The 115,343-nt window shown below is 73.0% G+C and carries 91 protein-coding genes, 4 tRNA genes and 1 pseudogene (2 of these 96 only partly in view); 61 read left to right on the top strand and 35 right to left on the bottom strand.

Annotated elements, in window-relative coordinates:
- Positions 1-259: the beginning of an ROK family transcriptional regulator gene (locus tag ABZ479_RS13210; protein WP_500461657.1), read on the bottom strand. 908 nt of this gene lie to the left of the window's left edge; the window shows 259 of its 1,167 coding nt (coding positions 1-259); its start codon is at positions 257-259; the stop codon falls past the left edge of the window.
- A gap of 323 nt (positions 260-582) precedes the next feature.
- Entirely contained in the window at positions 583-1,641 is a 1,059-nt protein-coding gene (locus ABZ479_RS13205) for a mechanosensitive ion channel family protein (RefSeq protein ID WP_500461656.1), read from the bottom strand.
- A gap of 233 nt (positions 1,642-1,874) precedes the next feature.
- Between ABZ479_RS13205 and ABZ479_RS13200 the strand changes: the two genes are divergently transcribed.
- Positions 1,875-2,411: an HNH endonuclease gene (locus ABZ479_RS13200; protein ID WP_499598993.1), complete on the top strand. Its 537-nt coding sequence runs from the start codon at positions 1,875-1,877 to the stop codon at positions 2,409-2,411.
- A gap of 112 nt (positions 2,412-2,523) precedes the next feature.
- On the opposite strand, the gene ABZ479_RS13195 is transcribed toward ABZ479_RS13200, so the two are convergent.
- The 4 genes from ABZ479_RS13195 to ABZ479_RS13180 form a co-directional block, all read right to left on the bottom strand.
- Entirely contained in the window at positions 2,524-3,903 is a 1,380-nt protein-coding gene (locus ABZ479_RS13195) for an FtsX-like permease family protein (RefSeq protein ID WP_500461655.1), read from the bottom strand.
- Entirely contained in the window at positions 3,900-4,595 is a 696-nt protein-coding gene (locus tag ABZ479_RS13190) for an ABC transporter ATP-binding protein (RefSeq protein WP_499598991.1), read from the bottom strand. Before ABZ479_RS13190 ends, ABZ479_RS13195 begins: the two co-directional genes overlap by 4 nt.
- The gene (locus ABZ479_RS13185) at positions 4,592-5,131 is read right to left on the bottom strand and encodes a PadR family transcriptional regulator (RefSeq protein ID WP_499598990.1); all 540 of its coding nucleotides are present in this window, start codon (positions 5,129-5,131) and stop codon (positions 4,592-4,594) included. The genes ABZ479_RS13190 and ABZ479_RS13185 overlap by 4 nt, the downstream gene beginning before the upstream one ends.
- Before the next feature lie 119 nt (positions 5,132-5,250).
- A complete protein-coding gene (locus tag ABZ479_RS13180) occupies positions 5,251-8,661 on the bottom strand; it encodes a beta-N-acetylglucosaminidase domain-containing protein (RefSeq protein WP_500461654.1) in 3,411 nt (1,136 codons plus the stop codon).
- 195 nt (positions 8,662-8,856) lie between these two features.
- On the opposite strand from ABZ479_RS13180, the gene pepN (ABZ479_RS13175) reads away from it, so the two are divergent.
- Complete coding sequence (pepN, locus tag ABZ479_RS13175) at positions 8,857-11,427, top strand: aminopeptidase N (RefSeq protein ID WP_500461653.1); 2,571 nt, start codon at positions 8,857-8,859, stop codon at positions 11,425-11,427.
- 179 nt (positions 11,428-11,606) lie between these two features.
- Here pepN (ABZ479_RS13175) and ABZ479_RS13170 read toward each other — a convergent pair whose 3' ends face one another.
- Both ABZ479_RS13170 and malQ read right to left on the bottom strand, forming a co-directional pair.
- On the bottom strand, positions 11,607-11,843 hold the full coding sequence (locus ABZ479_RS13170) for a hypothetical protein (protein WP_500461697.1): 237 nt from the start codon (positions 11,841-11,843) through the stop codon (positions 11,607-11,609).
- Between the two features lie 48 nt (positions 11,844-11,891).
- On the bottom strand, positions 11,892-13,976 hold the full coding sequence (gene malQ, locus ABZ479_RS13165) for a 4-alpha-glucanotransferase (RefSeq protein WP_500461652.1): 2,085 nt from the start codon (positions 13,974-13,976) through the stop codon (positions 11,892-11,894).
- A 205-nt stretch (positions 13,977-14,181) separates the two neighbouring features.
- On the opposite strand from malQ, the gene ABZ479_RS13160 reads away from it, so the two are divergent.
- Positions 14,182-16,170, top strand: coding sequence for an Ig-like domain repeat protein (locus tag ABZ479_RS13160; protein ID WP_500461651.1), 1,989 nt, complete (start codon positions 14,182-14,184; stop codon positions 16,168-16,170).
- Between the two features lie 60 nt (positions 16,171-16,230).
- Here ABZ479_RS13160 and ABZ479_RS13155 read toward each other — a convergent pair whose 3' ends face one another.
- A complete protein-coding gene (locus ABZ479_RS13155) occupies positions 16,231-17,661 on the bottom strand; it encodes an amidase (RefSeq protein WP_500461650.1) in 1,431 nt (476 codons plus the stop codon).
- Between the two features lie 96 nt (positions 17,662-17,757).
- On the opposite strand from ABZ479_RS13155, the gene ABZ479_RS13150 reads away from it, so the two are divergent.
- From ABZ479_RS13150 to ABZ479_RS13140, 3 genes are read left to right on the top strand one after another with little or no spacing between them, the layout of a single operon-like run.
- A complete protein-coding gene (locus ABZ479_RS13150; RefSeq protein ID WP_500461695.1) occupies positions 17,758-18,282 on the top strand; it encodes a sigma-70 family RNA polymerase sigma factor in 525 nt (174 codons plus the stop codon).
- Positions 18,279-18,956 carry a hypothetical protein gene (locus ABZ479_RS13145; protein WP_500461649.1) on the top strand — a complete coding sequence of 226 codons (678 nt, stop codon included), beginning with the start codon at positions 18,279-18,281 and terminating at the stop codon, positions 18,954-18,956. Before ABZ479_RS13150 ends, ABZ479_RS13145 begins: the two co-directional genes overlap by 4 nt.
- Before the next feature lie 14 nt (positions 18,957-18,970).
- On the top strand, positions 18,971-19,435 hold the full coding sequence (locus tag ABZ479_RS13140; RefSeq protein WP_500461648.1) for a hypothetical protein: 465 nt from the start codon (positions 18,971-18,973) through the stop codon (positions 19,433-19,435).
- Positions 19,436-19,513: 78 nt separating this feature from the next.
- On the opposite strand, the gene ABZ479_RS13135 is transcribed toward ABZ479_RS13140, so the two are convergent.
- On the bottom strand, positions 19,514-22,831 hold the full coding sequence (locus ABZ479_RS13135; RefSeq protein WP_500461647.1) for a S8 family serine peptidase: 3,318 nt from the start codon (positions 22,829-22,831) through the stop codon (positions 19,514-19,516).
- A gap of 407 nt (positions 22,832-23,238) precedes the next feature.
- On the opposite strand from ABZ479_RS13135, the gene ABZ479_RS13130 reads away from it, so the two are divergent.
- The gene (locus ABZ479_RS13130; RefSeq protein WP_500461646.1) at positions 23,239-24,987 is read left to right on the top strand and encodes a TIGR03767 family metallophosphoesterase; all 1,749 of its coding nucleotides are present in this window, start codon (positions 23,239-23,241) and stop codon (positions 24,985-24,987) included.
- A gap of 10 nt (positions 24,988-24,997) precedes the next feature.
- Here ABZ479_RS13130 and ABZ479_RS13125 read toward each other — a convergent pair whose 3' ends face one another.
- Together ABZ479_RS13125 and pepN (ABZ479_RS13120) are read right to left on the bottom strand one after the other, a co-directional pair.
- Positions 24,998-25,972, bottom strand: coding sequence for a hypothetical protein (locus tag ABZ479_RS13125; RefSeq protein ID WP_500461645.1), 975 nt, complete (start codon positions 25,970-25,972; stop codon positions 24,998-25,000).
- A 246-nt stretch (positions 25,973-26,218) separates the two neighbouring features.
- Positions 26,219-28,798, bottom strand: a complete 2,580-nt coding sequence (pepN, locus tag ABZ479_RS13120; RefSeq protein ID WP_500461644.1) for an aminopeptidase N — start codon at positions 28,796-28,798, stop codon at positions 26,219-26,221.
- Positions 28,799-28,959: 161 nt separating this feature from the next.
- On the opposite strand from pepN (ABZ479_RS13120), the gene ABZ479_RS13115 reads away from it, so the two are divergent.
- Positions 28,960-29,601 (top strand): mycothiol-dependent nitroreductase Rv2466c family protein, encoded by a 642-nt coding sequence (locus ABZ479_RS13115; protein ID WP_499598976.1) that lies wholly within the window; start codon positions 28,960-28,962, stop codon positions 29,599-29,601.
- A 15-nt stretch (positions 29,602-29,616) separates the two neighbouring features.
- On the opposite strand, the gene ABZ479_RS13110 is transcribed toward ABZ479_RS13115, so the two are convergent.
- Positions 29,617-30,318, bottom strand: coding sequence for an HAD family hydrolase (locus ABZ479_RS13110; protein ID WP_500461643.1), 702 nt, complete (start codon positions 30,316-30,318; stop codon positions 29,617-29,619).
- 54 nt (positions 30,319-30,372) lie between these two features.
- Positions 30,373-31,302, bottom strand: a complete 930-nt coding sequence (locus tag ABZ479_RS13105) for a carbohydrate kinase family protein (protein WP_500461642.1) — start codon at positions 31,300-31,302, stop codon at positions 30,373-30,375.
- Positions 31,303-31,564: 262 nt separating this feature from the next.
- Here ABZ479_RS13105 and ABZ479_RS13100 point away from each other — a divergent pair, with 262 nt between their 5' ends.
- A complete protein-coding gene (locus ABZ479_RS13100) occupies positions 31,565-32,158 on the top strand; it encodes a biotin transporter BioY (protein ID WP_499598973.1) in 594 nt (197 codons plus the stop codon).
- Between the two features lie 72 nt (positions 32,159-32,230).
- Here the strand turns inward: ABZ479_RS13100 and ABZ479_RS13095 are convergent, their stop codons facing one another.
- Positions 32,231-32,977 carry a hypothetical protein gene (locus ABZ479_RS13095; protein WP_500461641.1) on the bottom strand — a complete coding sequence of 249 codons (747 nt, stop codon included), beginning with the start codon at positions 32,975-32,977 and terminating at the stop codon, positions 32,231-32,233.
- A 178-nt stretch (positions 32,978-33,155) separates the two neighbouring features.
- Here ABZ479_RS13095 and ABZ479_RS13090 point away from each other — a divergent pair, with 178 nt between their 5' ends.
- Positions 33,156-34,907 (top strand): serine/threonine-protein kinase, encoded by a 1,752-nt coding sequence (locus tag ABZ479_RS13090; protein ID WP_500461640.1) that lies wholly within the window; start codon positions 33,156-33,158, stop codon positions 34,905-34,907.
- Here ABZ479_RS13090 and ABZ479_RS13085 read toward each other — a convergent pair.
- Entirely contained in the window at positions 34,871-36,334 is a 1,464-nt protein-coding gene (locus tag ABZ479_RS13085) for an amino acid permease (protein ID WP_500461639.1), read from the bottom strand. The genes ABZ479_RS13090 and ABZ479_RS13085 overlap by 37 nt on opposite strands.
- Positions 36,335-36,475: 141 nt before the next feature.
- On the opposite strand from ABZ479_RS13085, the gene ABZ479_RS13080 reads away from it, so the two are divergent.
- Complete coding sequence (locus tag ABZ479_RS13080) at positions 36,476-36,964, top strand: ribose-5-phosphate isomerase (RefSeq protein WP_499598968.1); 489 nt, start codon at positions 36,476-36,478, stop codon at positions 36,962-36,964.
- Between the two features lie 7 nt (positions 36,965-36,971).
- Positions 36,972-37,787 carry an Fpg/Nei family DNA glycosylase gene (locus ABZ479_RS13075; RefSeq protein WP_500461638.1) on the top strand — a complete coding sequence of 272 codons (816 nt, stop codon included), beginning with the start codon at positions 36,972-36,974 and terminating at the stop codon, positions 37,785-37,787.
- An 82-nt stretch (positions 37,788-37,869) separates the two neighbouring features.
- Here ABZ479_RS13075 and ABZ479_RS13070 read toward each other — a convergent pair whose 3' ends face one another.
- Positions 37,870-39,099, bottom strand: coding sequence for a GNAT family N-acetyltransferase (locus tag ABZ479_RS13070; protein WP_500461637.1), 1,230 nt, complete (start codon positions 39,097-39,099; stop codon positions 37,870-37,872).
- 128 nt (positions 39,100-39,227) lie between these two features.
- On the opposite strand from ABZ479_RS13070, the gene ABZ479_RS13065 reads away from it, so the two are divergent.
- Positions 39,228-40,370 (top strand): PP2C family protein-serine/threonine phosphatase, encoded by a 1,143-nt coding sequence (locus ABZ479_RS13065; protein ID WP_500461636.1) that lies wholly within the window; start codon positions 39,228-39,230, stop codon positions 40,368-40,370.
- On the opposite strand, the gene ABZ479_RS13060 is transcribed toward ABZ479_RS13065, so the two are convergent.
- Positions 40,351-41,523, bottom strand: coding sequence for an acyltransferase family protein (locus tag ABZ479_RS13060; RefSeq protein ID WP_500461635.1), 1,173 nt, complete (start codon positions 41,521-41,523; stop codon positions 40,351-40,353). The genes ABZ479_RS13065 and ABZ479_RS13060 overlap by 20 nt on opposite strands.
- 452 nt (positions 41,524-41,975) lie before the next feature.
- Here ABZ479_RS13060 and ABZ479_RS13055 point away from each other — a divergent pair, with 452 nt between their 5' ends.
- Positions 41,976-42,170, top strand: a complete 195-nt coding sequence (locus ABZ479_RS13055) for a hypothetical protein (protein ID WP_499598960.1) — start codon at positions 41,976-41,978, stop codon at positions 42,168-42,170.
- 135 nt (positions 42,171-42,305) lie between these two features.
- Here the strand turns inward: ABZ479_RS13055 and ABZ479_RS13050 are convergent, their stop codons facing one another.
- Positions 42,306-43,310: an asparaginase gene (locus tag ABZ479_RS13050; RefSeq protein WP_499598958.1), complete on the bottom strand. Its 1,005-nt coding sequence runs from the start codon at positions 43,308-43,310 to the stop codon at positions 42,306-42,308.
- 117 nt (positions 43,311-43,427) lie between these two features.
- On the opposite strand from ABZ479_RS13050, the gene ABZ479_RS13045 reads away from it, so the two are divergent.
- Complete coding sequence (locus tag ABZ479_RS13045; RefSeq protein ID WP_499598957.1) at positions 43,428-43,880, top strand: Lrp/AsnC family transcriptional regulator; 453 nt, start codon at positions 43,428-43,430, stop codon at positions 43,878-43,880.
- A 142-nt stretch (positions 43,881-44,022) separates the two neighbouring features.
- On the opposite strand, the gene ABZ479_RS13040 is transcribed toward ABZ479_RS13045, so the two are convergent.
- Positions 44,023-44,436: an arsenate reductase family protein gene (locus ABZ479_RS13040; RefSeq protein WP_500461634.1), complete on the bottom strand. Its 414-nt coding sequence runs from the start codon at positions 44,434-44,436 to the stop codon at positions 44,023-44,025.
- 21 nt (positions 44,437-44,457) lie between these two features.
- Positions 44,458-45,444, bottom strand: a complete 987-nt coding sequence (locus ABZ479_RS13035) for a magnesium transporter CorA family protein (protein WP_500461633.1) — start codon at positions 45,442-45,444, stop codon at positions 44,458-44,460.
- Positions 45,445-46,068: 624 nt separating this feature from the next.
- Between ABZ479_RS13035 and ABZ479_RS13030 the strand changes: the two genes are divergently transcribed.
- On the top strand, positions 46,069-46,815 hold the full coding sequence (locus tag ABZ479_RS13030) for an SDR family oxidoreductase (RefSeq protein ID WP_499598952.1): 747 nt from the start codon (positions 46,069-46,071) through the stop codon (positions 46,813-46,815).
- Positions 46,816-47,593: 778 nt separating this feature from the next.
- On the opposite strand, the gene ABZ479_RS13025 is transcribed toward ABZ479_RS13030, so the two are convergent.
- Together ABZ479_RS13025 and ABZ479_RS13020 are read right to left on the bottom strand one after the other, a co-directional pair.
- Entirely contained in the window at positions 47,594-49,069 is a 1,476-nt protein-coding gene (locus ABZ479_RS13025; protein ID WP_500461632.1) for a sensor histidine kinase, read from the bottom strand.
- Between the two features lie 290 nt (positions 49,070-49,359).
- On the bottom strand, positions 49,360-49,851 hold the full coding sequence (locus ABZ479_RS13020) for an ArsI/CadI family heavy metal resistance metalloenzyme (RefSeq protein WP_500461631.1): 492 nt from the start codon (positions 49,849-49,851) through the stop codon (positions 49,360-49,362).
- Positions 49,852-49,955: 104 nt separating this feature from the next.
- On the opposite strand from ABZ479_RS13020, the gene ABZ479_RS13015 reads away from it, so the two are divergent.
- The 3 genes from ABZ479_RS13015 to ABZ479_RS13005 are packed head-to-tail and all read left to right on the top strand — an operon-like array spanning position 49,956 to position 51,517.
- Entirely contained in the window at positions 49,956-50,345 is a 390-nt protein-coding gene (locus tag ABZ479_RS13015; RefSeq protein WP_500461630.1) for an ArsR/SmtB family transcription factor, read from the top strand.
- The gene (locus tag ABZ479_RS13010) at positions 50,342-51,082 is read left to right on the top strand and encodes an aquaporin (RefSeq protein ID WP_500461629.1); all 741 of its coding nucleotides are present in this window, start codon (positions 50,342-50,344) and stop codon (positions 51,080-51,082) included. Before ABZ479_RS13015 ends, ABZ479_RS13010 begins: the two co-directional genes overlap by 4 nt.
- 15 nt (positions 51,083-51,097) lie before the next feature.
- The gene (locus ABZ479_RS13005; RefSeq protein ID WP_500461628.1) at positions 51,098-51,517 is read left to right on the top strand and encodes an arsenate reductase ArsC; all 420 of its coding nucleotides are present in this window, start codon (positions 51,098-51,100) and stop codon (positions 51,515-51,517) included.
- Between the two features lie 326 nt (positions 51,518-51,843).
- Here ABZ479_RS13005 and ABZ479_RS13000 read toward each other — a convergent pair.
- Positions 51,844-51,914 (bottom strand) — tRNA-Gly (locus ABZ479_RS13000).
- Positions 51,915-52,025: 111 nt separating this feature from the next.
- On the opposite strand from ABZ479_RS13000, the gene ABZ479_RS12995 reads away from it, so the two are divergent.
- From ABZ479_RS12995 to clpX, 5 genes are all read left to right on the top strand, one after another.
- Positions 52,026-52,102 (top strand) — tRNA-Pro (locus ABZ479_RS12995).
- Positions 52,103-52,265: 163 nt separating this feature from the next.
- Positions 52,266-53,660: a trigger factor gene (gene tig, locus ABZ479_RS12990; RefSeq protein WP_500461627.1), complete on the top strand. Its 1,395-nt coding sequence runs from the start codon at positions 52,266-52,268 to the stop codon at positions 53,658-53,660.
- A 241-nt stretch (positions 53,661-53,901) separates the two neighbouring features.
- The gene (locus ABZ479_RS12985) at positions 53,902-54,504 is read left to right on the top strand and encodes an ATP-dependent Clp protease proteolytic subunit (protein ID WP_500461694.1); all 603 of its coding nucleotides are present in this window, start codon (positions 53,902-53,904) and stop codon (positions 54,502-54,504) included.
- Between the two features lie 62 nt (positions 54,505-54,566).
- Entirely contained in the window at positions 54,567-55,238 is a 672-nt protein-coding gene (locus ABZ479_RS12980) for an ATP-dependent Clp protease proteolytic subunit (RefSeq protein WP_499598943.1), read from the top strand.
- Between the two features lie 174 nt (positions 55,239-55,412).
- Positions 55,413-56,699 (top strand): ATP-dependent Clp protease ATP-binding subunit ClpX, encoded by a 1,287-nt coding sequence (clpX, locus tag ABZ479_RS12975; protein WP_018556568.1) that lies wholly within the window; start codon positions 55,413-55,415, stop codon positions 56,697-56,699.
- A 72-nt stretch (positions 56,700-56,771) separates the two neighbouring features.
- Here clpX and ABZ479_RS12970 read toward each other — a convergent pair whose 3' ends face one another.
- Positions 56,772-57,611 (bottom strand): hypothetical protein, encoded by an 840-nt coding sequence (locus ABZ479_RS12970; protein WP_500461626.1) that lies wholly within the window; start codon positions 57,609-57,611, stop codon positions 56,772-56,774.
- Between the two features lie 447 nt (positions 57,612-58,058).
- Between ABZ479_RS12970 and ABZ479_RS12965 the strand changes: the two genes are divergently transcribed.
- The 17 genes from ABZ479_RS12965 to obgE all read left to right on the top strand — a co-directional run bounded on the left by ABZ479_RS12965 (position 58,059) and on the right by obgE (position 82,155).
- Positions 58,059-60,695, top strand: coding sequence for a valine--tRNA ligase (locus tag ABZ479_RS12965; RefSeq protein ID WP_500461625.1), 2,637 nt, complete (start codon positions 58,059-58,061; stop codon positions 60,693-60,695).
- Positions 60,696-60,822: 127 nt separating this feature from the next.
- The gene (folC, locus tag ABZ479_RS12960; protein ID WP_500461693.1) at positions 60,823-62,307 is read left to right on the top strand and encodes a bifunctional tetrahydrofolate synthase/dihydrofolate synthase; all 1,485 of its coding nucleotides are present in this window, start codon (positions 60,823-60,825) and stop codon (positions 62,305-62,307) included.
- Positions 62,308-62,331: 24 nt separating this feature from the next.
- Positions 62,332-62,667, top strand: coding sequence for a DUF4233 domain-containing protein (locus ABZ479_RS12955; protein WP_499598939.1), 336 nt, complete (start codon positions 62,332-62,334; stop codon positions 62,665-62,667).
- Positions 62,668-62,762: 95 nt separating this feature from the next.
- Complete coding sequence (ndk, locus tag ABZ479_RS12950) at positions 62,763-63,176, top strand: nucleoside-diphosphate kinase (RefSeq protein WP_500461624.1); 414 nt, start codon at positions 62,763-62,765, stop codon at positions 63,174-63,176.
- 315 nt (positions 63,177-63,491) lie between these two features.
- Entirely contained in the window at positions 63,492-64,511 is a 1,020-nt protein-coding gene (locus tag ABZ479_RS12945) for a rod shape-determining protein (protein WP_499599351.1), read from the top strand.
- Positions 64,512-64,633: 122 nt separating this feature from the next.
- On the top strand, positions 64,634-65,581 hold the full coding sequence (gene mreC, locus ABZ479_RS12940) for a rod shape-determining protein MreC (RefSeq protein WP_500461623.1): 948 nt from the start codon (positions 64,634-64,636) through the stop codon (positions 65,579-65,581).
- On the top strand, positions 65,578-66,186 hold the full coding sequence (gene mreD, locus ABZ479_RS12935) for a rod shape-determining protein MreD (RefSeq protein WP_499598935.1): 609 nt from the start codon (positions 65,578-65,580) through the stop codon (positions 66,184-66,186). Before mreC ends, mreD begins: the two co-directional genes overlap by 4 nt.
- Positions 66,187-66,271: 85 nt before the next feature.
- Positions 66,272-68,482 (top strand): penicillin-binding protein 2, encoded by a 2,211-nt coding sequence (gene mrdA / locus ABZ479_RS12930; RefSeq protein WP_500461622.1) that lies wholly within the window; start codon positions 66,272-66,274, stop codon positions 68,480-68,482.
- Positions 68,479-69,675 carry a rod shape-determining protein RodA gene (gene rodA, locus ABZ479_RS12925; RefSeq protein WP_500461621.1) on the top strand — a complete coding sequence of 399 codons (1,197 nt, stop codon included), beginning with the start codon at positions 68,479-68,481 and terminating at the stop codon, positions 69,673-69,675. The genes mrdA and rodA overlap by 4 nt, the downstream gene beginning before the upstream one ends.
- A 60-nt stretch (positions 69,676-69,735) precedes the next feature.
- On the top strand, positions 69,736-71,268 hold the full coding sequence (locus tag ABZ479_RS12920) for a CYTH and CHAD domain-containing protein (protein WP_500461620.1): 1,533 nt from the start codon (positions 69,736-69,738) through the stop codon (positions 71,266-71,268).
- Between the two features lie 117 nt (positions 71,269-71,385).
- On the top strand, positions 71,386-73,311 hold the full coding sequence (locus ABZ479_RS12915) for a TIGR03960 family B12-binding radical SAM protein (protein WP_500461619.1): 1,926 nt from the start codon (positions 71,386-71,388) through the stop codon (positions 73,309-73,311).
- Positions 73,312-73,485: 174 nt separating this feature from the next.
- A complete protein-coding gene (locus ABZ479_RS12910; RefSeq protein ID WP_500461618.1) occupies positions 73,486-74,589 on the top strand; it encodes a hypothetical protein in 1,104 nt (367 codons plus the stop codon).
- A gap of 68 nt (positions 74,590-74,657) precedes the next feature.
- Positions 74,658-75,431 carry a TIGR03936 family radical SAM-associated protein gene (locus tag ABZ479_RS12905; RefSeq protein ID WP_500461617.1) on the top strand — a complete coding sequence of 258 codons (774 nt, stop codon included), beginning with the start codon at positions 74,658-74,660 and terminating at the stop codon, positions 75,429-75,431.
- A gap of 219 nt (positions 75,432-75,650) precedes the next feature.
- Complete coding sequence (locus tag ABZ479_RS12900; protein ID WP_500461616.1) at positions 75,651-79,772, top strand: Rne/Rng family ribonuclease; 4,122 nt, start codon at positions 75,651-75,653, stop codon at positions 79,770-79,772.
- A 239-nt stretch (positions 79,773-80,011) separates the two neighbouring features.
- Entirely contained in the window at positions 80,012-80,332 is a 321-nt protein-coding gene (gene rplU, locus ABZ479_RS12895) for a 50S ribosomal protein L21 (protein WP_500461615.1), read from the top strand.
- Between the two features lie 14 nt (positions 80,333-80,346).
- Positions 80,347-80,601: a 50S ribosomal protein L27 gene (rpmA, locus tag ABZ479_RS12890; RefSeq protein WP_499598926.1), complete on the top strand. Its 255-nt coding sequence runs from the start codon at positions 80,347-80,349 to the stop codon at positions 80,599-80,601.
- Between the two features lie 114 nt (positions 80,602-80,715).
- Positions 80,716-82,155, top strand: a complete 1,440-nt coding sequence (gene obgE / locus ABZ479_RS12885) for a GTPase ObgE (RefSeq protein WP_500461614.1) — start codon at positions 80,716-80,718, stop codon at positions 82,153-82,155.
- 76 nt (positions 82,156-82,231) lie between these two features.
- On the opposite strand, the gene ABZ479_RS12880 is transcribed toward obgE, so the two are convergent.
- Both ABZ479_RS12880 and ABZ479_RS12875 read right to left on the bottom strand, forming a co-directional pair.
- Entirely contained in the window at positions 82,232-83,338 is a 1,107-nt protein-coding gene (locus ABZ479_RS12880) for a CDP-alcohol phosphatidyltransferase family protein (RefSeq protein ID WP_500461613.1), read from the bottom strand.
- A gap of 299 nt (positions 83,339-83,637) precedes the next feature.
- Positions 83,638-85,581 (bottom strand): hypothetical protein, encoded by a 1,944-nt coding sequence (locus ABZ479_RS12875; RefSeq protein ID WP_500461612.1) that lies wholly within the window; start codon positions 85,579-85,581, stop codon positions 83,638-83,640.
- A gap of 441 nt (positions 85,582-86,022) precedes the next feature.
- Between ABZ479_RS12875 and proB the strand changes: the two genes are divergently transcribed.
- The 5 genes from proB to ABZ479_RS12850 all read left to right on the top strand — a co-directional run bounded on the left by proB (position 86,023) and on the right by ABZ479_RS12850 (position 90,940).
- A complete protein-coding gene (proB, locus tag ABZ479_RS12870) occupies positions 86,023-87,177 on the top strand; it encodes a glutamate 5-kinase (RefSeq protein WP_500461611.1) in 1,155 nt (384 codons plus the stop codon).
- A gap of 126 nt (positions 87,178-87,303) precedes the next feature.
- Positions 87,304-87,753, top strand: coding sequence for a DUF8830 family protein (locus ABZ479_RS12865; protein WP_499598920.1), 450 nt, complete (start codon positions 87,304-87,306; stop codon positions 87,751-87,753).
- 91 nt (positions 87,754-87,844) lie between these two features.
- The gene (locus tag ABZ479_RS12860; protein ID WP_500461610.1) at positions 87,845-89,170 is read left to right on the top strand and encodes a glutamate-5-semialdehyde dehydrogenase; all 1,326 of its coding nucleotides are present in this window, start codon (positions 87,845-87,847) and stop codon (positions 89,168-89,170) included.
- A gap of 73 nt (positions 89,171-89,243) precedes the next feature.
- On the top strand, positions 89,244-89,732 hold the full coding sequence (locus tag ABZ479_RS12855; RefSeq protein ID WP_499598918.1) for an SCO2584 family spore wall biosynthesis protein: 489 nt from the start codon (positions 89,244-89,246) through the stop codon (positions 89,730-89,732).
- 65 nt (positions 89,733-89,797) lie between these two features.
- Positions 89,798-90,940 (top strand): SCO2583 family membrane protein, encoded by a 1,143-nt coding sequence (locus tag ABZ479_RS12850; RefSeq protein ID WP_499598916.1) that lies wholly within the window; start codon positions 89,798-89,800, stop codon positions 90,938-90,940.
- Here ABZ479_RS12850 and ABZ479_RS12845 read toward each other — a convergent pair.
- Positions 90,861-91,982, bottom strand: coding sequence for a M48 family metallopeptidase (locus ABZ479_RS12845; RefSeq protein WP_500461609.1), 1,122 nt, complete (start codon positions 91,980-91,982; stop codon positions 90,861-90,863). The two genes, ABZ479_RS12850 and ABZ479_RS12845, sit on opposite strands and share 80 nt — an antisense overlap.
- Positions 91,983-92,123: 141 nt before the next feature.
- Here ABZ479_RS12845 and ABZ479_RS12840 point away from each other — a divergent pair, with 141 nt between their 5' ends.
- The 6 genes from ABZ479_RS12840 to ABZ479_RS12815 all read left to right on the top strand — a co-directional run bounded on the left by ABZ479_RS12840 (position 92,124) and on the right by ABZ479_RS12815 (position 96,081).
- On the top strand, positions 92,124-92,282 hold the full coding sequence (locus ABZ479_RS12840) for a hypothetical protein (RefSeq protein ID WP_500461608.1): 159 nt from the start codon (positions 92,124-92,126) through the stop codon (positions 92,280-92,282).
- 34 nt (positions 92,283-92,316) lie between these two features.
- Positions 92,317-92,898, top strand: coding sequence for a nicotinate-nucleotide adenylyltransferase (nadD, locus tag ABZ479_RS12835; protein ID WP_499598912.1), 582 nt, complete (start codon positions 92,317-92,319; stop codon positions 92,896-92,898).
- A gap of 37 nt (positions 92,899-92,935) precedes the next feature.
- Positions 92,936-94,720 (top strand): LCP family protein, encoded by a 1,785-nt coding sequence (locus tag ABZ479_RS12830; protein WP_500461607.1) that lies wholly within the window; start codon positions 92,936-92,938, stop codon positions 94,718-94,720.
- A gap of 85 nt (positions 94,721-94,805) precedes the next feature.
- Complete coding sequence (gene rsfS / locus ABZ479_RS12825) at positions 94,806-95,240, top strand: ribosome silencing factor (RefSeq protein WP_500461692.1); 435 nt, start codon at positions 94,806-94,808, stop codon at positions 95,238-95,240.
- A complete protein-coding gene (locus tag ABZ479_RS12820) occupies positions 95,237-95,890 on the top strand; it encodes a histidine phosphatase family protein (protein WP_500461691.1) in 654 nt (217 codons plus the stop codon). The genes rsfS and ABZ479_RS12820 overlap by 4 nt, the downstream gene beginning before the upstream one ends.
- A gap of 118 nt (positions 95,891-96,008) precedes the next feature.
- Positions 96,009-96,081 (top strand) — tRNA-Ala (locus tag ABZ479_RS12815).
- A 176-nt stretch (positions 96,082-96,257) separates the two neighbouring features.
- Here ABZ479_RS12815 and ABZ479_RS12810 read toward each other — a convergent pair.
- Positions 96,258-97,577 (bottom strand): glycosyltransferase 87 family protein, encoded by a 1,320-nt coding sequence (locus ABZ479_RS12810; protein ID WP_500461606.1) that lies wholly within the window; start codon positions 97,575-97,577, stop codon positions 96,258-96,260.
- 148 nt (positions 97,578-97,725) lie between these two features.
- Here ABZ479_RS12810 and ABZ479_RS12805 point away from each other — a divergent pair.
- A tRNA-Ala gene (locus ABZ479_RS12805) sits at positions 97,726-97,798 on the top strand.
- A 161-nt stretch (positions 97,799-97,959) separates the two neighbouring features.
- On the opposite strand, the gene ABZ479_RS12800 is transcribed toward ABZ479_RS12805, so the two are convergent.
- The gene (locus ABZ479_RS12800) at positions 97,960-99,540 is read right to left on the bottom strand and encodes an NADH-ubiquinone oxidoreductase-F iron-sulfur binding region domain-containing protein (protein ID WP_500461605.1); all 1,581 of its coding nucleotides are present in this window, start codon (positions 99,538-99,540) and stop codon (positions 97,960-97,962) included.
- Positions 99,537-100,688, bottom strand: a complete 1,152-nt coding sequence (locus tag ABZ479_RS12795) for a hypothetical protein (RefSeq protein WP_500461604.1) — start codon at positions 100,686-100,688, stop codon at positions 99,537-99,539. The genes ABZ479_RS12800 and ABZ479_RS12795 overlap by 4 nt, the downstream gene beginning before the upstream one ends.
- Before the next feature lie 335 nt (positions 100,689-101,023).
- Here ABZ479_RS12795 and ABZ479_RS12790 point away from each other — a divergent pair, with 335 nt between their 5' ends.
- From ABZ479_RS12790 to ABZ479_RS12765, 6 genes and pseudogenes are all read left to right on the top strand, one after another.
- A complete protein-coding gene (locus tag ABZ479_RS12790) occupies positions 101,024-102,994 on the top strand; it encodes a S53 family peptidase (RefSeq protein WP_500461603.1) in 1,971 nt (656 codons plus the stop codon).
- Positions 102,995-103,252: 258 nt separating this feature from the next.
- Complete coding sequence (gene leuS / locus ABZ479_RS12785; RefSeq protein ID WP_500461602.1) at positions 103,253-106,108, top strand: leucine--tRNA ligase; 2,856 nt, start codon at positions 103,253-103,255, stop codon at positions 106,106-106,108.
- Positions 106,109-106,322: 214 nt separating this feature from the next.
- Complete coding sequence (locus tag ABZ479_RS12780) at positions 106,323-106,979, top strand: hypothetical protein (protein ID WP_500461601.1); 657 nt, start codon at positions 106,323-106,325, stop codon at positions 106,977-106,979.
- Positions 106,980-107,081: 102 nt separating this feature from the next.
- A complete protein-coding gene (locus tag ABZ479_RS12775) occupies positions 107,082-107,927 on the top strand; it encodes a DegV family protein (RefSeq protein WP_500461600.1) in 846 nt (281 codons plus the stop codon).
- A gap of 316 nt (positions 107,928-108,243) precedes the next feature.
- Positions 108,244-108,960: a ComEA family DNA-binding protein gene (locus ABZ479_RS12770; protein ID WP_500461599.1), complete on the top strand. Its 717-nt coding sequence runs from the start codon at positions 108,244-108,246 to the stop codon at positions 108,958-108,960.
- Positions 108,957-111,398 (top strand): annotated as a pseudogene (locus ABZ479_RS12765) (ComEC/Rec2 family competence protein); the annotation flags it as partial. The gene ABZ479_RS12770 and the pseudogene ABZ479_RS12765, both read left to right, overlap by 4 nt.
- A gap of 108 nt (positions 111,399-111,506) precedes the next feature.
- Here the strand turns inward: ABZ479_RS12765 and ABZ479_RS12760 are convergent.
- Positions 111,507-112,928, bottom strand: coding sequence for an APC family permease (locus ABZ479_RS12760; protein ID WP_500461598.1), 1,422 nt, complete (start codon positions 112,926-112,928; stop codon positions 111,507-111,509).
- A gap of 215 nt (positions 112,929-113,143) precedes the next feature.
- On the bottom strand, positions 113,144-113,587 hold the full coding sequence (locus ABZ479_RS12755) for a pyridoxamine 5'-phosphate oxidase family protein (protein ID WP_500461597.1): 444 nt from the start codon (positions 113,585-113,587) through the stop codon (positions 113,144-113,146).
- 57 nt (positions 113,588-113,644) lie between these two features.
- Here ABZ479_RS12755 and ABZ479_RS12750 point away from each other — a divergent pair, with 57 nt between their 5' ends.
- Entirely contained in the window at positions 113,645-114,433 is a 789-nt protein-coding gene (locus tag ABZ479_RS12750; protein WP_500461596.1) for an arylamine N-acetyltransferase family protein, read from the top strand.
- A 15-nt stretch (positions 114,434-114,448) separates the two neighbouring features.
- Here the strand turns inward: ABZ479_RS12750 and ABZ479_RS12745 are convergent, their stop codons facing one another.
- A complete protein-coding gene (locus ABZ479_RS12745; RefSeq protein WP_499598893.1) occupies positions 114,449-114,847 on the bottom strand; it encodes a RidA family protein in 399 nt (132 codons plus the stop codon).
- A 213-nt stretch (positions 114,848-115,060) separates the two neighbouring features.
- Here ABZ479_RS12745 and ABZ479_RS12740 point away from each other — a divergent pair, with 213 nt between their 5' ends.
- Positions 115,061-115,327 carry a GlsB/YeaQ/YmgE family stress response membrane protein gene (locus ABZ479_RS12740; protein WP_499598892.1) on the top strand — a complete coding sequence of 89 codons (267 nt, stop codon included), beginning with the start codon at positions 115,061-115,063 and terminating at the stop codon, positions 115,325-115,327.
- Here the strand turns inward: ABZ479_RS12740 and ABZ479_RS12735 are convergent.
- Positions 115,290-115,343, bottom strand: the end of a protein-coding gene (locus ABZ479_RS12735; protein ID WP_500461595.1) for a hypothetical protein. 1,425 nt of this gene lie beyond the right edge of the window; 54 of the gene's 1,479 nt are visible here — the last part of the coding sequence; its start codon lies off the right edge, out of view; the stop codon is at positions 115,290-115,292. The genes ABZ479_RS12740 and ABZ479_RS12735 overlap by 38 nt on opposite strands.

Here is a 115,343-nt window from a genome sequence, read left to right as displayed (position 1 = left end):
CGGCGACGGCGGCGCGGATGCGCTCGGTCGTCACGTCGAGGCCGGCGACGTGCGCTGCCGTGGGGTTGACCGCGTACAGCTGGGCGTTGGGTCCCGGGCGTCCGGCGGTCGTGCCGGTGGCGAGCACCAGTCCGGCCGCTTCGAGGCGGGCCAGGAGCTGGGAGGCGGTGGGCTTGGACAGCCCGGTGAGCTTGCCGATCCGGGTCCGGGAGAGGGGGCCGTGTTCGATGAGCAGGTCGAGCGCGGCACGGTCGTTCATCGCCCGCAGTACGCGCGGTGTGCCGGGGGTGCCAGGGGTGCCTGGGCTTCCGGGGGTACCGGCCACGGTCTCGTCCTCCCTCGTCGTGACGGCTCGCGCCGCAGGCTACGGCACGGGGCTGGTGGGCTGGGTGGGGTCGGAGGGGCGGGTGGGCCCCCTGTTGGTAGTTAGGAAACTTTCCTGTTGGTGAAAGGCAAGGTAGGCGCCCGTAGCCGGAGCGTCAAGGGCGGTTCGCGAGGTCGCCGCCAAAGCGTTACCGGCCGCGCCGGGGCATGGAAAAGGGGCGCCGGGCGGTGTCCGGCGCCCCTGGTGGGCGGCGTTCGCTACTTGACCGTGCTCGGCTGGGACGACGCCGGCGCGGGCGCCAGCGGCTGGGCCGCCAGCGCCTGCGGGGAGGCCGGGTTGGCCAGCGCGGACGGCGGGGCCACGGCGGCCGAGGGGTCGGCCGGTTCGTCCTCCGCCACCGCCTGCGGGGTGCCGCCGACGATCGCGATCCCGGCCGCGTCGAAGGCCCGCTTGATCCGCCAGCGCAGTTCCCGCGCGACCGCGGCCGCCTTGCCCGGCATGGTCTTGGCCTGTGCCTGGATCAGCACGGAGTCCGAGGTCACCGACTCCAGGCCCAGCACCTCGACCGGCTCCCAGAGCACCTCGTCCCACGGCTGGTCCTTGGCCATCGCGGCGGCGGTCTCCTCGATCACCGCGCGGGCCCGGTCCAGGTCCTCCGTGTAGCCGACCTGGACGTCCACCACGGCCGTCGCCCAGCCCTGGCTGAGGTTGCCGATCCGCTTCACCTCGCCGTTGCGGACGTACCAGATCTCGCCGTTGTCGCCGCGCAGCTTGGTCACCCGCAGTCCGACCTCGACCACGGTGCCGCTCGCGACGCCCGCGTCGATGACGTCCCCGACGCCGTACTGGTCCTCCAGGATCATGAAGACGCCGGAGAGGAAGTCGGTCACCAGGTTCCGCGCGCCGAAGCCGATCGCCACACCGGCCACACCGGCGCTGGCCAGCAGCGGAGCCAGGTTGATCTTCAGTACGGACAGCACCGTCAGCGCCGCCGTCCCCAGGATCACGAACGAGGCCACGCTGCGCAGCACCGAGCCGATCGCCTCGCTGCGCTGCCGCCGCCGCTCCGCGTTGACCAGCAGTCCGCCCAGGGCGCTGGTCCCGGCGGCCTCGGCGCCGCGGTTCATGCGCTCGATGAACTTGGTGATCATCCGGCGCACGACGGTCCGCAGCACCAGCGCGATCACCACGATCAGCAGGATGCGCAGCCCGGCGGAGAGCCAGTCCGCCCAGTTCCGGCTGATGTAGTCGGCGGCGTCGGTCGCGCTCTTGTGGGCGTCGTCGATCGTCGTGACGGTGGACGGCGATGGGGACACGGGCGGAAACCTCCGGGTTGGGCAGGCTTCCCACACTAACGGGGGAGGCGAAGTGTCCCGTTGTGCTGTTCGAGCGCGACGTGCGGTGATTCAGGGCATGTAAAAGGGATGTGGTTGAAAACACCCTCGCTCCGTTACCCGGTCATGGTGGCGCCGCGACCGGGCTTCCGGAGAGACTGTGGGCAGATCGTCCCGGCGCGAGCCACGCGCCGCCGGCGTAAAAGGAGGCACCCGTGCCGCATGTCCTGGTCCTCAACGCGTCGTACGAGCCGCTCGGCGTCGTACCGCTCCGCCGCGCGCTCATCCTCGTGCTGAACAAGAAGGCCGTGTGCCTCGAGGAATCCGGCGCCTATATGCACAGCGCGACCTGTACTGTCCCCGCTCCCAGTGTCGTCAAGCTCACCAAATTCGTCCGAGTGCCCTTTCGCGGCCCCGTGCCCCTGACCCGGCGGGCGCTGTTCGCCCGGGACGGCGGCCGGTGCGCGTACTGCGGAGGCGTCGCAACCAGCGTCGACCACGTGATCCCGCGCAGCCGCGGGGGCCAGCACACGTGGGAGAACGTGGTCGCGGCATGCCGCCGGTGCAACCACCTCAAGGCCGACCGCCACGTCGCCGAGCTCGGCTGGCGGATGCGCCATCAGCCCGCCCCGCCGTCGGGTCTCGCCTGGCGGATCATCGGGACGGGGCATAGGGACCCGCGCTGGCTGCCATACCTGCAGGCATTCGGCGCGGAGGACGCCATGGCCCGGATCGACGGCATATCCGCCTGAGACCGGGCCTTCGTGTTGTCCTGACCTGCTCCTGACCCGTTCCTGACCGGGCCCAGGGCCCCGGACCGCACCCCCGTGCCGGTCCGGGGCCCCTTCCGGCGCCCTGCGCCCGTTACTCGTGGCGCAGCTGCGCCGGGTGCACGGTGCGCCGCAGCAGCGGCAGGCAGGCCGCGTTCGCCAGCAGTGCGGCGGCCAGGAGCCCGCCGGTGAGCAGCGCCGGCTCCAGCAGTGGCAGGGCGCGCCGCTCGGCGTTGAGCAGGACGGGCGAGATCAGCGTCAGGCCGCAGACGGCGCCCAGCACGAGCGCGGGGGCGAGGGGCAGCGCGGTCTCCAGCAGTGTGGCGCGCCACAGCACCTTCCGTGGCGTGCCCGCCGCGGCGAGTGCGGCCAGGGTCCGGCGCCGGGTCATCAGCGACTCCACGACGCCCACCGCGACGCCGCTCACGGTGACCGCACCGGCGATCAGGATGGCGAGCCCCGCCAGGTTCCAGCCGCCGATGTGGAAGGCGACGTCGGCGGCGCTGTAGCCCGCTTCCGTGCGCAGTCTGTCCACCGTCACCCGGCGCGCGGTCACCCAGCCCGCCCCCACCAGCGCCGCGAGCATCAGCACCGCGTGGGCCCGCGACGCGGCCCAGGGATCGTTCCGCAGTCGTTGCCCGGCGATCAGCAGCACCGGGCGGCCCGACCGGGCGGCCAGCCGCCCGGTGAGCAGCGCGAGCCCGGCGCTGCTGTGGAGCAGCCCGTAGACGTAGAGCGCGAGGATCACCGGCCCCACGATCAGCGGCGCCGGCGCCACCCGCGTCCCCGCCAGCATCAGCGCGGTCCCCGCGAGCAGCGCGACCGGGCCCAGCAGCCAGCGGACCGCCCCGCCGCGCGGGGGGCGCCGCTTCGCGAGCACGCCCAGCGGGTCGACGGCCGACCGGCGGAGGGTGAACCGCGCCTCCAGGGTGGCCAGCACCGGCACCGCCAGGACGACCAGGGCGGCCGCAAGCCACGGCACCGGCACATCGGTGGGCCAGGTCAGCGCCTCGCGGTCGCCCTGCACCGCCGTGAGCAGGGCGCGCAGCGCCAGGAAGCCCAGCAGCCCGGCCACCGCCCCCAGGCTGCCGGCGGCGCCCGCCTCCAGCGCGGCGATCCGCCGGACCTGTCGCGGGCCGGCCCCGGACAGGCGGAGTGCGGCCAGCCGGTGCTCCCGCCGCAGTGCCCCGATCCTGGTGCACTGGCCGAGGAAGGCGAGCACCGGAAGCAGGAGCAGCAGGAGCACCACGACGACCCCCGGCCGCAGCCCGGCGCTGTTGAGCAGGCCGTTGGTGTACCGGGGAGGGTCGCCCCCGTACCGGGTGCCGATCACGGCCACGACCGCGGCCGCCAGGGCGAAGCCCGTGCCGAGGGCCGCGCCGAGCGCGGTCAGCGCCAGACGCCACCACTCACTGCGCGGGGAGCCCCGCAGCAGTGCCCAGGCCAGGAGGGCGTCCGAGCGCAGCGTGCTCACCGGGTCACCTCCGCGGCGGGCTCGTCCTCGGTCTCGACGACGCCGTCCCGGACGGTCGCCTCGCGGTCCGCGTACGCCGCGACCTGGGCGTCGTGCGTGATCAGCAGCACGGCGGTGCCGGACTCGCGGGCGGCGTGGACCAGCGCCGTCATGACCTGCTCGCCGGCCAGGGAGTCCAGGGCGCCGGTCGGCTCGTCCGCGAAGACCGCCTTGGGCGTGGTGACCATGGCGCGGGCCAGGGCGACGCGCTGGCCCTGGCCGCCGGACATCTCGCCGGGGCGCAGTCCGGCCTGGCCCAGGACGCCGAAGCGCTCCAGCCAGGTGCGGGCACTCCTGTGGGCCGCGGCACGCGAGGTCCCGGCCAGCAGCAGTGGCAGGGCCACGTTGTCGAGGGCGGTCAGTTCGCCGACCAGTTGCCCGAACTGGAAGACGACGCCGAAGTCGGTGCGCCGCAGGGTGGAGCGGCGGTTCTCGCCCGCCTGGTCGAGGCGCTCGACGCCGTAGTGGATCTCGCCCTCGTCGGGCCGGACGATGCCGGACATGCAGTGCAGCAGCGTGGACTTGCCGCTGCCGCTCGGTCCGGTGACGGCCAGCACCTCCCCGGGCAGCAGGCGCAGCGAGGCGCCGCGCAGGGCGTCGGTGGTGCCGTACCGCTTGACGAGGCCGTGTGCCTCGATCAGAGGTGTCGTCATGTTGAGGTGACCTCCTCGGCCAGTGCGCCGAGGCGCTGCGCGGCGTTGTCCATCCAGCGCAGGTCGGCGTCGAGATGGGTGAGGGCGTAGTCGGCGGAGAGCACGGCCGCCAGTGGGGCGCCGGCCGTGGTCTTCACGGTGGTCAGCTCGCGCATCCGCGCGAGGTGGGCGGCGCGCTGGAGGCGCAGGAAGGCGGCCGGGTCGCCGTAGCCGGAGGCGATGATCGCCGTGACCTTGGCGAAGATCTCGTTGGCCGCGCTGACCGGCGCGGGCGGTACGGGCTCGCCGAGCCAGGTCCGCAGGGTCTGCGAGCCGCGCTCGGTGAGCCGGTAGGTGGTGCGCTCCGGGCCGCCGTCGCTCTCCGTGGCGTCGACCTCGGCGAGGCCGTCGCGCACCAGGCGCTGCAGGCTCGTGTAGACCTGTCCGTAGGCGAGGGGGCGGGCTTCGGGGAAGCGTTCGTCGTGCCGCCGCTTGAGGTCGTAGCCGTGGCCAGGACCGGCGGCGAGCAGACCCAGCAGGACGTTGCCGGTGCTCATGCGACGCCCCCTCCTTCTATTCACTCAATACATGTACTGAGTGCATAGTGACACCCGCGCGGCCGTCGCGCAACGGCCCCCGGAAAGTGGTGGGTTGGGGAGGGCGGGCGGTCGTCGGCTCAGCCGGTGACGGCGTACGCCTGCAGCGAGTACAGCGAGTAGCCGTACTTGGTTCCGCGCTCCAGCCCCTGCACCCGGATGAAGCGCGTGCCGGAGGGGGCGTCCAGCCGTACGGACTCGGTGCCGCCGCGGCCGTCGGAGACCACCGCCGCGGTGTGCCAGCTCTGCCCGTCGACCGAGGTCAGGATCGTGTAGCGGGAGGCGTACGCGTCCTGCCAGCGCAGCACCACCCGGCCGACCCTGGCGGCCCGCGGCAACTCGGCCTGCACCCAGGCGTCGTCCCGCACGGGGGAGGACCAGCGGGTCGCCGGGTCGCCGTCGGTCAGCGCCGAGGCCGGGAAGTCCGGCGTCTCGTCACCGGAGGAGGTGGCCGGGGCGCCCGCGGCGAGGTCGGGCCCGCCGGTGCGCGGACGGGCGTGCACGGTGACGGTCTGCCGCACGGTACGGCCCTCGGCGCGGAACACCAGCGGCACCTCGTACACCCCGGGGGCGCCGTCCGCCGGCAGGGACAGCCGCACCGGGACCACCACCTTGCCGCCGCGCGGCAGTCGCACCGTCCCGGGCGTCACGACCGCCACGCCCGGGGGTGCCTCGGCGGTCAGCGACACCTCGGCCGCCGCCGGTGAGTCGTCGGTCAGCTCCGCGGTGACGGTCGCGGGGGCGCCGCCGGGTTCGAGGTCGGTCTCGGTGCGGTCCAGGGTCATCCGGGCCGCGGGCCGGTCCGCGTACCAGGGCACGATCTCGTGGACGACCGGCGGGCGGGCCCCCTCCGACGCCGTGACCCGCACCGCGTCGGCCGGCAGGCCCCGCGCCGGCAGTTCGGTCCAGCCGCCGCCCAGCGAACCGAGCCGGTGCCAGCCCTGGCCGGGCACCCGCACCTCCACCGACCCGGCGGCACCGGGCCCGGTGTCGGTGAGCACGGTCAGCGCCTCCAGCGGGCGGGCCGAGCCGTACTCCAGGGTCAGCCCCCCGGCGGGCACGCGGACGGTGGTGGTGGCGTCGCCGTCGGAGGCCGCCAGGGACGAGGGGTCGGCCGCGAAGGCACCGGAGGTGCCGTCGTCCTCGGTGGTCACGGTGAACTCCCGTACCGACACGGCGTTCTCCTGCGGCGCGGTCGCGCGCAGCCGCACGTACCGCGCCCGGGTGCCCGCGGGCAGCCGCACTGTCACGGTGCGGTCGTCGTGCACCGTGGCGGCGGTCCGCCAGCCGCCCTCGTCGCCCGCCGAGTACTCCAGCACGGCCTCGCGCAGGTAGTCGTCCCACTCGGGGCCGGGCTGCGCGGCGCCCATGGCGACCCGCACGGAGTGGATCGTGCGGGTGCCGCCCAGGTCGACCCCGAAGGCGTCGTCCTGCTGCGGCGGGGCGTCGCTGGCCCAGGAGGTGCCGTCCTTGCCGTCGGTCATCAGCGACGGGTCGGTCGACCGCGCCGAGCCGAGGGTGGCGGTGGCCTTGCGGCCCGTGGTGCGCACGCCGGTCCACGCGTCCGCCGTGGCCAGCGACGTGGCGAGGAACGGGTCCAGCACCCCCTGGCCGACGGTGGCCGGGCTGTCCGCTGTTCGCCGGCGGGCCCGCTCCAGCGCCAGCCGGTGCCTCCAGGCCCCGGTGCCGTCGCCGGCGCGCAGCGCCACCAGCATGTCGACGGCGTGTTCGCCCGCCGAACCGTAGCGGGCCAGCCGGCTCAGCCACGGCCGCAGCTCGCCGCCGAGGGAACCGCCCGCCGGCCCGTGCAGCCGTTCCGGGGCGCCGCGCATCGTGGTGAACTCCGCGCGCAGCCGGGCGGCGGCCGCCGCCACCCGGTCAGGGCCGCCGTGCGCGTAGGCGTCCAGGAACTCCGCGATGAGCGGCCGCAGGTACGCCGACTCCGACCCGTCCAGCGCCGAGGAGGCCGCGTTGCCCGCCAGGGCGCGCAGCGCGTCCCGCGCCCCGGGGTCGGGGCCCGCCAGGTCGTCGATCGCGGCGCGCCAGGACGCGGCGCGGTCGTACCCGCGCGGGTTCCACGCGTAGTCGGCGACGGTGAACAGCGCGATCCGGGAGGCGGCGGGCTGCCGCATCGCCGCCGCCAGCAGGCCCGCGGTGGCCGTCGCGACCGCGGGCTCGCGTCCGGTGTAGGGGCCGAGGAAGACCCGGTCCTCGGCGAAGTCGTTGACCGGGTAGTCGTCCATCGTCAGCAGCGGGTGCTGCAGCGCCGCCCGCGCGTCGGCGACCTGCCGTCCGGTGATCTCCCCCGGGACGACGCCGACGCCCGACCACGCCACCTCCACCCGCCGGTCGAGCTCCCGGGCCAGCGTGCGGCGGAAGTCGGTGGCACCGTCCTGGTAGTACTCCGTCGGCAGCAGCGACAGCGGCACCGCGGCCCGGTGTCGCTCCGCCAGGTGGACGGCGAGCGCGTCGGCCACCTCGGCCTGCGCCCGGGCCGCGGCCGCCGGGCCGTCGCCGTAGGCGTCCGCGTCGTCGTCGCAGTGCCACTCGCTGTAGCTCACGTCCTGGAACTGCAACTGGAAGGCGCGGACTCCCAGCGCCCACATCGCGTCGGCCTTGCGCAGCAGCGCCCTGCGGTCGTCCTGCGAGGAGAAGCACAATGCCTGGCCCGGCGACACGGCCCAGGCCAGGGTCACGTGGTTGGCCCGGGCCCGCTCGGCCAGTTCGCGGAACTGCGCGCGGCGCGCCGCCGGGTAGGGCTCGCGCCAGCGCTCCTGGCGGTAGGGGTCGTCGCCGGGGGCGTACAGGTAGCGGTTCTGCTTGGTGCGGCCGAGGAAGTCCAGCTGGGCGAGGCGCTGTTCCCGGGTCCAGGGCTCGCCGTAGAAGCTCTCGGCGACGCCGCGGGTGGCGGCCGCCGGCCAGTCGCGGACGACGACACCCGGCAGGCGGCGCCCGGTCGTCAGCCGGCGGAGCGTCTGCACCGCGTGGAACAGGCCGTCCCCGCCCGTTCCGTCCAGCGCGACGACCTCGTGGCCGCCGGTACGGCCCACGGCCAGCCGGTAGCCGCCGGAGGGCAGGTCCCCGGTGGGCGCGGCGCCCAGGGCGCGCAGCGCGCCGGCGGCCCGCGGGCCGCCGGCGTAGACCACCAGCCCACGCGGTCCGGCGGCGTCCACGTGGAGCGTGGTCACGCCCGCGCCGCGCAGGACCGCGCGGAGGGCGTCCAGGGCGTACGGGTCGGCACCCGGCCCCGCGACCAGGGTCGCCGTGTCCGGCACGGCGACGGAGGTGCCGCGGGCGCGCAGCGACTGCGGCCTGGGGTGGACGGCCGGCAGGGCGCCGGCCGTCGCGGTGTCGTCCGCCACGCCGGGCGCCGCCGGAGGGGTGGCGGGCGGGGTGGCCAGGGCGACCGGTGCGGTCCCGAGCAGTCCGCCGACGACGGCGGCGACGAGTGCTGCCGTGCGGGTCGAGGCGGTTCTCCTGCCCGGGGTCATGGTCCGACAGCCCATCACCCGCACGGAGGGCGTGTCAACGTGCGGACGCGCCCCCTCCGCCCCGTGCGCGCGGCCCGTACCGCCGGTAGCCGGCGGCGGCCGGGGACACGGCCGGACCGCCGAGGGAAAACCCCCGGCCGTCCCACCCCTCCCGCGTGCGAGGATGGCCGAAAACCCGACGAAGGAGACGGACACGTGCCCGGCACGAACCTCACACGCGAGGAGGCGCGGCAGCGAGCGCGCCTGCTCACCGTGGACACGTACGACATCGAGCTCGACCTGAGCGGGGCCCAGGAGGGCGGCACCTTCCGGTCGGTGACCACGGTGCGCTTCGACTCCGCCGAGGCGGGTGCCTCGACCTTCATCGACCTGGTCGCCCCCGCCGTCCACGAGGTGGTGCTCAACGGCACCGCGCTGGACCCGGCCGAGGTCTTCGCGGACAGCCGCATCGCCCTGCCGTCGCTGCAGGCCGGCGCCAACGAGCTGCGGGTCGTCGCGGACGCGGCGTACACCAACACCGGCGAGGGCCTGCACCGCTTCGTCGACCCCGTCGACAAGCAGGCCTACCTCTACACCCAGTTCGAGGTCCCGGACGCCCGCCGGGTCTTCACCTGCTTCGAGCAGCCCGACCTCAAGGCGGCCTTCACCTTCACCGTGAAGGCCCCGGCCGGGTGGACGGTCGTCTCCAACTCCCCGACCCCCGAGCCGGCCGGCGACACGTGGAGCTTCGCGCCCACCCCGCGCATCTCCACCTACATCACCGCGCTGATCGCCGGTCCGTACCACGCCGTGCACAGCACCTGGGAGGGCGAGGGCGGCCGCAGCGTGCCGCTGGCCCTGTACTGCCGCCCGTCGCTGACGGAGTTCCTCGACGCCGAGGCCATCTTCGCGGTCACCCGGCAGGGCTTCGACTGGTTCGAGGAGAAGTTCGACTTCCCCTACCCCTTCGCCAAGTACGACCAGCTCTTCGTGCCGGAGTTCAACGCCGGCGCCATGGAGAACGCGGGCGCGGTCACCATCCGCGACCAGTACGTCTTCCGTTCCAAGGTGACCGACGCCGCCTACGAGGTGCGCGCCGAGACGATCCTCCACGAGCTGGCCCACATGTGGTTCGGCGACCTGGTCACCATGGAGTGGTGGAACGACCTCTGGCTCAACGAGTCGTTCGCCACCTACACCTCCATCGCCTGCCAGGCCTACGCGCCCGGCAGCAGGTGGCCGCACTCCTGGACGACCTTCGCCAACTCCATGAAGACCTGGGCGTACCGGCAGGACCAGCTGCCGTCCACCCACCCGATCATGGCGGAGATCAACGACCTCCAGGACGTGCAGGTCAACTTCGACGGCATCACCTACGCCAAGGGCGCCTCGGTCCTGAAGCAGCTGGTGGCCTACGTCGGCATGGACGCGTTCTTCACCGGCGTCCAGGCGTACTTCAAGCGCCACGCCTGGAAGAACACCCGCCTGACCGACCTGCTGTCCGCCCTGGAGGAGACCTCCGGCCGCGACCTGAAGACCTGGTCGAAGAAGTGGCTGGAGACGGCCGGCATCAACATCCTCCGCCCGGAGATCGAGACCACCGCCGACGGCACCATCACCTCCTTCGCCGTCCGCCAGGAGGCCCCGGCGCTGCCGGCCGGCGCCAAGGGCGAGTCGATCCTGCGGCCGCACCGCATCGCGGTCGGCGCGTACGACCTCCAGGACGGCAAGCTGGTGCGCGTGCAGCGCGTCGAGCTGGACGTCGACGGCGAGCTGACCGCGGTGCCGGAGTTCACCGGCGTCAAGCGCCCGGCCGTCGTGCTGCTCAACGACGACGACCTGTCCTACGCCAAGGTGCGCCTGGACGAGGCCTCGCTGGCCACCGTCCGCGAGCACCTCGGCGACTTCACCGAGTCGCTGCCGCGCGCCCTGGTGTGGGCGGCCGCGTGGGACATGACCCGCGACGGCGAACTCGCCACCCGCGACTACCTGGAGCTGGTGCTCTCCGGCATCGGCAAGGAGTCCGACATCGGCGTCGTGCAGTCCCTGCACCGCCAGGTGAAGACGGCGCTGGAGCTGTACGCGGCGGACGGGTGGCGCGAGACGGGCCTCGCCCGCTGGACGGAGGCGGCGCTGGAGCACCTGCGCGCGGCCGCCCCCGGCAGCGACCACCAGCTCGCCTGGGCCCGCGCGTTCGCCGCGACGGCCCGCACCAAGGAGCAGCTGGACCTGATCGCCGGGCTGCTCGGCGGCACCGAGACGATCGAGGGCCTGGCCGTCGACACCGAGCTGCGCTGGTCGCTCCTGGAGCGGCTGGCGGCCACCGGCCGTGCCGACGAGGAGGCCATCGCCGCGGAGCTCGGCCGGGACGCCACGGCGGCCGGCGAGCGGCACGCGGCCACCGCGCGCGCCGCGCGTCCCACGGCCGAGGCGAAGGCCGCGGCGTGGGCCTCGGTGGTCGAGGCGGAGACGCTCACCAACGCCGTCCAGGAGGCGGTCATCGCGGGCTTCTCCGAGCCCGACCAGCGCGAGCTGCTGGCGCCGTACACGCAGCGCTACTTCGCGGCGGTCTCGGACGTCTTCGGCTCCCGCAGCCACGAGATGGCCCAGCAGATCATCGTCGGCCTCTACCCGGCGCTCCAGGTCTCCCAGGAGACCCTGGACGCCACCGACGCCTGGCTGGCGGCGGCCGATCCGGCCCCCGCGCTGCGGCGCATGGTGACGGAGTGCCGTGCCGGCGTCGAGCGGGCCCTGAAGGCCCGTGCCGCGGACGCGGCGGCCGGCTGACCGTCACCCGGAGCCGGACGAGGCCCCCCGCGGCGATGCGCCGCGGGGGGCCTCGTGTCCTTCCGGTGTTCCTACAGCCCGGGAGCCGACGCGCCGTCCGGGCGGGCACCGGCGGCGGCCGGGAACGCCTGAGACCGGGCCGTGGTGCTCCGCGGCCCGGTCAGCGAGGTGCGAAGGGGTCAGCCCTGGGACTTGCGGGACTTGTCGGTCACCATGACCAGGCCCGCGATGACCAGGAACAGGACGACCGGCAGGACGAGGTACAGGCCCAGCGTCTCGACCACGCTCAGGCCGGGACCCGGGTCGTCGCCGTCGTCGCGGGTGTTCGCGAACGCGGGGGACGACATCAGCAGCATCAGCGCCGTGCCGGCCGTCACGGCACCGGCGCGCAGGGCGTTCTTGTTGGGCTTGTCCACGCTCTCAAAGTAGCGAACGCTCCCGCGGCCCGCGCGTCCGGGGTGGTGTTACGGCCCGTCCGGCCGCGCCATCGCGGTCCGCACCTCGTGCGCCAGCGCGTGCAGCCGCGGCGAGGCCGTCAGCTGCTCCAGGGTGAGCGGGCGCCCTTCCGGGTCCGCGACCGGAAGCCGCCAGTTGGGGTACTCGTCCCAGGTGCCCGGCAGGTTCTGCGGACGGCGGTCGCCGACCCCGTCCGGCAGCCACACCCCGACCATCCGGGCCGGCGTCCGCGCCAGGAAGCGGTGGACGGCCTTCACGACCGCCTCCTCGTCCCGGGTGCCCTCCGGCAGCATGCCGAGCCGGCCGAGCAGTGCCAGCCACTCCGCGACCTCCACCGCGTCCTCGGCCTGCTCCACCTCCAGCGGCCGGGTCAGCAGCCCCAGCCGGTGCCGCAGCCCCACGTGCTCCCCGGTCAGCCGGGCGGTCGTCGTGGGCAGGTCGTGGGTGGTCACCGTGGCCAGCGCGTCCGCCCGCCAGGCCGAGGGCGGCAGCGGCCGGGCGTGCGCGGAACCGCGGGCCCCCTCCCAGTCCCGCTCGAACCAGAGCACCGACGTGCCGAGGATGCCCCGGTCGGCCAGCTCCTCGCGGACGCCCGGCTCGACCGTGCCGAGGTCCTCCCCTATGACCACGGCACCGGCGCGCCGCGCCTCCAGCGCGAGGACCCCGAGCATCGCCTCCGCGTCGTAACGGACGTACGCGCCCTGTGTCGGCGGCTCGCCCTCGGGCACCCACCACAGGCGGAAGAGCCCCATCACGTGGTCGATGCGCAGGCCCCCGGCGTGCCGCAGCACGTTGCGCAGCAGGTCGCGGTAGGGCGCGTACCCCGTGGCGGCCAGGGCGTCCGGGCGCCACGGCGGCAGGCCCCAGTCCTGGCCGTGGGCGTTGAAGGCGTCCGGCGGCGCGCCGACCGACATCCCGTGGGCGAGGGCGTCCTGCAGCGCCCAGGCGTCGGAACCGGAGGGGTGCACCCCGACCGCGAGGTCGTGGACGATGCCGACCGCCATGCCCGCGTCCCGCGCCGCACGCTGCGCCGCGGCCAGCTGGGCGTCCGTCAGCCAGGCCAGCCAGCAGTGGAAGTCGACCTGGTCCAGCCGCTCGCCGCGGAGCCGCGCGACCTGCCCCGAGCGCGGGTCGCGCAGCCCCGCCGGCCAGCGGTGCCAGTCCGGACCGTGCAGCTCGGCCAGCATCGACCAGGTCGCGTGGTCGTCCAGCGCCTGCCCCTGCTCCGCGAGGAAGTCGCAGTACGCGGCCCGCCGTCCCGGCGACAGCGGCACCTTGCGGACCAGCGCGAGCGCCTCACGCTTCAGCTCCCAGACCGCGTCCCGGTCGATCAGGGCGTCCTTGAGCAGCACCGAGTCGCGCAGCACCGCCGCCTTGCGCAGCAGGTCAGCGGCCCGCTCGCGGTCGTCGGCGTCGAGGTAGGCGTACTCGGGGATCTCCTCCACCCGCAGGTACACCGGGTCCGGGAAGCGCCGCGAGGAGGGGCGGTACGGCGACGGGTCCGTCGGATGTCCGGGCACGGCCACGTGCAACGGGTTGACCTGCAGGAAGCCCGCGTGCAGCGCCCGGCCCGTCCACGCCGCGAGGTCCGCGAGGTCCCCGAGGTCGCCCATGCCCCAGGACCGCGAGGACAGCACGGAGTACAGCTGCGCCATGAAGCCCAGGACCCGTTCCGGGGGGCCGGGCAGCCGTTCCGGCGCCACGACGAGCTGCGCCTGCGCGCCGCGCCCGTCGGGTGCCTGCGCGCGCAGCACGTGCCGCCCCACGGGCAGCGGCGCTTCCCCGTCCCAGGAGGTCTCGGTGCCGTCCTCCGTGGTCAGCCGCAGCACGGTGCCCTCGGGCAGCCGGTGCCGCAGCGGACGTCCGCTGCGCATCACGACGTTGCGGGGGAGCAGCCGGCGCCCCGCGCGGTGGTCGTGCTCGGCCAGCGCGTTCCGTACGGCCGCCGGGGTCGAGGCGTCGACGCCCAGCGCGGCCAGCACCGCCACGACCGTCCCGTCCGGCACGCGCACCTCGCGGTCCGGCGACGGACGGTAGGTGACGTCCACCCCGTGCAGCGCGGCGAGTCTGTCCCGGTCGGCGGCTTCGGTCATGGGATGCCCTCCTGGGGCGTCATCGCGGGTGCGCGTTCTCCGGACAGCCTCAGCCATACCCATTGCGTGGCCGAGCAGTCGCATTCCGTGCACGACGTCACCGCCCGGGGGGTGCGCCTGAGGCTGTCGGACACGTGCTCTAACCTTCGGGATCCGGGCCCGGGATCCGGGCCCGTCACAGGGTGGGGGTCGACAACTCGTGCGCATGCGTACGCTTCCGTCCGCGACGGCGATCGCGGTGCTCTTCAGTTCGGTGGCACTTGCGGTGGGGACGGCCGGTCCGGCCCGGGCGGATTCCGCCAAGGTCCTGCCGATCACCGGTTTCGGCGACATGGTGGTGGACGGGGTCCACCAGAGGGTCTTCATCAGCGACCCGTACACCGGCAAACTCGTCGCCACCGACTACGCGGGAACGCCCCTGGCGACCCTGACCGGCCTGGCCGGCGTGGACGGTCTGGCGCTCTCCGCCGACTCCGGCCTGCTGTACGCGGCCGTGCCCGGCGACGACGCGATCATCTCCGTCGACACGGCGTCGGTCACGCAGACCGCGCGCTACGCGACCGGCGAGGGCACCGACCCGGCGCATCTCGCTCTGGCGGGCGGCAAGGTCTGGTTCGGCTACGGGAACAAGGACCACGGCGACATCGGGTCGCTCGACGTCTCCGGTCCCGACCCCGTGGTCGCACTCGACCAGGACCCCGAGACCGACTACCCGGGTGCCCCGCGGCTCGCCTCGACCCCGGGGGTGCCCGGCATGCTGGCCGCGGCGGCGCCCGAGTACTACGGGTCGTGGATCGGCGTCTACGACGTCTCCGGCGGCACCGCGACCCGGACGGCCCGCGCCGGCGGCTGGTCCGCCGACATCGGCTCGACCGCCGACCTGGCCCTCACCCCCGACGGCAGCCGGCTGATCACCGCCAACCCCGGTGACCACCACCGGGTCTGGCAGACCTCGGACCTGGCGGAGGTCGCCGGCTACCCCACGACGTACCACCCCGAGGCCGTCGCGGTGGCCGAGGACGGCACGGTCGCCGCCGGCAGCAGTGCCCCGTACGACCCGGGCCTCTACGTCTTCACCGCGGGCACCACGTCCCCCGTGCGGCAGTACGTCCTGCCCCGTACCGGGACGAGCAGCGGCTACGACGTGGTGGACGCCGGGGGCATGGCCTGGGAGCCGGGCGGCGGCAGGCTGTTCGCCGTGTCGGGGAACTACGACAGCACCCACATCCTGCACGTGTACACCGACCCCACGAAGTCGGTGCCCTCGATCACGGCCGGTGCCCCCACCTCGGCGCCCCGGGGCAAGCCGCTGACCGTCAAGGGCAAGGTCACCGGCACCCTGCCGCTGCCTGCCGGCACCCCGCTCTCGGTCACCCGTACCGACCTGGAGTCACCGGCCGGCAAGAGCCTGCCCGCCACCGCGGTCAAGGCGGACGGCACCTACTCCTTCACCGACACCCCGCCCGCGGGCGGCAAGGTCACGTACAAGGTGTCCTACGCCGGTGACGCCACCCGCACGGCGGCCTCTGCCTCCTGGTCGCTCCAGGTCTCCCGGGCCACCCCGGCCCTCACCCTCAACCACGCCGGGAGCGTCTACTCCTACGGCGCCGACGTCTCCTTCACGGCGCACCTGGGTTCGACCTACAAGAACCGCACGGTGGAGATCTGGGCCGACCCCTACGGGGGCGACAAGCCCAACAAGCTGCTCAGGACCGCGAAGGTCAATGCGAGCGGCAACGTCTCCGCGACGGTGGACATGACCCGCGACACCGTCGTCACCGCGGTCTTCAAGGGCGACGCCCGCTACGCCCCCCGGAGCGTGAAGGTCACCTCCTACGCGAAGGTACGGGTGTCCACAGCCGTCTCCAAGCACTACAAGACGGGCAGGATCGGCTCGACCACCTACTACTGGTTCCACAAGAACACCGACCCGGTGCTCACCACGACCATGAGCTACTACAAGAACCGCAAGCAGCGGTTCGAGCTGCAGGTCTACTACCAGGGCAAGTGGTACTCGAGCGGCAGCCAGTACTTCAAGCTCGCCACCAACGGCAAGTCGGCCGTACGGCTGGGGGCGCCCGGCGAGGCGGGCATCCGGGCCCGCATGCGCTCCTCGTACGTCAACGGGTCGTCCGGTGACAACGTGAACTCCACGACGTACGGCTCCTGGAAGTACCTGTACTTCACCAAGTAGTCCGGTGGCGCGGGGGCCCTACCGCGGGATCGCGGAACGGCCCCCGCGTGCCACGGGCGGTCAGTTTCCCGGTCCTGCCGGTTCGAACGCGCGGGACGTGCGGGCCCGCCAGGGGGAGGCGGCCTCCAGTTGGGCGCCGAGTGCGAGGAGGGGGCCCTCCTCGCCGTGCCGGGCGCCGAGCATCATGCCGATGGGGAGTCCCTGCGGCGACCACTCCAGCGGCAGGGACACCGCGGGCAGCCCGGCGATGTTCCAGGGCGCGGTGAACGGCGTGAACGCCAGTTGCGCCGCGAAGTCGGCCTCCGGGTCGGCGTCGTCGCGCAGGGCGCCCACCGGGGCGGGCGGCTGCGCCAGCGTCGGGGTGAGCACCGCGTCGTACGGCTCGACGGCGTCGGCCAGTTTGCGGCCCACCGCCTGCATGACGCCCAGCGTGCGCGCGTAGTCGAGGCCGCCCACGTCCTGCCCCTGGGCCCGCAGCCACCGCGTGAGCGGCAGCAGCTCCCCCTCGCGCTCCGGCGGCACGGGCGTGAGCGCGGCCAGCACGGCCCACACCGGGGTGAACGCGTCGCGGTCGCCCGGGGCGAGCGGCTGCGGCACGTCCACGACCTCGTGCCCGAGCCCGGCCAGCAGCGCCGAGGTGCGCTCGTACGCCGCCAGCACCTGCGGGGCGACCTCCACGCCCGCCACGTCCGGCACCGCCCAGCGGGCGATCCGCAGCCGTCCCGGTTCCCGTTCGCACCACCGCAGGAAGGAGCGCTCCGGCGGCGGCAGCCGGAAGGGGTCGCCCGGCGCGGGCACGGCCAGCACGTCGAGCAGGGCCGCGGTGTCGCGGACCGTGCGCGCGATGGGCCCGTTGACGGCGAGGCCGCTCGCGTCGCCCCAGGGAGCCGGGCTCACCCGGCCCCGGCTCGGCTTGAGCCCGACGACCCCGCAGCAGCTCGCCGGGATGCGGAGGGAGCCGCCCCCGTCGCTGCCGTGCGCCGCCGCCGCGAGGCCGGCCGCCACGGCCGCGGCCGCGCCGCCGCTGCTGCCGCCCGCGCCGCGCGCCAGGTCGTACGGGGTACGGGCCGGCGGGCCCACGGCGCCCTCGGTGTACGCGGGCAGCCCGAACTCGGGGGTGTTGGTCTTCCCGGTCAGGACGGTCCCGGCGTCCCGCAGCAGGCGGACGAGGTACGCGTCCTGGTCGGCCACCCGGTCGGCGAGGACCGCCGAGCCGGAGGTGAAGCGCACCCCGGCGACCGGCGTCAGGTCCTTCACCGGCACCGGCACGCCGAGCAGCGGCGGGAGCGGTCCGCCCTCCTCGAGCAGGCGCTCGGCGCGCCGCGCGTCCGCGAGGGCGCGTTCGGGCGTGACCGTCAGGTAGGCCCCGACCACGGGGTCGAGGCGCTCGATCCGGTCGAGGTAGTGGGCCGTCAGCTCCACGGGCGACAGCTCGCCCGCCCGGACGGCCGCGGCCTGTTCCAGCATCGTCAGTTCATGAGGGGCGGACACCCCGCCAGGGTAGGGCCGGACGCGGGACGGGCGGGGTGAACGTTTTCCCCCGTTGCCGCGTCATAGGGGAAATCGCGGAAGGGGAGGGGTGTGGCGCTGCTGAGGAGGAGGTCCCGGCCGGGGGACGGGGAGGACCCCCTCGCGCCGGAGCACCTCGATCGGGTACGGGCCGTCCTGGCGCTCGGCGGGGTGCCCGCGGGGGACCTGCTGGACGGGGTGCAGCAGGTGCGGCTGAAGCTGTTGGAGCACCGGGCGGCCGGCCGTGAGCCGTTGCGGGACCCGGGGGCGTGGGCCGCCGTCGCGGCCTCCAACGTGGCGATGGACTGGCACCGTTCGCGCCGCCGGCAGGAGCGGCTCGGCGAACGCCTCGCGGCCCTGACGCTCCGGGACGAGGCCCGGCACGGCGGGGGAGAGGCGCATGTGCTGGCCCTGGCGGTCGCCGACGGACTGCAGGAACTGCCGCCGCGGCAGCGGCAGGTGCTGACGCTGCGCTTCTACGCCGACCTGCCCGTCGCCGAGATCGCCGCGGCGCTCGGCGTCCCGGAGGGCACGGTCAAGAGCCGGCTGCACGCAGCCGTCCGCGCGCTGCGCGGCCGGCTGCACACCAAGGAGGTGGTGTGACGATGCGCGGGGACGAGTGCGAGGCCCGCGGGGCGGACGAGGCGCTGGCGGCCGCCCTCGCGGACGCGCCGCCGGACGGCGCCGCGGGCGGGGAGGAGTACGCCGCGGCGCGCGCCGACGTGGATCTGCTGCGGGCCCAGGTGCGGCTGATCGGCGACACCCTCGCCGCGCGGCCCGCCGCGCCCCCGGAGCGCCGCCCTCGCGGGCGCAGGGCGTTCGCGCTGTGCCTGGCCGCGGTCGTGGCGGGCGTGGTGGGGGCCGGCGGGATCGTCCTGGCACGGAACGCCGCGCTGGGGGACGGCTCGGCGGTGAGCGACGCGAAACCCACGGCGGAGGGCGTCGTCGCCTGCGCGAGCGACATCGCCGAGGGCACCGTGCGCGAGGTGACGCCCGCCGGCGCGCCGGGGGACCTGCGGGTGGTGATGGACGTCGAGCGCCGTCTCAAGCCCGCCGGGGGCGAGCCGCGGCTGACGTTCACGATCCATCTTGACGACGACCACGACGACGTGGCCCCGCCCCCGGAGCCCGGGTCCCGCGTGCTGGTGCTGGTCTCCGTCCTCCCCGGGGAGCGGCCGGACTGGTACCGGGGCGCGGACATCGCCCCCGCACGCGCCTGGATGGAGCGGGCGCTCACGGCCTCCAGGGGCCTGCCGTGCGAGAGCGACACCGCATGAGGGGAGTACGGGACATGGGAAGCAGGAGGGGACCGGCCCTCACCGTGGCGGCGCTGCTCGCGCTCGCCGCGCTCGCCGGCTGCGGGACCGGCGGCGGCGAGGCCGAATCCGAGTCGGTCCGCAGCACCGACGCGGAAGTGCTGGCCTGCACCGAACTCGTCGCCGAGGGGACGGTGCTGCGGGTGACGCCGGGAGAGGCTGCGGACCGGGTGTCGGTGCGGATGGAGGTGGACCGCTACCTCAAGGGCGGGCACGGGGACGGCCGGCTGACCCTCTCCGTCGAGCGTGACGAGGAAGGGGAGCCCGGGATGGCCGTGGGGAGCCGCGTGCTCGTCAGGGTCGGGCTGCGGCCCTGGCGCTCCACCTTCGTCCACCAGGGCGAGGACATCGCCCGGACGCGGGAGTGGGTGGAGCGGGCGCTGCCCCGTTCGCGCACGCTGCGCTGCGGGGAGCAGGAGTACGAGTGGCGGCAGAGCTGAAGGGGCGGCAGAGCTGAAGGGGCGGGTGCTCCGGGGAGCACCCGCCCCTTCAGGCGGTGATCAGGCCGTGGCCGCGGGTCAGCCCGCGTTGACCTTGTCGATCAGCACGCTGCCGGTGCCGGCGGCGGTGCCGTCGGCGTTGAGCAGCTGCACCTCGCCGAAGAACTGACGTCCCTCGGGAGCCGGGGCCGCGACCAGGACGTTCGCCGCGACGTTCGCGGAGGCGCCGTTGGCCAGCGGCACGGACGCCGCCTCGTCCACGGCGACCGAGCCCAGCGTCGCCGAGTAGAAGACGTCGCGGTAGTCGTACTCGGTGGTGCCGGCCGGGACCGAGTAGCCGTCCACCTGGATGGTGTACGTGCCGGCCGCCGGGTTGGCGATGCTCACGGCCTCCTCCGAGTCGCCGTCCGCGGACTGGCCGACCTGCACGCCGCCCAGGAACACGGTCAGGTCGAGGTCGGCGGAGGTGTCGGAGGTGCCGCCGATGGCGACGTCCAGGCGGGACGCGCCCGCGGGGACGACGACCGTGCTGGTGACGCTGTCACCGTCGGCGATCGTCTTGCGCGAGGCCGCCGCGGAGCCGAGCGCGCCGCCCTTCAGCTTGCCCTGCACCGGGGCGTAGCCGTTGGTGACCTTCCACGAGACCGGGGCGGCGGTGCCGACCGTGGCCTCCTCGACGGTCTGGACCTCGGGGTCGAAGGAGACGCCGAGCGCGGTCGCGGTCAGGTTGTACGGGTTGTTCAGCACCGGCGAGGTACGACGCGCCTCGACCTCGATCTCCCACACGCCCGGGATCGGGTCGGTGTAGGAACGCAGGTCGGGACGGCACCCGTTGGTGGTGGTGTAGTTCGGGTAGCAGAACGTCGTGGTGGTCGGGTCCGCCGGGATGCCCCACGGGGTGATCGCGATGAAGCGGGTCTGGCTGCCGGTGGCCAGCCCGCCCATCTTGATCTCGAGCGTCTTGGCGCCCTCGGGGACGGTCACGAAGTAGGACTTGGTGCCGTTGCGCTGCACCGAGCCCGACGCCTTGACCGCGAAGGACGGCTTGGCCTGCGGGGTGGCGACGACCACGGTGTTGAGGATCTGCTGGTCGGTGCCGCGCGTCGCAGGGTCGTCGACCGTCAGGATCGCGCTGTGCAGACCGGTCGAGCCGGGCTTGGCCTTGACGCGCACGGTCACCGGCTTGTTCAGCGGCAGCCACACGTTGTCGTAGTCGGCGAAGCGGAACGTGCCGTCGTTGTTCACCCACTCCAGGTCGTGCCGGACGGACCGGTTCGGACCGGTGGTGCGGGTGATGGTGACGTCGTACGTCTTGGTCTGGCCGGCCTTCAGGCCGCCCTCGCGGTCGTAGATGCCGGTGCCGTAGCCAGGCGTGGCGAGCGCGCCCGAGAAGAACGTGTCGACCGGGGCCTTGACCGTGTAGGTGTGGGCGCTCGCGCCCGCCCTGATCAGGCGCCAGGCATCGACGATGTCGATCAGGCCGGAGCCCTGGGCGTACGCCGGGACGTCCTTGATCTTGTGCGCCGTGCTGGTCAGCGCGGTGCGCAGGGTGGCCGGGCTCAGCGGGACGCGGGCCTGCTTGGCCGCCGACAGCAGCAGCGCGGAGGCGCCGGCCGCCTGCGGGGAGGCCATCGAGGTGCCCTGCAGCATGGCGTAGCCGGGCGGCAGGCTGTAGCCGGCCTCCGCGACGGGGCCACCGGGCTCCCAGGTCGGGATGGTGTTGATGGAGGCACCGGGCGCGGAGATGATCGGCGCGAAGCCGCCGTCCTCACGCGGACCGCGCGAGGAGAAGGGCATCATGTCGTACGCCTTGGTCACCTGCGAGCCGTAGTTGGCCGCCCAGGTCTCCTTGGAGACGGTGGCACCGACGCTGAGGACCTTGTCGGCCAGGCCGGGGTCGCCGATGGTGTTGGCGCCGGGGCCGCTGTTGCCGGCCGAGATGACCAGCTGCACGCCGTAGTCGTCGATGAGACGGGTGTACGTCCGCGCGCGGGCGTTGTTGCCGTCGTTCAGCGGGGGCAGGCCGCCGATGGACATGTTGACGATGTCCACACCGCGGTTGACCACGAGGTCGATCATGCCCTCGGTCAGCGCGACGTTGGTGCAGCCGCCGCCCCAGGTGCAGGCGCGCGAGGAGACGATCTTCGCGCCCGGCGCGGCGCCGTTCATCTTGCCGCCGAACAGGCTGTTGGCGGCGGTGATGCCCGCCACGTGGGTGCCGTGCTCGGACTCGATGACGCCGATGTTGACGAAGTCGGCCTTCTTGCCGACCCAGGTGCCGCCGTACGGGTCCGTGGGGACGTCCTTGCGGACCTGCACCACGAAGGGGATCCGCTCGGAGATGGCGGTGGCGGGGTTGTCGGTGCCGAAGTAGCCGATCTGGAAGCCGTCCTTGTACGGCTTCATCTCGGTGTCGTCGGTGAAGTCCCCGTTGTCGTTCAGGTCGAGGCGGACGGTGCCCTTGGCCGGGTCGTACAGGACGCCCCAGTAGTCGGTGGTGTCGCCGTCGCGGTTGAGGTCACCGGCCATGTCGCCGCCGGCGGTGGCCGACTCGAAGAAGACCGTGACCTGCTGCGTCGCCTCGGGGGCCGACCAGGTGCGGCCCTGGTAGCTGACGCGCGGGCCGTTGGTCATGCGGCGCCAGGTGCCGTCGCCGTCGGTGATCGGGTCGGTGGCGGTGACCCAGTCGACGATCTTGCGCTCGCCGGTGGTGGTCTTCTGCAGCGCCGGGTGGCCGAGGTCGACGCCGGAGTCGAGGATGCCGATGGTGACGCCGCGGCCGTCGGCCTTCGGGTTGTCCTTGACGAAGTCCACCGCGCCGGTCTCGAAGGCCGGCTGGTAGGGGTTCTTCGCCGGGGTCTTCGCACCGGGAGCCGGGTACGTGGTGGAGCCGTGCCCGTGGTCGTGGCCGTGGCCCTTCGAGGAGCCCTTGCCGCCGTCGGCCGACGGGGACGGGTCGTCGAGGAGGATCTCCTGCTTGAGGTCGATCGCCTGCACCGACGAGAGCTTCTGCGCCGCCGCGATCGCCGCGTCCGCCTTGGCGGTGGGAACCGTGGCACGGACGTAGCCGAGGGTGTCGTAGGTGCGGTCCACCGACGCGCCCTTGAGCGCGTCGAGCTCGTCCGAGACCTGCTCGGTGGAGCCCTTGCTGGTGGCGATCATGAGGGTGACGTTCTTCTCGCCGCCGGCCTTGGCCTCGGCGAGGAGTTCGGCGTCGGCCGCTCCGAGCTTGTCGTGCGCGGTCTTCACCGCCGCGTCCGCCGGGTCGCCGGTCGTGTCGGCGAAAGCGGTGGAGGCGGAGATTCCGGTCGTCGTCAGAGCGGCCACCAGGCCCGCCGCGAGCGCGACTCGGACCACGCGTCTCTTCCCGCGTATGTGATCGAGAGACATGGGCATCCTGTTCAAGATTTGGGCGCCAGTTGACCGACACATTGCGCCATCTGTGGGGTTGTTGGGGAGTGCCGTAGATGGCGTAAGACCGACATGACGCGAATACGTCAAGAAGCCGGGACCCCGGCAGGGGCGCGAAGCAGCCCGAACCGGTCCATTGCGCGCGGGCGTTCGGTGCTCCGGGGGACTTCCGGCGCGGGGCGCGGACACGGCGGTGGATGAACAACGGATGAGCGTCCGGACACCTGCGGACCGGGCGCCGGTGACTCGCGGGAGGACTGCTGATCCAAGTCCGCAGATGGGTGCCGGACGTTCCGTTTCCGTTGCACCGCAGGCCACCCCGGGTGCCAACGATCCGGTGAGGAGCGGCACCGCAGTGCCGCCGCAGCCACCGTCCACCGGGGGAACCCGTCATGTCTGGTCCCGTGTCCGCTGCCGCCCTCAGCCGCCGCAACGTCCTGATCGCCTCGGGTGTGACCGCCCTCGGCGCAGGGCTCGGTTTCGCCCTCGTCCCCGGCTCGGGCGACGCGACGGCCGCGCCCCCGCTCGCGGAGCCGGCCACCGGACCCGCCTCCGGCCTTCCGGCCGCCCCCACGGCACCCGCCTCGCCCGCCGCGGCGCAGCCCTACACCGCGGGGACCACCCTGCACTCCGTCGCCGCTCCGCGCGGCCGGGGCGGCTACCGCCGGCTGGGCGACGGCCCCGGCTGGAAGCGGGTCACCCGGACCGAACTGGCCGCCGCCAGGAGCGGCCGCGCCGAACGCCGTACGCCCCTTTCCTGCTTGGTGCAGTTCACCGACCTGCACCTCACGGACGTGCAGAACCCGCAACGCTACGAGTTCATGCGCTCCGCCTCCCCGGCCGACTGGCGTCCCCAGGAGGCGCTGACCAACGCCGGCGCCGTCTCCCTGGTCGAACGGGTCAACGCGCTGCGGCACGGGCCCGCCACCGGCACGCCCATCGGCTTCGTCATGACCACCGGCGACAACACCGACAACAACTCGCGGATCGAACTGGACTGGTTCCTCGCGGTGATGAGCGGCGGCCGCTTCACGCCCGACTCAGGCGACCCGGGCCACTACGAGGGGGTGCAGGACTCCGGCCTCAAGGGCTTCTGGCAGCCCGACGCCGCGCTGCGCGACACCGACAAGGCGGCCGGCTACCCCCGGCTGCCCGGCTTCCTCGCCGCCGCGGTCCGCGAGCTCAACAGCCCCGGCCTGCAGGTCCCGTGGTACTCCACCATCGGCAACCACGACCAGCTGTACGGCGGTTCGTACGCCGCCTCGTCCTTCTTCCACGACCTCGCGCTCGGCTCGCGGAAGTTGTTCTGGCTGCCCCCGGCCGAGGCCGAGGCCGTGGGCGACTTCCTGCGCAAGGGGCCCGACCCCCAGGGCACCCGCTTCCGCCAGGCCTGGAACCGCTACCGGAGCAGCGCCCGCACCGTCACCCCCGACGAGCGCCGCGCGCCGGTCACCCCGCGCGAGTACATCGCGGCCCACCTGGACCCGGCGCACGCCGGGGCCGGTCCGGTCGGCCACGGCTACACGACGGCCGAACTCGACTCCGGCCGGCTCCACTACACGTTCCGGATCTCCGACGGCGTCCTCGGCGTCAGCCTCGACACCACCGACCGGGGCGGCGACTACCGCGGTTCCCTCGGCACGGACCAGCTGAACTGGCTGGACCGGACGCTCACCGAGCACGCCGACGACACCGTGCTGGTCTTCAGCCACCACCCCAGCTGGTCGATGACCAACCTGGTCCGCGACCCCGCCCGCCCCGCCGAGCGACGGCACGGCGGCGACGAGGTGCTCGCACTGCTCGGACGGCACCGCAACGTAGCCGCCTGGATCAACGGGCACAGCCACAAGAACAAGATCGTCCCGCACGGCACGTTCTGGGAGGTCTCCACCGCCTCCCACGTCGACTACCCGCAGCTGGCCCGGATCATCGAGCTGACCGACAACCACGACGGCACGCTCTCGCTGCACTGCACGCTCGTGGAGTCCGCGGCCCCCTACCGCACCGACTTCTCCGACCTGTCGCAGACCGGACTCGCCGCGCTCTACCGCGAGCTCGCGTTCAACGCGCCGGGATCGCGCGCGACGCTCTCCGGCGAGCCGGGCGACCGCAACGTGGAGCTGCTGCTGAAGAAGCGCTGACCGCCCCCGGTCACCGCGGCAGCACCACCACCCACGACGCGGGGTCGCGGTCGGCGGCGGCCATGAGGGCCGTACGGACGACCGTGGCCTGCTGCTCCAGGGACTCGCGCAGCTTGCGTGGGGTGATGTGCACGACCGAGATGCCGAGCCGCTCCAGGTGCTCGCGCTTGCGGGCGTACTCGGCCCACTGGGCGTCGTCCTCCTGCCGGGGCACGCGCGCGTCGAGCTCCACCGCGACCGCGTGCTCCGGCCAGTACGCGTCCACGCCGCCCAGGTGCGGGCCGCCGGGCAGCCGCAGGTCCACGTTCCACAGCGGGTCGGGCAGCCCGAAGCAGCGCACCATCGTGTACAGCCGGCTCTCGGCGATCGCCCGGCCCTCGGCCACCAGCGCGTCCACCGCCTCGACCACGTGCGGCCGGGAGAGCAGCCGGGCCCGGCTCAGCTCCGCGACCAGCGCCGACGCCTCGCAGTGCCCGCCGCGCACCGCCTCGGTCAGCACCTGGCGCACCGCCCGGGCGTCCTCCAGCTCCTCCACCGCGTCCGCCAGGGCCCGGGGCAGCGGCGCGCACGGCACGCCCTGCACCTCCTGCGGCCGGGGCAGCGCGGGCGTGCGGACCAGCCCCACGTCACCGACGGCGCGCAGCCGGCGCTGCCGGGTCACCAGCAGGTCGATCCGGTCCAGGCCGAGCAGCGGCGGCACCGAGGAGAAGCGGTGCAGGGCGAGCGCCGCGAGCCCCGTGACCATCGCCTCGCGGCCCGCGTAGAGCAGCGCCGCCCGGACCCGCTCGTCGCCGGTGGGGCGGCCGCGGTGCAGGACGTACACCCGGGGCAGCACCTCCTGCCACGGCCCGCCGGGGCGGCAGCGCTCGGCCAGCGCCTCGGGGGTGACGCCGTGCTCCCGCAGCTGGCGGGCCGAGAGCACGGTCGGCCGGGTGCGGGAGAGGTGGTCGAGGGGGCGGGGGCTGAGGGGGATGTTGTGGTTCATGGCGGGTGGATTCCCGCTTCCCCCGGGGAGGCTAACGGCTGTTACTGTTCCGTCGACAAATGCGGACATCACCGCACTAAAGTTCAGGCGTTCGGTTGCCGAGCGTGATTTTTCACCTATCCGGGTGACCGGCCCCCGTTCACCTGCTGCCCCGCCCCGGCGATGCTGTCGCACCACCGGGGCCGGACGGTACCCCGCGTACGCCATTGGGGTGACCGGTCACCTGTTCCCATCCGGGAGGGGGCCTCAGACGGCCCCGGCCGCCGCGTCCCGGTCCTGCGCCCGCAGCGCCCGCGCGAGGTCGTCACGGCACTCGGCGACCAGCCGCCGCAGCGCCGGCGGCGCGTCGGCGTGGCCGTCCAGCCAGGCGTCGGCGGCGTCGAGCGTGGCGGCCCTGTCCTGGTGGTGCGGGAACAGCCCGCGGACGACGGCCATGCCGATCTCGATCGAGCGCTCCTTCCAGACCCGCTCGATCACCTCGAAGTAACGGTCCGCGTACGGGGCGAGCAGCTCGCGCTGGCCCGCCTGGTCGAAGCCCGCGATGGTGGCCTCGACGAGCGCGTTGGACAGCGCGTCGGACTCCACGACCGACGCCCAGCACTGCTCCTTGACGGCCGCGGAGGGCCGTGCCGCCAGGCAGCGCACCTGGTGCCGCTTGCCGGAGGCGGTGTCGTCGCGGGCGAGCTCCGCCGCGACGGCGGCCTCGTCGGCCGCGCCGCCGGCGGCCAGCGCCTCCAGGAAGGTCCAGCGCAGCTCCTGGTCGACGTCGAGCCCGTCGATCTTCTCGGTGCCGTCGAGCAGCCCGCGCAGCACGGCCGTCCCGGCGTCCCCGGAGGCCACGGCCGCGTGGAAGCGGGCCCAGGCCAGCTGGTGGCCGCTGCCCGGGGCCGCCGCGCGCAGCTCGCGCAGCGCCCCGTCCGCCAGCTCGCGCGCGCCGTGCTCGCGCCAGGCGGGCGCCGCGTAGTCGTTCAGGGCCGTACGGGCCTGCATGTGCAGCCCCTGCAGCACGCCGATGTCGGTCTCGGCGCCCGCGAAGCGCAGCACCAGGCCGAGGTAGTCGCGGGCGGGCATCAGCCCGTCGCGGGTCATGTTCCACACCGCGGACCAGGTCAGGGCGCGGGCCATCGGGTCGGTCAGCGAGCCCAGGTGCTCCCGGACCGTGGCCAGGGAGTCCTCGTCGAAGCGGATCTTGCAGTAGGTGAGGTCGTCGTCGTTGACCAGCACCAGGTCGGGGCGCTCGGCCCCGGTCAGCTCGTCCACCACCGTGCGCGGGCCCGCGACGTCGGTCTCCACGCGCGCGTAGCGCTCCACGGCGCCCTCGGCGGTGCGCCGGTAGAGCCCCACCGCGACCCGGTGCGGCCGCAGTTCGGGGTGCGAGGTCGCGGCTTCCTGCAGCACGGCCAGCTCGGCGACCCGCCCGTCGGCGTCATAGGTCACCTGCGGGGTCAGCGAGTTGACGCCGGCCGTCTGCAGCCACGACCGCGACCAGCCGGCCATGTCGCGCCCCGAGGTCTCCGCCAGCACCGACAGCAGGTCGCCCAGCTCGGTGTTGCCGTAGGCGTGGCGCTGGAAGTAGCGGCGCGCGCCCTCCAGGAAGGCGTCCCGCCCGACGTACGCGACCAGCTGCTTGAGCACGCTGGCGCCCTTGGCGTAGGTGATGCCGTCGAAGTTGAGCTTGGCGTCCTCCAGGTCGCGGATGTCGGCCGTGACCGGGTGGGTGGAGGGCAGCTGGTCGGCGCGGTAGGCCCAGGCCTTGCGGCGGTTGGCGAAGGTGATCCAGCCCTCCTTGTAGCGGGTGGCCTCCACCAGTGAGAACGCTCCCATGAAGTCCGCGAAGGACTCCTTCAGCCAGAGGTCGTCCCACCACCGCATGGTGACCAGGTCGCCGAACCACATGTGCGCCATCTCGTGCAGGATGACGTTCGCCCGGCCCTCGTAGGACGCCTGCGTGACCTTGCCGCGGAAGACGTACTCCTCGCGGAAGGTGACCAGCCCCGGGTTCTCCATGGCGCCGATGTTGTACTCGGGCACGAAGGCCTGGTCGTACTTCCCGAAGGGGTACGGGTAGCCGAAGTGGTCGTGGAAGAAGTCCAGGCCCTGCTTGGTGACGGTGAAGATCTCGTCGGCGTCGAAGTGGCGGGCGAGGCCCTTGCGGCACAGCGCGCCCAGCGGGATCTCCAGCTCGGAGCCGTCCGGCAGCGTGCGCCGGTAGGTGTCGTGGACCATGTGGTACGGCCCGGCGACGACCGCCGTGATGTACGTGGAGATCGGGCGGGTCGGCGCGAAGTGCCGGGTCTCGCCGCCGTCGGAGACCCCGGTGACGCGCTCGTTGCCCAGCACCACCCAGGACTCGGGGGCGGTGACGGAGAAGGTGAACGGCGCCTTCAGGTCGGGCTGCTCGAAGTTCGCGAAGACCCGGCGGGCGTCGGCCGGCTCGTACTGCGTGTAGAGGTAGACCTCGCCGTCCTCGGGGTCGGTGAAGCGGTGCATGCCCTCGCCGGTGCGGCTGTAGGCGCACTGCGCGTCCACCACCAGGACGTTCTCGGCGGCCAGGCCGTCCAGCGTGATCCGCGTCCCGTCGAAGACCTCCGCCGGGTCCAGCTCCCGCCCGTTGAGCGTCACCGACGTGACGGCAGGGGCGAGCAGGTCCGCGAAGGAGGAGGCGCCGGGCTCCGCGCAGCGGAACCGGATCGTCGTCACGGACCGGAACGCCGGCTCCTGCGGGCGCAGCGCCGAGCGCAGGTCGAGGGCGACCTCGTAACCGTCCACGGCCAGCAGCCGTGCCCGCTCGCGGGCCTCGTCACGCGTGAGGTTCTCACCGGGCACGGGGTCTCCATCCTTCGCACGCCGTCGTGGGATCTGTCTTGTGGACGCCACGCATCTTCGCACGTCGGCCCGGACGGCGGCGCACGGGAATGGCGATGGCACCGAGGGCGTTGCGCCGTGGGAAACGACGCGTCGACGCGTCATGCCCGGAGGAGAGAAACGTGACCGAGACCACAACCACCCCCACCCCGGTGGACTTCTGGTTCGACCCCGCCTGCCCCTGGGCGTGGATGACCTCCCGCTGGATGCTGGAGGTGGAGAAGGTGCGTCCCGTCGAGGTGCGCTGGCACGTGATGAGCCTGGCGGTGCTCAACGAGAACCGCGACGAGCTCCCCGAGGAGTACCGCGAGTTCCTGACCACGGCCTGGGGCCCGGTCCGCGTCTGCATCGCCGCCGAGCAGAAGTACGGCAGCAAGGTGCTCGGCCCCCTCTACACCGCCCTGGGCACCCGCATCCACAACCAGGGCCTGGGCCACAAGGACCACGAGGTCATCGTCGCCGCCCTGGAGGAGGCCGGCCTGCCCGCCGACCTCGCCGACTTCGCCCGCAGCGACGCCTACGACACGGAGCTGCGCGCCTCCCACCAGGAGGGCATCTCCAAGGTGGGCCAGGACGTCGGCACCCCGGTCATCGCGGTCCCGGGCGCCGACGGCGAGCAGATCGCCTTCTTCGGCCCGGTCGTCACCCCGGCGCCCAAGGGCGAGGCCGCCGCCCGCCTGTGGGACGGCACCCTGCTCGTCGCGTCGACCCCCGGCTTCTACGAGATCAAGCGGACCCGCGACCAGGGCCCCGTCTTCGACTGATCCCGGCCCGTCCGGTCAGAAGTGCCGGAGCAGTTCGGGGAAGGCCGCCAGCCGCAGCACCCGCTCGTCGGCCGGGTCCAGCTCGGACTGCTCCAGCACCCAGGTGTTCTCGTTGGGGATGAACACCGCGCTCATCCCGGCCTCGCGCGCGGGCAGGATGTCCGACTTCGGGGAGTTCCCGACCATCCAGCTCCTGTCCGGCGCGAAGCCGTACTCCGCCAGCAGCGCCCGGTAGGTCCCCGCGGCCTTCTCCGGCACGATGTGCACCCCGCGGAAGCGGTCCGCCAGTCCCGAGGCCGCCACCTTGCGCGCCTGCTCCTCCTCGTCGCCCTTGGTGAGCAGCAGCAGTTCGTGGCGGGTGCCCAGCTCCTCCAGCGTGCTCGCCACGCCGGGCATCAGCTCCACCCGGTGCTCCACGAAGGCCACCGCCAGCTCGTCCACCCGCCCGAGCTCGGCCTGTGTGACGGGCCGTTCCCGCAGCCGCTCCAGGAGCTCGCCGAGGCTGCGCAGGAAGACCTTGCTGCCGTAGCCGTGGACGACGGCGTTCGCCGCCTCGATCTCGTTGAGCAGCGCCCTGATCTGCGCGCGGTCCAGGACGGGATGGTCCACCCAGTCCAGGAAGTCCTCTATGACCCGCTCGAAGACCACGTTGTTCTCCCACAACGTGTCGTCCGCGTCGAAGACCAGTACCTGCCCCGTCAGCCGTGCCTCGTCCATCCCGCGAGGGTAGCCAGAGGGCGCGCCCGCCGGCCCCGCATTTTCCCGGCGGCGCTACCCGTGCCGTGCGGCGAGCGCCGCGTCCAGCTCGGCGCGGGAGGGCGGGTCGGCGCCCACCCGCGTGCAGTTGAGGGCCGCGGCCGTGACGCAGCGCTCCAGCACGGCGGTGAGGGCGTCCGGCGCGGCGGGGACGCCGGCACCGGCGACCGCGTCCAGCAGCGCCGCCTGGAAGGCGTCGCCCGCCCCGATGGTGTCGACGACGTCGACCTCGGGCGCCGCCACCCGTACGAGGGTGTCCCCGGTCACCGCGAACGCGCCCGCCGCGCCCAGCGTGACGACCGCGAGCCGGGGCCCCTCGGCGAGCAGCGCCCGCGCCGCCTCCTGCGGGGCCAGCCCCGGGAAGAGCCAGGCGAGGTCCGCGTCGCTGGCCTTGACCACGTCGGTGACCCCGGCCAGCCGCAGGCACGCCCGGCGGTAGGCGGCCCGGTCGGGCAGGACGGCGGGCCGCACGTTGAGGTCGGCGACGACGGTGCGCCCCGCGGCCGCGTGCAGCTCGCGGCAGAGCTCCAGCACCCGCGTCGCCCCCGGTTCGACCACCGTGGCCAGCGAACCGGTGTGCAGCACCGCCGTGTCCGCGGGCAGCGGCAGCTGCTCCGGGTCCCACGCGGCCAGGAAGTCGTACGAGGCGGAGCCGTCCCGGTCCAGGTAGGCCATCGCCAGCGTGGTGCGCCCGGCCGGGCTCGCGGCCCGCACCACCTCGACCCCGGTGGACTCCAGGTGCGCCCGGACCAGTTCGCCGGGCGGGTCGTCGCCCCACGTGGTGACCAGGGTGGTGGGGCGCCCCAGCCGGTGCAGGCCGACCGCGACGTTGGCCGGGCTGCCGCCGGGCACCGGTGTGACCTGCCGCTCCCCGGCACGCCACAGCAGGTCGACGAGGACCTCGCCGACGACGCCGACGCGGGAGGGGGAGGACGGAGCGCTCATGCGGGCAGCATAGGAGGCCGCCGGCCGGCCGCCGGAGCCGTGTCGCACCCGGCCGGCGGTGCCGCTCGGGTGGTCGCGACGAGGCGTTGGAGAAACCCCACTAAGCCCCGGGTGACGAAGCTCACGCCCTGCGCGGCTTCCTTGTAGGAAGGCGACCAACGCCATGATCGGGCCTTTGTGATCGGCGGACGATGATCGGTGAGGGCGGGGCGGGTTAACGTCACGGTGTCCCGAACCGACCCTCATCCCGCGGAGTCACCCGATGGCCAGCGCAGTTCCCGCCGCTTCCGCCGTACGGACCCACCCGGTCCTCGCCGACCTCATCCCCGCGTCGCGGCTGCGCGACGCGGCGCTCGTGACCGGTGGCGCCGTACTGACCGGCCTGGCCGCGCAGTTGTCGGTGCCGGTCCCCGGGTCGCCGGTGCCCGTGACGGGCCAGACCTTCGCCGCGCTGCTGGTGGGCACCGCCCTCGGCGCGCGCCGCGGCTTCCTGGCGCTCGCGCTGTACGCCGTCGCCGGTGTCGCCGGGGTCCCGTGGTTCGCGGAGGGGTCGTCCGGCGCGGCGGCGCCGAGCTTCGGCTACATCCTGGGCATGGCGCTGGCGTCCGCGCTCGTGGGCGCGCTGGCCCGCCGGGGCGCCGACCGCGGCGTGTGGCGGATGGCCGGGGTCATGGTGGCCGGCAGCGCCGTCACCTACGCCGTGGGCGTCCCCTACCTCGCGCTGGCCGCGCACCTGACGCTGGGTCAGGCCGTCGCCCTGGGCCTGACCCCCTACCTCATCGGCGACGCGCTGAAGGCCGCGCTCGCCATGGGTGCGCTGCCCGCCGCCTGGAAGCTGGTCGGCCGCCGCGGCTGACCGGGTACGCGGCACGACGCACCCGGGTGGAGGGGGCGGGGCGATCGCCCCGCCCCCTGCACGTGTCCTCCGTCAGTGCCGCGGCGCCGGCCCGCGCCGCGTCAGCCACAGTCCCGCGGCGCCCGCGGCCAGCAGCAGCCCGCCGCCCAGCAGCAGGACGGCCGTGCGCCCGGGGACGCCGGTGTCCGGCAGGGCGCCGGGTGCGGAGGGGCCGGCGCTCGCGGAGGTGTCGGGGCCGAAGGGCACGTTGTCGGTGCCCAGCAGCAGCGGGGTGTCGGGGGCGTTCGGCGTGGGCTCGCTGGTGCCGAACGGGACCGGGCCCTGCTGCCACAGCAGGGTGCCGGAGTCGCCGAGCATCACGGGCAGGCAGATCTTGCCCTTGCCCTGGAGGTCGTAGGTCGCGGACACGGTGTACGCCTTGCTCTTCCCCGCCGCCAGTTTTCCGACGGCGCAGCTGAATCCGCTGTTGGAACCCTCCGGGAGCTTCGCCTCCGGAATCGGGTCGCAGCCCTTCACCGCGGTCACCTCGAGGGCGTCGAAACCGACCACCAGGAGCCGCAGCTCAGGGGACCGCGCGTCGCCCTTGTTGACGACGCGGGCCGTGATCGAGGTCTTCTCGGTCTTGTTGTCGACGGAGATCCTGGCCGGCAGTTCGGTGCTCACCTTCACCCCGGCCGGGGCGCCGGGACCTGGCGTACCCCCCTGGCCGCTGCCCGGTACGGGCTCGGCGCCGTACACGGGTCCGGCGAACGCCAGCGCCAGCACGGCGGCCGCCGCCGCCGATTTCCGAACATGAATTCGCCGATTGAAAAGGCGCATTGCTCTTCCCCCTTCTGCACCGCATCAGCGGTATCTGAAGAGGTACCACAAGATTCCGGGCAACTATGCTGTGATGGTGGCAAGTTCATACTTCTGTCTCGGTCCGCGCGTGAATTGCGGGCCGCCGGACAGGAATTGAGGGGCATGGGGAATTCCCTCCGCAGTGGGGAGTCCGGGCATGGTGGGGAATGCGGGCGGTGAGGTGCGCGGCCGGCTCGTGGTGGGCCGCTACCGGCTGGGGGAGCCGATCGGCCAGGGCGGCATGGGCCGCGTCTGGCGGGCGGTGGACGAGGTGCTGGACCGACAGGTCGCGGTCAAGGAGATGCGCCTGGACGACAGGGAGGCCGAGGACGCGCGGGTCCGTCGTGAGCGCAGCCTGCGGGAGGCGCGCGCCACGGCCCGGATCGACCACCCGAACGTGGTCCGGGTCTACGACGTGGTCCAGGAGGCCGAACGGCTCTGGATCGTGATGGAACTGGTCGACTGCCGCTCCCTGGAGCAGGTGCTGGTCCAGGACGGCCCGGTGGACGTGGCCGAGGCCGTACGGATCGGCACCGGGCTGGCCCGTGCACTGCGGGAGGTGCACGCGGTCGGCGTGCTGCACCGCGACATCAAGCCCGGCAACGTGCTGATCGACACCCGGGGCAGGGTCGTCCTCACCGACTTCGGCATCGCGGCGATCCAGGACGCCACCGCGCTGACGATGGCCGGGATGCTGGTGGGCTCGCCCGACTACATGGCCCCGGAACGCGTGGAGGGCCGCCGGCAGGGGCCGCCCTCGGACCTGTGGTCCCTGGGCGCGACCCTCTGCGCCGCCCTGGCGGGAGCGTCCCCCTTCGCCCGCGCCACCACCCTGGCCACACTGCACGCCGTGCTCTACGAGGAGCCGCTGCTGCCGGCCGGCGCCGGGCCGCTGCGGGCCGCCCTGGCGGCCCTGCTGCGCAAGGACCCCGAGGAGCGGATGACCCTGGACGGCCTGGACGAGGCGCTGGCCGCCCTCGGCGTGCCCCCGGGCGGCCCGACCGTCGTCACCCGGCAGCCGCCGCCCCCGGAGGAGGGGCGCACCCCGACGCTCGCCGTCGGAAGGGCCGCCCCGGCACCGGAGGCCGCAGGCGAGGCCGCACCGGACACGGCACCGGAAGCCGAGCGGGAAGCCGAGCCGGAGGACGCCGTCCCGCCGGGCTGGGAGCGCCGCACCCCGGCTTCCCCCGACCCCGAGCCGTCCCCCGAGCCCCCGCCGGTCCCCTCACCCAGCCCCGCCCCCGCCCCCGCGCCGGAGTCCGGCCCCGGACCGGGCCGTGCCGCCGGCCCCGCCGTGCCGGCCCCCTCGCGGCTCCGCCGGGCGGCCCTGCTGGGCGCCGTGGGAGCGGCCGCCGCGGCCGTCGCCGTCACCGGCGTCCTGCTCACCGCGCCGCGCACCGGCCACCGCGAGGGCCCCGTCGTCGCGGGCACCAGCCGTCCGCCCTCCACCGGCGCAACTTCGCCCGCCGCCCCGTCCACCGGCACGCCCGCCCCCGGGGAGCGCAACGAGACCGGCTTCGCCTGGGTGCCGCCGCGGGGCTGGACGCGCAGCGCCAAGAGCCCGTCCAACGTCCACTACCACGCCCCGGACGGACAGCAGGAGATCGCCGCCTCGTACGCACTCGCACGGGGCGGCGATCTCCTGGAGCAGTGGCGCGCCTTCGAGGCCGGCTCGCACGACGTGCCCGGCTACCGGAAGACCCGGCTGGAACGGACGTCGTTCCGCGGCCGTCCGGCCGTGGTCTGGGAGTACTCCTTCACCCAGGCCGGCGCGCCCTGGAAGGCGCGGCAGCTCGGCTTCACCGCGGGGGGCAAGTCCTACCAGCTGAACGTCTGGTACGCGGCCGCGACCGGGTCCTCCGCGCCGGCCGCCTACGACCGGGTCGGCGCGTCCTTCCGGCCCTTGTGAAGCAGCTGGCGCGCCACCGCGACGGCCACCACGCCGAGCGCCACCAGCACGGAGACGACCACCTGGTCCCGGCCACCGCCGTCGGCGGTGTCGGTGAGCATGTAGCCGAGCACGAACACGATCATCGCGATCGTCGCCCAGGTCAGGTACGGGTACAGCCACATCCGCACCCGCAGCCGCTCCGGGGCCTCCCTCAGGATGATCTTCCGCATGCGCAGCTGCGAGAAGCAGATCGCCAGCCACACGAACAGCGCGATCGCGCCGGAGGCGTTGAGCAGGAAGAGGAAGACGGTGTCGGGGTACCGGTAGTTGAAGAAGACCGCGACGAAGCCGAAGACGACCGAGCCCAGGATCGCCGCCTGCGGCACGCCGCGCCCGGTGGTGCGGGCGAACGCCTTGGGCGCGTCACCGCGCAGGCCCAGCGAGAAGGCCATGCGGGAGGCGGTGTAGAGGCCGGAGTTGAGGCAGGACAGCACGGCCGTGAGCACGATCACGTTCATGATCTGGCCGGCGTGCGCGATGCCGATGGAGTTCAGCGCCGCGACGTAGGAGCCGTCCTCGGCGATCGACGGGTCGTTCCACGGCAGCAGCGACACCACGATGAGGATCGAGCCCAGGTAGAAGACGCCGATCCGCCAGATGACGCTGTTGGTGGCCTTGGTGACCGCGCGCTCGGGGTCGGCGGACTCGCCGGCCGCGAGCGTGACGATCTCGCTGCCCATGAAGGAGAACACGACCAGCAGCACACCGGTGAGGATCTTGCCGGGGCCGTTGGGGAGGAAGCCGCCGTGCTCGGTGAGGTTGGCCAGCCCCGCGGTGTCGTTGTGGCTGCCGGGCAGCACGCCGGCCACGGCGAGGGCGCCGAGCACGATGAAGCCGGCGATGGCCACGACCTTGATGCCGGCGAACCAGAACTCGAACTCGCCGTAGGAGGCCACCGAGGCCAGGTTGGTCGCGGTGAGCACGACCATCACGATCAGCGCCCAGCCCCACTGCGGCACGGCCGGGACCCAGCCCTCCAGGATCTTGGCGCCCGCGGTCGCCTCGACCGCCAGCACCACGACCCAGAAGAACCAGTACAGCCAGCCGATGGAGAAACCGGCCCAGCGGCCCAGTGCGCGGTCGGCGTAGGCGGAGAAGGAGCCGGAGGTGGGGTTGGCGGCGGCCATCTCGCCCAGCATGCGCATGACGAAGACGACCATGAGGCCGACGAGGGCGTACGACACGAGGATGCCGGGACCGGCGGCGGCGATGCCGGAGGCGGAGCCGACGAAGAGTCCGGCGCCGATCACACCGCCGATCGCGATCATCGACAGGTGGCGGTTCTTGAGCCCGGCCTTGAGGCCCGAGCCGTTCCCGGGCTCCGTCGGGGCCTCGGGGGCCGGAGCGGTGGAGCCTGCCGTGGGGGTGGGGGGACGTGTACTCATGGGGTGGCATGAAACACCGCCCGGGTACGAGCGGGGAACCTTTGATTCCGTTTCGTTGTCCCATCCTCAGCGGACCCTCAAATTCCCCCCACGGAACACCCACGGCATGTCGCCGGGGGTGCCCGTGCGACACTCGTCCGCATGCGCGTGTACCTCGGTTCCGACCATGCCGGCTTTGAACTCAAGAACCACCTCGTGGGGTGGCTCAAGGCCAACGGGCACGAGCCCGTGGACTGCGGCCCCCACGTCTACGACGCCCAGGACGACTACCCGCCGTTCTGCCTGCGCGCCGCGGAGCGCACCGCCGCGGACCCCGGTTCCCTCGGCATCGTGATCGGCGGCTCGGGCAACGGCGAGGCCATCGCCGCCAACAAGGTCAAGGGCGTCCGGGCCGTGCTCGCGTGGAGCCGGGACACCGCGACCCTCGGCCGCGAGCACAACGACGCGAACGTGATCAGCGTCGGCGCCCGCATGCACACCACGGACGAGGCCACCGCGTTCGTCGAGGTCTTCCTGGGCACGCCCTACTCCGGCGAGCCGCGCCACACCCGCCGCATCGGCATGCTCACCGCGTACGAGACCACCGGCGAGCTGCCCCCGATCCCCCCGCACCACCCGCAGGAGGGCTGATCCGGGCATGCCCGAGGGGCATACGATCCACCGCCTCGCCGCGGACCACGGGGAGCGCTTCGCCGGCCGCGTGGTCCGCACGAGCAGCCCGCAGGGCAAGTTCTCCGACGGCGCCGCCCTCCTGGACGGCGCCGTGCTGGAGTCCGCGGAGGCCCACGGCAAGCACCTCTTCCTGGGGTTCGGCCCGCTCGGCTGGGTCCACGTCCACCTGGGGCTGTACGGGAAGTTCGGCTTCGGCACCGGTCCCGGCGGGGCCCCCGTCGGCCAGGTCAGGCTGCGCCTGGCCACCGACGAGCACCACGCCGACCTGCGCGGGCCGACCGCCTGCGAGCTGATCACCGGGGCCGAGAAGCAGGCGATACACGACCGGCTCGGCCCGGACCCGCTCCGGCCGGCCGACACCGGGGAGCGCGCCTGGGCCCGGGTGGCCCGCAGCCGCACCAGTGTCGCCGCGCTGCTGATGGACCAGAAGGTCGTCGCCGGCGTCGGCAACGTCTACCGCGCCGAGGTCCTCTTCCGCCACGGCGTCGACCCGTACCTGGCGGGACGGGACCTGGACCGCGCGCGGTGGGACGCGATCTGGGCCGATCTGGTGGCCCTGATGCGCGAGGGCGTGCGCAACAACCGCATCGACACCGTCCGCCCCGAGCACACCCCCGAGGCCATGGGCCGTCCGCCGCGCGTCGACGACCACGGCGGCGAGGTCTACGTCTACCGCCGCGCCGCGATGCCGTGCCACATCTGCGGCACCGAGGTCCGCACCGCCGCCCTGGTGGCCCGCAACCTCTTCTGGTGCCCCTCCTGCCAGCCCGCCCGCGGCTGACGTCCGGTCACCCCGTGGCGGCCGGCCCCGCGAGTGGTGCGGGGCCGGCCGCGGGACGGGCGCCCGTACGGGCTCCGGGCCGCTAGAAGCCGTGCGGCAGCCAGGGGGCGACGTCACTGCCGAAGGCCACCGCCGCCTCCCGCAGCGCCCCCTGCCGCAGTTCCCGTACGCGGCCGGCCCGCGCCAGCGCGGTCAGCGAGACGTCGCCCAGGTAGGCGGCGCCCAGCTCGCGCACCGACAGCGCCAGGTCCGCGGCGTCCGTGGTCCGCTCGCACACGGCGCCCTTGGTGTCGCCGCCGAGCCGCCAGCGGCCCTCGTTCCACGGGCAGAACGGGTCCGAGACCTCCAGCACGACGTCCAGCGGCGCCGCATAGGTGCGGGCCGACAGGGCCGCGCCCACCTCGACCGGGCGCAGCAGCAGGCCCTCCTTGAACCGCACGCCGCAGCGGCGGACGTCGTCGACCAGGTGCAGGACCGGGTCATCGGCGGGACGGTTGCGGGAGGTGATGCGGCAGGTGAGGTCGATGCCGAAGAGGTAGCGCCACAACGCGGCACACGTGTCCGGATCCAGTGCCTCCAGGTCGCGCAGCACCACCGTCCCGTCGGGCCCGCCCGCGTTCCAGGAGGACTTCACCGCGTAGCGCGTGTAGCCCCGTACCTCGCCGTCGCGCTCGGCGACCACACACAGCAGGTTCGACGCGCCGTCCCGGTACGCCTCGGGGTCGAGCACGCCCTTGCGCCGCCAGTTCGGCCGCCGCTCCAGCATGCCCGGCCGGCCGGGCACCAGCCGCGCGTAGACCTCCTCGCAGGCCGCCAGGGCCTCCTCCGGGTCGGCGAAGCGCAGGGTGACCTCGTCGGCGCCCGCGGGCACCGTCAGGCCCGCCCGCAGGGTGTCGACCTCCACCGCCATCTGACGGGTGGCGACCTCGTAGCCGTACCGGCCGTAGATCGCCGGCTCGGAGGCCGTGAGCACCGCGAGGGGCTCGCCCCGTTCGCGCACGTCGTCCAGTTGCCGCCGCATCATCGAGCCGAGCAGCCCGCGCCGGCGGTGCGTCGAGGCGACGGTGACCATCGTGACGCCGGCCGCCGGGACCACGGCGCCGCCCGGCACCGCCACCCGGAAGGAGAACGCCCCCGCCGTGCCGACGACCTCCGTCCCGTCCCACGCGGCGATCGACCGGGTGAGTTCGGTCACCCCGCGGTCGAACTCCCGCTCCTCCGCCGGCACGCGCGCGCTGCCGAACGCGCGTTCCAGCGTGCTGAACCACTCGTCCCACTGTCCGGACTCGAGAACCCGCAACTCCACCGTCATGTGCCCTGCCTACCAGCCGCCCCAAGGGCGGGCGACCGGTTTTCGCCGGTCGCGGCGGCGAATCGGCGCACCATGAGGGGCACCTCCGATGCGGAGAACGGGTGAGGGTGGATAGGGTCGCCGGGAAGATGGCACGACGCCCGGTAGGAGACGGATTCAGGGCCCGGTGGCGCAGGACGGTCCACCGGGCTCGTGTCGGCCTGCGCAAATCCGCCGTGGACTACTTCCGCGGCGACGCGGCCGACTGGCTCGCCCTCACCGTCCTGATGATCGGCGTGCCGCTGATCGCCTGGGGCACGGTGCTGGCGCCGCAATGGTGCCCGCCCACCACCTTGGTGCTGCCCGTCCTCGTCGGCGGCCTGCTGCTGCGCCCCTCCAGCCTCCTGCTGCTCTACGGGGCCAGCGCCGCCGCGATGGTCGTGGAGTCCGCCGTGCTCGGCCCGTACGGCGAGGGCGTGGGCCGGGTGACCCCGGGCACCGTGCTCGTGGTGGCGGCGGTGGCGCTGGCCGGGCTGATCGTCGCGCAGTTCCGCGCCCGGGTCGGCGTGCCCTGGATGCGCGGCGGCACGATGCTCTTCGACCTGCGCGAGCGCATCCGGGTGCAGAGCAGGCTCCCCCGGCTGCCCGAGGGCTGGCACGCCGAGATGGCGCTGCGGCCGGCCGGTGGCCAGTCCTTCTCCGGCGACTTCGTGGTGGCCACCCGCACCTCGGGCGGCCGCATCCTGGAGGCGGTCCTCACCGACGTGTCGGGCAAGGGCATGGACGCCGGTTCGCGCGCGCTGCTGCTGTCCGGCGCCTTCGGCGGCCTGCTCGGCTCGTTGCCGCCGCACGCCTTCCTCACCGCCGCCAACGGCTACCTGCTCCGCCAGAACTGGGAGGAGGGCTTCGCCACCTCCGTGCACCTGGTGCTGGACCTGGAGACCGGCGACTACGAGCTGCTCTCCGCGGGCCACCTGCCGGGCATGCAGCTCAGCGCGGGCACCGGCCGCTGGGAGGAGAAGGCGGCCGAGGGCCCGCTGCTGGGGGTGTACGACGGCGCCGAGTTCCACAGCGTGAAGGGCACCCTGCGCTCCGGCGACGTCCTGCTGCTCTTCACCGACGGCCTGGTCGAGGCCGCCGGCCGCGACCTCACCGAGGGCATCGACCGGCTCATCGGCGAGGCCGACCGGTACGTCGCGCACGGCTTCCGCGGTGCGGCCTGGCAGCTCATCGAGGCGGTCGCCAAGGACGTCAACGACGACCGCGCCCTGCTCATCGTGTGCCGGGACTAGGCGCCGGCCGGAACGCCCAGGACATCCTCGGCTCGATCGCGAAGCGGAAGATCTGTCGCACGGGCGGGGTGCACAGCGCGGTGACCACCACGACGGCGATCGCGGTGACGGCGACCTGGCCCAGCGGGGTGTGGATCCACTCGTGGTCGTACCAGCGGCCGAAGCGCGAGCCCTTGGCGATGAAGCCGTGCAGCAGGTAGCCGTAGAGCGTGCCGGCACCCAGCGCCGTGAACCAGGTGCGACGGCGCGGCACCCAGGCGAGGAAGCACACCGTCAGCGCCAGGGAGCAGCAGAACAGTGCCGGCGTCATGACCGGACCCGCCCACCAGGGCGCGCCCAGTTCCTGGGCGCTCGCGCGGTGGTAGAGCCAGGCCCGGTCCATCCGGGGCACCAGCCAGTAGGTGACGACCAGCGCGGTCAGCCCGGCCGGGACCGACAGCACGCGCACCGCCCGGTGCCGCGCGAGGTGGAAGTGCTCGGCCCTCAGGCACGTGCCGAGCACGAAGAAGGGCAGGAACTGCAGGACGCGCTGGAGCTCCAGTTCCGCGCCGATGGCCGGGGTGACCGAGGCGAGCGCCGCGATCAGCAGGGCGACCGCGACCGGCTGCCGCACGACCCGCCAGACGGGAGCGGTGAGCCGCCAGATGAAGAGGGCGGCGAGGAACCAGGTGAGGTACCAGGGGTCGAGCAGGCTCAGCGACCGGGGAGCGGCGTCGTCGGCCCAGTTCCGGAAGAGCGAGTAGGCAGTCTCGAAGAGCAGGTACGGGACGGCGACGCCGGTGATCAGTCTCCTGACCCGGTCCGGACGGGCGTCGAAACTCTTCGAGAAGTAGCCGGAGATGACGATGAACGCCGGCATGTGGAACGCGTACACGAGGTTGTAGAGCGCGCTCGCGGCCCTGCTGTGCCCGGTGAGCGGTTCCCAGGCGTGGCCCATCGCGACCAGGACGATGGCCAGGTACTTGGCGTTGTCGAAGAACGGGTCGCGTCCGGCGGGGGCGGCGGGGGCCGTGGCGGGGGCGGGGGAACCGGAGGGCGCGGCCGGCCGGGCCCCGGCGCCGGTGCGGGCCTCCTGGCGTGGTGCGGGGAGAACGGAATTCCCGGTCTGGGTCCTGCCGGGGAACAGGGTGTTCGTGCGGGGGAGCTGGAACATTTGAAGCACCATAGCGGGCGCCTCTGGCTGAGTGAAATTCCCGGCCGGAATGGCCGCGGTGGCACCGACACCCTGGAATGCGCCCCCAGGTGACTGCCCGTTCTGTACCGCTATGGACGGTCATAGAAGGGTTGAACGGGGCATATCGACAGACCGGTTGACGTCTGTGCAGGTTTTTTGATGATCCTTTGTGTGGCAAGTGCGTGCGCGGGGAAATAGTTTGGGGAAATCCATTCGAACGTGCCGTGCAATTGCGAGATTCGCCTCGTCCGAAGCGATCAGTGGTGATCGCGATGTCCTGCGTCACAGGTGTGCGACCCCCGCACGCGGGGAAGGGTGTGTCCCGCGGGGTCACGGTGTCGGTGGCAGGTGGCACGATGGACGTCGCGGGGGTGCGGCTGCGGTGGCTCTCCCCGGAACGGTGAGGCGTCAGACCGAGGATGTGATCCCCAGTGGCCATCTCCCTGTCCGTGGTGCTGTTGTTGGCGATCATCATGATCGTCCTGATAAGGGGCAAGACGCTCAAGGTCGGCCCGGCCATCATCGCCGCGCTCTTCGGCTTCTTCCTTGCCTCCACGGGAATGGCCCCGGCGATCAACAAGTTCCTCGACTCGCTGGCCGACACCATCAACCAGATAAACCTCTGACGCGGGTGACCGGTGCGGGGGGTGCCTCGCGGCGCACCCGCCGCATGGGTCGCACCCGTCACGAGCGCGCACGTCGCGCGTCGGAAGTGAAGTCACCCGTCACCCGGCGCGGTGGCCGCACCGGGTGACGGGGAGTCAGGCGACGGCCGGCGCGCGGTCCTCGGCCGTTCCCACGATGCGGCGCAGCGCGGCGGTCCGCTCCGCGGGGTCCTGCGCGGACAGCAGCGCGGCCAGCACGGCGATGCGGGCCTGGCCCGCGCGCAGCGTCCCGGCCAGCACGCCCCCCGCCGCGGCGAGGTCCACCGCACCGCCCCCGGTGTACATCGGGGCCACCGGCCCCGCCGCCACCCGGGTGCTCACGGCGACCAGTACGCCGGCCTCCACCGCCCGGCGCACCGCCGCCACGAAGTCCGGCGTCGCGTTGCCCGCCCCGGTGCCGACCAGCACGATCCCCTGGGCCCCCGCGCCCAGCGCGGCGTCGAAGAGCACGGGGTCGGCGTCCACGTGGTGCATCACGACGTCGACGCGCGGTGCCGTGGCGCCGGGGGCCGGCAGCGGCAGCGCCGCGGCACGCGGCCGCGGGGCGCCCCAGGCGATCTCGCCGAACTTCACCCGGCCGAGCGGCCGCCCCGAGGGGTCGGCGAACGCCTGGACGTCCAGGGTGTGCGCCTTGACCGTGCCCCGGGCGGCGTGCACGAAGCCCCCGAAGGCGATGACCACTCCGATGTCCTGGCCGGTCGCCGCGGTCAGCAGCGCGTCGTAGAGGTTGCCCGCCGCGTCCCCGTCCACGGAGTCCAGGGGGAGCTGGGCGCCGGTGAGGACCACCGGGCGCCGGTCGTCGTGGTGGAGGTCGAGGAGGAAGGCGGTCTCCTCCATGGTGTCGGTGCCGTGCGTCACCACGACGCCGTCCACGGCCGGGTCCGCCAGCACCTCGTGGACCGTCCGCAGCAGTTCCAGCTGGTGGGCGGAGGTCAGCCGCGAGCTGTTCACGGTGAACAGGTCGCGGACGCTCACCTCGACGCCCTCGGGGACCGCGCCCGCCGCCAGCACCTCGTGGCCGGCGGCCTCGGCCGCGTACCCGGCCCCCTGCCACCGGCTGGCGATCGTGCCGCCGGTGCCGATCACGACGATGTGCTTCACGTTTCCCTCGCTCGTGCGTTCGCCCGGTCCTCCCGCCGCAAGGATATGCGCTGACCCCTGGCATTGGATTGCCAATCAGCCCGCGTAGATCCGCCAGGCGTGGTATTCATCGCCCCTATGGACGCCATCGACAGAAGAATCTTGCGCGAGCTCCAGGCCGACGGCCGGCTCACCAACCAGGAACTGGCCGCCCGGGTCGGCCTCACCCCGTCCCCGTGCCTGCGCCGGGTTCGGCAGCTGGAGGAGGACGGGGTGATCCAGAGCTACCGGGCCGTCGTCGACCCGGCCGCCGTCGGCCGCGGCTTCGAGGTCTTCGCCTCCGTCGAGGTGCGGCGCGACCGCGAGTCCGTCGCCGCCTTCGAGGAGCAGGTGCAGGCCATCCCCGACGTCGTCGAGGCCTACCGGCTCTACGGCGCGCCCGGCTGCCTGCTGCGGATCGCGGTGGCCGACAGCGACGCCTACGAGCGCTTCTGGACCGAGAAGCTGATCGCCCTGCCGGGCGTCAGCGAGGTGAACTCGCAGATGATCATGAAGCGCATCAAGGGCCCCCAGGGCGTGCCGGTCGGCTAGGGCCCGTCGGCGTCCCGGGGCCGGGGGAGCCCGCCGACCGGGCCCTGGGTACCCGGCCCCGGAGGCCGCGATCGCCCGGCCGCCGAGGCCGACGACCAGCGTCGCGGGGTACCCGGCTCCGGGACGGTGGCCGTCCGGCGCCCTAGGCGGGGTTCCCGGCGGCTCCGGCGGTTCCCGCGGTGCCGGCGGCACCCGGGACGCGTCCGAGGGCGTCCCGCACCGCTTCGGCGGAGCGCGCGACGACCGCCGAGCCGTCCTCGGCGGTGATGATCGGACGCTGGATCAGCCGCGGGTGCGCCGCGAGCGCCCCGATCCAGCGCTCCCGCTCACCCGGCTCGCGCGGCCACTCCCCGAGCCCCAGTTCCTTCGCCTCGGCCTCCTGGGTCCGCACGATGTCCCACGGCTCCAGCCCGAGCCGCTCCAGCACCGCGCGGATCTCGTCGGCGTCCGGCGGGTCCTCCAGGTAGCGGCGCACGGTGTACTGCGCGCCCTCCTCGTCCAGCAGGTGCAGCGCGGAGCGGCACTTCGAGCACGCGGGGTTGATCCAGATCTCCATCCCGCCAATGTAGTGAGGCGTTCAGCCGTCGTCGCGCCCGTCGTCGCGCAGCCTGCGCCAGATGCGGGTGCGGTGCAGCACGTAGACGGCGACGAGCATGACCAGCGCCTGGAGTCCCACGGCGAGCAGCCAGAAGACGATCCTGCTCTCCAACTCGTCCGTCATGTAGGTGAAGTTCATCCCGAAGAAGCCGGTCAGGAAGGTCAGCGGAAGGAAGATCGTCGACACGATGGCCAGCCGGTTGATCACCCCGTTCTGCTCACCGGACACGAGTGAGGAGTAGCTGGCGAACGCCCGCCGGGCCGCGTCCTGGAGCGATTCGATGCTGGCGAGCACCATCCGCGCGGCCCGCTGGTAGGAGGCGGCGAGCCGCTGCCGCTCCTCCGGGAAGTTGCCGCTCATCATCCGCCGGGTGATGGTCTCGTCGGTCGCCTGCAGGTACGGCAGCAGCGCGTGGTGCAGCACGGCCGCGCGGCGGCGCAGCCGCGCCAGCCGGTACACCTGCTGCGGGTGCCGGCTCTCGAACATCTCGTCCTCGAGGTCCTCCACCAGCAGCAGCGCCTCCACGGCGGACTTGCGGAAGGTCTCCAGGGCGTCCTCCAGCAGCAGGAACAGCGCGGCCGTGGTGTCCGCGGGCCGTTCGCGCGGCAGCCGGGTGAAGAACCGGCCGACCAGTGCGTTCGGGCCCCGGTGGACGGTGACCAGGTACCGCTCGGTCACGAAGACGTGGAGGTGGACGACCTCGCCGTCGTCGACGACGGGCACGACGAACCGGGCGTTGTCGCCGTGGAACTCCGCCCGCGCCGCCTCGCCCTCCCTGCCCAGCCATGCCAGGTCCTCGGCCTCCAGGCCGAGTTCACGGGCGATCGGCAGCTCGTCGGGCCGCCCCTCCCCGGGCACCTCGACGTCCACGAGCAGGAACCGGCACGCCGCGAGCCGCTCACGTACCTCCGACAGGGCGGCAGGGGCGGCGACGCCCTCGGGCATCGACACCACCGTAACGATCATCGTTCCTCACCGTGGGTCACCGGCACGCCTCCCAGCCTGCGCAGACTCCGGCGCCCACGCATGCGGAGATGACCGGTCAGGGGAGGCCGCGATCCCGGCGGGCGCCTCCCAAGCGAGGCTGCGACCGCGTGTCAGGCCCCGAATTCCAGCGACGTGACGCGGGCCGGGCGTCCGGGGCCTCCTGGAGTCATGAGGTCGCGCAACACCGACCGGAAAGAAGTCCGCCGGGACGTTCCCCCGGTGCCGGGCCGTCCGAAGAGGGTTCGCCCGCAATTCCCGCCCCCATCGACCATTCGAGGAGTACTGCCGCGTCCCGCGCCCGCAAGATCGTCATGCTGACCGCCGCCACCCTCGCCGCCGGTGGCGCCCTGCTTCCGGCCATGACGGCGTCGCCGAGGCGGCTCCGCAGCGGCACGCGCTCCACGTCGCCGACGGCGGCGGGGTGAACAACGACATCCCCGTCTTCAACAACTGAGAGCCCGGCTTTCCGGTCCGTACGGCCGGCCCCGCCCCGGCCGTGCGGACCGCGAGTCGTCATCCTCGCGTCTCCATTAGTATCGAGTAATACGGTCGCGAACGGAACCGTGAAGGGTCCGTCGCGACGCCGAACGGACGGGAGCAGACATGAAGATCGCGGTTGCCGGTGGTACCGGCGTGGCCGGGCGGTTCGTGGTGGAGGAGGTGCGCGCCCGCGGGCACGAGCCCGTGGTGCTGTCGCGCGGAGAAGGCGTCGACCTGCTGAGCGGGTCGGGGCTGGACGCTGCGCTGACCGGGGCCGAAGTGGTGATCGACGTCAGCAATGTGACGACGAACCGCAAGTCGGTGGCCGTGGGCTTCTTCGACAAGGCGGGCCGGAACCTCGCGGCGGCGGCCGGGCGGGCCGGCGTGCGGCACCTGGTGACGCCGTCGATCGTGGGCGTCGACCGGGTCGGGCACCCGTACTACACCGGCAAAATGCGGCAGGAGGAGATCATCCGGGGCGGCGCCGTGCCGTGGACCATCATGCGCGCGACGCAGTTCCACGAGTTCGTGGGGCAGGCGCTGGAGGGAGTCCCCGGGCCGCTCGCGCTGGTGCCGACGGCCCCGGTGCAGCCCGTCGCCGTACGCGAGGTGGCGGAAGCCCTCGTCGGCCTCGCCCTTGAGGCGCCGCAAGGGATGGCCCCGGAGTTCGCGGGCCCGCAGGTCGAGTCGCTGGTCGACCTGGCCCGGAGCCTCATCGCCGCGGGCGGCGCGCGCCGCCGGCCGGTCGCGCCCCTGTACTTCCCCGGTGCGATGCGCAAAGGCGGCCTGCTGCCGTCCGGACCCGGCCCCCGGGGCACCGTGACCTTCGCCGACTGGCTCAAGGAGCAGAGCCCGGCGACACCTTCGTGACGCGACCTCGCCGGGACGGATCCGGCGTCCTCCACCTCGACCGCGACGCCGACGGGGTGGTCCCCTGTCCCGGGGGGAGTAGCCCGCGTCGCAGTGATCCGCAGGGGGGATGCCGGCCGGCCGGGCCGGTCCGGGGCTTGCGCCGGGGGAACCGGCGGCGGAGCGGGCACGGCCACCCAGGGCGGCGCCGACGGCGTCCCGTCCGGTGCGGCCGGAACGCTGGGTGTCGGCGGCAGCGGTGGCGCTGGCACGGGTGGTGGGGGCGGCGGTGGTCACTACGGCGGAGGCGACATTGTCCTGGGCAGCCCGATCGGGTCGGCGGGCGGTGGTGGCGGCGGCTCGTCCCTCGTACCTCCCGGCGGCAGCGGCCCGGCCCCGAGCAGTGCCGATCCGGTCGTCACCATCAGCTACCCCGCTCAGGGCCGGCAGGTGACGACGTACCTGAAGGCGCAGCCGCAACCGTCCAGGGCCGGTCAGCCGGTGGGCGTCAGCGACCTGGTCTGCCCCAGTGACGCCGCCGCCACGACGAGGCCCACCGGCACCCTCTACCGCGGGCCCGGACACCATCACGGCCTCCTACAGCGGCGACACGGTCTACCAGGGCAACGTCGGCGACTTGGAAAAGCTCGAGCTGACGGTGCTCCCCCGCGAGCGGCCCTGCCACAAGGCCGGCGCGAAAGCCGCCGCGTGGGCGGCCCCGCACGGGGACACCGCTCCCCGATCGGACTGCGAGAGAGACTGGTAGCGGCCTTCCCGGCCACCGCGGACGCGGACCGGATCAGCCGCCCCCAGGGCCCCGGTCCGGCCCGCGTCCCGCACGACGCGCCCCGGCCGGTGCCGCGAGCGGGGGCGGCGTTCCCGCTCCCGGCAGGGTCACGATCGCCCGCGTTCCGCCCCCGGACGCCCTCTGCAGCCGGACCTCCCCGCCGAAGGCGTGCACCGCCCTGGCGACGATGGCCAGACCGAGGCCGCTGCCGGGCAGTCCGCGCGCCGATGTCGAACGCCAGAAGCGCTCGAACACGTGCGGCATCTCGTCCTCCGGGATCCCCGGCCCCTCGTCCTCGATCGACAGTTGTCCTGCGGACAGACGCACGGAGATCGTGCTTCCGGCCGGTGAGAACTTCACCGCGTTGTCCAGCAGGTTCACCACCGCTCGTTCAAGAGCGGCCGGCTCGGCCCGGACGAACCAGTCGTCCAGTTCGCAGGTGTACTCCATCTCCTTGCCGCGGAGTCTCGCCCGCACGAGAGCGCGCTCGGTCACTTCGTGGAGTGCGACCCGCCGCATGGACGCCTGGTCCGGTGCGGCGTCCGGCCGGGACAGCTCCAGGAGGTCACCGATGAGACCGGCGAACTCGGCGATCTGCGCTTCCACCGAGGCCAGCAGTTCCTCGCGCACGCCTGCGGGAAGCGCCCTCCCCGTCCTCTCGCTGCGGATGAGCAGTTCGATGTTGGTGCGCAACGACGTCAGGGGTGTCCGCAGTTCGTGTCCCGCGTCGGCGATCAGCTGCTGTTGCCGGGAGCGGGAGGACGCCAGCGCCGCGGTCATCGCGTTGAACGACTTCGCCAGGCGCGCGATCTCGTCGTCACCCGCAACGGGGATCCGCACCGTCAGGTCCTCGGTCCGCGCGATGTGCTCCGTCGCGTCCGTGAGCTGCAGTACGGGACGCAGCCCCGCCCGGGCGATCCCGGCCCCGGTCGTGGCGGCGCCGACGACTCCGAGTCCTGCCACACCCAGGAGGAGCCACGCGAGACTGGTGAGGGGTTCCGAGACCACGCTCAGGGGTTGCGCTATCGACACCGCGAACCCGCCGCCCTGGTCGCCGGCACGGTTCGGCCGCGACGTCGCGACCCGCATCGTCCGGCCGTCCTCCGACTCGGCGTCGTGCACGGCCTCCTCCTGGAGTCCGTTCGCCACGGCGAGGTCGGCGTCGGTGATCCTCATGGGGGAACTGCCGGGAGCGGTGCACACGGTGCCGTCACTGGTGATGACCTGCACCGTGTACGGAGTCGGGGTGCTGTCGCCCGTGTCCTGAACCGCCGCGGGCCGCCGCACATGGCACAGCCGCAGAAGGTCCCTGACGTACCCCGGTGACGCCTGGACGCTGCGGAGATTGGTGTTCAGCTGGCTGTCGAGCTGCCGTTGGGTCAGCAACCACGCCGCGACGGCCGCCACCGTCACGGCGGCCGCGACGGCGACCGCGGCGGGGAGGCCGAGACGCGCCCGCAGAGGCAACTGCCGCACGTACCTCGTCACCACCGGGCACTCCCCGCAGTCCCGGCCACGGCACGCGGCAGCCAGCGCCCGTCAACGGACCGGCGCCGCCTCGCGAGCGGCGACCCGGCGAATCTCACCGTGGTGTACACGGGCGCATTGTGGCGTGCCGAGATGAGAACTCCATGAGGGGCGGGCGCACCACGTGGCGTGCCGGGACGGCCCGGGTCACGGGCACGGGCCGGTCCGTCGGTCGAACGAGGCCCCGGTGCCGGGCGCTCAGGGCGGGAGCGTCCGGCCGTCGGATCCGGGGCAGGCGTCCGCCTGCCCCGTCAACGGGGGCCGCAGGTGCATCCTCCGCCGGCGGTGGCCGGCGTGCCGTCGTCGGCCGGCGCGCGCTGTTCGCCGGAGGCGCAGCACCCGGCCGGGGCGTTCTCGGCGCTCTTGCCGAGGGTGCCGGCGTCGGCCTTGACGACGTAGACCTCCCAGGGCTCCTTGCCGGGACCGGTGACCCAGACCTTGTCCTGGAGGGCGTAGCAGCAGGAGGTGTCGCTTTCCTCGAAGGTGGCCAGACCCGCCTCCTGGAGCCGTCCTGTGGCGGCTACGACCTGGTCGGTCGACTCGACCTCGACGCCGAGGTGGTCGAGCCGGGTGTCCTGTCCTTCCTCGCCCTCGATCAGGACGAGCTTGAGCGGGGGCTCGGGGACGGCGAAGTTGGCGTAGCCGGGACGGAGCTTGGCGGGCCCGACGCCGAAGAGCCTGGAGTAGAACGCGATGGACCCCTCGAGGTCGGCGACGCGCAGGGCGAGTTGAACGCGGGACATGACGGACTCCCTCATCTGCCGTTCCGCAGCTGCATCGACGTTCATCGATACAGCTCGACGAATCCGAGGTTGCCAGCTGCATCGACAGGTGTCAACATAGACGCATGTCGAAATCAGACCTGCGGGTGCTAGGCCAGGACGAGCAGGACCTCGCGTGCTGCTCGCCGATCGTCCGGGAACCGCTGGGCGAGGCCGAAGCCGTCGACCTGGCGCGGATGTTCAAGGCGCTGTCGGATCCCGTGCGGTTGCGTCTGCTCTCCCTGATCGCCTCCCACGAGGGCGGCGAGGCCTGTGTGTGCGACCTGACCGGGCCGTTCGACGTGTCGCAGCCGACGATCTCGCACCACCTGAAGGTGCTGCGGGAAGCGGGTCTGGTGGGCTCCGAACGGCGCGGTACCTGGGTCTACTACTGGGTGCTGCCGCCCGCGCTCGCCCGGCTCTCCTCCCTCCTCCGGGCCCCGGCCGAGCCGGCCGCCGCCGCGGCCCGCGCATGATCGCCCTCGGCCGCCGTGTTGCTGCGGAGTTCCTCGGCACCGCAGCCCTGGTCGCCGTCGTGGTGGGCTCGGGCATCCAGGCCTCGGAGCTGTCCCGGGACGCGGGTGTGCAGCTTCTCGCCAACTCCCTGGCGACGGTGTTCGGCCTGGGCGTCCTGATCGTCCTGCTCGGCCCGGTCTCCGGCGCGCACTTCAACCCGGTCGTCACCCTCGCCGCCTGGTGGACCGGGCGCGGCACCGGTGACGGCCCGGCCCCGCGTGAGGTCGCCGCCTACGTTCCCGCCCAGTTCGCCGGGGCCGTCGGCGGAGCGGTCCTGGCCGACGCGATGTTCGCCGAACCGCTGGTGCGGTGGTCGGCGCACGACCGGTCCGCCGGGAACCTGTGGCTGGGCGAGGCCGTCGCCACGGCGGGCCTGATCCTGCTCGTCCGCGGACTCGGCCGTACGGGGCAGCGGCGCGTCGGACCCGCCGCCGTCGCCTCCTACATCGGCGCGGCGTACTGGTTCACCTCCTCCACCAGCTTCGCCAACCCGGCCGTGACGGTCGGGCGCACCTTCTCCGACACCTTCGCCGGCATCGCCCCCACCTCCGTGGCGCCGTTCGTCGCCGCCCAACTCCTCGGCGCCGTCATCGGCCTGGCCCTCGCCGCCGTCCTCTTCGGCCGCGACACGCCCACCGCGCCGCCCACCGTTGCCGCGACGCCCGCCGCGCCGGTACTCGCCGCCACCCGTCACTGACCGAGGAAGAACCCCGTGAGCACCTCCACCGTCCCGTCCGTGCTGTTCGTCTGCGTCCACAACGCGGGCCGCTCCCAGATGGCCGCCGCCTTCCTCACCCACCTCGCCGGGGACCGGCTCGAGGTCCGCTCGGCCGGCTCGGCCCCCGCCGACGCGGTCAACCCGGCGGTGGTCGAGGCCATGGAGGAATCCGGGATCGACATCTCCGCGGAGGTCCCCAAGGTCCTCACCACCGAGGCGGTGCGGTCCTCCGACGTGGTCATCACCATGGGCTGCGGCGACGCCTGCCCGTACTTCCCCGGCAAGCGCTACCTCGACTGGCAGCTCGACGACCCCGCCGGCCGGGGCGTCGACGCCGTCCGCCCGATCCGCGACGAGATCGAACGGCGCGTGCGCGGCCTGCTCACCGAACTGGGCGTACCAGCGGGGGCATGAGCCGTGCACCGTGACCGAGGGCGGCCTTCCGAGGCCCCCGTTGGGGTGAGTTGACCGGCCCGCGTCGGCAGGACACCGGCCTCGGCCACGGCACGATCCGCGTACCCCGTCCGGTCACCGTTCGCCCGCCGTTCGCGGTCCGGCCCGGGCGGCCGTGACCGCGAGCGCCGCGATCACCGGGGCGGCCGCGGGCGTGATCGCGAAGTCCGTGAGCGCGATGCGCGCAGGAGGGGGCACGAGGCGGGCGCGGACGGCCGGCCCGGCCGGGGGACGACGAAGGCCCAGGCCGGGGGAGATGTACCCCTGACCTGGGCCTTTGCCTGCAGAGCGGGCGACGGGAATCGAACCCGCGTAGCCAGTTTGGAAGACTGGGGCTCTACCATTGAGCTACGCCCGCAACGGCCAGTCATTCTGGCACATCAGATCGTAGCCGATCGACCCGGCTCCCGCGCACGGCATATTTGGCCGTCAGGGTGTGCGGAGGCATGTACTCTACGTGTCGCACCGACGGGGTGTGGCGCAGCTTGGTAGCGCGTCCGCTTTGGGAGCGGAAGGTCGTCGGTTCGAATCCGGCCACCCCGACCAGTGCTCGGCCGTCCCGCGCCGAGCGGCCCGGCCGCAGGATTGTGGTACCGGTAGGATGGGTCGTCGGCCACGCGATACGCGGAAAAGCCAGGTCGAACACCAGCCGCCCCGCACGACGCCGAGCGGCCGCCCATCAACGTAAAGCCCCCAAGGAGACCCAACCGTGAAGAGCGCCGTCGAGACTCTGAACCCGACCCGGGTTCGACTCACTGTCGAGGTGCCCTTCGAGGAGCTCAAGCCCAGCCTCGACGCGGCGTACAAGAAGATCAACCAGCAGGTCACGGTGCCGGGCTTCCGTAAGGGCAAGATCCCCGCGCGCGTCATCGACCAGCGGTTCGGCCGTGGCGCGGTCCTCGAAGAGGCCATCAACGACGCCCTGCCGAAGTTCTACACGGAGGCGGTCAACGAGGGCGAGCTCAACGTCCTCGGCCAGCCCGAGGTGGACATCACCGAGTTCAACGACGGCCAGGAGCTGAAGTTCACCGCCGAGGTGGACATCCGGCCGGTCATCGAGATCCCGGACTACTCCGGCATCGAGGTCACCGTCGACGCCATCGAGGTGACCGACGAGGACGTCGACAAGGCCCTGGAGCAGCTGCGCGAGCGCTTCGCCTCCACCACCGTCGTGGAGCGCGCGGCCGCCGACGGCGACGTCGTGGTCGTCGACCTGGAGGCCTCGGTCGACGGCGAGGTGCTGGAGGACGGCGTCGCCAGCGGCGTCACCTACACCATCGGCTCCGGCCAGCTGCTCGACGGCATCGACGAGGCCGTCACCGGCCTGGAGGCCGGCGGTTCGGCGACCTTCGCCTCCGAGCTCAAGGGCGGCTCCGCCGCCGGCAAGACGGCCCAGGTCAAGGTGGACGTCTCCACCGTCCAGGCCCGTGAGCTGCCCGCGCTGGACGACGACTTCGCCCAGCTGGCGAGCGAGTTCGACACCCTCGAGGAGCTCCGCGCCGACGCCGTGAAGCGCCAGGAGCGCATCAAGCAGTACGACCAGGCCACCCAGGCCCAGGAGAAGGTGCTGGACGCCCTCCTGGAGCTGGTCGAGATCCCGCTCCCGGAGAAGCTCCTCAAGGACGAGGTCGAGACCCGCGTCCACAACCTGGAGCACCACCAGTTCCCGGCCATGGGCCTGACCTGGGAGTCGTTCCTCGAGAACGAGGGCAAGACCCGCGAGGAGTACGACGAGGAGATCGAGGGGCAGGCGAAGAAGGGCATCAAGACCCAGTTCGTCCTCGACGAGCTCGTCAACACCGAGAAGCTCTCGGTCAACCAGGAGGAGCTCACCGAGCACCTCATGCGCCGTGCCGCCTCCTCGGGCATGAGCCCGGACCAGTTCGCCCAGGCGGTCGTCGAGGGCGGTCAGGTCCCGCTGCTCGTCGGCGAGGTCGCCCGCGGCAAGGCGCTGGCCCTGGTCGTCGAGGCCGCCACGGTCAAGGACACCAACGGCGAGGTCGTCGACCTGGAGGACGAGGAGGACGAGACCGGCGAGACGGTCGCGGCCACCTCCGAGGACGCGGACGCCGAGACCGCCAAGGGTGAGGGCTCCGAGGCCTGAGCCTCGCCCCGCAGCGACATCCGACGGGCCCGGACGACAGTTGCGTCCGGGCCCGTCCTGCTTCTTTTCGCTCTCCGCGTACACCCCCCCTGCGCTCACAGCGAACAGTTCCGCGTGGGGGATTGCCGGGCCCCACCTGCGCGTTAGGGTCCGTAAGTACGAGGGCCCGTGCCCTACGAGAAGTCCCTGTGACGGCGTCCGCGCCGTCCGACAACGAGCAGGTGGATACGTGACGACTCCGATGCCTTCCGCCGCCGGCGAGCCGACCATCGGTGGCCTCGGCGACCAGGTCTACAACCGGCTGCTCGGCGAGCGGATCATCTTCCTCGGCCAGCCGGTGGACGACGACATCGCCAACAAGATCACCGCGCAGTTGCTCCTCCTTGCCGCTGAGCCGGACAAGGACATCTACCTCTACATCAACAGCCCCGGCGGCTCCGTGACGGCCGGCATGGCGATCTACGACACCATGCAGTTCATCAAGAACGACGTCGTCACCATCGCCATGGGCCTGGCCGCCTCCATGGGCCAGTTCCTGCTGACCGCCGGTACCCCCGGCAAGCGCTTCGCGCTGCCGAACACCGACATCCTGATGCACCAGCCCTCCGCCGGCCTGGCCGGCTCGGCCTCGGACATCAAGATCCACGCCGAGCAGCTCCTGCGCACGAAGAGGCGGATGGCCGAGCTCATCGCGGAGCACTCCGGCCAGAGCGTCGAGGCGATCACCCGCGACTCCGACCGCGACCGCTGGTTCTCCGCCGACGCGGCCAAGGAGTACGGCCTGATCGACGACGTCATCACGCACGCCGTGAACGTGCCGGGCGGCGGCGGCACCGGGGCCTGACCGGGCCTGAGCCCGTACAGCCCCGCAGGACCGACCCCAGCCCACTGCTCATCTCCAGGACGGTGAACGTGACCACCCAGAACTTCCCCGGCAGCGGCCTGTACGACCGCGCGAACGCCGCCGAGGCCCGCTACGTCGTCCCGCGCTTCGTGGAGCGCACCTCCCAGGGCGTCCGCGAGTACGACCCGTACGCGAAGCTCTTCGAGGAGCGCGTGATCTTCCTCGGGGTGCAGATCGACGACGCCTCCGCCAACGACGTCATGGCACAGCTGCTGTGCCTGGAGTCGATGGACCCGGACCGCGACATCTCGGTCTACATCAACAGCCCCGGCGGCTCCTTCACGGCGCTGACGGCCATCTACGACACGATGCAGTTCGTGAAGCCCGACATCCAGACGGTCTGCATGGGCCAGGCGGCCTCCGCCGCGGCCGTGCTGCTCGCCGCAGGCACCCCCGGCAAGCGGATGGCGCTGCCCAACGCCCGCATCCTGATCCACCAGCCGTACTCCGAGACGGGCCGCGGCCAGGTCTCGGACCTGGAGATCGCCGCCAACGAGATCCTGCGGATGCGGGCCCAGCTGGAGGAGATGCTGGCCAAGCACTCCAGCACCCCGATCGAGAAGATCCGCGACGACATCGAGCGCGACAAGATCCTCACGGCCGAGGAGGCCCTCTCCTACGGTCTGGTCGACCAGATCGTCTCGACCCGCAAGGGCTCGTCGGTCGCGGTCTGACGCCCGGCAGGGCATTCTGCGACAAGAAGTCCCCTCTTGGAGCGACCGGGTTGTGCAGGTCACGGCCCAGTAGCTCCAAGGGGGGCCCGCACTGGGGGCGCGGCAAGGTACCGTCGATAGGCAAGCACCAGGACTCGTCGAACTGACGGGACCCAGGCGAAGGGGAAGCACCTCGTGGCACGCATCGGTGACGGCGGCGATCTGCTCAAGTGCTCGTTCTGCGGAAAGAGCCAGAAGCAGGTGAAGAAGCTCATCGCAGGACCCGGTGTGTACATCTGCGACGAGTGCATCGACCTCTGCAACGAGATCATCGAGGAGGAGCTCGCCGAGTCCTCCGAGGTGCGGTGGGAGGACCTGCCGAAGCCGCGCGAGATCTACGAGTTCCTGGAGAGCTACGTCGTCGGCCAGGAGCCGGCGAAGAAGGCGCTCTCCGTCGCGGTGTACAACCACTACAAGCGGGTGCAGGCCGGTGAGAACGGCGGCGGCCGCGGCCACGACGACGGCATCGAGCTCGCCAAGTCCAACATCCTGCTGCTCGGCCCCACGGGCTCCGGCAAGACCCTGCTCGCCCAGACGCTGGCCCGCATGCTGAACGTGCCGTTCGCCATCGCGGACGCCACGGCGCTCACCGAGGCCGGGTACGTCGGCGAGGACGTCGAGAACATCCTGCTCAAGCTGATCCAGGCGGCCGACTACGACGTCAAGAAGGCCGAGACGGGGATCATCTACATCGACGAGATCGACAAGGTCGCCCGCAAGAGCGAGAACCCGTCGATCACCCGGGACGTCTCCGGCGAGGGCGTGCAGCAGGCCCTGCTGAAGATCCTGGAGGGCACCACGGCCTCGGTGCCGCCGCAGGGCGGGCGCAAGCACCCGCACCAGGAGTTCATCCAGATCGACACCACCAACGTGCTCTTCATCGTCGGCGGTGCCTTCGCCGGTCTGGAGAAGATCATCGAGTCCCGGGCCGGCGCCAAGGGCATCGGCTTCGGCGCGACGATCCGCTCCAAGCGCGAGATCGACTCCGCCGACCAGTTCTCCGAGGTCATGCCGGAGGACCTGGTCAAGTTCGGCATGATCCCCGAGTTCATCGGCCGTCTGCCGGTCATCACCAGCGTGCACAACCTCGACCGCGAGGCGCTGCTGCAGATCCTGGTCGAGCCGCGCAACGCCCTGGTCAAGCAGTACCAGCGGCTCTTCGAGCTCGACGGTGTCGAGCTCGAGTTCGAGCGCGGCGCCCTGGAGGCCATCGCCGACCAGGCCATCCTCCGCCAGACCGGCGCCCGCGGCCTGCGCGCCATCATGGAGGAGGTGCTGATGTCGGTGATGTACGAGGTGCCCTCGCGCAAGGACGTCGCCCGCGTCGTCATCACCGAGGACGTCGTGCACTCCAACGTGAACCCGACCCTGGTCCCGCGCGAGCCCCGCATCATCGGCAAGGGCGAGCAGAAGAGCGCGTAGCGCGCACCAGCCCGCGCATGTGAAGGGGGGCGCCCGGCATCTGCCGGGCGCCCCCCTTCACGTGCGGGTGGGTCACTTCTTGACGCGGACGTCGTTCCGGAACTTCGCCGTGGTCTCCGCGAAGTCGGCGACGGAGGGGGCGTCGGGGATGGTGCCGGAGCCGGTCGCCTCCGGGGAGGGGGACCAGATCAGCAGCGCGACGGTGCTGTCGTCGCCCCAGACGCAGAAGGGCGACTTGAAGACGCCGTAGTCCTTCTCGCCGCACTTCATCACGTCGCCGTCGAAACCGGCCGGGTGCTGCTCGCTCGCCGCGCTCCCGGCGAGGGCAGCCGAGATCATCTTGTCGACCGCGGCGCCGGGGTCGTCGATCCCGCCGTAGGCGCCGCCGAACCCGATCTGCTCGCCCCCGCTGGTGTAGGCGGCGGAGATCGAGGTGCCGTTCGAGATGTACTGGTCGCTGCCGGACTCGGACTCCGCGAGCTTCTGGCTGGACTTGCTGTACGTGCCGTTTACGACCGTCGCCGGGGTCGTCAGCTTGTAGTCACCGCCCCCGCCGCCGCTGCTCATGAAGAAGACGATGCCGCCGCCGATGAGCGCGACGGCGACCACGAGGCCGAGCAGGATGCCGATGACCTTGCCCTTGCCGCCGGACCGGGGCGGCGGCGGGGCGCCCCAGGCGCCGGGCTGCTGGCCGTACGGGCCGGGCTGCTGACCGTACGGGCCGGCCTGCTGGGGGTAGCCGTAGCCGGCGCCCGGCTGCGGGGCCGTGGGCTGCTGCGGATAGCCGTACCCCGGTCCGGGCTGCTGGGGCGGGCCGGGCGGCACCGGCGGCTGCTGGGGCTGGCCGGGCTGGCCCCCGTAGCCGGGCTGGCCGCCGTAACCCGGCTGCGGCGGCGGCTGGTTGAAGCTCATCGGTGAGAGTCCCCTCGTTGAACTGCTGTCTCCTCGTCATCATCCTCGCGGATTGTTTAAGCCGCCTTTACATCGGAGTCGTCAGGACTTGGTAACAAGACGGTGCAGATGCCCGGTTGATCACCCCCGGGGCCCGGACGGCGGGGGCGGCGCCCACCGGTCCGACCGGACTGAGCGAGCGTCAGAAGCGCCCCGTACGCCGGTCGTTCGGGCCGGCGGGCCCGCCACGCCCCCGGCGGGGTGTCCGCCCGCCGGTGCCGGAGCCCTCGCCGGGCCCGCGGCCCGCACCGCGGCCCGCCCCCGGTCCGGACGGCGGCGGCACCCCGGCGGGGTCCCGCGGCGGGCACGCGTCGCCCGGGCGGACCTCGCCCGTGCCCCGGCCCCGCCCCTCGCGCCCGGCACCGGTGGATTCGTAACGGGGCCCGCCGCGCCCGTAAACTGAGCGCCGTGACCGACAACACTCAGCAGGCCGCCGCGAGCGGACCGAACAGCGCGACCCCCGAACTGCCGACCCAGTACGCGCCGGCCGAGGTAGAGGGGCCCCTGTACGAGCGCTGGGTAGAGCGCGGTTACTTCGAGGCCGACGCCAAGAGCGACAAGAAGCCGTACACCATCGTCATCCCGCCGCCGAACGTCACCGGCAGCCTCCACCTGGGCCATGCCTTCCAGCACACGCTGATGGACGCCCTCACCCGCCGCAAGCGGATGCAGGGCCACGAGGCGCTGTGGCTGCCCGGCATGGACCACGCGGGCATCGCCACCCAGAACAAGGTCGAGCAGCAGCTCGCCGAGGAGGGCAAGTCCCGGCACGACCTGGGCCGCGAGGCCTTCGTCGAGCGCGTGTGGCAGTGGAAGGAGGAGTACGGCGGCAGGATCCTGGGCCAGATGCGCCGTCTCGGTGACGGCGTGGACTGGTCGCGCGAGCGCTTCACCATGGACGAGGGCCTCTCCCGTGCCGTCCAGACGATCTTCAAGAAGCTCTACGACGACGGTCTGATCTACCGCGCCGAGCGCATCATCAACTGGTGCCCGCGCTGCCTGACCGCGATCTCCGACATCGAGGTCGAGCACGAGGACCGGGACGGCGAGCTGGTATCGATCCGCTACGGCGACGGCGAGAACTCCATCGTCGTGGCCACCACCCGGGCCGAGACGATGCTCGGCGACACGGCCGTCGCCGTCCACCCCGACGACGAGCGCTACCGGCACCTGATCGGCACCGAGATCGACCTGCCGCTCACCGACCGCCGGATCCCGGTCGTCGCCGACGAGCACGTCGACCCGGAGTTCGGCACCGGCGCCGTCAAGGTGACCCCGGCGCACGACCCCAACGACTTCGAGATCGGCCGGCGCCACAACCTGCCGTCCCTGACGATCATGGACGACCACGCCCGGATCACCGTCCACGGCCCCTTCCAGGACATGGACCGCCTCGAGGCCCGGGACGCCGTCGTCGGCGCCCTGCGCTCGCAGGGCCGCATCGTCGCCGAGAAGCGGCCGTACGTCCACGCGGTCGGCCACTGCTCCCGCTGCAAGACGATCATCGAGCCGCGGCTGTCGCTGCAGTGGTGGGTCAAGGTTGGCCCGCTGGCGCAGGCCGCCGGTGACGCCGTCCGCGACGGCCGGGTGAAGATCCACCCGCAGGAGATGTCCGGCCGCTACTTCCAGTGGGTCGACAACATGCACGACTGGTGCATCTCGCGCCAGCTGTGGTGGGGCCACCGCATCCCGGTCTGGTACGGCCCCGACGGCGAGACGGTCTGTGTCGGCCCGGACGAGCAGCCCCCGGCCGGCGAGGGCTGGACGCAGGACACCGACGTCCTGGACACCTGGTTCTCCTCGGGCCTGTGGCCGTTCTCCACCCTGGGCTGGCCGGAGCGCACCCCGGACCTCGAGAAGTTCTACCCGACCGACGTCCTGCTGACCGGCCACGACATCATCTTCTTCTGGGTCGCCCGGATGATGATGTTCGGCCTGTACGCGATGGACGGCCAGGCGCCCTTCCACACCATCGCCCTCACCGGCCTGGTGCGCGACGAGCGCGGCAAGAAGATGTCCAAGTCCTTCGGCAACGTCGTGGACCCGCTGGACTGGATGGACAAGTACGGCTCGGACGCGCTGCGCTTCACCCTCGCCCGCGGCGCCAACCCCGGCACCGACGTGCCGATCGGCGAGGACTGGGTCCAGGGCTCCCGGAACTTCACCAACAAGATCTGGAACGCCACGCGCTTCGCGCTGATGAACGGCGCCACGGTCGAGGGCGAACTGCCCGCGCCCGCGGAGATGTCGGCGATCGACCGCTGGATCCTGTCCCGGCTGAACGCCACGGTCGCCGAGGCCGACGCGCTCTACGACGATTACCAGTTCGCCAAGCTCAGCGACGCCCTCTTCCACTTCGCGTGGGACGAGGTGTTCGACTGGTACGTCGAGCTCTCCAAGACCACCTTCATGGCGGGCGGCCGTCCGGCCGAGGTCTCGCGCCGCGTGCTGGGCGAGGTCCTGGACAAGCTGCTGCGACTGCTGCACCCGGTGGTCCCCTTCGTCACCGAGACGCTGTGGACCACGCTCACCGGGCGCGAGTCGATCGTGATCGCCGACTGGCCCGCCGACTCCGGCTTCCGCGACGCGGCCGCCGAGAAGGAGATCGCGGCGGTCCAGTCGCTGGTCACCGAGGTCCGGAGGTTCCGCGCCGACCAGGGCCTGCAGCCCGGGCAGAAGGTCCCGGCGCGGCTCGACCTCGGCTCCACCGGCCTGGAGGCCCACGAGGCCGCCGTCCGCCAGCTGCTGCGCCTGCAGCCGGAGGGCGAGGCCTTCACCGCGACGGCGACCCTCCCGGTGGCGGGCGTGACGGTCGCGCTGGACCTCTCCGGGGCGATCGACGTCGACGCCGAGCGGAAGCGGCTGGCCAAGGACCTGGCCGCCGCCGAGAAGGAGAAGGCCCAGGCCACGGCGAAGCTCGGCAACGAGGCGTTCCTGGCGAAGGCCCCGGAACCGGTCGTCGCCAAGATCCGCACCCGCCTGGAGGCGGCCGAGGCGGACATCGCCCGCATCACCGCGCAGCTGTCCTCGCTGCCGCAGGGCTGACGCACCGGGGGTGGGCAGGCGGAAACGCCTGCCCACAACCCGGATCTACCTGGCCCCTTCGTACAATGTGGTCGTGAGCAACCCGCGCCCCGAGAACGACGAGCCCCTTTCCGACCCGCTGGCCGCGATGGGTCTGGGCGGCGACGAGGACGAAGCCGGCACCGACCCCGGACGCGAGGCCGACCTGGCGGTGATCGAGGCGGGCAGCCGCACCCTCCGGGCCGGCGGACCGGTGCCGCAGGACGACGGCGTCCCCGCCCGCCCCACCGACCCGGAGGTCGACAAGGCCCTCCGCGATGTCGAGGCGGAGCTGGCGGGCCGCTGGCCGGAGACGAAGCTCGAGCCGTCCCTGGACCGGATGAACGCGCTGATGGACATCCTGGGCGAGCCGCAGCGGAGCTACCCCTCGATCCACATCACCGGCACCAACGGCAAGACCAGCACCGCCCGCATGATCGAGCGGCTGCTGCTCGCCTTCGACCTGCGCACCGGCCGCTACACCAGCCCCCACGTGCAGTCCGTCACCGAGCGGATCAGCCTCGACGGCCGGCCGATCGCGGCGGAGAAGTTCATCGAGACCTACCGCGACCTCACGCCGTACGTGGAGATGGTGGACGCCTCCCAGCCGTACCGGATGTCCTTCTTCGAGGTGCTGACCGGCATGGCGTACGCCGCCTTCGCCGACGCCCCGGTGGACGTGGCCGTCGTCGAGGTCGGCATGGGCGGCAGCTGGGACGCGACCAACGTGGTGGACGGCACGGTCGCCGTCGTGACCCCGATCGACCTGGACCACACCGACCGCTTGGGCACGACGCCGGGCGAGATCGCGGTGGAGAAGAGCGGGATCGTCAAGAAGGACGCCACCGTCGTCCTGGCCCAGCAGCCCATGGAGGCGGCCCAGGTGCTGCTGAAGCGGGCCGTCGAGGTGGACGCGACGGTCGCCCGGGAGGGCATGGAGTTCGGCGTCGTGCACCGCGAGGTGGCCGTCGGCGGGCAGATGCTCACCCTGCGCGGCCTGGGCGGGGAGTACGAGCAGGTCTTCCTGCCGCTGCACGGTGAGCACCAGGCCCACAACGCGGCCGTGGCGCTCGCCGCGGTGGAGGCCTTCTTCGGCATCGGCACCGTGCACGCCCGCACCCTCGACGTCGACACCGTCCGCACCGCCTTCGCCGCCGTCACCTCGCCGGGCCGCCTGGAGGTCGTGCGCCGCAGCCCCACCGTGGTGCTGGACGCGGCGCACAACCCGGCCGGCGCCCGGGCTGCGGCGGCGGCCGTGGGCGAGGCCTTCGGCTTCACCCACCTGGTGGGCGTGGTCGGGCCGAGCGGCGACAAGGACGTACGGGGCCTGCTGGAGGCCTTCGAGCCGGTCTTCGCCGAGGTCGTGGTGACCCAGAACTCCACCCACCGCGCGATGGACGTGGACGAGCTGGCCGCCCTCGCGGTCGAGGTCTTCGGCGACGAGCGCGTGCAGGTCGAGCCCCGGCTGGACGACGCGATCGAGGCGGCCGTGACGCTCGCCGAGGAGCAGGGGGAGTTCTCCGGCGCCGGGGTGCTGATCACCGGATCGGTGATCACCGTGGGAGAGGCCCGGCTGCTGCTGGGCCGCAAGTGACGAGCAGGAAGCGAAACCAAGCGGATGCGGACCCTGTGCGCGAGCACCCTGATCGGTGAGTTCTTCGTGATCGGCTTCGCCGGTCTGGTGGCGATGAAGCAGCCGGAGCTGACGACCGGCACGGTGTGGACGGTCAGCGGCATCGCCATGGCCCTGTGCGTGCTGCTGTGCGGCATGCTCGGCCGGCGCGGCGCCCTGGCCGTCGGCTGGCTGCTGCAGGCCGGGCTGATCGCGAGCGGCTTCGTCGTCCCGGTGATGTTCTTCCTCGGCGCCGTCTTCGCCGCGCTGTGGTGGGCCGCCGTCCACTTCGGCCGGAAGGTGGACGAGGCCAAGGCGGCGCGTGCCGCGCAGCCGGCCTGAGAGCACCCGTAGGGCCCCGGCCGAGGGGGTGCCGTGGGGCGTGGGGATCACCGGTAATGTCGTCGTACCCGCATCCCGCACATAGGAGTCACACCGTGTCCCAGCGCACCCTCGTCCTTCTCAAGCCGGACGCCGTACGCCGTGGCCTGGTCGGCGAGATCCTCGGCCGCATCGAGCGCAAGGCGGGCTGGAGCATCACCGCGCTGGAACTGCGCACCCTCGACCGCGCGATCCTCGAGCAGCACTACGCCGAGCACGTCGGCCGGCCCTTCTACGAGCCGCTGGTGGAGTTCATGGCCTCCGGTCCGGTCGTCGCCCTGGTCGCCGAGGGGGAGCGGGTCATCGAGGGGCTGCGCGCGCTGGCCGGCCCCACCGACCCGATCGCGGCCGCGCCCGGCTCGATCCGCGGCGACTTCGGCACCATCGTCCGGGAGAACCTGATCCACGCCTCGGACTCCGAGGAGTCCGCCGAGCGCGAGATCAAGATCTTCTTCCCCGGCCTGGCCTGATCCCCCGCGGCGATTCGCCCCGAATCCGCCGCTGACGCCCGATCAGCTCAACGGGCGGCCGGAAATTTCCCGGCCGCCCGAAGGCATATGCCGGGGGTTCGCGGGAACCAAATCCGCCGACACGGCGTCACCATTGCTGAGGACAGCTGTGTGTTCTGATGACAATGGCGGCGGAACCCTGACCCCGTGCCCTGGCGGGCGCGACTACGATGGAATCTCCGCTCCTCCGGCTCAGCGCACAGCAGCGCACCCGCCGTGCTCACCCCCACATCGCTCCAGCTCGGGAAGGCCAGACGTATCCTCATGGCGAACAACATGTCGTTCATCGGCCGTGACATGGCTGTCGACCTCGGCACCGCCAACACGCTGGTGTACGTCAGGGGTCGCGGGATCGTCCTCAACGAGCCATCCGTCGTCGCCATCAACACCAACACGGGCGGCATCCTGGCGGTCGGCTCCGAAGCGAAGAAGATGATCGGCCGGACCCCCGGCAACATCGTCGCCGTCCGTCCCCTCAAGGACGGGGTGATCGCGGACTTCGAGATCACCGAGCGCATGCTGCGCTACTTCATCCTCAAGATCCACAAGCGGCGCTACCTGGCCCGCCCCCGCGTCGTGGTCTGCGTCCCCTCCGGCATCACCGGGGTCGAGCGCCGCGCCGTCATCGAGGCCGCCACCCAGGCCGGCGCGCGCCAGGTGCACATCATCGAGGAGCCCATGGCCGCCGCGATCGGCGCCGGGCTCCCGGTCCACGAGGCGACCGGCAACATGGTCGTCGACATCGGCGGCGGCACCACCGAGGTCGCCGTCATCTCGCTCGGCGGCATCGTCACCGCGCAGTCCATCCGGGTGGCCGGTGACGAGCTGGACAACGCGATCATCCAGCACATCAAGAAGGAGTACAGCCTCCTCCTGGGCGAGCGCACCGCGGAATCGATCAAGCTCACCATCGGCTCGGCCTTCGCGGTCGACAACGAGGAGCACACCGAGATCCGCGGCCGCGACCTGGTCTCCGGCCTGCCCAAGACGGTGGTCATCTCGGCCGCCGAGGTGCGCAAGGCGATCGAGGAGCCGGTCAACGCCATCGTCGACGCGGTCAAGACGACCCTCGACAAGTGCCCGCCCGAGCTGTCCGGCGACATCATGGACCGCGGCATCGTCCTGGCGGGCGGCGGCGCGCTGCTGCGCGGCCTGGACGAGCGGCTGCGCAGCGAGACCGGCATGCCGATCCACATCGCCGAGTCCCCGCTGGACTGCGTGGCCCTCGGCGCCGGCAAGTGCGTCGAGGAGTTCGAGGCGCTGCAGCAGGTCCTGGACGCGCAGCCGCGCAGATGAGTCCTCACGGTCCGTCGTACGGGTGAAGTCCCGCCCGTACGCCGGATCGTTCTACCTCCCGGGCGGGCCCGTCGGGCCCACGGGCTCACACGCTCTGACGAGGAAGGCACGGACTGGCCCCCGTGAGGGACACACGAGAGAGCCGGCTTCTGCTGGTGCTGCTGGTGGCGATCGCTTTCGCGCTGATCACCGTCGACATCCGCGGCGGTGAGGACTCACCGCTGGACGGCGCCCGGTCCGCCGCGGCCGCCGTCTTCGGCCCCGTCGAGGACGGGGTCGCGGCGGCTGTCGACCCGGTGGACAACGCCGTGGACGCGGTACGCGACTCAGGCGACCGGAGCAGCCGGATCAGCGAACTGGAGCGGGAGAACGCCGAGCTGAAGCAGCAGCTCGGCAGCAAGGACGTCACGCGCGAGCGGGCCCGCGAACTCGACAAGCTGCTCAAGCTCGCCGGAGCCGGCCAGTACCGGGTCAAGGGCGCGCAGGTCATCGCGATAGGAGCCGCCCAGGGCTTCTCCTGGACGGTCACCATCGACTCCGGTGCCAACGACGGCATCCAGCGCGACATGACCGTGGTCAACGGGGACGGCCTGGTCGGCCGGGTCACCACCGTCGGCCCGTCGACCTCGACCGTCCTGCTCGCCTGCGACCCGGACTTCACGGTCGGCACGCGGCTGGAGAAGACCTCCGAGCTGGGCTTCGCGACGGGCCAGGGCAACCGGCCGATGCGGGTGCAGCTCCTCAACGGCAAGGCCCACGTGAAGAAGGGCTCGCGCCTGGTCACCTTCGGCTCCCAGGCCGACAAGCCGTTCGTGCCCGGCGTTCCGGTCGGCACGGTCGTCAAGGTGGACCCCGCCGGCGGCGGCCTCACCCGTACGGTCGAGGTCACCCCGTTCGTGGGCTACACCAAGCTCGACATCGTCGGTGTCGTCGTCCAGGGCCCGCGCAAGGACCCGCGCGACTCGGTGCTGCCGGCCGGGCCCAAGCCCGTCCCGACGGTCACCGTCACCGCGACGCCGAGCGTGAACCCCTCTCGGTCCTCGCTCTACGGACAGGAGGAGGTCCGATGAAGCGCATCCTGTTCTCCACCGGCCTCGTGGTCGCCGGCATGGTCGTCCAGGTGTGCGTCCTGGCCCGCCTCCACCTGCCCGGCGCCGTCCCCGACCTGCTGCTGCTGGTCGTCCTCGGCCTCGCACTGACGTACGGTCACGTGGCCGGCTGCCTCATCGGCTTCGGCGCCGGACTGCTGGCCGACCTCGCCCCGCCCGCCGACCACGCCGCGGGCCGCTACGCCCTTGTGCTGTGCGTCGTCGGCTACATCGCCGGCCTGGTCAAGCCCGACGGCGGCCAGTTGCGGTCGGCCACCCGCCCGATGCTGGTCGTGGTCGGCGCCGCCATCGGCTCCACGGTGCTGTACGCGGCCGTGGGCGCCCTCGTCGGCGACACCGCGGCCCAGCACGTGGGCCTGGGCAAGCTGCTGTTCACCGCCGCCCTGTACGACCTGCTGCTCGCACCGTTCACCGTGCCGTGGATCATGGCGCTGGCCCGCCGGTTCCAGGGCGACTCGCTCACGGAGGACGCCTCCGGCCCCGGCTTCGGCGCCCGCATCGGCGGCCAGCGCTCGAGCCTGCTGGGCCGGGTGGGGAGCGTCGCCAAGGGAGGCCGGCGGCTGTGAGCGGCGCACGCGAGGCCGCCGGGGGGCGGCCGACGACGAGGCACGCGCTGTCGTGCCGAGCGGGTGGAGTAGCGGGAGGGGCGGCGTGAGCAACATCCCCGAGACGGGGCGGACGCCGCGGGTCACGATCCGGCTGGTGGTCCTGCAGATCCTCGTCCTGTCCCTGCTGTTCACCCTCGGCGGGCGGCTGTGGTTCCTGCAGATCCGCGACGGCCACGAGTACACGGCGCAGGCCAACAGCAACAACGTCCAGGAGGTCGTCGCGCCCGCCGTCCGCGGGTCGATCCTGGACGACAAGGGCGTGGCGCTCGCCGACAACGAGACCCGGCTGGTGGTCTCCGCGAGCCGCACCGACCTGCTCAAGCAGAAGGACGACGGCAAGGCGGTGCTGACCCGGCTCGCCGACGTGCTGCACATGAAGCCGGAAGAGGTCCTGGGCAAGGTCCGGCTCTGCGACTCGCAGACCCCCAAGCCCTGCTGGAACGGGTCGCCGTACCAGCCGATCCCCATCACCGACGAGGCCACCACCCAGCAGGCGCTGCAGATCATGGAGCGCCGCGAGGACTTCCCCGGCATCACCGCGGAGCCCACCGCCGTGCGCCGCTACACCGCGCCGTTCGGGTCCAACACCTCCCAGGTCCTCGGCTACCTCTCGCCCGTGACGGACGACGAGCTGACCGCCGCCGAGAAGAAGGGCCGGTCGCTGCTGCGCTCGGACCAGATCGGCCGCTCCGGCCTGGAGCGCACCTACGACAGCGAGCTGCGCGGCACGGCCGGCGTCACCCGCTACGAGGTGGACAACCTCGGCCGGGTCATCGGCAAGGCGGGCGAGACCGCCGCGGAGCCCGGCAGCCACCTGGTCACCAGCATCGACGCGCGCGTCCAGGCGGTCGCCGAGAAGGAGCTCAACGAGGCGATGAAGGTCGCCCGGCAGACCTTCGACAAGGTCACCGGCAGCCTCTACAAGGCGGACTCCGGCGCGGTCGTCGTCATGGACGTGCACACCGGCCAGGTCATCGCGATGGCCAGCGCCCCCACGTACGACCCGAACGTCTGGGTCGGCGGCATCTCCGCCAAGGACTACGCCAAGCTGACGGGCAAGAAGTCCAACTTCCCGCTGCTCAACCGGGCCATACAGGGTCAGTCGGCCCCCGGCTCGACCTTCAAGGCGATCTCCACCTCGGCCGCCGTGAAGGCCGGCTACGACATCAACGGGCGCTACCCCTGCCCGTCGTCGATGACCATCGGCGGCCGGGTCTTCAACAACTTCGAGGGCGAGAGCGCCGGTTCCATCACCCTCGCCCACGCCCTGGAGATCTCCTGCGACACCGTCTTCTACGGCCTGTCGTACGACCAGTGGCTCAAGGACGGCGGCACCAAGCCCAAGAAGCACCCCAAGGACTGGTTCTACAAGACCGCCAAGGAGTACGGCCTCGGCTCGGTGACCGGCATCGACCTGCCCTCCGAGGTCACCGGCCGGATCCCGGACCGCGAGTGGAAGCGCGACTACTACGAGGCCAACAAGGACTACTGGTGCAAGGTCGCCAAGAGCGACAAGCAGGACTACGCCAGCCAGATCGCGCGCGAGAACTGCGTCGACGGCTACGTCATGCGCGCCGGTGACTCCGTCAACTACGCCATCGGCCAGGGCGACACCCTCGTCACCCCGATCCAGATGGCCAACATCTACTCGGCCATCTCCAACGGCGGCACGCTCTACCAGCCCACCATCGGCAAGGCGATCATCAGCGCCGACGGCAAGAAGGTCACCCGGATCGAGCCGAAGGTGAACGGCAAGGCCCCGGCCACCAAGAACACCCTGAAGTACATCAACGAGGCCCTCGAGGGCGTCGTCACCCACGGTACGGCCGCATGGCGCTTCGGCGGCTGGCCGCAGGACAAGATCCCGCTGCACGCCAAGACCGGTACCGCGGAGGTCGCCGGCAAGCAGACCACCTCGTGGTTCACGACGTACAGCAAGGACTACGCGATCGTCATGACGATCTCCCAGGGCGGTACCGGTTCCGGTGGTTCCGGCCCGGCCGTCCGCAAGATCTACGAGGCCATGTACGGCGTCCAGAAGGACGGGGCGATCGACAACAAGAAGGCCCTGCTGCCGCGCCCCCTCAGCAAGCTGCCGAAGATCGACGCCGACGGCACCATCCGGGTCACCAAGGCGGCCTGGGCCGACGTGCCGCAGGGGCCCGCCGCGCCCGGCCACGTCGTCCTGGCGACCGCCGCGCTGCCCCCGGACCGCGGCGAGAAGCTCCTGGCGGGCAGGAGGTACCGGTCATGAGCGCGCAGGGCTACGCGGCGCGGCGCTTCACCCCCGAGCGCGGCACCCTGGGCAAGCTCCTGGCCCGGGACTCGATAGTGCGCCGGATGGACTGGCTGCTGCTCGGCGCCGCACTCGCGCTCTCCCTGATCGGCACCGCGCTGGTGTACTCGGCGACGCGCAACCGCACGGAGCTCACCCACGGGGACCCGTACTACTTCCTGCTGCGGCACATGCTCAACACCGCCATCGGCTTCGCCCTCGCCGCCGGCACCGTGGCGCTGGGCCACCGCCGGCTGCGCGGCGCGGTGCCGGTGCTCTACGCCATCTCGGTGCTGCTGGTGACCGCGGTGCTGACCCCGCTGGGCTCCACGGTCAACGGCGCCCACGCGTGGATCGTGCTGGGCGGCGGCTTCTCGCTGCAGCCCTCCGAGTTCACCAAGATCACCATCATCCTGGGCATGGCGATGATGCTGTCCGCCCGGGTCGACGCCGGCGACCGCCTCTTCCCCGACCACCGGACGGTCGCCCAGTCGCTCGGCTTCGCCATACTGCCGATGGCGATCGTCATGCTGATGCCCGACCTCGGGTCGGTCATGGTCATGGCCGTCATCGTGCTCGGCGTGCTGCTGGCCTCCGGCGCCTCCAACCGCTGGGTCCTCGGCCTGATCGCCGCCGGCGCGGGCGGCGCGATCGCGGTCTGGCAGCTCGGCGTCCTCGACCAGTACCAGATCGACCGCTTCGCCGCCTTCGCCAACCCCGCCCTCGACCCCGCGGGCGTCGGCTACAACACCAACCAGGCACGCATCGCCATCGGCTCCGGGGGACTCCTCGGCAAGGGCCTCTTCGACGGCAGCCAGACCACCGGGCAGTTCGTGCCCGAACAGCAGACCGACTTCGTCTTCACCGTGGCGGGCGAGGAACTCGGCTTCGTCGGGGCGACCCTGATCATCGTGCTGCTGGGCGTCATCATGTGGCGCGGCTGCCGCGTCGCCCGCAACGCGACCGACCTGTACGGCACGATCATCGCCGCCGGCATCGTCGCCTGGTTCGCCTTCCAGTCCTTCGAGAACATCGGCATGACCCTCGGCATCATGCCCGTGGCCGGTCTGCCGCTGCCCTTCGTCTCGTACGGCGGATCGTCGATGTTCGCGGTCTGGATCGCGATCGGACTGCTGCAGGCCATCCACATGAAGCGGCCCATGTCGGCCTGACACCGTCCACCGGGTGAACGCACCATTGCGGCCGGGCGAACCCGCGATTAGGTTCCTGACATGGGGAAGCGTGTCGCGGAGACCGAGCGCAAGTACGAGGCCGCCGAGCAGACCGGCGAACCCGATCTCGAAGGTCTGCCCGGGGTCGCGGCCTTGCGCGTCCTGGAACCCGCAGAACTGGACGCCGTCTACATCGACACGTCCGACCTGCGGCTGGCCACCCACCGGATCACGTTGCGCCGCCGCACCGGCGGCGACGACGCCGGCTGGCACCTGAAACTGCCCACCTCACAGACCGACACCCGCACCGAGGTGCACGCGCCCCTCGGCAAACAGGGCCGCAAGGGCGGCCCCAGGGTGCCCAAACCCCTGCTCGCCGAGGTCACCGCCGTCGTCCGGGACCGGGAGCTCGTCCCGGTCGTCCGGCTGCACACCACCCGCACCAGACTCCACCTCGTCGACGCGGAGGGCACGCCCCTCGCCGAGATCGCCCACGACGACGTCCGCGCCACCGTCCTGGACCACGCCGACGGGGCGGAGAACGCCTGGACCGAGGTCGAGACCGAACTCCTCGACGGCGACACCGCCCTCCTCGACGCCGTCGAGAAGCGGCTCCGCGCCGCCGGGCTACGGCGCTCGAAGTCCCCCTCCAAGCTCGCCCACGCCCTCGGCGACCGCCTGACCGCCGCCCCCCGGCCGCCGCAACCGCCCTCCCCGCCCCGCACCGCCGGGGACGTCGCCCTCGCCTACGTCCACGAGCAGGTCACCGCCATCACCGGCTGGGACCCCGAGGTCCGCCGCGACGAGCCGGACTCCGTCCACCAGATGCGGGTCTCCACCCGCCGCCTGCGCAGCGCCTTCAAGTCCTTCCGCCGCGAACTCGACCGCGAGGTGACCGACCCCGTCGGCGACGAGCTGAAGTGGCTCGCCGGGGTCCTGGGCCTCGAACGCGACCGCGAGGTCCTCGCCGAACGCCTCGGCGACCGCCTCGCCGAGCTCCCCGAGGAACTCGTCACCGAGACCCTCACCGCACGCATCGGCGGCGACGCCCCCGTCCACGAGGGCGCCCGCAAGGAACTCCTGCGCGAACTCGGCGGCGGACGCTACTTCCGCCTCCTGGACACCCTGGAGTCCCTGCTCACCGACCCACCCCTGCTCAAGGGCGCCAAGGCCCCCGCCACCGCCGTCGCCAAGGCCGTCAGCCGCGACCACCGGCGGCTGCGGCAGCGCGTCGAACCCGCCCTGGAGAGGGAACCCGGCCACGAACGCGACCTCGCCCTCCACGACGCCCGCAAGGCCGCCAAACGCGCCCGCTACAGCAGCGAGGCCGCCCGGGTCGTCCCCGCCCTGCGCAAGCCCGCCAAGAAGCACACCAAGCGCATGAAGGCCGTCCAGCAACTGCTCGGCGAGCACCAGGACAGCGTCATCTGCCGCGACGCCGTCCTGCGCCTCACCTCCGACGCCCGCGAGGCGGGCGAGGACACCTTCGCGTACGGCGTGCTCTACCAGCTGGAACGCGACCTCGCCGCCACGGCCGAACGGCAGCTGCCCGAGGAATGGCCCAAGGCGGACCGCGGCAAGCTGTCCGGCTGAACCGGCCGCCGGCGACCGTCACCAGGCGCCCCGCGCCGCGCCGAGCGCGGCCGGGGAGCCCTCTGTGACGCGTTACGCTGAATGGTCACCCTTGCCAGCTCACGAAAGACACCTCTGATGCCTGTCGAGTCGGTCTTCCCCCAGCTCGAGGCCCTGCTGCCGCACGTGCAGAAGCCGATCCAGTACGTCGGCGGGGAACTGAACTCCACCGTCAAGCCGTGGGACGAGTGCGACGTCCGCTGGGCCCTGATGTACCCGGACGCCTACGAGGTCGGACTGCCCAACCAGGGCGTCATGATCCTCTACGAGGTGCTCAACGAGCGCGAGGGGGTCCTCGCCGAGCGCACGTACAGCGTGTGGCCGGACCTCGAGGCCCTGATGCGCGAGCACGACGTGTCGCAGTTCACCGTGGACGCCCACCGCCCGGTCAAGGCCTTCGACGTCTTCGGCCTCAGCTTCTCCACGGAGCTCGGCTACACCAACATGCTCACGGCCCTGGACCTCGCGGGCATCCCGCTGGAGGCCCGGGACCGCACCGAGGACCACCCGGTCGTGCTCGCCGGAGGCCACGCGGCCTTCAACCCCGAGCCCATCGCGGACTTCCTCGACGCCGCGGTGATCGGCGACGGCGAGCAGGCCGTCCTGGAGATCACCGACGTGATCCGCGCCTGGAAGGCCGAGGGCCGCCCCGGCGGCCGCGACGAGCTGCTCTTCCGGCTGGCCCGCACCGGCGGGGTGTACGTGCCCAAGTTCTACGACGTGGAGTACCTGGCCGACGGCCGGATCGCCCGCGTCGTCCCCAACCGCTCCGGCGTGCCGTGGCGGGTGTCCAAGCACACCGTCATGGACCTCGACGAGTGGCCCTACCCCAAGCAGCCGCTGGTCCCGCTCGCGGAGACCGTCCACGAGCGGATGTCCGTGGAGATCTTCCGCGGCTGCACCCGCGGCTGCCGCTTCTGCCAGGCCGGCATGATCACCCGCCCGGTGCGCGAGCGCAGCATCACCGGCATCGGCGAGATGGTCGACAAGGGCCTGAAGGCCACCGGGTTCGAGGAGGTCGGCCTGCTGTCGCTGTCCTCCGCCGACCACTCCGAGATCGCCGACGTCGCCAAGGGCCTCGCCGACCGGTACACGGAGGACAAGATCGGCCTGTCCCTGCCCTCCACCCGCGTCGACGCCTTCAACATCGACCTGGCCAACGAGCTGACCCGCAACGGCCGCCGCTCCGGCCTCACCTTCGCCCCGGAGGGCGGCTCCGAGCGCATCCGCAAGGTCATCAACAAGATGGTCTCGGAGGAGGACCTGATCCGCACGGTCGCCACCGCCTACGGCAACGGCTGGCGCCAGGTGAAGCTGTACTTCATGTGCGGTCTGCCCACCGAGACCGACGAGGACGTGCTGCAGATCGCCGACATGGCGAAGAACGTCATCCAGAAGGGCCGCGAGGTCACCGGTCAGAACGACATCCGCGCCACGGTGTCGATCGGCGGGTTCGTGCCCAAGCCGCACACCCCGTTCCAGTGGGCCCCGCAGCTCGGCGTCGAGGAGACCGACGCCCGCCTGGAGAAGCTGCGCGACGCCATCCGCGGCGACCGGAAGTACGGCCGCAACATCGGCTTCCGCTACCACGACGGCAAGCCCGGCATCATCGAGGGCCTGCTCTCCCGCGGCGACCGCCGCGTGGGCGCCGTCATCCGCGCCGTCTACGAGGACGGCGGCCGCTTCGACGGCTGGCGCGAGCACTTCTCGTACGACCGCTGGCTCCGCATGTGCGAGAAGGCGCTCCCGGAGCAGGGCGTCGACCTCGCCTGGTACACCACGCGGGAGCGCACGTACGAGGAGGTCCTGCCCTGGGACCACCTGGACTCGGGCCTCGACAAGGACTGGCTCTGGGAGGACTGGCAGGACGCCCTCGACGAGACCGAGGTCGAGGACTGCCGCTGGACGCCCTGCTTCGATTGTGGGGTGTGTCCTCAGATGCAGACCTCCATCCAGATCGGCCCCACCGGCAAGAAGCTGCTGCCGCTGACCGTGGTGAAGTAGCGGTGAAGTAGCGGTTCGCCGAGCACTCGAAGGCCCCCGCCGGCATGGCGGGGGCCTTCGTGCGTCCGGGGCGGGACGACGCGTCAGGCCGGCTCCGCGGCACGGCCGTTGACCCGCGAGGTCCGTGCCGGGAGGGGGGAGGTGAACGCGGGGCTCCGGGCGTACCGTTCGGGGATGGAGGAGCGGGGGAGCGCCGGCGGGTACGGCGAGAGCGGGGACGGGGACGGGTGCCTGACGGTGGCGGTCAGGATGCCGGCGCGGATCGTGGCGCTGGTGGTCGTGCTGCCGCTGCGCATCGCGTGGGACGCCTTGGCGGCGTCGGGGCGGGCGTCGGGGCGGTTGGGGCGGTGGCTGGTCGGGGTGTGCGTGGTCGCCCCCTTGACGGCGCTGTGGCGGTACGTGCTGGCCCCGGTGGGACGGGCCGTGGGGGCGGCCGTGGTCTGGGTGGTCCGGCTGCTGGTCGTGGTGCCGGTGGTGGGGCTGTGGCGGTACGTGCTGGTGCCGGTGGGCGTGGGGGTGGTGTGGGCGGTCCGGACGTTGGTGGTGGTGCCCTTGGCGGCGCTGTGGCGGCGTGTGCTGGTGCCGCTGGCCACCGGGGCGGTGCGGCTGCTGGTCGTGCTGCCGGCGGTGGGGCTGTGGCGGTACGTGCTGGTGCCGGTGGGCGTGGGGGTGGTGTGGGCGGTCCGGACGCTCGTGGTGGTGCCCCTGGCGGCGCTGTGGCGGCGTGTGCTGGTGCCGCTGGCCACCGGGGCGGCGTGGCTGCTCCGGTGGGCGGTGCGGCTGCTGGTCGTGCTGCCGGCGGTGGGGCTGTGGCGGTACGTGCTGGTGCCGGTGGGCGTGGCCGTGGTGTGGCTGGCGCGGCGGGCGGTCGTGGTTCCGCTGCTGTTCCTGTGGCGGCGGGTGCTCGTGCCGGTCGCCAGGGAGGTCCGGGACGCCCTGCTGGTGGCCTGGCGGGTGGCGGGGTACGTCTCGCGTGCCCTGGGCCGGGCCCTGAAGTGGCTGGTCACCGTGGTCGTGGTGGTCCCGGTGGCCTGGGTGTGGCACGCCGTCGTGCTGCCCGTGTGGCGGCCGGTGCGGCAGGCGGCGGCCGAGGCCCGGCGGGTGGTGCGCGACGCGCTGGCCGCGGTGCGGGAGACCGTGCGCGGGGTGCGGGCCGATCTGCGCGGTGCGCTGACGGGCGCGCCGCGACGGGTGGAGCGCGGTGCGGGCGCCGTGGGGAACCGGAAGGCCGGAACCCCCAGTAATCTGGAAGACGACAAGCAACCCCGTCCGGGGTGACCAGACGCACGAGGGACTGAACGACACTGGGCAAGCGACAGCCCGAAGGCCCGCCGCCCGCACCCGCGGTGCAGCGCATCCGACTGCGCTACACCAAGCGCGGCCGCCTCCGGTTCACCAGCCACCGCGACTTCCAGCGCGCATTCGAGCGGGCGCTGCGGCGCGCCGAGGTGCCCATGGCGTACTCGGCGGGTTTCACCCCGCACCCCAAGGTGTCGTACGCCAACGCCGCACCCACCGGCGTCGCGAGCGAGGCCGAGTACCTGGAGATCGCGCTCAGCGAGGCCCGTGAGCCGGAGAAGCTGCGCCTGCTGCTGGACGAGTCGCTGCCGGCCGGACTCGACGTGGTCGACGCCGTCGAGGCCCGTACCTCGGGGCTCGCCGAGCGGCTGGCGGCGTCGGTGTGGCAGCTACGGCTGGACGGTGTCGAGCGGGACGAGGCCGAGCGGGCCGTGGCGGCGTTCCTCGCCGCCGGGACCGTCGAGGTCCAGCGCATGACGAAGAACGGCGTGCGGACTTTCGACGCGCGCGAGGCCGTCACCCGGCTCGAAGCGGTGGATCCGCAGGTGGCCGGGGCCCAGGACGGTGTTTTCGAACAGGGTGCCGATAGGCCGACGCCAGGAGCTTGTGCGATACTGCGGCTGGTTGTTCGGCATGTGACACCTGCCGTACGACCCGACGACGTCCTGTCCGGCCTCCGTGCGGTGGCCGACCTCGCGCCGCCGGTCCCCGCAGCGGTGACCAGGCTGGCGCAGGGGCCGCTCGACGAGGAGACCGGTACGGTGACCGATCCGCTCGCGCCCGACCGCGATGCCGCGGCGGTGCCGGAGGGTTCCGCCTAGGACCGTCGCCGTTGTGCGGCCGATGCATCCGGGGAAACCCGGGTCCGGCAGCACGCATCAGACGAGACTTTCGTCGGCCCGTCACTGCGGTGCCGACGAGCTATACGACAGCTCCCGTGTGGCGCCCGCGCCCCCCGGGCGGCGGAACCGCGATGACGCGGACCGCCGCGAACCGGACCAGGACGCGGCGCCCGGGAGCGTGACGGGAGATATGCCCGCATGCTCGAGCACAACGAGCCGAACGAGGCGCCCGAGAACGGCGCCACCGAAGCCGCCTCCGGCGGCACCGACAACGAGGCGACGGCCGCACCGCGCCGTCGACGCCGGGCGGCGAGCCGCCCCGCGGGACCGCCCGCGGCCGGCGAGGCCGCGCAGGACGTGACCCCGGGGGCAGCGGCCGCCGGGTCGCCGGCCATACCGGCCGGAGCTCCTTCCGCGGAGCCGGAGGCCGAGGCCGCGCCGGCGCGTACCCGCCGCCGGGCGACCCGCAAGGCCTCCGCCCCGGAGCCGCAGGCGGCCGGGTCCGGTGAGGAGACGGCCGAGGCCGCTCCCGCCCCTACCCGCCGCCGTGCGACACGGAAGGCCACCGCCGCGGCCCCGGCCGCCGAGGCCGTCGTGGCGGAGACGCCTGCCGAGCCGGCCCCTGCCCCCGGGAGCACCCCCGAGACCTCTGGTGCGGAGCAGGCCGGGCAGCCGGCGGCTCCGGCCCGTACGCGGCGCCGTGCCACGCGCAAGGTGACCAGCCCCGAGGCGGCCCCGGCCGCCGAGGAGACGAGCGGCCCCGCGGCCGCCGCCGACACGCAGGCCAGGGAGCTCCAGGCCGACCTGCCGCTGCACGCCGAGACCGCCCCCGCGGCGGAGCAGGCCGAGCAGCCGGCGGCCCCGGCCCGTGCGCGGCGCCGTGCCACGCGCAAGGTGGCCACCCCCGAGGCGGCTCCCGCCGAGGACGTCGCCGTGGCCGCCGCGGACGCGCCGGCGAAGGCGCTGCAGGAGGAGCCCGCGGAGCAGCCCGCCACGCAGCCGCGGCGCGGCAGGGCCGAGAAGCCCCAGGCCGAGAAGGGCCGGGCGGCCCGTTCGCGTCGGCGTACCGCCCCGGCGGCTTCCTTCCTCGCCGCCGACGACGGCTCGCGCCGTCTGAAGCCGGGTGCGCTCGCGCCTCGTGAGGAGGCGGAGGCGGAGGCCGCCGCCGAGACCGTCGTGGCCGCCGCCCCGGAGCGGCGCACCTACACCGCCAAGGCCGTCCCGGACGGTTCCGGCTGGGCCGTCGAGGTCGAGGACGCGTACGAGATCCGCGGCTACGGCGACACGGTCGACGAGGCGCACGCCGCGGCGGTCGTGGCGGTCGCGGAGGCGTTCGGCGTCCCCGCGGACACGATCGTCATCCAGATCCAGCAGGCGCAGGGCGCCGAGGCCGAGCCCGCGGCGGAGCCCGAGGCCGAGCCCGAGCCCGAGGCGGCTCCCGCGCGGGGACGCCGCCGGGTCGTGCGCCCGCCGGTGGCGGTCTTCCAGGCACCGGTGTTCCAGGCCCCCGCCCCGACGCAGGCCGGGCAGGCCGCGCCGGCCGCGGAGCAGGAGGACCACGAGGAGCCCGAGGCCGAGCCGGAGGCCGAGGAGTACGCCGGCGGACGCCGTCGTCGCCGCCGTCGTCGCGGTGAGCCCGCGGAGGCCGTGGAGACCGCGCAGAGCGTCGTGGCCGAGCACGCCGACGAGGAGCCCGAGGCCGTCCACGAGGACGAGGCGGAGGCGGAGGCCGAGGCCGACGAGCACGAGGGCGACGAGCACGAGGGCGAGGGCGGCGAGCGCACCTCCCGCCGTCGCCGTCGTGGTGGCCGCCGCCGTCGTCGTGGTGAGGCCGCCGACGGCGAGGAGGCCGCCGGCGAGGACGAGGAGACCGAGGGCGAGGGCGCCGCGGACGAGTCCGATGAGGACGACGAGCAGGACGGCGAGAGCAGCAGCACCAGCCGTCGCCGTCGCCGTCGTCGCCGCCGTGGCGGCGAGGGCCCGGCCGAGGAGAGCCTGGGCGAGGACGCCCCGGAGCGCACGGTCGTCAAGATCCGCGAGCCGCGCAAGCCGTCCGAGCCGGCCGACGAGGTGCAGTCCATCAAGGGCTCCACCCGTCTGGAGGCCAAGAAGCAGCGCCGCCGCGAGGGCCGCGAGCAGGGCCGCCGGCGTGTGCCGATCATCACCGAGGCCGAGTTCCTGGCCCGCCGTGAGGCGGTCGAGCGCGTCATGGTCGTCCGTGAGAACGGCGACCGCACGCAGATCGGTGTGCTGGAGGACGACGTCCTCGTCGAGCACTACGTCAACAAGGAGCAGGCCACCTCCTACGTCGGCAACGTCTACCTGGGCAAGGTCCAGAACGTGCTGCCGTCCATGGAGGCCGCGTTCGTCGACATCGGCAAGGGCCGCAACGCCGTCCTGTACGCCGGTGAGGTCAACTTCGAGGCGCTGGGCATGGGCAACGGCCCGCGGCGCATCGAGGCGGCCCTGAAGTCCGGCCAGTCGGTGCTGGTCCAGGTCACCAAGGACCCGATCGGCCACAAGGGCGCCCGCCTGACCAGTCAGGTGTCGCTGCCCGGCCGCTACCTGGTCTACGTGCCCGAGGGCTCGATGACCGGCATCAGCCGCAAGCTGCCCGACACCGAGCGCGCCCGGCTGAAGCAGATCCTCAAGAAGATCGTCCCCGAGGACGCGGGCGTCATCGTGCGCACCGCGGCCGAGGGCGCGAGCGAGGACGAGCTGCGCCGCGACGTCGAGCGGCTGCAGTCGCAGTGGGAGGAGATCCAGAAGAAGGCCAAGAGTGGCAACGCCCCGTCGCTGCTCTACGGCGAGCCGGACATGACCGTCCGCGTCGTCCGCGACATCTTCAACGAGGACTTCAGCAAGGTCATCGTCAGCGGCGACACCGCCTGGGAGACCATCCACGGCTACGTCTCGCACGTCGCGCCGGACCTGGCCGAGCGGCTGAGCCGCTGGACCTCCGAGGTCGACGTCTTCGCCACCTACCGGATCGACGAGCAGCTGCTGAAGGCGCTGGACCGCAAGGTCTGGCTGCCGAGCGGCGGTTCGCTGGTGATCGACCGGACCGAGGCGATGGTCGTCATCGACGTCAACACCGGCAAGTTCACCGGCCAGGGCGGCAACCTGGAGGAGACGGTCACCAGGAACAACCTGGAGGCGGCCGAGGAGATCGTGCGCCAGCTGCGGCTGCGCGACCTGGGCGGCATCATCGTGATCGACTTCATCGACATGGTGCTGGAGTCCAACCGCGACCTCGTGATGCGCCGTCTGCTGGAGTGCCTGGGCCGTGACCGGACCAAGCACCAGGTGGCCGAGGTCACCTCGCTGGGGCTGGTGCAGATGACCCGCAAGCGGGTCGGCCAGGGTCTGCTGGAGTCCTTCTCCGAGACCTGCGTGCACTGCAACGGCCGCGGCGTCATCGTCCACATGGACCAGCCCACGACGGCCGGTGGCGGCGGCAAGCGCAAGCGCCGTCGTGGCGGTGCGGCGGAGGAGCCGGCGGTCGCCGGGACCGCCGTCGCCGAGGCCGAGGAGGCCGTGGAGGAGGCGTTCGAGCTGGAGCCGGTCGCCGTGGCGGAGGCCGAGCTGGTCCCCGCCGTCGGCGGGGACGAGGAGTGGTTCAGCAGCCCGGCGGAGGCCGAGGCCGCGGCCGGCCGGCGTTCCCGGCGGCGGGCCTCGCGGCGGGTCACCGCTCCGGTGGGCTCGCCGGACGCGACGGCCGAGATCGTCACCGTCGTCCCGTCGGTCGCCCCGGTCACCGAGCCCCAGGCGGCGGAGGCCGCGACGGCCACCGCCACCGAGGCGCCCGCGGTCGTGGACACCGCCGAGGTAGTGGAGGAGCCGGTCGCCCCGGTCCGCGGCCGGCGCCGGGCGACCCGCAAGGCCACCGCGCCGAGCGCCCCCGCGGGTGAGGCGGCCACGGTGGTCGTCCCCGCGGCGGAGACGGCCGTCCCGGCCCCGGCTCCCGAGCCGGAGCCCGTGGCGGAGGTCCAGGAGCCGGCCGCGCCGGTCCGTCGCCGGGCCACGCGCCGGGCGTCCGCCCCCGCGGGCGCGCCGTCCTCGGGCGAGGAGGCAGCGGTCGTGGTCGTCCCCGGCACCGAGGCGCAGCCGCAGAGCGACACCGCCGAGACCGACACCGCCGAGGCGGAGCCGAAGAAGCGGGCCGCGCGCAAGACGGCCGCGAAGAAGGCGCCGGCGAAGAAGGCCGCCGCCAAGAAGACGGCCGCCAAGAAGACCGTGGCGAAGAAGACCACCGCGAAGAAGACGACGGCGAAGAAGGCCGCGAAGGCCACGGCCGAGGCGCCCACCGAGGCGTCCTGACCCGGGGTCACCGTCCGAGGGCCGTCCCCCACCGGGGGGACGGCCCTCGGCGTGTCCGGCCGGGGAGGCGCCGGTTTGACCCGGTCGGGGGTGCCCCGTAACCTTGACCTTCGGCGTTTTGACGTTTGACGCCCATTCCTGAGCACCTTCCTACCGGCCCCGGCCGGCAGAGGCCCCCCACGCACCGCAGGGACGGCTGGCGTCAGGAGTGACGATCCGAGCGAGAGAGTGAGTTCCGCGTGTACGCAATCGTGCGCAGCGGTGGCCGCCAGCACAAGGTGGCCGTCGGCGACATCGTCGAGGTTGACAAGATTTCCACGGGCAAGGTTGGCGACGCGGTCGAGCTCTCGACGCTGCTCGTCGTGGACGGCGACGCCGTCACCAGCGACCCGTGGGTGCTGGCCGGGATCAAGGTCGAGGCCGAGATCGTGGACCACCACAAGGGCCAGAAGATCGACATCCTGCGGTACAAGAACAAGACCGGCTACCGCCGTCGTCAGGGTCACCGCCAGCAGTACACGGCGCTGAAGATCACCGGCATCCCCGCCGCTGCGAAGTAAGGGACTGAACAGAGATGGCACACAAGAAGGGCGCATCGTCCACCCGGAACGGTCGCGACTCCAACGCCCAGCGGCTCGGCGTCAAGCGCTTCGGCGGCCAGGTCGTGAACGCCGGTGAGATCATCGTCCGCCAGCGCGGCACCCACTTCCACCCCGGCGCGGGCGTCGGCCGTGGCAAGGACGACACGCTGTTCGCCCTCGCCGCCGGTGCGGTCGAGTTCGGCAGCAGCCGTGGTCGCAAGGTCGTGAACATCGTCCCGGTCGCCTGATCGGCCGCGATACGACTTCACCGAGGGCGGACGCTGCTTCCCGGGCGGGAAGCAGGTCCGCCCTCGGTGCGTTGAACAACAAGACATCCCGTACGTACCAGGAGGAACATCCGCATGACCACCTTCGTGGACCGCGTCGAGCTGCACGTCGCCGCGGGTAACGGAGGCCATGGCTGCGCCTCCGTGCACCGGGAGAAGTTCAAGCCGCTGGGCGGCCCGGACGGCGGCAACGGCGGCCGTGGCGGTGACGTGACGCTGGTCGTCGACCAGTCGGTCACCACGCTCATCGACTACCACCACCACCCGCACCGCAAGGCCACCAACGGCAAGCCCGGCGAGGGCGGCAACCGTTCCGGCAAGGAGGGCACGGACCTGGTCCTGCTCGTGCCGGACGGCACCGTGGTCATGGACAGCCGCGGCAACGTGCTCGCGGACCTCGTCGGCCACGGCACCACCTTCGTCGCCGGCCAGGGCGGTCGCGGCGGCCTCGGCAACGCGGCGCTGGCCTCCGCGCGCCGCAAGGCGCCGGGCTTCGCGCTGCTGGGCGAGCCGGGCCAGAGCCGGGACCTCGTCCTGGAGCTGAAGACGGTCGCCGACGTGGCGCTGGTCGGCTACCCGAGCGCGGGCAAGTCCTCGCTCATCTCCGTGCTCTCGGCCGCCAAGCCGAAGATCGCGGACTACCCCTTCACCACCCTCGTCCCCAACCTCGGTGTGGTCACGGCCGGTTCGACGGTCTTCACCGTCGCGGACGTCCCCGGGCTGATCCCGGGCGCCAGTGAGGGACGGGGGCTGGGACTGGAGTTCCTGCGGCACGTGGAGCGCTGCAGCGTCCTGGTGCACGTCCTGGACACCGCCACCCTGGAGTCCGAGCGCGACCCGCTGAGCGACCTGGACGTCATCGAGGCGGAACTGCGGGCGTACGGGGGCCTCGAGGGCCGTCCGAGGGTGGTCGTCCTCAACAAGGTCGACATCCCCGACGGCCAGGACCTCGCCGACATGGTCCGCCCCGACCTGGAGGCGCGCGGCTACCGGGTCTTCGAGGTGTCCGCGGTGGCCCACAAGGGCCTCAACGAGTTGGCGTACGCCCTCGCCGGCATCGTGGCCGAGGCCCGCGCCGCCCAGCCGGTCCAGGAGGCCACCCGCATCGTCATCCGGCCCAAGGCCGTGGACGACTCCGGCTTCACCGTCACCGCCGAGGACGGCTTCTACCGCGTCCGCGGTGAGAAGCCCGAACGCTGGGTGCGCCAGACCGACTTCGCCAACGACGAGGCCGTCGGCTACCTCGCCGACCGGCTCGCCCGCCTCGGTGTCGAGGAGCAACTGGTCAAGGCCGGCGCCCGCGAGGGCGACGAGGTCGTCATCGGTGACGAGGACGACGCCGTGGTCTTCGACTGGGAGCCGACGGTGGCGGCCGGCGCGGAGATGCTGGGACGCCGCGGCGAGGACCACCGCTTCGACGCGCCCCGCCCCGCCGCCCAGCGCCGCAAGGACCGCGACGCCGAGCGGGACGACGCACAGGAGCAGTTCGAGGGCTTCGACCCCTTCGAGTCCTGAGCGGCCGGCAGCACGTGACGAGGGCCGGACCCCCGCGATCGGCGGGGGACCGGCCCTCGGTGCCGTGCCGTCCGGTTCAGCTCACGGACGACCGGAACGGGGTCGCTCCCTCGTCCTCGGTGCCCTCGGTCCGCTCCTGTTCGCGGACCTCCGCCCCGAGCTGCGCCATGACACCCTCGAAGTCGCGGGTGGAGAGCAACAACTTGTAGATGATGGCGAGTTCGAAGGCCAGCAGCAACACGCCCGCGCCGATCGTGACGCCGACGATGGCACCGGTGAGCGGCGCGACGATGAAGACCCCCATCTGGAACTCGATACCGCTGACCAGGTGCGGCCGCACGCGGTGCTTGATCAGGTAGTCGCGGAACTTCTCGTAGGGGGCGAAGCGCTCCTTGAAGGTCTGCTGGAGGTCGATGACGCGCTGCGGGCCGGCCTCCTCGGACGGCGGGGCGTCCTGCGTGCCGAGCGTGCGTCCGGCGGCCGCCGTCGCGTCCGCCGTGAAGGCGCCGGGGCCGGTCCACTGCGCGGGGACGGCCCGCGGGCCGGGCTCGACGGCGCCGAGCACCTTGGCCGTGGCCTTGGCGTCCGCGTCGGCCTGCGTCTCGTCCTCGTCGGCCCGCTCGCGCAGCAGGTCCTCCAGGAACGCGGTCGGCCTGGCCGCCTCGACCTGCTGCAGCCGCTTCTGGATCTTCCTGCGCATCCCGGTGCGGACCTTGAATATCTGCAGCGCGTCGAGGTAGCGCAGCGCGTCCAGGAAGATCACCGCGAGGGCGAGCCACATGTAGACGGGGTCATCGGTGCGGTAGAACTGGCCGCCCATCAGGGCCGCGGCGCAGCAGACCACGCGGATACGGTCGAAGATGTAGTCGAGCCAGGCGCCGAACTCGGAGCCCTGGCCGGTGAGCCGTGCCAGCTTCCCGTCCATGCAGTCGAGGACGAAGCTCAAGTGGTACAGCACGGCCCCGGTGACCAGCCACTTCCAGTCGGCCATCGCGAAGCACGCTGCCGCGCCAAGGCCGAGGAACAGGGCGCCCCAGGTGATCTGGTTCGGGGTGAGGCGGGTCCGTCCGGCCGTCCAGCGCACCAGCGGGGTCGCCACCGGATCGACCAGGAACACGGTCCACCAGGCGTCCCGCTTCTTCTCGGTGAGGCGCCGTACTTCGGCGAGCGGCGGTATTTCCATGGACCAGAAACCTTCCGTGGCGAGAAGGGGACACCGAACCGGCTTCCGGTTCGGACGGGGACGGGAGGGCGGCGGCTCCGGCACGGACGATCCGCGCTCCACTAAAGGGACGACACGCGGCAAGGCACGATGGTTGCACGTATTGCGGACGGGTGAACACAAGGTTGCCGAATGGGGTACCCGTTGCCCCTGTCCGTCGTGGGTCATGGCGCAGGCTTCGGGGGCGCGCACAGGGAGGAGGCCTCCGGGGAACGGTCTCGTTCCTCCGGAGGCCTCCTCCGTCGTTCGGTGCGCCGCGGTCAGACGGCTTCGGCACGCTGCCGCGGGACGGCCTGGGGCGCGGCGCCCGCAGCCTTGGCCCGGCGCTCGTCCACGCGGGCCGCGAGGGCGTGCACGGCCTCCTGGAAGCGTTCCGCGGAGGTCGGCACGGCAGGGCCCAGCAGGTGCACCCGCAGTTCCTCACGGGCCGTCGCCAGCGTGTCGTCGCGGGTGCCGCGAGCGACGCCCAGCAGCTCGTCGAGCCCCTTCGCGGTCGGGGTCAGCACCGTTCCGGCGCGGACGGTGGGGAACGTCTCGCGGAAGGTCCCCTCGGCCAGGTCCGTGGTGTTGGTGACCGCGTAGGGCTTGCCGCTCACCATGAACTCCGAGATGACGCTGGACACGTCGGTGATGAGCACGTCGGAGTGGTTGAAGCAGGAGTAGAGGCCGGGCCTCTCCCCGGTGAACACCTGGTGCTCGGTCGCGGGCAGCGCCGTCCAGTACACGGCCTCCCACTCCTCGGTCGCACGCCGCATCGCCTCGGCGACGGTGACGTCCCCGGACACACCCTTGTCGGCCATGCGCTCCAGGTCGTCCGCGGACGACAGCGACCAGGCGGCGGTGAGCCGGTCCAGCTCGCGCTCGGTGCCCTCCAGCACATCGCGCTGCCCGGGCGTCATGGCGGAGTGCGTGGCCGCGCCGCGGGCCTCCTCGATGAGCTCGATGATGCGGCGGTTGGCCGCACCGGCCCGCGGGTCGACGGAGCCGGTCAGCGGGTGCGGACGGTAGAGCAGCCGCACACCGGGGTCGGCGAGCAGCCGGCGGACGATCGTCTCGCCCGCCAGGACGATCGAGGTGTTGCCCGGGTCGTCGGTCCAGCCCTCCCAGGTGGGCGCGTACAGCACCGTGACCGGCGTCCCGGCGGGCACCGGACCGGAACCGCGCTCGACGCCGGCCAGCTGGGGACGGCCGACCTCCACGACGTCCTCGTCCGCCACGCCGACGGCGGCGAGGGCGTAGCGCTCGCGGGCGGCGGGGCCAGCCACCCAGACCTCGTCGTAGGCCTTGGCGTACGGGTTGCAACTGGAGAGCTTGTCGCTCTCACCGTGATTGACGAAGGCGTGCATGATCGACGGGATGCGCAGTACCTGGGAGGTCTTCGGCGCGTTGGCCGGGTGGAGCAGCACCTTGAGGCTGGAGTCGCCGAGCCGCATGAGGTCGGCGACCTTCGGCAGGCACACGATGGGGAGGTCGGTGGGGCCGATGCGCGGCACCATCGCGCGCTCGCGCAGCACGATCACCGGCCGCCCGTCGAGCCCGGCCAGGGGGGCCAGCCACATGTTCGCCTGGTAAGCGGAACTCGCGCCCCCGGAGAAGTACATGCCGACCGTGGGCTGGTAGCGGTCGAGCCAGCGGTCGAACCACTCGAGGACCTCCTCCGCGCCCGGTGGCCGCCTGCCGGGCATGAAGCACCGGGCGAGCAGGGCCAGCGCCACGGTGGCCAGCAGCGCGGACAGGGCGATGCCGTCGGCGGCGTACGCCGTGGCCCCAGTCGCCGCGCCCACGCTCAGCCCGAAGGTCGCCGGGCTCCCCACCAGCAGCAGCCGCAGGCCTGGCTGACGGGTAATCAGGTGCGGGGGCGGGGCGGGCAGCGGCAGTTCGGACGTGTCGATGTTGCGTGTGACGACGGGGAGCCGGCGTGCCCGTTGCACCAGCGCCGCCCCGCCCTGGAGGGCGATGTGCGCACCGTGGACGTACAACAGGCCGCCGAGGCACACGAGGTGGAACAGCATGGACTCCCGTTGGTCCAGGCGTAGCAGTCCGGCGATCAGCAGCAGGTCGCGCAGGGACTGCCGGGTGACCGCCTCCGCCTGAAGCAGGCCGAGTGCCTTGGGCGGCGGGCGTTTGCCGGCGTGCAGGCGGACGTCGGCGGCGCAACCGGCGAGGGCGGCGCACGCCATCAGGGCCCCGTTGGGTAGGGCCACGCCCACCACCTGCGCGACCAGGGCGCACATCTGGGCCAGAAGGAGGCCGAAGTGTTGGGCTCCCGGCCGTTTCCCCACGGCACGTTTCACAGCGGCAACTTCCCATCGTCGTACGTTTGGCGGCCCGGCGGAACCGCCCGGACACGCGAGCGTGCGCTGGGCCGCCCGGGGTGCCGGTTCGCCGTACCCGTGCACGCTGCCCCGTGTTCGAATCCGCAGGCAAATCGTTCCTATTAAGGTGGTTCTCTAGTGACTTTTTGCTTACGGAGTGGAGAGTCCCTTATATGAATTTCATATCCCACCAAGGGTGTTTGGGTACGGGCTTCACGGCGCGTCTGCCCCGTACGCGCTGTCCCAGTCGCCGTCCGGTGGGTGGAAGGCGGCGGCGCCGGGTCGCCCGACTGCCGTAGATTGCGAACCCGGGAGAGGAAAGGGACGGACGTGGCGAGCGCGAGGCAGGACGTGGCGGAGGCCCGGCGGGTCGTGGTCAAGGTCGGGTCGAGTTCGCTGACGACGGCGGCCGGCGGCCTGGACGCCGACCGGGTGGACGCGCTCGTGGACGTCCTGGCCAAAGCGTGCGGAACCCAGGAGGGCGCGGCGCAGGAGGGCGCGGCCGTCAAGGAGGTCGTCCTGGTCTCCTCCGGCGCCATCGCCGCCGGCCTGGCGCCGCTCGGGCTCACCCGGCGGCCGCGGGACCTGGCCCGGCAGCAGGCCGCCGCCAGCGTCGGCCAGGGCCTGCTCGTCGCCCGCTACACGGCCTCCTTCGCCCGGTACGGCGTGCGGGTCGGCCAGGTGCTGCTCACCTCCGACGACATGAGCCGCCGGGCGCACTACCGCAACGCCTACCGCACGCTGGACAAGCTGCTCGCGATGGGCGCCATGCCGATCGTCAACGAGAACGACACGGTGGCCACCGACGAGATCCGGTTCGGCGACAACGACCGCCTCGCCGCCCTCGTCGCCCACCTGGTCCGCGCCGACCTGCTCGTCCTGCTCTCCGACGTCGACGGCCTCTACGACGGCGACCCCGCGCTCCCGGGCACCTCGCGCATCGAGGAGGTCCACGGGCCGCAGGACCTGGAGGGCGTCTCCATCGGCAGCGCGGGCAAGGCGGGCGTCGGCACCGGGGGCATGGTCACCAAGGTCGAGGCCGCCAGGATCGCCGCCGGCGCCGGCGTCCCGGTCGTGCTGACCTCCGCCTCGCAGGCCGCGGACGCCCTGGCCGGACGGCGTACGGGCACCCTCTTCCACGCGACGGGAAAGCGCTCCGCCGACCGGCTGCTGTGGCTGGCCCACGCCTCCACCCCGCTCGGCGCGCTCGTCCTGGACGACGGCGCCGTGCAGGCGGTCGTCAAGCGCCGCACCTCGCTGCTGCCGGCCGGCATCGCGGCGGTCGAGGGCGACTTCACCGCCGGCGACCCGGTCGAACTGCGCGACACCTCCGGCCACGCCGTCGCGCGCGGCCTGGTGAACTTCGACGCCAGGGAACTGCCGCGGCTGCTCGGGCGCTCGACCCGTGAACTGGCACGGGAACTGGGCCCCGCCTACGAGCGCGAGGTCGTGCACCGGGACGACCTCGTACTGCTGCACCACTGAGGCGGACCTCCTTCGTGGTTACTTCGTGAAAACCGCCCCGCGGCCGCTTCCGGGCTGCTGGACTTTGTGGGCGGAGCACGGAATCCGGCCAGGGACGCGACGACAGGGACGACAGGGAGGCGACCGGTGAGACGAGGGCGCCCGGGGGCATCGTCGTCCCGAGGGACGGCGGAGCGGACACTGGTGAGCGTGACGAGCGACGACACCGCCCCGCCCGTGACGCGGGAGCGCCCCGTGTCCCGGCTCTGGCACGTGACGCTCAGCGTCTCCGGGCCCGAGGCCCCGCTCGCCGAGGTGCGGCGCGCGCTGGAACAGCTCGCGAACGACCACCCCTTCCTGCTCACCAGCAGGTACGCGGCCGACCACGCCGAGATCCGGTACTGGGAGGAGGCCCGCGACCTGCACGACGCCGCCGCCATCGCGCTGCGCCTGTGGGGCGAGCACCGCTCCTCCGCCAACCTGCCGCCGTGGGAGACCGTGGGCCTGGAGGTCATCGACCGCGACACCTACCACCAGCGCCTCGCGGAGGGCTACGGGCCGCCGCCGGCGGCGCCCGTCGGGGTGCACCCCTACTGACCCGCGGCGGCCCTGCGGCCGTGCTCCGCACGGGTCTCACCCGCTGGAAAGCCGCCCCGTCACCAGGCGCCCACGCCGTACCCTGGCCGCTATGAGCAGCCGCAGCCACAGCAACGACGACCTCGCCGCCTCCCTGCCCTCGCCGTGGCCGAAGAGCCCGGTGCTGCAGGCCGCCTACCGCGCCCGTGCGGCCGCCGACGACCTCGCCCCGCTGCCGCGCTCGGTGAAGGACGACGCGCTGCTCGCGGTCGCCGACGCCCTGGTCGTCCGCACCCGGGAGATCGTCGAGGCCAACGCCGAGGACGTCGCCCGTGCCCGCGAGGCCGGGACCGGCGAGGCGATCGTGGACCGGCTGACCCTGACCCCCGAGCGCGTCCGGGCCATCGCCTCCGACGTACGGGACGTGGCCGGGCTGCCCGACCCGGTCGGCGAGGTGGTGCGCGGTTCGACGCTGCCCAACGGGCTGGACCTGCGTCAGATCCGGGTGCCGCTGGGCGTGGTCGGCATCATCTACGAGGCCCGGCCCAACGTCACCGTGGACGCGGCCTCGCTGTGCCTGAAGTCCGGCAACGCGGTCCTGCTGCGCGGCTCCTCCTCCGCCCAGCACTCCAACTCCGCGCTGGTGACGGTGGTGCGCGACGCGGTCGGCGGAGCCGGACTGCCCGCCGACGCCGTGCAGTTGGTGCCGGGGGAGAGCCGCGAGTCGGTGCGCGAGCTGATGCGCGCCCGCGGCATGGTCGACGTGCTCATCCCGCGCGGCGGCGCCTCCCTCATCAAGGCCGTGGTCGAGGAGTCGATCGTCCCGGTGATCGAGACCGGCACCGGCAACTGCCACGTGTACGTGGACGCGCAGGCCGACCTCGACGTCGCCGTCTCGGTCCTGCTCAACTCCAAGGCGCAGCGGCCGAGCGTGTGCAACGCCGCCGAGACCCTGCTGGTGCACCGGGACATCGCCGCCGAATTCCTGCCGCGGGCCCTGGACGCGCTGGCGGAGGCCGGGGTCACCGTGCACGCCGACGAACGGGTGCGGGAACTGGCCGCGAAGAGCGGCACCACGGCCACCGTCGTCCCGGCCACCGCGGAGGACTGGGAGACCGAGTACCTCAGCCACGACATCGCCGCCGCCGTGGTGGACTCGCTGGACGCGGCCGTGCAGCACATCCGGCTGTGGTCCTCCGGGCACACCGAGGCCATCGTCACCACCTCGCAGCCCGCGGCCCGGCGGTTCACCCAGTTGGTGGATTCCGCCGCGGTCGCCGTCAACGCCTCGACCCGGTTCACCGACGGCGGCCAGTTCGGCTTCGGCGCGGAGATCGGCATCTCCACCCAGAAGCTGCACGCCCGCGGCCCGATGGGCCTGCCGGAGCTGACCTCCACCAAGTACGTCTTCACCGGGGACGGGCACGTGCGCGGCTGAAACGCCGCGCGCCTGACGGACGGACTTCACGAGCGGCCTGCCCAATCCGCGTCATCGGCCCTATTCTGGACGGGTGCCGGACGAACTGGGGGGCAAGCCGTTCCCGGACGGCGAGGACCACGGTGGCGCGGATGACGAATTCGCGTCCGTGGTGCTCGACGAGGCCTTCATACGGGCGGCCGCCTTCCACGAACCCAGCGCCCACGAGCGCATGCTCGCCGCCGCCACGGCCCAGGCCGAGGCCGAGGCGTCCCGCCCGCGCGTCCTGGGCGGGGAGGACGGCTCCGCTCCGTACGAGGAGAAGGACGCCGCGCGCTCCGACGAGGACGAGGAGTACGAGGACCTCTACTCCCAGCGCAGCCCCTACCGGGGGCACGGGCGCTGGCACCGGACCGTGGCGTGGGTGCTCGCCGTGGTGATGGGCATCGGCGTGGTGGCACTGACGTTCGCGGCGGTCTACCGGGGCGCCGGGGGCGCCCGCCAGCCCTCCGTCCCGCCCTCCCCGACGGGCCGGATCGGAGCCCCCTCGCTCCCCCCGGTGGCGGTCAGCCACAGCCCCTGAGCACCGCTCGAACTTGTCTCGTACCAGGACGTTTTAAAGGGCCCTGACAGACCTACGCTTGTTGTATGAGCGGGCCTGGTGACCCACCGGAGGGGAACCCCGAGGGCTCCCCCGGCGGAGGCGAGGACGAGTACCGATCCGTCGTCTTCGACGAATCGTTCGTGCGTGCTGCCCGGATACAGGAGTTCTCCGCGCGTGAGCGGCTGGACGGCTCGGCCCGCTCGGTGCGCACCCGCCGCCCCTGGGCCCGCGGCGGCGCCCCGCGGCAGGCCCTGGTCCTCGTCCTGCTGATCGCGGTGGCCTTCGGCACCGCCGTCTACCTGGGCATACGCAACCCCTACGACGCACCCGCCCCTCCCGTGGCGGAGCCGCTGCGGATCACCCTGCTGCCGCTCGTCCCCACGGCCGCGGTGGCCGCCGTGGACCGCTCCCGGCCCTTCGCCGGGCAGCGCGCCGAGCACTACCGGGCCGGCGGCAAGGGTTACGCGCTGCCGCCGGCGCGCCGTACCGCGCACTTCAGCGAGAGCCAGGTGATGCAGGCTCTGGTCTCCGCGAAGGAGTACCTGGTCGCCTCCTCCGCCGACCCCGGCGCCCTGACCGGCGGGGACGTCCGTGCGGTGCGCCTCATGCTCGACCCCGGCCAGCTCGACCAGTTCGACCGCAGCTTGGAACGTCCGGCGGACGACGGGCGCCACGCGGCGACCGGCTGGCTGGTGCGCTTCGACCCCACGCGCGTCGCCCTCGCCGACGACGAGGTCAAGGTGCGCGGCACCATGAGCGTGGCCGAGGCGGGGGAGGAGACCCTGGAGGTCGTCACCGACCACACCCTGGTCTACGCCGTGCGGGCCGCCACCGGGGGCAGCGGCCAGGCCTCGCTGTTCACCGTGCGGCGCGAGCTGCGGCTGCGCTTCGACCGCGCGGACCTGCGCGACCGGCACGTGGAACTGCTGCAGGCCGCGGTCGAAGCCGGGCCGCTGTCCTGCGCGGGCGCTCCCGTGGCGCACTTCCTGCCGCTGCTGGCCGGGCAGCGGCCGCCGGCGCAGCCCGGCGTAGACCCCCACGACCGGCGCCACGCGATCAGCTCGGTGTGCGGGGTGCTCGCCCCGGCCCCGGCGGCCGGCCCGGGGATCAGCCCTCCGACGGCGGGTCCTGCGCGTCCTTCGGCGGGCGGCCCGACGGGCCGGAGTCCGGGCCCGGCGTCCCGGTGAAGCGGTCGCGCAGCCGGCCGCCGATGTCGCCCGCCCCCGAGCCGAGGTCGGACAGCAGCTTCATCAGCGGGTCCTTGCTCGTCCTCACCGTGTCGGCGTAGTGGCTCGCGGATTCCCTGAACGAGTCGTAGACCGAGGTGTCCTTGTCCTCGCTGCGCCGCGGGTAGTGGCCGTCCATGATGCGCTGGTAGTCGCGGCTCGCGGCCCACTTCTTCAGCTCCGCGGCCCGCACCGTGGTGAACGGGTGGCTGCGCGGCAGGACGTTGAGGATCTTCAGGACGGAGTCGCGCAGGTCGCCGGCCTCCTCGTACTCCTCGGCCTGCTTCAGGAACGCGTCCACGTTCATCTCGTGCAGGTGGTTGCCCCCGGCGATCTTCATCAGACCCCGCATCGAGGCCTGCAGATCCTGGCCGACCAGGAGCCCGGCCCGGTCGGCGGACAGCTCCGACTTGCGGAACCACTCGCGCAGCGCCGTGACGATCGCCATGATCGCGAGGTTGCCCAGCGGTATCCACGCGACCCGCAGCGCCAGGTTGGTCAGGAAGAGCAGGATCGTGCGGTAGACGGAGTGGCCCGACAGCGCGTGGCCGACCTCGTGGCCCACGACGGCCCGCATCTCCTCCTCGTCCAGCAGCTCCACCAGCCCGGTGGTGACGACGATGATCGGCTCGTCCAGGCCGATGCACATCGCGTTGGGCTGCGGGTCCTGGGTGACGTACATCGGCGGGACCTTGGGCAGGTCGAGGATGTAGCAGGCGTCCCGCAGCATGTCGTTGAGGTGCGCGAACTGCTGGTCGCCGACGCGCACCGAGTCCGAGAGGAACAGCAGCCGCAGGGAGCGCTCCGGCAGCAGCCCGCTGAGCGCCTTGAAGACGGTGTCGAAGCCGCTCAGCTTGCGCAGCGCGACCAGTGCCGAGCGGTCGGCCGGGTGTTCGTAGGCGCGCGAGGAGATGCCCTCGAAGCGTCGCCGGTTGCGTCCGGGCAGCTTCCCTCCGCCGCTCGCGCCGCCGTTCGCACCGCTCGAATCGTTCGGACCGGACATATGTCCTCGCCCCCCTGCTCGCCCGTCGGGTACGTAGTGAGGACGCGTGGAGCCACCGCGAAGTTCCACCCGCACCGCCCGTACGATGTTGCCGAGCCTTCCGCCCGTCGACAGACCCGAAGCCACCAGGGGAACGCCGAGATGACCTCCTACACGACCGCCGCCGTCCTGACCACGCTCGCCGAGGGCGAGGGCGGCGGCAACCACGAGAGCCTGAGCCCGTACCTCACGGGCGGCGGCGCGCTGTTCGCGCTGCTGCTCCTGCTCTTCATCACCACGCGCTTCAACCGCGACCGCTGAGCCCGACGAGGTGATGCGGGTAGGGTCTATCCGCATGAAGAAGCGAATCGGTGTGATGGGTGGGACGTTCGATCCCGTCCACCACGGCCACCTCGTGGCGGCCAGCGAGGTGGCGCACCTTTTCCAGCTGGACGAGGTCGTCTTCGTGCCCACCGGCCAGCCCTGGCAGAAGAGCGACCAGAAGGTGTCCGCGGCCGAGGACCGCTACCTGATGACGGTGATCGCCACCGCGTCGAACCCGCAGTTCTCGGTCAGCCGCAGCGACATCGAACGCGGTGGCCGCACGTACACCATCGACACGCTCCGCGACCTGCGGGCCGAGCACCCCGAGGCGGAGCTGTTCTTCATCACCGGGGCGGACGCGCTGGCCCAGATCTTCTCCTGGCGCAAGGCCGAGGAGCTGTTCTCGCTGGCGCACTTCATCGGTGTCACCCGCCCCGGGCACACGCTGTCCGACCCCGGCTTCCCGGCCGGCGGGGTCTCCCTCGTGGAGGTGCCCGCCCTGGCGATCTCCTCCACCGACTGCCGGCAGCGGGTGGCCAAGGGGGAGCCGGTCTGGTACCTCGTGCCCGACGGCGTCGTGCGCTACATCGACAAACGCAGGCTGTACCGGTAAGTGATCAGCGGCTGATCGGCAACTGGAGGGGTCCCCAGTGAACGACTACCCCCGATGGCAATACGCCGAGGGAACACCCGAGCAGGGCGGTCAGGACCCTTACGGAGAGGACCCCTACGCACAGCAGCGGGCCGACTACGCAAACGGCTACGGCGAGGAGTACGGGAGTTACGACCCGTACGCCCAGCAGACCGGCCAGCAGCAGGCCTACCAGGGGCAGCAGGGACAACAGGGCCAGCAGGGCTACTCCGGGCAGCAGCCGTACTACCCGCAGGAGCAGCAGCAGTACGGGCAGCAGCCGCAGCACCCACAGCAGTCCCAACAGCAGCCGCAGCACCCCCAGCAGACGCAGCAGTACCAGGGGTGGATCCCGCAGCAGCCGCAGTACCAGGAGCCGTACTACCCGCAGGAGCAACAGCAGTACGGGCAGCAGCCCCCGGCGCCGGCGCCCCCGCAGACGCCCCCGCAGGCCCCTCCCGCCCAGCGGCAGCCCGGGTACGAGGAGCAGCGGCCTGCGGCCCGGCCCGCCGCGGGCCGCGACCCCTCCGGCGAAGCCGACTTCCACACCGGCCAGTTCTCCTTCGTCGACGAGGAGACCGAGGAGTCGGAAGAGGTCATCGACTGGCTGAAGTTCACCGAGTCCCGCACCGAGCGCCGCGAGGAGGCCAGGCGCCGTGGCCGCAACCGCGTGGTCGCCGCCGTCGTGGTCCTGGCACTGGCCGCCGTCGGCGGCGCCGGCTACCTGTGGAAGGCCGGCAAGATCCCCGGCCTCGGCGGGGACACGGGGACCGCGCAGCAGGCCGCGGGCGGCCAGAAGCGCGACGTGATCGTGCTGCACCTGCGCCCGGTCGGCAGCGAGGAGACCTCCACCGCGCTGCTGGTCAGCAACTCGACCACCAAGAAGGGCACCACCGTCCTGCTGCCGAACTCGCTCGCCGTCGGCAGCGACGACGGGGGCAGCACCACGCTCGGCAAGTCCGTCGTGGAGGGCGGTTCCGCCCCCACGCGCGAGGCGCTGGAAGGCCTGCTCGGCACGAAGATCAGCGGCACCTGGCGGCTGGACACCCCGTACCTGGACAACCTCGTCGAGTCCCTCGGCGGCATCCTGGTCGACACCGACGTCACGGTGAAGGCCGGAAAGAAGAAGGGCGACAAGACCCTCGTCAAGCCCGGCAAGCAGCAGGAGCTGGGCGGCCAGGCCGCCGTCGCGTACGCCGTCCACCGGGAACCGGGCGAGGGGCCCGACAAGCAGCTCGCCCGCTTCGGCCAGGTCGTGCAGGCCATGCTGAAGAAGATGTACAGCGACCCGGACCTGGCGACCAAGACCGTCGAGGGGCTCAACCAGGTCATCGAGCCCCCGCTGACCGAGAAGGACCTCGGCAGCAGCCTCGCGGCGCTGTCGGAGGAGGCCAAGGGCGGCGACTACACCACCGAGACGCTGCCCGTGGAGCCGGACGGCACGCTGAGCGAGAAGTCCACCGAGGACGTCGTCAAGAAGGTGCTCGGCGGCACCGTCACCAACACCGACTCCGACGGCATCCCCCGGGTCACCCTGCGCAACGCCACCGGCGTGGCCACCAACACCGGCGAGGCCCAGGTCCAGATCGTCGGCGGCGGCTACACCTTCGTCTCGGGCGCCTCCGCGGGCACCCAGGCGACCTCGCAGGTCCTGTACGCCGACGCCGCCAAGAAGGCGGACGCGGAGGAGCTGGCCAAGACGCTGGGCCTGCCCGTCAAGGCCGCCAAGAAGGGCGAGGTGGCCTCCAACGCCGACATCACGGTCGTCCTGGGGCAGGACTACAGCCCGCCGGAGAAGAGCTGACCGGGGCGGCGCATAACCGGTCGGGGACCGAGGACGGTCCGTGAGACCCTGGACGTACGACGTCCCCGACCGGAAAGCCGCACCTGTGACCGCCACGGACCGCTCCATCGAGCTCATCAAGACCGCCGCCCAGGCGGCCGCCGACAAGCTCGCGCACGACATCATCGCCTACGACGTCAGCGACGTCCTCTCCATCACCGACGCGTTCCTCTTGGCCTCCGCGCCCAACGACCGCCAGGTGAAGGCCATCGTCGACGCGGTCGAGGAGCGGCTGCAGGAGGAGCTCGGCGTCAAGCCGGTGCGCCGTGAGGGCGAGCGCGATGGCCGCTGGGTCCTGCTCGACTACATCGACATCGTGGTGCACGTCCAGCACTCGGAGGAGCGGGTCTTCTACGCGCTGGAGCGGCTCTGGAAGGACTGCCCCGAGCTCGAGCTCCCCAAGGACGCCGTCGCCACCCGCGGCAAGGCCGAGGAGCACGCCCGCGCCACGGCCGCCGACGAGGACGGAGACCTGATCTGAACGGGCACGCGCGCGGCCGCGGCCGCCGTGTCGTCTTCTGGCGGCACGGTCAGACCTCGTGGAACGTCGAGGGCCGCTTCCAGGGCTCCACGGACATCCCGCTGACCTCTACCGGCGTCGCCCAGGCCAAGCGGGCCGCACGGCTGCTGGCCGCACTGCAGCCGGACGCGATCGTCTCCTCCGACCTGCAGCGCGCCGCCGACACGGCCACCGAGCTGGCCGCCGTCACGGGCCTGGACATCTCGTACGACGAGGGGCTGCGGGAGACCTACGCGGGCGTCTGGCAGGGCCTGACCCACGAGGAGATCACCGAGCGCCACGGCGACGAGTACGCCGCCTGGAAGCGCGGCGAGCCCGTGCGGCGCGGCGGCGGCGAGCTGGAGACCGAGGTGGCGGAACGGGCCGCCCCGGTGGTGCTCGCGGCGGCCGACAAGCTGCCCGACGGCGGTGTGCTGGTGGTCGTCAGCCACGGCGGCGCCATCCGCACCACCATCGGCCGGCTGCTCGGGCTGGACCCGCGCAGCTGGGAGGCGCTCGGCGGGCTGTCCAACACCTGCTGGTCGGTCCTCGGCGAGGGCGCCCGCGGCTGGCGGCTGCTGGAGCACAACGCCGGGACACTGCCCGAGCCGGTGCTCGGCGACGACGACTGAGGGGCGCGGCCGACGGGTCCGTCGGGCGGGGCGGGGCCGGGCCGGAGCCGATTTCAGGAATCCGGCCCCGACCGGCTAAGCTTCTTCTCGTTCGCCGGGCCGAAAGCCCGAGGACAGCGGGGCTATAGCTCAGTTGGTAGAGCGCTTGCATGGCATGCAAGAGGTCCGGGGTTCGAATCCCCGTAGCTCCACAGCGGCACCGGATCCCGTCTCCCCTCAGGGGAGGCGGGATCCTCGCGTTTCACCCGGTCCGTCCGGGCGCCGGTTCGCGGTGAGCGCCGTCGGGCGAGGCCGCGGTTCCGGCCCGCCGCCGCGCGGTGGACGGCGGTACGAAACGGCCCTGCCGGCCGCGCTGTTCGGTGGCGGCTCAGCCCGGCCCGGCCGCGGCGACGCCGCGTCGGGCCCGCAGGGCGACGGCGGCCGACAGGCACAGGAAGGCGACGCCGACGGCCGGGTAGACCGCGGAGAGGGCCATCTGCCCGGCGGACTGGCGGAGTTCGGGCCGCGAGACGCCGTCGCCGTGCGGGGTGAGCCAGAGCGCGTACGAGCAGAAGACCAGGGCGGACACGGCGGCGCAGGCCCACCAGCGTGCGGGGCGGCTCCGCCGTGCGGCCTCGGCGGCCAGGAGGACGACCAGGGGGACCGCCCACACCCAGTGGTGCGACCAGGAGACGGGACTGACCAGCAGTGCCGTGACGGCGCACGACAGGACCGCCCAGGCGGTCTCCCCGGCCGCCAGATGGGCCGCGGCGACGGCCAGGCCCGCGGCGGCCACCAGGACGGCCACGAGCAGCCACCAGGCGCCGGGGTCGCCGGTGTGCAGCGCACGGGCCAGGAAGCCGCGCAGCGACTGGTTGGCGGTGTCCTCGCCGTGGCCGGCCCGGTCGGCGGAGACCACGACCTCCGTCCAGAAGCGCCGGGAGTCCCGCGGCAGGACGAGCGCGGAGAGCCCCGCGGTCGCGGCGAAGGTGACGGACGCCACGACCGCCGCCCGCAGCCACGCGTTCCAGCGCTCGCGCCGGCGCCGGGCGAGCACCGCCCCGCCGACCGCGAGGAAGGCCACGAACAGCAGCGGCGTCAGCTTGATCCCGGCCGCGATGCCGGTGCCGATGCCGGCGACGATGCCCGCCCCCGCCCCCGCCCTCGCTCCTGCGCCCCGGGCCGGGCCCGCGTCCCGGATCCTCGTGAGGTCCCCCAGGACGAGCACCGCGAGCAGCAGGTTGATCTGTCCGTACCTCGACGTCGTCCAGACCGGCTCGCACCACACCGCGCCCGCCGCGACGCCCAGCGCGGCCGCCGCCGGGGGCAGCCGTCGCGGCAACCCGGCCAGCCGGAGCGACAGGTGGCACAGGACGACCAGCAGGCCCAGGTTGGCCGCGGTCGCCGCGATCCGCGCGGCGCCCGGCCCGAGCAGCGTCAGGGAGGTGAAGAGCAGGGCCGCGAAAGGCGGATAGGTGTTGGGCAGCTGCGCGTGGGTGACCCGCATCGCGTACAGGTCGTCCCCGTTGCGCACCGACCAGCCCTCGGCCCGGTAGACGGTGAGGTCGATCATCGAGACGTGGGCGGCGCGTTGGGCCGCCCAGAACGCCGCGAAGGACACCAGGCACACCAGGGCCGCGACCAGGGTGGCCCGCGGGACCGGGGGACCGGGCGCCACGGCGTCGGCGATCGGCTGCGTCGCGGTCACTGCGGCCTTCTCCAGGTTCGTCCGGGGAGCGGGTCAGCCGACAGTACCGGGTGCCCTGCCCAGGGGCCAGGAATGGATTTGGCGAACCGGCCCCGGGGCCGTGTAATGTATCCCAGGTCGCCGGGGGAACCCGGAGGAACGGCACCGCGGGGCTATAGCTCAGTTGGTAGAGCGCTTGCATGGCATGCAAGAGGTCCGGGGTTCGAATCCCCGTAGCTCCACTTCCGCAGTGCGATGAGAGCCCGTCCGATCGGACGGGCTCTTCGCGTTGGCCGCCCGTGCGCGGCGGCTCCCCACCGCCGTCGGCGCACGCCGCGTGGCCCGGACGTGACAGGGGCCCGGCACCGAAGCGGTGCCGGGCCCCTGCGCCGTGCGGCCGCGGTCAGCGGCGGCCGCCCTCGTCCATGCGCAGCGCCAGCGCGGGGCAGCGGGCCACCGCGCGCTGCGCCGCCGCGTCCAGGTGCGGCGGTACGGGCGTGCCCGCGATGTCGGGGTAGCCGTCCCGGTCCAGCCGTACGATCTCGGGCAGCACGCCGGCGCACAGGCCGTGACCCTTGCACAGCGTCCAGTCGACGTTCAGCCGCTTGGTGCTGGTCGCCGCGGCCGCCGATCCGGCGGAGCCGCCGCGCGGCGCGGGCGGGTCGGACTTCAGCAGCGGCAGCACACCCACCGTGGGGCGGCCGCAGCCGCCGCCGAGGACGTGGGCGGCCAGGTCGTCGGTGAAGGCGTTGATGGTGGACATCACGAAGCGCATCGAGCCGTCGGGGTGCTTGCACACCCCGCGTCCCTTCACCGCGACCGCGGTCTGCCGCAGTTGCTCCAGCGCGGCCTGCCCGCCGCCGTTGAGCACGTCCTGCAGCAGCCCGGCCATCCGGGGCAGCCCGAGGCGGCACGGCCCGCACTGCCCGGCCGTCTCCGCGGCCAGCCACTGCGCGACCCGCAGCGACTCGCCCAGCGGGCACAGGCCGGGGTCGAGGGGGAGCAGGGCACCCGCGCCGAGGGTGGCCTTGTGGGCCTCCAGGCTCTCGCGGGCGATGGTCACCATCGAGGCGACGCTGGGGTCGATCCAGTTGCCGTGGTAGCCGCCGACGAGCACGCCCTGCCCGGGGTTCCCGCCGCACATCTGCAGGATGTACGACATCGGCACGCCCGTCGGGGTCTCCACGACGGTCTGCCGGGGCACCGAGCCGGAGACGGTCAGCATGGCGGTGCCGGGCTCGCCCGGGGCACCCGCGGAGCCGAAGCGGATCGCTCCCATGCGGGCCCCGATGGCCAGTTGGGTGAAGGTCTCGGTGTTCGAGAAGAGCGTCGGCATCCCGCCGAGGCCGGACTCGCTCGCGCTCACCTTCTTGCCGGGCGGCAGGGGCAGCCCGCCGTTGGCCGCCGAGATGATGCCCGAGGACTCGCCCGACACGAAACGCTCCGGCATCCGCACGATCCGGGCCCTGAGCTGGCGGCCGCGCTTGCTGCCGAGGCCGCGCTCGGCCAGGGCGTCGCGCACGGACTGCTCGTTGGTGTCGCGGGTGACGCTGATGACCAGTTCGCGGGCGCCGAGGACCTCGGCGCACAGCAGGGCGCCGTCCAGCATCAGGTGCGGGGCGCGGCGCAGGATGACCGCGTCCTTGCGGCAGGCCGGCTCGCCCTCGCAGCCGTTGACCATCACGGCGGTCGGGGTGCCGCGGCGGCGCGCCGCCTCACCGACGGCCTTGAGCTTCTTGTAGAAGGGGAAGCCCGCGCCGCCCCGGCCGCGCAGGCCCATCAGCTCGGCGAGGTCGAGCAGTTCGCCCTCGGTCATGGTCGGCATGGAGCCGTGCACGTTCAGGTGGGTCACCCGGTCCAGGCGCTCCACCTCGTCGAAACCCGCGGTGATCCGGGGCAGCCCGACGGTCCGTACGTCGGGCAGCACATCACCCGCCCCCGAGCGAGGGGCGGGTGACCGGTCCGGTATGGCGGGAACGCTCATCGTTGTCCTTCATAGGGTCCGGGCGTGGACTGCTGCCAGGCGATCGGCTGGAGCCGGTCGGCCCCGAGCGGGTCCGCGTCCGGTGCGCCGCCCGGCATCGGCGTGCCCCACGCGGGGGTGCCGTCCCAGCCGGTCTGCTGGGGTTGCTGCTGGTACGGCACCTGGGGTTGCTGCGGGTACGTCGCCTGGGGTTGGGCGGGTACCTGCGGCATCTGCATCGTGGCGGCCGCGGGATCCATGCCGAGGGTACGGTCCGGGGCCGGGGGAGGGACAGCCGTGTACTGCTGGGCGGTGGGGAAGTTGGGCAGCGGCGGCAGCGGTTCGCTGTAGGCGCTCGCCAGGCTGGGCCCGGTCTCCTCGCGCGGCACGGCACGCCGGCGGCCGCCTGAGCCGCCCCGGGACGCGGCCCGTTCGCCGCCGAGCTTGCGGAAGGAGGCGGAGCGCTCGCGGGTCTCGGGGAAGAGCGCCTCGCCGCGCGTCCTGCGGAGCCGGTAGACGAGGCCGATGGCGACGCCCACCAGGCAGATCGCGTAGGCCACGACGATCCACGACTTGGCGGAACGGCCGGACTGCAGGCCGTGGATGAGCGCCATGCACCACGACGCGTACGCGGTGCTGTGCAGGATGCGCCACCGCACCGGGTGCCGGTTGGCGGCGAAGACGCTGCGCATGGCGCCCGTGGCGGCGGCGAGGATCATCAGGTAGGCGGCGAGCACGCCGAGGGCGATCAGCCCGTCCCGGCCGGTCACGCCGAGGGGGAGGAAGGCGCCGGCGGTGGTGACCCGTACCTCGACGACCTTCGTCGTCACGTGCAGGACCAGGAACCCGATCGCGGCGACGCCGAGACCGCGGTGGATGCCCTGGGTGAGCAGGCGTTCGCGGGGCCCGAGGAAGAAGGTGTCGGTGGACACCAGGCCCCAGATGACGGTGCAGCTCAGGGAGACGAGGGTGAGGACGCCGGCGCCGAAGTCCAGGAACGCCCGCAGGTACGGACCCGCGGTGACGGCGAGGACGAGCAGGGCGGCGGCGGTGCCGGCGATCGCCCAGGCGCGGGGCGACCGTGCGGCGCGAAGGGCCCCGGACAGGACGTCGCTCGCCGGTATCGGGGGGGTCCGGCGACCGTCCGGGGACTGTCGGTTGGTGCGCATGCGGCAGACGCTAACCCGTACGGGTGGCCGGAACGATCGTCTTTCGACAACCCGGGATGAGGATCATTACGAACTGCTAACGTTGGTTTGTTCGGGCTCCGTTCGGCAAGGATGATCGGTCCTTCGGCGGAGTGTCCGGTCCGCGGCACCGAATGTCCGGATTCCGGAGCGATTTTCCGTCCCAATTGCCCTTTCGTGGGCCTTCCTTGAGATCTTCTTGGCGAACGCATGTCCCTGGCATGAGCTGTTCACGTGAAGAGTGGCGTGGCGGTCCACGCGCGTCACGGTTCCGGCGCGCCGCCGTTCCGCGAGAACTTCACACAGCAGGGGGTTACATGAGTTCCACCCGCTCGAGAAGGCGGGCCGGCCTGGCCCTGGCGGCGACGCTGCCGCTGGTCGCCGGTGCGCTGGCGATGGGCATACCCAGCGCCCAGGCCGACGCCCCGCACGGACGGCACGGCCTCGCCGGCAGCAAGCCGGCCTGGGCCACCGCCAAGGCCGACAAGGGAGCGACGGCGGACTCGGCCGCGGTCACCCTCCGGGTGTACCTCGCCGGCCGCGACGCCCAGGGCCTGGCGGCCTACGCCAAGGCGGTGTCCGACCCCGGTTCCGCCTCGTACGGCAAGTACCTCTCGGCGCAGCAGGCCAAGGCCCGTTTCGGCGCTACCGCGCAGCAGGTCGCCCAGACCCGGCAGTGGCTCGAGTCCTCCGGCCTGAAGGTCACCGGTGCGAACGACCACTACCTGACCGTCACCGGTGACGTCGCCGACGCGGAGAAGGCGTTCGGCACCCAGCTCCACAACTACGCCAAGGGCACCCGGACTTACCACGCCCCGACCGGGACCGCCTCCGTCCCCGCCGCCCTGGGCGGCGCGGTCCTCACCGTCACCGGCCTGGACAACTCCCCGCGGCGCGCGCGGCACCAGGACACGCTGCCGCCGCCCGGCGCCGTCTTCAAGAACGCCGGCCCCTTCTCCACGTACTACGGGTCGAACACCGACAAGAAGCTGCCGGTCGCCTACGGCACGCACGCCCCGTACGCCGTCAAGGGCTACACGGGCAAGCAGCTGCGCGCCGCCTACGGCGCGGGCTCGTACAACGGCAAGGGCGTCACCGTCGCCATCACCGACGCCTTCGCCTCCCCGACGATCGTCGCCGACGCCAAGAAGTACGCGGCCCGCAACGGCGACGCGGCGTACAAGCGCGGGCAGCTCTCCCAGGTGCTGCCGCGCGACTACCGCTACACCAGCCCCGAGGAGTGCGACGCCTCCGGCTGGTACGGCGAGGAGACCCTGGACGTCGAGGCCGTGCACGCGGTCGCCCCGGCCGCCGACATCACCTACGTCGGCGCCTCCTCCTGCACGGACGACGACCTGCTCGACGCCCTCGCCAAGATCGTCGACCACCGGCTCGCCGACATCGTCTCCAACTCGTGGGGCGACCTCGAGTCCAACGAGACGCCGGACATCGCCGCCGCCTACGACCAGATCTTCCAGACCGGCGCGGTCGAGGGCATCGGCTTCTACTTCTCCTCCGGCGACGCGGGCGACAACGTCGCGAACCCGCTGGGCACCGGTGCCAAGCAGGTCGACACCCCGGCGAACTCCCCCTGGGTCACCTCCGTCGGCGGCACCTCGCTCGCCGTCGGCAAGGGCGACAAGTACCAGTGGGAGACCGGCTGGGGCACGCTGAAGGCCTCCCTCTCCGCGGACGGCTCCGCCTGGACGGCCTTCCCCGGCGCCTACACCTCCGGCGCGGGCGGCGGCACCAGCAAGCTCTACGCGCAGCCCTTCTACCAGCGCGGCGTCGTCCCCAACGCGCTCGCCCTGGCCAACGGCGGCACGGTCAAGCAGCGCGTCGAGCCGGACATCTCGGCCGTCGCCGACCCGAACACCGGGTTCCTGGTCGGCCAGACCCAGGCCTTCCCCGACGGGTCCTTCCAGTACAGCGAGTACCGGATCGGCGGCACCTCGCTCGCCGCGCCGGTCATCGCGGGCGTCCAGGCGCTGGCGCAGCAGGCCCGGCACGGCGTGCCGATCGGCTTCGCCAACCCGCTGATCTACGACCGCTACGGCACCGGCGCGTACCACGACGTGACCGACCACCCGCTGGGCCGCGGCAAGGACCTCGCGGTGGTCCGCGTGGACTACGCCAACGGCTTCGACGCGGCGGACGGCCTGCTCACCTCGCTCCGCAGCCTCGGCAAGGACAGCTCGCTGTCCGCGGTCGTCGGCTACGACGACGTGACCGGCGTCGGCACCCCGGCGCGCGGCTACCTCGACTCGTACAAGCCGCACCACCGCTGAGCACGGCCGGGAACGGCACGGAAGGGCCCGCACCGGGGGGAACCTCGGTGCGGGCCCTTCCCGCTCTGGGGTACCCTGACCGCATGCGTGCCGTACGCCTTCTGCTTAGCAAGCCGTGCTGACCAGGTTCGATGTCAGCGCGGCGCCCCTCCTGTGCGAGGGGCTTTTTCGTTTCCGCAGTTCCGCGGTTCCGCAGGCAGATGTCCGTACGGCGGCCGGGCCGCAGGCCGTCATGACAGCGATGGAGTACCAAGGACGATGAGCGAGACCACCCCCGCCGCGGAGGCGGCTGCGCCCCACCGCTACACGGCCGCCCTGGCCGCCGACATCGAGGGCCGCTGGCAGGACTTCTGGGACGAGCACCAGACCTTCGCGGCCCCGAACCCCACCGGTGACCTGGCCGGGGACGGCGAGCTGGCCAGGCCCAAGAAGTTCATCATGGACATGTTCCCGTACCCCTCGGGCGCGGGGCTCCACGTCGGCCACCCCCTGGGCTACATCGCCACCGACGTCTTCGCCCGCTTCCAGCGGATGACCGGCCACAACGTGCTGCACACCCTGGGCTTCGACGCCTTCGGCCTGCCCGCCGAGCAGCACGCCGTGCAGACCGGCGAGCACCCCCGGGTCACCACCGAGGCGGCCATGAACAACATGAAGTCCCAGCTGCGCCGGCTGGGCCTGGGCCACGACAAGCGCCGGTCGTTCGCCACGATCGACCCGGACTACTACAAGTGGACCCAGTGGATCTTCCTGCAGATCTTCAACTCCTGGTACGACCCCCAGGCCGACCGCGCCCGCCCGATCGCGGAGCTGGTCGAGCAGTTCGAGAAGGGCGAGCGCGCCACGCCCGGCGGCCGCGCCTGGGCGGAGCTGACCCCCGCCGAGCGCGACACCGTCCTGGGTGAGTACCGCCTGGCCTACGCCTCGGAGTCGCCGGTCAACTGGTGCCCCGGCCTGGGCACCGTGCTGGCCAACGAGGAAGTCACCGCCGACGGCCGCTCCGAGCGCGGGAACTTCCCCGTCTTCAAGGCCAAGCTGCGCCAGTGGATGATGCGCATCACCTCCTACGCGGACCGCCTGCTGTCCGACCTGGACGCGCTGGACTGGCCCGAGGCGATCAAGCTGCAGCAGCGCAACTGGATCGGCCGCTCCGAGGGCGCCAAGGTCGACTTCGCCGTCGACGGCCACGCCGGCACCCCGGTCACCGTCTTCACCACCCGCCCGGACACCCTGTTCGGCGCCACCTACATGGTGCTGGCCCCCGAGCACCCGCTGGTCGACACCGTGGTGCCGGCCGCCTGGCCGGAGGGCACCAAGGACGCCTGGACCGGCGGCGCGGCCACCCCGGCCGAGGCCGTCGCTGAGTACCGCAGGCAGGCCCAGGCCAAGTCGGACGTCGAGCGGCAGACCGAGGGCAAGAACAAGACCGGCGTCTTCAGCGGTGCCTACGCCGTGAACCCGCTGACCGGCACCCGCATCCCCGTCTTCGTCGCCGACTACGTCCTGATGGGCTACGGCACCGGCGCGATCATGGCCGTCCCCGGCCAGGACGAGCGTGACTGGGAGTTCGCCACCGTCTTCGACCTGCCGATCGTCCGCACCGTCCGGCCGCCCGAGGGCTGGGAGGGCGAGGCGTACACCGGCCAGGGCCCGGCGATCAACTCCGCCAACGACGAGATCGACCTGAACGGCCTGGAGGTCGCCGACGCCAAGCGCAAGGTCATCGCGTACCTGGAGCAGCGCGGCATCGGCGAGGGCACCATCAACTTCCGCCTGCGCGACTGGCTGTTCAGCCGCCAGCGGTACTGGGGCGAGCCCTTCCCGATCGTCTACGACGAGGACGGCGTGGCCCACGCCCTGCCCGAGTCGATGCTGCCGCTGGAGCTGCCCGAGGTCGAGGACTACTCCCCGCGCACCTTCGAGCCGGACGACGCGGACACCGAGCCCGAGACCCCGCTGTCCCGCAACGCGGAGTGGGTCCACGTCGAGCTGGACCTGGGCGACGGCCGCGGCGTGCGCCCGTACCGCCGCGAGACCAACACCATGCCCAACTGGGCCGGTTCCTGCTGGTACGAGCTGCGCTACCTGGACCCGCACAACGACCGCGCGCTGGTCGACCCCGAGATCGAGCGGTACTGGATGGGCCCGCGCGAGGGGCAGCCGCACGGCGGCGTCGACCTGTACGTCGGCGGCGCCGAGCACGCGGTGCTGCACCTGCTGTACGCGCGCTTCTGGTCCAAGGTGCTGTTCGACCTGGGCCACGTGTCGTCGGTGGAGCCGTTCCACAAGCTGTTCAACCAGGGCATGATCCAGGCCTACGTCTACCGCGACGGCCGCGGCTTCCCCGTCCCGGCGGCCGAGGTCGAGGAGCGCGACGGCGGCTGGTGGTACGGCGGTGAGCAGGTCAAGCGCGAGCTGGGCAAGATGGGCAAGTCCCTGAAGAACGCCGTCACCCCGGACGAGATCGCCGCCGAGTACGGCGCGGACACCCTGCGCCTGTACGAGATGGCGATGGGCCCGCTGGACGTCTCCCGTCCCTGGGACACCCGCGCCGTCGTCGGCCAGTACCGGCTGCTGCAGCGGCTGTGGCGCAACGTCGTGGACGAGGCGACCGGCGAGGTGACGGTCACGGACGCCGAGCCGGACGAGGACACCCTGCGCGCCCTGCACAAGGCGATCGACGGCGTCCGCCAGGACCTGGAGGGCCTGCGCTTCAACACCGCCATCGCCAAGATCACCGAGCTGAACAACCACCTGACCAAGGCGGGCGGCTCCGTGCCGCGCTCGGTGGCCGAGCCCCTGGTGCTGCTGATCGCGCCGCTGGCCCCGCACATCGCCGAGGAGCTGTGGCGGCGGCTGGGGCACGACGGGTCCCTGGCGCACGAGGACCTGCCGGTGGCCGACCCGGCGTACGTGGTGGACGAGTCCGTCACCTGCGTCGTCCAGATCAAGGGCAAGATCAAGGCCCGTCTGGAGGTGCCGCCGACGATCTCCGACGCGGACCTGGAGGCCCAGGCCCTGGCCGACCCGGCGGTCGTCGCCGCGCTGGACGGCGCGGGGGTCCGCAAGGTGATCGTGCGGGCGCCGAAGCTGGTGAACATCGTTCCGGCGTGACGCGTGACGGTGTGACGGCTGGGGTCGTCGGCGTGATGCCGGGCTGATCGTTCGGCCGGTCGGCCGGTCGGCCGATAGGCCGAGGTCGGTGTAAGGGGCGGGTAAGGGTTTTCCCGGAACCCTCGCCCGCCCCCGTCCGTTTACGGTGGACGAACAGCCGACCGAGCAGACCGGGCCGGTCAGACGACCGGGCCGACCGGGCAGAGGAGCCGCCGTGGATGTCGCCATCGCCCTGATCCTGCTGCTCTTCGCCTCCTTCGCGGCGCTCGGCGTCGTCGCCGCGGTCAAGACGGCGCGGGCGGTCAAGCGCGGGGTGGAGCGCACCGGCATCGAGGCCCGCCGGGTGGTCGAGGAGACCGGCCTGAAGGCCCGCCGCTACAGCCGGCCCGGGCCCGCCGGGAAACTCGCCGAGCTGCGCCTGGCGCTGCGCACGTCCGTCACGAGCACGGGGGAGGCCCTGGAGGGACAGGCCGCCGCCGACCCGTCGCTGAGCGAGGCCGTCGCCCTGCTCGGCCGGCTGCGCTCCCACGCCCAGGAGCTCGACGCGGAGCTGAGGCTGCTGGAGCGGGAACCCGACCGCTCCCGCATCGCCGCCCGGATCGGTGAGCTCGAGGAGCGCACGCGGCGCATCACCCACTCCGCGGACTCGCTGCGCTGGGCCGCCCAGGACCGCGCCCGGCGCTTCGCCGACGACGACCTCGCGGCGCTGGGCCGCGACATCGACCTGGAGGCCGGGGCGTTGCGCCACTGGGCGCCCGCGGCGCTCCCGGAGCCGGAGCCGGCACCGGGGTCGGAACCGCACATTCAGCCGGGGACGCGGCGCGAGCGGGCGTCCGAACCCGGCGCCGGGCAGCCGCCCAAGGCGCTGTGACGGGTCCGGCGCGGCCGGGACGGGAACCGGGGACGTTCACCCGGGTTCACCTCGGCGGAGCCGTACTGTCGCCGGGCCTTCCGCGCGGGTAACCTCCCGCACATGTCGTCCCATGTCGCTATCGTCACCGATTCCACGGCCTACCTGCCGCAGGAGGCCCTGACCCGGCACCGGATCACCGTGGTGCCGCTGGCGGTGGTGATCGGCGACGAAGCGCTGGAAGAGGGCACCGAGGTGTCGGCGCCCGCGGTCGCCCGCGCACTGCAGCGGCGCAAGCCCGTCACCACGTCGCGGCCGAGCCCGGAGGAATTCGCCGCCGCCTACCGTGCGGTGGCGGAGGCGGGCGCGACCGAGATCGTCTCCCTGCACCTGTCGGCCGAGTTCTCCGGCACCTACGACGCGGCGCTGCTCGCGGGGGCGCAGTCTCCGGTGCCGGTGCGCGTGGTGGACACCGCCATGGTCGCGATGGCCCTGGGGTTCCCGGTGCTGAGCGCCGCCGAGGCGGCGGAGGCGGGGGGTTCCGCGGACGAGATCGTGGCGGCCGCGGAGAAGCGGGCCTCGGACACGTCGGCGTACTTCTACGTGGACACCCTCGACTACCTGCGCCGGGGCGGCCGCATCGGCGCGGCGCAGGCGCTGCTCGGGTCGGCGCTCGCCGTGAAGCCGCTCCTGCAGCTGGACGAGGGCCGTATCCAGCTGCTGGAGAAGGTCCGTACGGCCTCCAAGGCCCTCGCGCGGCTCGAGGAGATCGTGGTGGAGCGGGCGGGCACCCGGCAGGTGGACATCGCCGTCCAGCACCTGGCCGCCGCGGACCGCGCGTCCGCCCTGACGGAGCGGCTGCGGGCGCGGGTCCCCGGGCTCAACAGCCTCGTCCTCAGCGAGGTCGGCGCGGTGATCGGCGCCCACACGGGGCCCGGGCTGCTGGGGGCGGTCGTCTCTCCGCTGTGACGTCTTTCGGGTGACGGGGTTATCCACAACTTGTGGATTGTCCACAGGATTTGAGCAAGATCATCTTGTGGGCGGTGTTCCGCCTACCGTCCCTGACATGGGATCGACCACCGCAACTCCTCGCCATCGCAGGCATCCGTCCGCATCCGCGGTCACCGCGACGTCCGCGGCGCCCCCGCAGGGGGCCGCGACCGCAGCCGCCCCCACCGCGGTCCTGGAACGGGCCGCCGCGCTCTTCGAGCGTTCTCCCGCACCTGCCGCGCGGCGGGGTGTGCCGGAGCCGCGGGAGCGACCGGGGCCGCCAGGGCGCGGGGCCGTGCCGGACCCACCGGGGCGCCGGGTCGGGGGCGCCTGGCGCCTGGCCCTCACCGAACGCCTCCCCACCTGGTTCTCCGTCCGCTGCGGCATCGAGGCCAGGACCGCGGCCGCTCTCGCCGTCGTGCTCCTGGTCGCCCTGGCCTTCGCCGTGCACCACTTCTGGACCGGCCGGCCGCGTACCGTCGCGGTGCCCCCGGTCGCGGCGGCGCTGCCCGCCGCCGCCGAGGCCCCCGTCGCCACCCGCCCGTCCGCCGCGGCCGGGCCACGGGCGCCGGACCCCACGCCGGGGGCGAAACCGGTGCTGGTCGTGGACGTCGCCGGCAAGGTCAGGGCGCCGGGGCTGCGGCGGCTGCCCGCGGGTTCCCGGGTGGCGGACGCCGTGGCGGCCGCCGGGGGAGCGCTGCGCGGCACGGACACCAGCGCCCTGAACCTGGCCCGGCTGCTGGCCGACGGGGAGCAGATCGTCGTCGGCCGCCCCGCCCCGCCGCCGGGCGCCGCCGCTCCCGGGGTGGCCGCCGCGAGCGGTCCCGTCAGCCTCAACACCGCCACCGCCGAGCAGTTGGACGCCCTGCCCGGGGTGGGCCCCGTGCTCGCCCGGCACATCATCGACTACCGCGGTCAGCACGGCGGCTTCACCTCCGTCGAGCAACTGCGCGACGTCAACGGCATCGGCGACCGCCGGTTCTCCGACCTCAAGCCGCTGGTCACCCCATGAGCGCGCCCGCGTCCCGCCCTGCGGTGCACGCGGCGGCCGCCTCACCGCGCGGCGCGTCGAACCCGCGTCAGGAGGGCCCGGCGGACCTGCGTCTGGTGGCGCCGGCCCTCGCCGCCTGGCTCGCCGCGGGCCTCGCCCTCGCCGTTCCGGGGCGAGCCGTGGTGGGGGCGTGCGCGGTGGCCGTCCTGGCGGCGTCGGCGTCCCTCGTCCGCCGGTGGACGACGGCGGCCACCGTGGTGCTCTGCGCGGCGGTGTCCGCGGCCGTGGCGGGGCTGCACGCCGCGGACCTGCACCGCGGCCCGCTGCCCGCCCTGGCGGCCGAACACGCGCACGCCAGGGTCGAGTTACGGCTGACCTCGGATCCCCGGCTGGTCCGCCCGCAGGTGCGCGGGGCCGTCCGGGCTCCGGACGCGGTGCTGGCGGAGGCCGAGGCCGTGCGTGTGGTGGCCCGGGGCGCGACGACGGCCGTCCGCACACCGGTCCTGCTGATCGCCCGGCAACCGGCCCGCACATGGCTGACGTTGCTGCCGGGGACGCGTGTCGACGCGCAGGCCCGGCTCGCCCCGGCGGCCGGTCCGGGCGACCGGGTCGCCGCGGTGCTGTCGGTCCGCGGGCCGCCCCGCGTCGTCGAACCGCCGGGCCGTGCGCAACGGGTGGCCGGCGGACTCCGGGCGGGGCTGCGCGAGGCCACCGAGTCACTGCCGCCCGACGCGCGGGCCCTGCTTCCCGGGCTGGTCGTCGGGGACACGTCCCGCATCCCGGTGGAGCTGCACGAGGCTTTCGAGGACACCGACCTGACCCATCTGACCGCGGTCAGCGGTTCCAACCTCTCCCTGGTACTGATCCTGCTGATCGGCCCGCCCGGCCTCGCCCTGCGCGCCGAGCGCGGCGGCCTGGCGCCCCGGCTGGCCCTCCCGCTCCGTGTGACGGCCGTGCTCGGGGGCGCCCTCACCGCGGCCTTCGTCGTCGTGTGCCGGCCTGACCCGAGCGTGCTGCGCGCCGCCGCCTGCGGACTGATCACGCTGCTGGCCATCGGCACGGGCCGTCGCCGCAGCCTGCTGCCCGCGCTGTGCGGGGCCGCCCTGCTCCTGCTCCTCCTCGACCCCTGGCTCGCCCGCTCCTACGGCTTCGCGCTGTCCGTGCTGGCCACCGGTGCGCTCCTGCTCCTCGCGCCGCGCTGGAGCGCCGCCCTGCGGAGGAGGCGGGTGCCGCCGCGCCTCGCGGAGGTCCTGGCCGCTTCGGCGGCGGCGCAGGCGGTGTGCGCGCCCGTGGTGGCGGTGCTGGCCGCCCACGTCAGCCTGGTCGCCGTGCCGTGCAACCTGCTGGCCGAACTCGCGGTGGGCCCGGCCACCGTGTTCGGTTTCGCCGCCCTGGCGGCGGCGCCGTTCGCCATGCCCGTCGCCAAGGCCCTCGCCTGGGTCGCCGGCTGGCCGGCCGGCTGGATCGCTTCGGTGGCCCGGCGCGGTGCCGCGCTGCCCGGGGCGACGGTCGACTGGCCCGGGACCTGGGCGGGCGCCCTGCTGCTGGCCGCCGTCACCGTCGTGGTGGTCGCGGCCGGGCGCCGGCTCCTGCGCCGCCCCTGGCTGTGCACCGCCGCCGCGCTGCTGCTCGTGGCCGCCCTCGTGCGCCCGGTGCCGCTGCCCCGCTCGGTGACGGGCTGGCCGCCGCCGGCCTGGCGGCTGGTGGCCTGCGACGTCGGCCAGGGCGACGCGCTGGTGCTCTCGGCGGGGGACGGCACCGCCGTCGTGGTCGACACCGGCCCGGAGCCCCGGCTCGTCGACCGCTGTCTGCGCTCCCTGGGGGTCACCGCCGTCCCGCTGCTCGTCCTCACCCACTTCCACGCCGACCACGTCGCCGGCCTGCCCGGGGTCCTGCGGGGGCGCTCCGTGGGCGCCATCGAGACCACCACCCTCGACGAACCGGCCGACCAGGCCGCCTTCGTCCGCCGCCAGGCGGCCGCCGCCCGGGTCCCCGTGCTGCGCGCGGCGCCAGGGGAGCGCCGCCGCCTGGGCCCCCTGGACTGGCGTGTGCTGTGGCCGGCCGCGCCCACCCTCCCCGCGGCCGCCGACGGCACCGCCGACGACGCCAACCCCAACGACGCCAGCGTCACCCTGCTGGTCCGCACGGCGGGGCTCAGCGTGCTCCTCCTCGGCGACCTGGAACCCGCCGCCCAGCGTGCGCTCCTGAGCGCTGTCCCCGACCTCCCGCCCGTCGACGTCCTCAAGGTCGCCCACCACGGCTCCGCCTACCAGGACCCGGCGCTCCTGGCCCGGCTCCGGCCCCGTCTGGCCCTGGTGAGCTGCGGCGCCGGCAACCCGTACGGGCATCCGTCGCCCCGCACCCTCGCCGCGCTGCGCGCCCAGGGCACCACCGTCCTGCGCACCGACCGGGACGGCCCGGTCGCCGTCCTGGGCGACCGGGAGGACCTGCGGGCGGCCGCGGGCGGTCCGTCGCCCGCCGCAGAGCGGGCCGTCCGGGGACGGCGAAGGGCCCGCGCCGGTGCGCGACCGGTACGGGCCCCAGGGGTGCCGGGGACGGGCGGCGGCTCAGACGTTCCCGAGGCCCATCTCCTCCTCGGGCACGGAGATCACCCACCGGGTGCTCTGCCGCGGCCGGAGGTAGCAGAGCCAGTAGGCGAGGGAGGCGGCGACGATCACCCCGGTGATCACCAGGTCCTTGGTGGTCTGCTGGGTCAGCACGTACGCCAGCACGACGACCAGCAGCAGTGGCACCGCGGGCCACAGGGGCATGCGCCAGGCCGCGCGCTTCCCGTGCCCGCCGCGGCGCGAACCGAGGGCCGCGAGGGCGACGACGACGTACATCGCGGCGACCGCGACACCGGTGACACCGCTCAGCGTCTCCACCGGCACGAAGCACAGCACCGCACCGGGCACGCCCACCGCGAGCGTCGCGATCCAGGGGGCGCCGAACCGCTTGCTCAGCGTGCCGAAGGCCCTGTTGACCGGGGCCGGCCAGGCGCGGTCCCGCGCGGAGGCGTAGAGCACCCGGGAGTTCTGGATGACCATCACGATGCCCGCGTTGACGATGGCGAGCGCGATGCAGAGGCTGATGAAGGTGCCGACCGCCGAGTTGCTCCAGCCCTGCACGAGGGCGGAAAGGTCCCCGGCCATCAGGGAGTTCATGTCGGGCGCGCCCAACGTGATCGCGATGGTCGGCACGATCACCACCAGCGCGCCGATGCCGAGCGTCCAGAGCACCGTCCGCGAGACCGTGCGCCGCGGGTTCTCCATCTCCTCGGACAGGTACACGGCGGTGCTGAAGCCCTGCAGCACGAAGAGCGCGATCGCCAGCCCCGCGATGATCGTGCCCGCCGTGACGGCCGTGCTCACCCCGTGCCCGGCCTCCGTCACCGGGTGGACCAGCACCGAGGCCGGCCGGGAGGTGTGGGAGAAGCCGAGGAAGGCCACGACCCCCGCCGCGACGACCTCCAGCACCAGGAAGATGCCCGTGATCCAGGCATTGGCCCGCAGGTCCAGCAGGCCCATGACGGTGGCGAGCAGCATGACGGCGGCGCCCGCGATCTTCGGGTCGATCTGCATGATCGGCGCGAGGTACTCGCCCGTGCCGAGCGCGATGATCGGCGGCACGATCATCACGACGATCAGGGAGAGCACGAACACGATCCATCCGGCCAGCCGGCCGATGAGCGTGCCGACCATCGCGTACTCGCCGCCCGCGCTCGGTATCAGCGTGCCGAGTTCCGAATAGCAGAAGGCGACCGCGATGCAGAGGACGGCCGCGACCACGATCGTCAGCGCCGTCCCGGTTCCCAGGTCGGCGAAGAGCGGGGGCACGATGACGAACAGCGAGGAGGCCGGGGTCAGGCACGACAGCGTCAGAAGCGTTCCGCCGACCACGCCGATCGACCGCCTGAGCGACTTCGGGGCCTCGACGGGCGGGGCGAGCGGCGAGTGCGGGGCCGTCGGCGGGTGGAGCGTGTCGGTCATGCGCGCATCCGATCGGGTCGGGCTTGAGGGGGCTACCGCCTCCGGTCCAGGGAAACACGAAGCGGAATGTTCATTTCCGCTTCCGAGGATGAAACCGCGCCCGTCAAGCCCGCGTCAAGAGTCTCCGGACAACGAAATCCGAAGATCAACTACCCCATGTCCGACGTAAAACCGGCAACTTCAGATCCAGTGCTGTGGATATCGACGCTCGGAGATCAGAATAGCCACACCCCTTCCTTCATCAGGTCCCGGTCCCGCATCTCGGTCGCCGTCCCCCAGGCCTGCACCCATTGCGGCCGGATCGCGTAGAACGCGTACGAAGGCCCGTCACCACGGGGATCCCACGCGGCCTTCGCCGCGAAGGCGTCGCCGACGCCTTCCGGCAGCCCCGCGAACTCCACGATCCGTGCCGTGCCGTCGACGAGCACCAGATCCCGGGTCTGTCCCAGGCTCAGCCGCACCCGCCCGGAGGCCGCCAGGTTCCGCCCGGTGGGATTCGTCCTCCGGGTGGCGAGCCACAGCTCCGTCCCGTCCCACCAGAAGGACAGCGGCACCAGGCACGGCACCCCCTGCCGGTCCGCCGTCGCCACCCACACGTCCTCGTCGTCCCTGAGCCGGGCCATCGCCCCGGCGTGCCGCTCGCGCAGTGTTCGAGTCATGCGGGCGAAGCTATCCGGGTCTGGCGCGGCCGTCGCGGATTCCCCAAGACTGCCGCCATGGACGCTTCCCAGGCCGACGCCTACCTCCGTCGCATCGGCGCCGCGCGCCCCCGGCGCCCCGACGCGGCGGCCCTCCACGAGCTGCAGGTGCGCCATCTCGTCGCCGTCCCCTTCGAGAACCTCTCCCTCCATCGGGGCGAGGGCGTCTCCCTGGACCCCAAGGCCCTCTACGACAAGCTCGTGACCGCCCGCCGGGGCGGCTTCTGCTACGAGGTCAACGGCGCCTTCGGCGCCCTCCTCACCGCCCTCGGCTACGAGGTCACGCCCTACGCCGCCCGCACCTTCGACGGCCGGCGCCTCGGCATCCCCTTCGACCACATGGCGCTGCACGTCCGCACCTGCGACGGCGCCGCCCTCCTCGCGGACGTCGGCTTCGGCCGCCACGCCCACCACCCGCTCGCCCTCACCCCCGACGTCGAACAGACCGACCCCGGCGGCGTCTTCCGCTTCACCGCCGCCGCCCACGGCGACCTCGACCTGCACCACGACGGCGAACCGGTCTTCCGCCTCGAGACCCGGCCGCGCGAGCTCGCCGACTTCGAGGTCGGCTCCTGGTACCAGCAGACCTCCCCGCACTCCCACTTCACACGGTCCCTGACCTGCTCCCGCCTCACCGAGGACGGCGGCCGGCTGACCCTGTCCGGCCGTGCGCTCATCACCACGGCCCCCGACGGCACCCGCCGGGAGGAGGCCCTCGGCACCGACGCCGCCGTCCTCGCCGCCTACCGCGACCGCTTCGGCCTCGCCCTGGACGAGGTCCCCGAGGTCCGCGCCCGGCCCGCGTGAACCGCCCGCTGCGGCTCAGGGCACCACCGCCGTGGCGGTGACCTCCACCAACTGGCCGGTGTACCCGAGGCAGCCGACCCCGAGCAGCGTCGACGTGTGGGGCCCCTCGCTCAGCCCCGAGTCCCGCACGACCTCCCAGACCCGCGACAGTTCGGCGGGGTCGGTGCCCACCACGTACACCGTGCTGGCGACGACGTGCCGCAGGGCGCTCCCCACGGCGCGCAGGGCCTCGTCGAGGTTGGCGACGACCTGACGCGCCTGGGCGACGGGATCGCCGGGGCCCACCAGGGCGCCCTGCGCGTCGAGCGGTACGGAACCGGCCATGAAGGCGAGCCGCTGTCCGGCCTCGACGACCGCTGCGTGCGCGTACCCGGGCGGCGGGAACAGGGTCGGGACGATCGTGCGCTGCACCACGGGGGCCTCCTGGCTCGTACCGGCTGACCCCGCGATCCTGCAGAGCCACCGGCGCGGACGCCACCGTGTTTCCGCGCCCCGCACCCCGCGCCCCGCGCCGCCCGCTGCCGCGGGGCCGGGAGCCCGCCGTGAAGTGCAACCACCGTGTCACGGCTTGTCCATGGCTCCGTCTCGGCACGCATGAAGGGCCGGGGGCCGTGGCAGGTTGACGGCATGACCATCATCGGCTGGATCGTACTGGGCCTGATCGCGGGCGCCATCGCGAAGATACTGCTCCCCGGGAAGGACCCGGGCGGCGTGGTCGGGACGACGCTGATCGGCATCGCGGGCGCGGTGGTCGGTGGCTGGCTCTCGGCGAAGTTCCTCGACCACCCCATCACCAAGGACTTCTACGACCTGCCCACGTGGGGCGCGGCCATAGGGGGCGCGCTCGTCCTCCTGATCATCTACCGCATCCTGTTCGGCGACTCCCGCCGCTGACCGCGGACGCGGCGGA

Origin of the sequence: Streptomyces sp. NPDC005722 (assembly GCF_040630935.1) — a bacterium.
Lineage (GTDB): Bacteria > Actinomycetota > Actinomycetes > Streptomycetales > Streptomycetaceae > Actinacidiphila.
This window is presented reverse-complemented; position numbering and strand designations above follow the sequence as displayed.

What these genes read in the sequence shown, in the direction of transcription:
- ABZ479_RS12985 (WP_500461694.1), top strand. Translation starts at nt 53,902, where the DNA reads ATGCCTTCCGCCGCCGGCGAGCCGACCATCGGTGGCCTCGGCGACCAG.
- ABZ479_RS12760 (WP_500461598.1), bottom strand. Translation starts at nt 112,928, where the DNA reads ATGACCGACACGCTCCACCCGCCGACGGCCCCGCACTCGCCGCTCGCC.
- ABZ479_RS12775 (WP_500461600.1), top strand. Translation starts at nt 107,082, where the DNA reads ATGTCGTCCCATGTCGCTATCGTCACCGATTCCACGGCCTACCTGCCG.
- ABZ479_RS13060 (WP_500461635.1), bottom strand. Translation starts at nt 41,523, where the DNA reads ATGTTCCAGCTCCCCCGCACGAACACCCTGTTCCCCGGCAGGACCCAG.
- ABZ479_RS13185 (WP_499598990.1), bottom strand. Translation starts at nt 5,131, where the DNA reads ATGAGCACCGGCAACGTCCTGCTGGGTCTGCTCGCCGCCGGTCCTGGC.
- ABZ479_RS13040 (WP_500461634.1), bottom strand. Translation starts at nt 44,436, where the DNA reads ATGGAGATCTGGATCAACCCCGCGTGCTCGAAGTGCCGCTCCGCGCTG.
- ABZ479_RS12955 (WP_499598939.1), top strand. Translation starts at nt 62,332, where the DNA reads ATGCGGACCCTGTGCGCGAGCACCCTGATCGGTGAGTTCTTCGTGATC.
- rodA (WP_500461621.1), top strand. Translation starts at nt 68,479, where the DNA reads ATGAGCGCGCAGGGCTACGCGGCGCGGCGCTTCACCCCCGAGCGCGGC.
- ABZ479_RS12915 (WP_500461619.1), top strand. Translation starts at nt 71,386, where the DNA reads ATGCCTGTCGAGTCGGTCTTCCCCCAGCTCGAGGCCCTGCTGCCGCAC.
- ABZ479_RS12845 (WP_500461609.1), bottom strand. Translation starts at nt 91,982, where the DNA reads ATGTCCGGTCCGAACGATTCGAGCGGTGCGAACGGCGGCGCGAGCGGC.
- ABZ479_RS12795 (WP_500461604.1), bottom strand. Translation starts at nt 100,688, where the DNA reads ATGCGCACCAACCGACAGTCCCCGGACGGTCGCCGGACCCCCCCGATA.
- ABZ479_RS13020 (WP_500461631.1), bottom strand. Translation starts at nt 49,851, where the DNA reads ATGTCCCGCGTTCAACTCGCCCTGCGCGTCGCCGACCTCGAGGGGTCC.
- ABZ479_RS13045 (WP_499598957.1), top strand. Translation starts at nt 43,428, where the DNA reads ATGGACGCCATCGACAGAAGAATCTTGCGCGAGCTCCAGGCCGACGGC.
- ABZ479_RS13035 (WP_500461633.1), bottom strand. Translation starts at nt 45,444, where the DNA reads ATGATCGTTACGGTGGTGTCGATGCCCGAGGGCGTCGCCGCCCCTGCC.
- ABZ479_RS13130 (WP_500461646.1), top strand. Translation starts at nt 23,239, where the DNA reads ATGTCTGGTCCCGTGTCCGCTGCCGCCCTCAGCCGCCGCAACGTCCTG.
- ABZ479_RS13100 (WP_499598973.1), top strand. Translation starts at nt 31,565, where the DNA reads ATGGCCAGCGCAGTTCCCGCCGCTTCCGCCGTACGGACCCACCCGGTC.
- ABZ479_RS12840 (WP_500461608.1), top strand. Translation starts at nt 92,124, where the DNA reads ATGACCTCCTACACGACCGCCGCCGTCCTGACCACGCTCGCCGAGGGC.
- ABZ479_RS13015 (WP_500461630.1), top strand. Translation starts at nt 49,956, where the DNA reads ATGTCGAAATCAGACCTGCGGGTGCTAGGCCAGGACGAGCAGGACCTC.
- obgE (WP_500461614.1), top strand. Translation starts at nt 80,716, where the DNA reads ATGACCACCTTCGTGGACCGCGTCGAGCTGCACGTCGCCGCGGGTAAC.
- ABZ479_RS13095 (WP_500461641.1), bottom strand. Translation starts at nt 32,977, where the DNA reads ATGCGCCTTTTCAATCGGCGAATTCATGTTCGGAAATCGGCGGCGGCG.
- leuS (WP_500461602.1), top strand. Translation starts at nt 103,253, where the DNA reads ATGAGCGAGACCACCCCCGCCGCGGAGGCGGCTGCGCCCCACCGCTAC.
- ABZ479_RS13180 (WP_500461654.1), bottom strand. Translation starts at nt 8,661, where the DNA reads ATGACCCCGGGCAGGAGAACCGCCTCGACCCGCACGGCAGCACTCGTC.
- ABZ479_RS12740 (WP_499598892.1), top strand. Translation starts at nt 115,061, where the DNA reads ATGACCATCATCGGCTGGATCGTACTGGGCCTGATCGCGGGCGCCATC.
- ABZ479_RS13135 (WP_500461647.1), bottom strand. Translation starts at nt 22,831, where the DNA reads ATGCCCATGTCTCTCGATCACATACGCGGGAAGAGACGCGTGGTCCGA.
- ABZ479_RS13105 (WP_500461642.1), bottom strand. Translation starts at nt 31,302, where the DNA reads ATGAGCGCTCCGTCCTCCCCCTCCCGCGTCGGCGTCGTCGGCGAGGTC.
- ABZ479_RS13075 (WP_500461638.1), top strand. Translation starts at nt 36,972, where the DNA reads ATGCCCGAGGGGCATACGATCCACCGCCTCGCCGCGGACCACGGGGAG.
- ABZ479_RS12920 (WP_500461620.1), top strand. Translation starts at nt 69,736, where the DNA reads ATGGGGAAGCGTGTCGCGGAGACCGAGCGCAAGTACGAGGCCGCCGAG.
- ABZ479_RS13160 (WP_500461651.1), top strand. Translation starts at nt 14,182, where the DNA reads ATGCGTACGCTTCCGTCCGCGACGGCGATCGCGGTGCTCTTCAGTTCG.
- ABZ479_RS13070 (WP_500461637.1), bottom strand. Translation starts at nt 39,099, where the DNA reads ATGACGGTGGAGTTGCGGGTTCTCGAGTCCGGACAGTGGGACGAGTGG.
- ABZ479_RS12850 (WP_499598916.1), top strand. Translation starts at nt 89,798, where the DNA reads ATGAGCGGGCCTGGTGACCCACCGGAGGGGAACCCCGAGGGCTCCCCC.
- nadD (WP_499598912.1), top strand. Translation starts at nt 92,317, where the DNA reads ATGAAGAAGCGAATCGGTGTGATGGGTGGGACGTTCGATCCCGTCCAC.
- ABZ479_RS12755 (WP_500461597.1), bottom strand. Translation starts at nt 113,587, where the DNA reads ATGACTCGAACACTGCGCGAGCGGCACGCCGGGGCGATGGCCCGGCTC.
- malQ (WP_500461652.1), bottom strand. Translation starts at nt 13,976, where the DNA reads ATGACCGAAGCCGCCGACCGGGACAGACTCGCCGCGCTGCACGGGGTG.
- ABZ479_RS13080 (WP_499598968.1), top strand. Translation starts at nt 36,476, where the DNA reads ATGCGCGTGTACCTCGGTTCCGACCATGCCGGCTTTGAACTCAAGAAC.
- ABZ479_RS12880 (WP_500461613.1), bottom strand. Translation starts at nt 83,338, where the DNA reads ATGGAAATACCGCCGCTCGCCGAAGTACGGCGCCTCACCGAGAAGAAG.
- ABZ479_RS12800 (WP_500461605.1), bottom strand. Translation starts at nt 99,540, where the DNA reads ATGAGCGTTCCCGCCATACCGGACCGGTCACCCGCCCCTCGCTCGGGG.
- ABZ479_RS13090 (WP_500461640.1), top strand. Translation starts at nt 33,156, where the DNA reads ATGGTGGGGAATGCGGGCGGTGAGGTGCGCGGCCGGCTCGTGGTGGGC.
- ABZ479_RS12790 (WP_500461603.1), top strand. Translation starts at nt 101,024, where the DNA reads ATGAGTTCCACCCGCTCGAGAAGGCGGGCCGGCCTGGCCCTGGCGGCG.
- ABZ479_RS13190 (WP_499598991.1), bottom strand. Translation starts at nt 4,595, where the DNA reads ATGACGACACCTCTGATCGAGGCACACGGCCTCGTCAAGCGGTACGGC.
- ABZ479_RS12970 (WP_500461626.1), bottom strand. Translation starts at nt 57,611, where the DNA reads ATGAGCTTCAACCAGCCGCCGCCGCAGCCGGGTTACGGCGGCCAGCCC.
- ABZ479_RS12860 (WP_500461610.1), top strand. Translation starts at nt 87,845, where the DNA reads ATGAGCAGCCGCAGCCACAGCAACGACGACCTCGCCGCCTCCCTGCCC.
- ABZ479_RS13125 (WP_500461645.1), bottom strand. Translation starts at nt 25,972, where the DNA reads ATGAACCACAACATCCCCCTCAGCCCCCGCCCCCTCGACCACCTCTCC.
- ABZ479_RS12900 (WP_500461616.1), top strand. Translation starts at nt 75,651, where the DNA reads ATGCTCGAGCACAACGAGCCGAACGAGGCGCCCGAGAACGGCGCCACC.
- folC (WP_500461693.1), top strand. Translation starts at nt 60,823, where the DNA reads ATGGGTCTGGGCGGCGACGAGGACGAAGCCGGCACCGACCCCGGACGC.
- ABZ479_RS13010 (WP_500461629.1), top strand. Translation starts at nt 50,342, where the DNA reads ATGATCGCCCTCGGCCGCCGTGTTGCTGCGGAGTTCCTCGGCACCGCA.
- ABZ479_RS13085 (WP_500461639.1), bottom strand. Translation starts at nt 36,334, where the DNA reads ATGAGTACACGTCCCCCCACCCCCACGGCAGGCTCCACCGCTCCGGCC.
- ABZ479_RS13110 (WP_500461643.1), bottom strand. Translation starts at nt 30,318, where the DNA reads ATGGACGAGGCACGGCTGACGGGGCAGGTACTGGTCTTCGACGCGGAC.
- ABZ479_RS13065 (WP_500461636.1), top strand. Translation starts at nt 39,228, where the DNA reads ATGGCACGACGCCCGGTAGGAGACGGATTCAGGGCCCGGTGGCGCAGG.
- mreD (WP_499598935.1), top strand. Translation starts at nt 65,578, where the DNA reads ATGAAGCGCATCCTGTTCTCCACCGGCCTCGTGGTCGCCGGCATGGTC.
- ABZ479_RS12750 (WP_500461596.1), top strand. Translation starts at nt 113,645, where the DNA reads ATGGACGCTTCCCAGGCCGACGCCTACCTCCGTCGCATCGGCGCCGCG.
- ABZ479_RS13140 (WP_500461648.1), top strand. Translation starts at nt 18,971, where the DNA reads ATGGGAAGCAGGAGGGGACCGGCCCTCACCGTGGCGGCGCTGCTCGCG.
- ABZ479_RS13030 (WP_499598952.1), top strand. Translation starts at nt 46,069, where the DNA reads ATGAAGATCGCGGTTGCCGGTGGTACCGGCGTGGCCGGGCGGTTCGTG.
- ABZ479_RS12945 (WP_499599351.1), top strand. Translation starts at nt 63,492, where the DNA reads ATGTCGTTCATCGGCCGTGACATGGCTGTCGACCTCGGCACCGCCAAC.
- rpmA (WP_499598926.1), top strand. Translation starts at nt 80,347, where the DNA reads ATGGCACACAAGAAGGGCGCATCGTCCACCCGGAACGGTCGCGACTCC.
- ABZ479_RS12910 (WP_500461618.1), top strand. Translation starts at nt 73,486, where the DNA reads ATGGAGGAGCGGGGGAGCGCCGGCGGGTACGGCGAGAGCGGGGACGGG.